Annotated in this window: 110 protein-coding genes, 1 tRNA gene, 1 riboswitch and 2 other annotated features (1 of these 114 running past the window's edge); of the genes, 76 read left to right on the top strand and 35 right to left on the bottom strand. The window is 38.1% G+C overall.

What is annotated here, in order from left to right:
* Positions 1-10: 10 nt before the first annotated feature.
* Both J7W16_RS01935 and J7W16_RS01930 read right to left on the bottom strand, forming a co-directional pair.
* Entirely contained in the window at positions 11-283 is a 273-nt protein-coding gene (locus J7W16_RS01935) for an HU family DNA-binding protein (RefSeq protein ID WP_210595239.1), read from the bottom strand.
* Positions 284-379: 96 nt separating this feature from the next.
* Positions 380-1210, bottom strand: coding sequence for a YihY/virulence factor BrkB family protein (locus tag J7W16_RS01930; protein ID WP_210595238.1), 831 nt, complete (start codon positions 1208-1210; stop codon positions 380-382).
* 97 nt (positions 1211-1307) lie between these two features.
* Here J7W16_RS01930 and J7W16_RS01925 point away from each other — a divergent pair, with 97 nt between their 5' ends.
* Complete coding sequence (locus tag J7W16_RS01925; RefSeq protein ID WP_210595237.1) at positions 1308-1706, top strand: hypothetical protein; 399 nt, start codon at positions 1308-1310, stop codon at positions 1704-1706.
* A gap of 88 nt (positions 1707-1794) precedes the next feature.
* A complete protein-coding gene (locus J7W16_RS01920; protein WP_210595236.1) occupies positions 1795-2268 on the top strand; it encodes an S-ribosylhomocysteine lyase in 474 nt (157 codons plus the stop codon).
* 53 nt (positions 2269-2321) lie between these two features.
* On the opposite strand, the gene J7W16_RS01915 is transcribed toward J7W16_RS01920, so the two are convergent.
* Positions 2322-2876, bottom strand: coding sequence for a cysteine hydrolase family protein (locus J7W16_RS01915; protein WP_210595235.1), 555 nt, complete (start codon positions 2874-2876; stop codon positions 2322-2324).
* Positions 2877-3025: 149 nt separating this feature from the next.
* Between J7W16_RS01915 and J7W16_RS01910 the strand changes: the two genes are divergently transcribed.
* From J7W16_RS01910 to yugI, 4 genes are all read left to right on the top strand, one after another.
* Positions 3026-3520: an Lrp/AsnC family transcriptional regulator gene (locus tag J7W16_RS01910; protein WP_210595234.1), complete on the top strand. Its 495-nt coding sequence runs from the start codon at positions 3026-3028 to the stop codon at positions 3518-3520.
* A complete protein-coding gene (locus tag J7W16_RS01905) occupies positions 3517-4692 on the top strand; it encodes an aminotransferase (protein WP_210595233.1) in 1176 nt (391 codons plus the stop codon). The genes J7W16_RS01910 and J7W16_RS01905 overlap by 4 nt, the downstream gene beginning before the upstream one ends.
* A gap of 267 nt (positions 4693-4959) precedes the next feature.
* Entirely contained in the window at positions 4960-6099 is a 1140-nt protein-coding gene (locus J7W16_RS01900; RefSeq protein ID WP_210595232.1) for a DEAD/DEAH box helicase, read from the top strand.
* A 123-nt stretch (positions 6100-6222) separates the two neighbouring features.
* Complete coding sequence (gene yugI / locus J7W16_RS01895; RefSeq protein WP_210595231.1) at positions 6223-6657, top strand: S1 domain-containing post-transcriptional regulator GSP13; 435 nt, start codon at positions 6223-6225, stop codon at positions 6655-6657.
* An 87-nt stretch (positions 6658-6744) separates the two neighbouring features.
* On the opposite strand, the gene J7W16_RS01890 is transcribed toward yugI, so the two are convergent.
* Positions 6745-6972, bottom strand: coding sequence for a DUF378 domain-containing protein (locus J7W16_RS01890; protein ID WP_210595230.1), 228 nt, complete (start codon positions 6970-6972; stop codon positions 6745-6747).
* Positions 6973-7138: 166 nt separating this feature from the next.
* Between J7W16_RS01890 and J7W16_RS01885 the strand changes: the two genes are divergently transcribed.
* From J7W16_RS01885 to J7W16_RS01875, 3 genes are all read left to right on the top strand, one after another.
* Positions 7139-8302, top strand: coding sequence for an iron-containing alcohol dehydrogenase (locus tag J7W16_RS01885; RefSeq protein WP_210595229.1), 1164 nt, complete (start codon positions 7139-7141; stop codon positions 8300-8302).
* Between the two features lie 252 nt (positions 8303-8554).
* A complete protein-coding gene (locus J7W16_RS01880) occupies positions 8555-9904 on the top strand; it encodes a glucose-6-phosphate isomerase (RefSeq protein ID WP_210595228.1) in 1350 nt (449 codons plus the stop codon).
* Between the two features lie 113 nt (positions 9905-10017).
* Complete coding sequence (locus J7W16_RS01875) at positions 10018-10446, top strand: YugN-like family protein (RefSeq protein WP_210595903.1); 429 nt, start codon at positions 10018-10020, stop codon at positions 10444-10446.
* A gap of 73 nt (positions 10447-10519) precedes the next feature.
* On the opposite strand, the gene J7W16_RS01870 is transcribed toward J7W16_RS01875, so the two are convergent.
* Together J7W16_RS01870 and J7W16_RS01865 are read right to left on the bottom strand one after the other, a co-directional pair.
* Complete coding sequence (locus J7W16_RS01870; protein ID WP_210595227.1) at positions 10520-11176, bottom strand: potassium channel family protein; 657 nt, start codon at positions 11174-11176, stop codon at positions 10520-10522.
* A 75-nt stretch (positions 11177-11251) separates the two neighbouring features.
* Positions 11252-12265, bottom strand: coding sequence for an ion channel (locus tag J7W16_RS01865; protein ID WP_210595226.1), 1014 nt, complete (start codon positions 12263-12265; stop codon positions 11252-11254).
* Between the two features lie 105 nt (positions 12266-12370).
* On the opposite strand from J7W16_RS01865, the gene J7W16_RS01860 reads away from it, so the two are divergent.
* Both J7W16_RS01860 and J7W16_RS01855 read left to right on the top strand, forming a co-directional pair.
* Positions 12371-12526 (top strand): hypothetical protein, encoded by a 156-nt coding sequence (locus tag J7W16_RS01860; RefSeq protein WP_210595225.1) that lies wholly within the window; start codon positions 12371-12373, stop codon positions 12524-12526.
* 95 nt (positions 12527-12621) lie between these two features.
* Positions 12622-12697: transfer RNA gene (locus J7W16_RS01855), tRNA-Ala, on the top strand.
* 504 nt (positions 12698-13201) lie between these two features.
* Here the strand turns inward: J7W16_RS01855 and J7W16_RS01850 are convergent.
* The 3 genes from J7W16_RS01850 to J7W16_RS01840 all read right to left on the bottom strand — a co-directional run bounded on the left by J7W16_RS01850 (position 13202) and on the right by J7W16_RS01840 (position 17352).
* A complete protein-coding gene (locus J7W16_RS01850; protein ID WP_210595224.1) occupies positions 13202-13453 on the bottom strand; it encodes a hypothetical protein in 252 nt (83 codons plus the stop codon).
* A gap of 911 nt (positions 13454-14364) precedes the next feature.
* Complete coding sequence (locus tag J7W16_RS01845) at positions 14365-15900, bottom strand: gluconokinase (RefSeq protein ID WP_210595223.1); 1536 nt, start codon at positions 15898-15900, stop codon at positions 14365-14367.
* Between the two features lie 111 nt (positions 15901-16011).
* Complete coding sequence (locus tag J7W16_RS01840) at positions 16012-17352, bottom strand: TrkH family potassium uptake protein (RefSeq protein WP_210595222.1); 1341 nt, start codon at positions 17350-17352, stop codon at positions 16012-16014.
* A gap of 282 nt (positions 17353-17634) precedes the next feature.
* On the opposite strand from J7W16_RS01840, the gene J7W16_RS22245 reads away from it, so the two are divergent.
* A complete protein-coding gene (locus J7W16_RS22245; protein WP_346726895.1) occupies positions 17635-18900 on the top strand; it encodes an ATP-binding protein in 1266 nt (421 codons plus the stop codon).
* Positions 18901-19191: 291 nt separating this feature from the next.
* Here the strand turns inward: J7W16_RS22245 and crcB are convergent, their stop codons facing one another.
* Both crcB and J7W16_RS01825 read right to left on the bottom strand, forming a co-directional pair.
* Positions 19192-19572: a fluoride efflux transporter CrcB gene (gene crcB / locus J7W16_RS01830; RefSeq protein ID WP_210595220.1), complete on the bottom strand. Its 381-nt coding sequence runs from the start codon at positions 19570-19572 to the stop codon at positions 19192-19194.
* On the bottom strand, positions 19569-19979 hold the full coding sequence (locus J7W16_RS01825) for a fluoride efflux transporter FluC (protein ID WP_210595219.1): 411 nt from the start codon (positions 19977-19979) through the stop codon (positions 19569-19571). Before J7W16_RS01825 ends, crcB begins: the two co-directional genes overlap by 4 nt.
* A 535-nt stretch (positions 19980-20514) precedes the next feature.
* On the opposite strand from J7W16_RS01825, the gene J7W16_RS01820 reads away from it, so the two are divergent.
* The 4 genes from J7W16_RS01820 to J7W16_RS22595 all read left to right on the top strand — a co-directional run bounded on the left by J7W16_RS01820 (position 20515) and on the right by J7W16_RS22595 (position 26340).
* On the top strand, positions 20515-21738 hold the full coding sequence (locus tag J7W16_RS01820) for an ROK family transcriptional regulator (RefSeq protein ID WP_346726888.1): 1224 nt from the start codon (positions 20515-20517) through the stop codon (positions 21736-21738).
* 125 nt (positions 21739-21863) lie between these two features.
* On the top strand, positions 21864-22703 hold the full coding sequence (locus J7W16_RS01815) for a methyl-accepting chemotaxis protein (protein ID WP_210595218.1): 840 nt from the start codon (positions 21864-21866) through the stop codon (positions 22701-22703).
* A 37-nt stretch (positions 22704-22740) separates the two neighbouring features.
* Positions 22741-23976, top strand: coding sequence for an EAL and HDOD domain-containing protein (locus tag J7W16_RS01810; RefSeq protein ID WP_210595217.1), 1236 nt, complete (start codon positions 22741-22743; stop codon positions 23974-23976).
* Between the two features lie 261 nt (positions 23977-24237).
* A complete protein-coding gene (locus J7W16_RS22595; protein ID WP_210595216.1) occupies positions 24238-26340 on the top strand; it encodes a methyl-accepting chemotaxis protein in 2103 nt (700 codons plus the stop codon).
* A 179-nt stretch (positions 26341-26519) separates the two neighbouring features.
* Here J7W16_RS22595 and J7W16_RS01800 read toward each other — a convergent pair whose 3' ends face one another.
* Entirely contained in the window at positions 26520-27122 is a 603-nt protein-coding gene (locus tag J7W16_RS01800) for a restriction endonuclease (protein WP_210595215.1), read from the bottom strand.
* A gap of 84 nt (positions 27123-27206) precedes the next feature.
* Here J7W16_RS01800 and J7W16_RS01795 point away from each other — a divergent pair, with 84 nt between their 5' ends.
* Positions 27207-27812, top strand: coding sequence for a restriction endonuclease (locus J7W16_RS01795; protein ID WP_210595214.1), 606 nt, complete (start codon positions 27207-27209; stop codon positions 27810-27812).
* 246 nt (positions 27813-28058) lie between these two features.
* Here the strand turns inward: J7W16_RS01795 and J7W16_RS01790 are convergent, their stop codons facing one another.
* Positions 28059-29612 carry an ABC-F family ATP-binding cassette domain-containing protein gene (locus J7W16_RS01790; protein WP_210595213.1) on the bottom strand — a complete coding sequence of 518 codons (1554 nt, stop codon included), beginning with the start codon at positions 29610-29612 and terminating at the stop codon, positions 28059-28061.
* Between the two features lie 257 nt (positions 29613-29869).
* Between J7W16_RS01790 and J7W16_RS01785 the strand changes: the two genes are divergently transcribed.
* The 10 genes from J7W16_RS01785 to J7W16_RS01740 all read left to right on the top strand — a co-directional run bounded on the left by J7W16_RS01785 (position 29870) and on the right by J7W16_RS01740 (position 37132).
* Positions 29870-31042: a MalY/PatB family protein gene (locus J7W16_RS01785; RefSeq protein WP_210595212.1), complete on the top strand. Its 1173-nt coding sequence runs from the start codon at positions 29870-29872 to the stop codon at positions 31040-31042.
* Positions 31043-31062: 20 nt separating this feature from the next.
* The gene (gene sda, locus J7W16_RS01780; RefSeq protein ID WP_210595211.1) at positions 31063-31212 is read left to right on the top strand and encodes a sporulation histidine kinase inhibitor Sda; all 150 of its coding nucleotides are present in this window, start codon (positions 31063-31065) and stop codon (positions 31210-31212) included.
* Positions 31213-31327: 115 nt separating this feature from the next.
* Positions 31328-31474 carry a hypothetical protein gene (locus tag J7W16_RS01775; RefSeq protein WP_210595210.1) on the top strand — a complete coding sequence of 49 codons (147 nt, stop codon included), beginning with the start codon at positions 31328-31330 and terminating at the stop codon, positions 31472-31474.
* Positions 31475-31601: 127 nt separating this feature from the next.
* Positions 31602-32090 (top strand): YwpF-like family protein, encoded by a 489-nt coding sequence (locus tag J7W16_RS01770; RefSeq protein WP_210595209.1) that lies wholly within the window; start codon positions 31602-31604, stop codon positions 32088-32090.
* 72 nt (positions 32091-32162) lie between these two features.
* Positions 32163-33374: a bacillibactin exporter BcbE gene (locus J7W16_RS01765; RefSeq protein WP_210595208.1), complete on the top strand. Its 1212-nt coding sequence runs from the start codon at positions 32163-32165 to the stop codon at positions 33372-33374.
* 66 nt (positions 33375-33440) lie between these two features.
* Entirely contained in the window at positions 33441-33917 is a 477-nt protein-coding gene (gene ytkD / locus J7W16_RS01760; protein WP_210595207.1) for an RNA deprotection pyrophosphohydrolase, read from the top strand.
* 22 nt (positions 33918-33939) lie between these two features.
* Complete coding sequence (locus tag J7W16_RS01755; protein WP_210595206.1) at positions 33940-34704, top strand: alpha/beta hydrolase family protein; 765 nt, start codon at positions 33940-33942, stop codon at positions 34702-34704.
* A gap of 85 nt (positions 34705-34789) precedes the next feature.
* On the top strand, positions 34790-35119 hold the full coding sequence (locus J7W16_RS01750; RefSeq protein WP_210595205.1) for a hypothetical protein: 330 nt from the start codon (positions 34790-34792) through the stop codon (positions 35117-35119).
* A 237-nt stretch (positions 35120-35356) separates the two neighbouring features.
* Positions 35357-35469, top strand: a riboswitch (SAM riboswitch).
* A gap of 158 nt (positions 35470-35627) precedes the next feature.
* Positions 35628-36833, top strand: coding sequence for a methionine adenosyltransferase (gene metK / locus J7W16_RS01745; RefSeq protein ID WP_210595204.1), 1206 nt, complete (start codon positions 35628-35630; stop codon positions 36831-36833).
* A gap of 143 nt (positions 36834-36976) precedes the next feature.
* Positions 36977-37132 (top strand): DUF1540 domain-containing protein, encoded by a 156-nt coding sequence (locus J7W16_RS01740; protein WP_210595203.1) that lies wholly within the window; start codon positions 36977-36979, stop codon positions 37130-37132.
* A 111-nt stretch (positions 37133-37243) separates the two neighbouring features.
* Here the strand turns inward: J7W16_RS01740 and J7W16_RS01735 are convergent, their stop codons facing one another.
* The 3 genes from J7W16_RS01735 to J7W16_RS01725 all read right to left on the bottom strand — a co-directional run bounded on the left by J7W16_RS01735 (position 37244) and on the right by J7W16_RS01725 (position 39646).
* Positions 37244-38389, bottom strand: a complete 1146-nt coding sequence (locus tag J7W16_RS01735) for a glycosyltransferase family 4 protein (RefSeq protein WP_210595202.1) — start codon at positions 38387-38389, stop codon at positions 37244-37246.
* A gap of 15 nt (positions 38390-38404) precedes the next feature.
* Positions 38405-38938: a phosphatase PAP2 family protein gene (locus J7W16_RS01730; protein ID WP_246879794.1), complete on the bottom strand. Its 534-nt coding sequence runs from the start codon at positions 38936-38938 to the stop codon at positions 38405-38407.
* A gap of 195 nt (positions 38939-39133) precedes the next feature.
* Positions 39134-39646: a gamma carbonic anhydrase gene (locus tag J7W16_RS01725; protein ID WP_210595201.1), complete on the bottom strand. Its 513-nt coding sequence runs from the start codon at positions 39644-39646 to the stop codon at positions 39134-39136.
* A 107-nt stretch (positions 39647-39753) separates the two neighbouring features.
* On the opposite strand from J7W16_RS01725, the gene J7W16_RS01720 reads away from it, so the two are divergent.
* The gene (locus J7W16_RS01720; RefSeq protein WP_210595200.1) at positions 39754-40536 is read left to right on the top strand and encodes an alpha/beta hydrolase; all 783 of its coding nucleotides are present in this window, start codon (positions 39754-39756) and stop codon (positions 40534-40536) included.
* 55 nt (positions 40537-40591) lie between these two features.
* On the top strand, positions 40592-41644 hold the full coding sequence (locus J7W16_RS01715; protein WP_210595199.1) for a tetraprenyl-beta-curcumene synthase family protein: 1053 nt from the start codon (positions 40592-40594) through the stop codon (positions 41642-41644).
* Between the two features lie 341 nt (positions 41645-41985).
* On the opposite strand, the gene J7W16_RS01710 is transcribed toward J7W16_RS01715, so the two are convergent.
* The 3 genes from J7W16_RS01710 to mnmL all read right to left on the bottom strand — a co-directional run bounded on the left by J7W16_RS01710 (position 41986) and on the right by mnmL (position 44153).
* Positions 41986-42549: a beta-class carbonic anhydrase gene (locus J7W16_RS01710; protein WP_210595198.1), complete on the bottom strand. Its 564-nt coding sequence runs from the start codon at positions 42547-42549 to the stop codon at positions 41986-41988.
* A gap of 66 nt (positions 42550-42615) precedes the next feature.
* The gene (mnmM, locus tag J7W16_RS01705) at positions 42616-43185 is read right to left on the bottom strand and encodes a tRNA 5-(aminomethyl)-2-thiouridylate-methyltransferase MnmM (protein WP_210595197.1); all 570 of its coding nucleotides are present in this window, start codon (positions 43183-43185) and stop codon (positions 42616-42618) included.
* Positions 43182-44153 (bottom strand): tRNA modification radical SAM protein MnmL/YtqA, encoded by a 972-nt coding sequence (gene mnmL, locus J7W16_RS01700; protein WP_246879793.1) that lies wholly within the window; start codon positions 44151-44153, stop codon positions 43182-43184. Before mnmL ends, mnmM begins: the two co-directional genes overlap by 4 nt.
* A 157-nt stretch (positions 44154-44310) precedes the next feature.
* Here mnmL and J7W16_RS01695 point away from each other — a divergent pair, with 157 nt between their 5' ends.
* A complete protein-coding gene (locus tag J7W16_RS01695; protein ID WP_210595196.1) occupies positions 44311-45528 on the top strand; it encodes an MDR family MFS transporter in 1218 nt (405 codons plus the stop codon).
* A gap of 64 nt (positions 45529-45592) precedes the next feature.
* Positions 45593-45817 (top strand) — a binding site (T-box leader).
* 92 nt (positions 45818-45909) lie between these two features.
* Positions 45910-48333 (top strand): leucine--tRNA ligase, encoded by a 2424-nt coding sequence (gene leuS / locus J7W16_RS01690; RefSeq protein WP_210595195.1) that lies wholly within the window; start codon positions 45910-45912, stop codon positions 48331-48333.
* Positions 48334-48540: 207 nt separating this feature from the next.
* Here the strand turns inward: leuS and J7W16_RS01685 are convergent, their stop codons facing one another.
* Positions 48541-49809, bottom strand: coding sequence for a BaiN/RdsA family NAD(P)/FAD-dependent oxidoreductase (locus J7W16_RS01685; protein ID WP_210595194.1), 1269 nt, complete (start codon positions 49807-49809; stop codon positions 48541-48543).
* Between the two features lie 145 nt (positions 49810-49954).
* On the opposite strand from J7W16_RS01685, the gene J7W16_RS01680 reads away from it, so the two are divergent.
* The 5 genes from J7W16_RS01680 (at position 49955) to J7W16_RS01660 (ending at position 55623) form a co-directional block, all read left to right on the top strand.
* Entirely contained in the window at positions 49955-51592 is a 1638-nt protein-coding gene (locus J7W16_RS01680) for a putative polysaccharide biosynthesis protein (RefSeq protein ID WP_210595193.1), read from the top strand.
* Positions 51593-51745: 153 nt separating this feature from the next.
* Positions 51746-52900, top strand: a complete 1155-nt coding sequence (ftsW, locus tag J7W16_RS01675) for a putative lipid II flippase FtsW (protein ID WP_210595192.1) — start codon at positions 51746-51748, stop codon at positions 52898-52900.
* 43 nt (positions 52901-52943) lie between these two features.
* A complete protein-coding gene (locus tag J7W16_RS01670) occupies positions 52944-54125 on the top strand; it encodes an FtsW/RodA/SpoVE family cell cycle protein (RefSeq protein ID WP_210595191.1) in 1182 nt (393 codons plus the stop codon).
* Between the two features lie 105 nt (positions 54126-54230).
* Positions 54231-54923, top strand: a complete 693-nt coding sequence (locus J7W16_RS01665; RefSeq protein ID WP_210595190.1) for a hypothetical protein — start codon at positions 54231-54233, stop codon at positions 54921-54923.
* Entirely contained in the window at positions 54910-55623 is a 714-nt protein-coding gene (locus J7W16_RS01660) for a pseudouridine synthase (RefSeq protein ID WP_210595189.1), read from the top strand. The genes J7W16_RS01665 and J7W16_RS01660 overlap by 14 nt, the downstream gene beginning before the upstream one ends.
* 100 nt (positions 55624-55723) lie before the next feature.
* Here J7W16_RS01660 and J7W16_RS01655 read toward each other — a convergent pair whose 3' ends face one another.
* Positions 55724-55942 carry a DeoR family transcriptional regulator gene (locus J7W16_RS01655; protein WP_210595188.1) on the bottom strand — a complete coding sequence of 73 codons (219 nt, stop codon included), beginning with the start codon at positions 55940-55942 and terminating at the stop codon, positions 55724-55726.
* A 293-nt stretch (positions 55943-56235) separates the two neighbouring features.
* Here J7W16_RS01655 and pepV point away from each other — a divergent pair, with 293 nt between their 5' ends.
* Complete coding sequence (gene pepV / locus J7W16_RS01650) at positions 56236-57648, top strand: dipeptidase PepV (RefSeq protein ID WP_210595899.1); 1413 nt, start codon at positions 56236-56238, stop codon at positions 57646-57648.
* 71 nt (positions 57649-57719) lie between these two features.
* Here pepV and cysK read toward each other — a convergent pair whose 3' ends face one another.
* Positions 57720-58655, bottom strand: a complete 936-nt coding sequence (cysK, locus tag J7W16_RS01645) for a cysteine synthase A (protein WP_210595187.1) — start codon at positions 58653-58655, stop codon at positions 57720-57722.
* 109 nt (positions 58656-58764) lie between these two features.
* Between cysK and thpR the strand changes: the two genes are divergently transcribed.
* The 3 genes from thpR (at position 58765) to J7W16_RS01630 (ending at position 60614) form a co-directional block, all read left to right on the top strand.
* Positions 58765-59316, top strand: a complete 552-nt coding sequence (gene thpR / locus J7W16_RS01640; RefSeq protein WP_210595186.1) for an RNA 2',3'-cyclic phosphodiesterase — start codon at positions 58765-58767, stop codon at positions 59314-59316.
* A gap of 87 nt (positions 59317-59403) precedes the next feature.
* Entirely contained in the window at positions 59404-60306 is a 903-nt protein-coding gene (locus J7W16_RS01635) for an NERD domain-containing protein (protein ID WP_210595185.1), read from the top strand.
* A gap of 17 nt (positions 60307-60323) precedes the next feature.
* Positions 60324-60614: a type II toxin-antitoxin system HicB family antitoxin gene (locus J7W16_RS01630; RefSeq protein WP_210595184.1), complete on the top strand. Its 291-nt coding sequence runs from the start codon at positions 60324-60326 to the stop codon at positions 60612-60614.
* Between the two features lie 40 nt (positions 60615-60654).
* Here the strand turns inward: J7W16_RS01630 and purU are convergent, their stop codons facing one another.
* On the bottom strand, positions 60655-61524 hold the full coding sequence (purU, locus tag J7W16_RS01625) for a formyltetrahydrofolate deformylase (RefSeq protein WP_210595183.1): 870 nt from the start codon (positions 61522-61524) through the stop codon (positions 60655-60657).
* An 80-nt stretch (positions 61525-61604) separates the two neighbouring features.
* On the opposite strand from purU, the gene pulA reads away from it, so the two are divergent.
* Positions 61605-63716 carry a type I pullulanase gene (gene pulA, locus J7W16_RS01620; protein WP_210595182.1) on the top strand — a complete coding sequence of 704 codons (2112 nt, stop codon included), beginning with the start codon at positions 61605-61607 and terminating at the stop codon, positions 63714-63716.
* Between the two features lie 148 nt (positions 63717-63864).
* A complete protein-coding gene (locus J7W16_RS01615; protein ID WP_210595898.1) occupies positions 63865-64662 on the top strand; it encodes a phosphotransferase family protein in 798 nt (265 codons plus the stop codon).
* A gap of 138 nt (positions 64663-64800) precedes the next feature.
* On the opposite strand, the gene J7W16_RS01610 is transcribed toward J7W16_RS01615, so the two are convergent.
* Positions 64801-65052: a YtzH-like family protein gene (locus tag J7W16_RS01610; RefSeq protein ID WP_210595181.1), complete on the bottom strand. Its 252-nt coding sequence runs from the start codon at positions 65050-65052 to the stop codon at positions 64801-64803.
* Between the two features lie 112 nt (positions 65053-65164).
* Here J7W16_RS01610 and trmB point away from each other — a divergent pair, with 112 nt between their 5' ends.
* The gene (gene trmB / locus J7W16_RS01605) at positions 65165-65806 is read left to right on the top strand and encodes a tRNA (guanosine(46)-N7)-methyltransferase TrmB (protein ID WP_210595180.1); all 642 of its coding nucleotides are present in this window, start codon (positions 65165-65167) and stop codon (positions 65804-65806) included.
* Positions 65807-65854: 48 nt separating this feature from the next.
* Here the strand turns inward: trmB and J7W16_RS01600 are convergent, their stop codons facing one another.
* The gene (locus J7W16_RS01600) at positions 65855-66172 is read right to left on the bottom strand and encodes a PepSY domain-containing protein (RefSeq protein ID WP_246879791.1); all 318 of its coding nucleotides are present in this window, start codon (positions 66170-66172) and stop codon (positions 65855-65857) included.
* 136 nt (positions 66173-66308) lie between these two features.
* On the opposite strand from J7W16_RS01600, the gene J7W16_RS01595 reads away from it, so the two are divergent.
* From J7W16_RS01595 to J7W16_RS01545, 11 genes are all read left to right on the top strand, one after another.
* Positions 66309-67382, top strand: coding sequence for a M42 family metallopeptidase (locus tag J7W16_RS01595; protein ID WP_283246000.1), 1074 nt, complete (start codon positions 66309-66311; stop codon positions 67380-67382).
* 62 nt (positions 67383-67444) lie between these two features.
* On the top strand, positions 67445-67960 hold the full coding sequence (locus J7W16_RS01590; protein WP_210595179.1) for a DUF84 family protein: 516 nt from the start codon (positions 67445-67447) through the stop codon (positions 67958-67960).
* A gap of 100 nt (positions 67961-68060) precedes the next feature.
* Positions 68061-68576 carry a hypothetical protein gene (locus J7W16_RS01585; protein WP_210595178.1) on the top strand — a complete coding sequence of 172 codons (516 nt, stop codon included), beginning with the start codon at positions 68061-68063 and terminating at the stop codon, positions 68574-68576.
* Positions 68577-68604: 28 nt separating this feature from the next.
* Entirely contained in the window at positions 68605-69633 is a 1029-nt protein-coding gene (locus J7W16_RS01580) for a PTS sugar transporter subunit IIC (RefSeq protein ID WP_210595177.1), read from the top strand.
* A gap of 12 nt (positions 69634-69645) precedes the next feature.
* A complete protein-coding gene (locus J7W16_RS01575) occupies positions 69646-69972 on the top strand; it encodes a thioredoxin family protein (protein WP_210595176.1) in 327 nt (108 codons plus the stop codon).
* A gap of 81 nt (positions 69973-70053) precedes the next feature.
* Positions 70054-70848 (top strand): DUF1444 domain-containing protein, encoded by a 795-nt coding sequence (locus tag J7W16_RS01570; protein WP_210595175.1) that lies wholly within the window; start codon positions 70054-70056, stop codon positions 70846-70848.
* 46 nt (positions 70849-70894) lie between these two features.
* The gene (ytpR, locus tag J7W16_RS01565) at positions 70895-71503 is read left to right on the top strand and encodes a YtpR family tRNA-binding protein (protein WP_210595174.1); all 609 of its coding nucleotides are present in this window, start codon (positions 70895-70897) and stop codon (positions 71501-71503) included.
* Positions 71504-71697: 194 nt separating this feature from the next.
* Complete coding sequence (locus tag J7W16_RS01560) at positions 71698-74127, top strand: DNA translocase FtsK (protein ID WP_210595173.1); 2430 nt, start codon at positions 71698-71700, stop codon at positions 74125-74127.
* A 260-nt stretch (positions 74128-74387) separates the two neighbouring features.
* Complete coding sequence (locus J7W16_RS01555) at positions 74388-75485, top strand: nicotinate phosphoribosyltransferase (protein WP_210595172.1); 1098 nt, start codon at positions 74388-74390, stop codon at positions 75483-75485.
* A 164-nt stretch (positions 75486-75649) separates the two neighbouring features.
* On the top strand, positions 75650-76942 hold the full coding sequence (gene murC / locus J7W16_RS01550; RefSeq protein ID WP_210595171.1) for a UDP-N-acetylmuramate--L-alanine ligase: 1293 nt from the start codon (positions 75650-75652) through the stop codon (positions 76940-76942).
* 221 nt (positions 76943-77163) lie between these two features.
* On the top strand, positions 77164-78738 hold the full coding sequence (locus J7W16_RS01545; protein WP_246879790.1) for an acetate--CoA ligase: 1575 nt from the start codon (positions 77164-77166) through the stop codon (positions 78736-78738).
* Positions 78739-78987: 249 nt separating this feature from the next.
* On the opposite strand, the gene J7W16_RS01540 is transcribed toward J7W16_RS01545, so the two are convergent.
* Entirely contained in the window at positions 78988-80103 is a 1116-nt protein-coding gene (locus J7W16_RS01540) for an aminopeptidase (RefSeq protein ID WP_210595170.1), read from the bottom strand.
* A gap of 190 nt (positions 80104-80293) precedes the next feature.
* On the opposite strand from J7W16_RS01540, the gene J7W16_RS01535 reads away from it, so the two are divergent.
* The gene (locus tag J7W16_RS01535) at positions 80294-80737 is read left to right on the top strand and encodes a DUF948 domain-containing protein (protein ID WP_210595169.1); all 444 of its coding nucleotides are present in this window, start codon (positions 80294-80296) and stop codon (positions 80735-80737) included.
* Positions 80734-81156, top strand: coding sequence for a YtxH domain-containing protein (locus tag J7W16_RS01530; RefSeq protein WP_210595168.1), 423 nt, complete (start codon positions 80734-80736; stop codon positions 81154-81156). Before J7W16_RS01535 ends, J7W16_RS01530 begins: the two co-directional genes overlap by 4 nt.
* Before the next feature lie 58 nt (positions 81157-81214).
* Here the strand turns inward: J7W16_RS01530 and J7W16_RS01525 are convergent, their stop codons facing one another.
* Entirely contained in the window at positions 81215-83392 is a 2178-nt protein-coding gene (locus J7W16_RS01525) for a cell division protein FtsA (protein ID WP_210595167.1), read from the bottom strand.
* Positions 83393-83595: 203 nt separating this feature from the next.
* Between J7W16_RS01525 and J7W16_RS01520 the strand changes: the two genes are divergently transcribed.
* The 4 genes from J7W16_RS01520 to motS all read left to right on the top strand — a co-directional run bounded on the left by J7W16_RS01520 (position 83596) and on the right by motS (position 87476).
* Positions 83596-84672 carry a bifunctional 3-deoxy-7-phosphoheptulonate synthase/chorismate mutase gene (locus J7W16_RS01520; protein WP_210595166.1) on the top strand — a complete coding sequence of 359 codons (1077 nt, stop codon included), beginning with the start codon at positions 83596-83598 and terminating at the stop codon, positions 84670-84672.
* A gap of 202 nt (positions 84673-84874) precedes the next feature.
* On the top strand, positions 84875-85876 hold the full coding sequence (gene ccpA / locus J7W16_RS01515; RefSeq protein ID WP_210595165.1) for a catabolite control protein A: 1002 nt from the start codon (positions 84875-84877) through the stop codon (positions 85874-85876).
* 33 nt (positions 85877-85909) lie between these two features.
* A complete protein-coding gene (gene motP / locus J7W16_RS01510; protein WP_210595164.1) occupies positions 85910-86716 on the top strand; it encodes a flagellar motor protein MotP in 807 nt (268 codons plus the stop codon).
* The gene (motS, locus tag J7W16_RS01505) at positions 86706-87476 is read left to right on the top strand and encodes a flagellar motor protein MotS (protein ID WP_210595163.1); all 771 of its coding nucleotides are present in this window, start codon (positions 86706-86708) and stop codon (positions 87474-87476) included. The genes motP and motS overlap by 11 nt, the downstream gene beginning before the upstream one ends.
* Before the next feature lie 74 nt (positions 87477-87550).
* On the opposite strand, the gene J7W16_RS01500 is transcribed toward motS, so the two are convergent.
* From J7W16_RS01500 to J7W16_RS01490, 3 genes are read right to left on the bottom strand one after another with little or no spacing between them, the layout of a single operon-like run.
* Positions 87551-88711 (bottom strand): acetoin utilization protein AcuC, encoded by a 1161-nt coding sequence (locus J7W16_RS01500; RefSeq protein ID WP_210595162.1) that lies wholly within the window; start codon positions 88709-88711, stop codon positions 87551-87553.
* Entirely contained in the window at positions 88708-89349 is a 642-nt protein-coding gene (locus tag J7W16_RS01495; protein ID WP_210595161.1) for an acetoin utilization AcuB family protein, read from the bottom strand. The genes J7W16_RS01500 and J7W16_RS01495 overlap by 4 nt, the downstream gene beginning before the upstream one ends.
* A gap of 15 nt (positions 89350-89364) precedes the next feature.
* On the bottom strand, positions 89365-89997 hold the full coding sequence (locus tag J7W16_RS01490; protein ID WP_210595160.1) for a GNAT family N-acetyltransferase: 633 nt from the start codon (positions 89995-89997) through the stop codon (positions 89365-89367).
* Between the two features lie 198 nt (positions 89998-90195).
* On the opposite strand from J7W16_RS01490, the gene acsA reads away from it, so the two are divergent.
* Complete coding sequence (acsA, locus tag J7W16_RS01485; protein ID WP_419095805.1) at positions 90196-91914, top strand: acetate--CoA ligase; 1719 nt, start codon at positions 90196-90198, stop codon at positions 91912-91914.
* Positions 91915-92168: 254 nt separating this feature from the next.
* Here the strand turns inward: acsA and J7W16_RS01480 are convergent, their stop codons facing one another.
* Positions 92169-95018: a transglycosylase domain-containing protein gene (locus J7W16_RS01480; protein WP_210595158.1), complete on the bottom strand. Its 2850-nt coding sequence runs from the start codon at positions 95016-95018 to the stop codon at positions 92169-92171.
* Between the two features lie 138 nt (positions 95019-95156).
* Positions 95157-95369: a binding site (T-box leader), on the top strand.
* A gap of 43 nt (positions 95370-95412) precedes the next feature.
* On the opposite strand from J7W16_RS01480, the gene tyrS reads away from it, so the two are divergent.
* Entirely contained in the window at positions 95413-96654 is a 1242-nt protein-coding gene (gene tyrS, locus J7W16_RS01475) for a tyrosine--tRNA ligase (RefSeq protein ID WP_210595157.1), read from the top strand.
* 293 nt (positions 96655-96947) lie between these two features.
* Here the strand turns inward: tyrS and rpsD are convergent, their stop codons facing one another.
* Entirely contained in the window at positions 96948-97550 is a 603-nt protein-coding gene (gene rpsD, locus J7W16_RS01470; protein ID WP_210595156.1) for a 30S ribosomal protein S4, read from the bottom strand.
* Positions 97551-98011: 461 nt separating this feature from the next.
* Between rpsD and J7W16_RS21855 the strand changes: the two genes are divergently transcribed.
* Positions 98012-100258 (top strand): sensor domain-containing diguanylate cyclase, encoded by a 2247-nt coding sequence (locus J7W16_RS21855; protein ID WP_246879789.1) that lies wholly within the window; start codon positions 98012-98014, stop codon positions 100256-100258.
* A 24-nt stretch (positions 100259-100282) separates the two neighbouring features.
* Here J7W16_RS21855 and J7W16_RS01460 read toward each other — a convergent pair whose 3' ends face one another.
* The gene (locus J7W16_RS01460; protein WP_210595155.1) at positions 100283-100762 is read right to left on the bottom strand and encodes a GAF domain-containing protein; all 480 of its coding nucleotides are present in this window, start codon (positions 100760-100762) and stop codon (positions 100283-100285) included.
* A 158-nt stretch (positions 100763-100920) separates the two neighbouring features.
* On the opposite strand from J7W16_RS01460, the gene refZ reads away from it, so the two are divergent.
* A complete protein-coding gene (gene refZ, locus J7W16_RS01455; RefSeq protein ID WP_210595154.1) occupies positions 100921-101571 on the top strand; it encodes a forespore capture DNA-binding protein RefZ in 651 nt (216 codons plus the stop codon).
* Here refZ and hisJ read toward each other — a convergent pair.
* Entirely contained in the window at positions 101551-102387 is an 837-nt protein-coding gene (hisJ, locus tag J7W16_RS01450) for a histidinol-phosphatase HisJ (protein WP_210595153.1), read from the bottom strand. The genes refZ and hisJ overlap by 21 nt on opposite strands.
* 166 nt (positions 102388-102553) lie before the next feature.
* Here hisJ and ezrA point away from each other — a divergent pair, with 166 nt between their 5' ends.
* From ezrA to J7W16_RS01425, 5 genes are all read left to right on the top strand, one after another.
* Positions 102554-104239 (top strand): septation ring formation regulator EzrA, encoded by a 1686-nt coding sequence (gene ezrA / locus J7W16_RS01445; RefSeq protein ID WP_210595152.1) that lies wholly within the window; start codon positions 102554-102556, stop codon positions 104237-104239.
* A gap of 171 nt (positions 104240-104410) precedes the next feature.
* The gene (locus J7W16_RS01440) at positions 104411-105553 is read left to right on the top strand and encodes a cysteine desulfurase family protein (RefSeq protein WP_210595151.1); all 1143 of its coding nucleotides are present in this window, start codon (positions 104411-104413) and stop codon (positions 105551-105553) included.
* Positions 105550-106755: a tRNA uracil 4-sulfurtransferase ThiI gene (gene thiI / locus J7W16_RS01435; protein WP_210595150.1), complete on the top strand. Its 1206-nt coding sequence runs from the start codon at positions 105550-105552 to the stop codon at positions 106753-106755. Before J7W16_RS01440 ends, thiI begins: the two co-directional genes overlap by 4 nt.
* A 97-nt stretch (positions 106756-106852) precedes the next feature.
* Positions 106853-107065 (top strand): alpha/beta-type small acid-soluble spore protein, encoded by a 213-nt coding sequence (locus J7W16_RS01430; RefSeq protein WP_210595149.1) that lies wholly within the window; start codon positions 106853-106855, stop codon positions 107063-107065.
* Positions 107066-107183: 118 nt separating this feature from the next.
* On the top strand, positions 107184-108779 hold the full coding sequence (locus J7W16_RS01425; protein WP_210595148.1) for an amidohydrolase: 1596 nt from the start codon (positions 107184-107186) through the stop codon (positions 108777-108779).
* 579 nt (positions 108780-109358) lie between these two features.
* Here the strand turns inward: J7W16_RS01425 and J7W16_RS01420 are convergent.
* Positions 109359-110159 carry an NAD kinase gene (locus J7W16_RS01420; RefSeq protein ID WP_210595147.1) on the bottom strand — a complete coding sequence of 267 codons (801 nt, stop codon included), beginning with the start codon at positions 110157-110159 and terminating at the stop codon, positions 109359-109361.
* A gap of 94 nt (positions 110160-110253) precedes the next feature.
* Here J7W16_RS01420 and sppA point away from each other — a divergent pair, with 94 nt between their 5' ends.
* From sppA to J7W16_RS01385, 7 genes are all read left to right on the top strand, one after another.
* A complete protein-coding gene (gene sppA / locus J7W16_RS01415; protein ID WP_210595146.1) occupies positions 110254-111243 on the top strand; it encodes a signal peptide peptidase SppA in 990 nt (329 codons plus the stop codon).
* Positions 111244-111254: 11 nt separating this feature from the next.
* Entirely contained in the window at positions 111255-111791 is a 537-nt protein-coding gene (locus J7W16_RS01410; protein WP_210595145.1) for an RDD family protein, read from the top strand.
* A 136-nt stretch (positions 111792-111927) separates the two neighbouring features.
* Positions 111928-112587, top strand: a complete 660-nt coding sequence (locus J7W16_RS01405; RefSeq protein WP_210595144.1) for a DUF2953 domain-containing protein — start codon at positions 111928-111930, stop codon at positions 112585-112587.
* 19 nt (positions 112588-112606) lie between these two features.
* Positions 112607-113125, top strand: a complete 519-nt coding sequence (gene ytfJ / locus J7W16_RS01400) for a GerW family sporulation protein (RefSeq protein WP_210595143.1) — start codon at positions 112607-112609, stop codon at positions 113123-113125.
* Positions 113126-113250: 125 nt separating this feature from the next.
* A complete protein-coding gene (gene tpx / locus J7W16_RS01395) occupies positions 113251-113751 on the top strand; it encodes a thiol peroxidase (RefSeq protein WP_210595142.1) in 501 nt (166 codons plus the stop codon).
* Between the two features lie 73 nt (positions 113752-113824).
* The gene (locus J7W16_RS01390) at positions 113825-114817 is read left to right on the top strand and encodes a class I SAM-dependent methyltransferase (protein WP_210595141.1); all 993 of its coding nucleotides are present in this window, start codon (positions 113825-113827) and stop codon (positions 114815-114817) included.
* A 144-nt stretch (positions 114818-114961) separates the two neighbouring features.
* On the top strand, positions 114962-115343 hold the 5' portion of the coding sequence (locus tag J7W16_RS01385; protein ID WP_210595140.1) for an acetate kinase. 806 nt of this gene lie beyond the right edge of the window; 382 of the gene's 1188 nt are visible here — the first part of the coding sequence; its start codon is at positions 114962-114964; the stop codon falls past the right edge of the window.

Here is a 115343-nt window from a genome sequence, read left to right as displayed (position 1 = left end):
ATGTTACGGCTTACTTAACGGCTTCTTTTAATTGCTTACCTGCTTTGAAGGCTGGTGTTTTTGTTGCAGCGATATCAATCTCTTCACCAGTTTGTGGATTTCTTCCTTTTCTTGCTGCTCTTTCTCTTACCTCGAAGTTTCCAAAACCAATAAGTTGAATGGTTTCACCTTTTGCCAGTGTTTCTTCAATAATCTCAAAGACTGTATTAACTGCAAGCCCTGCATCTTTTTTTGAAAGTTCGGAACGCTCTGCAACTGCTTGTACTAATTCTGTTTTGTTCATTGTTCAATCATCTCCTCATATCGTTGGTAAAGCGTGTTTCTTGCTACCATCATCACCAATTTTCTATAATTTATACACGTTTTCGAAATCATTTTACTAACTTGTAGGTTTATTATTGTTTTTGCTTTTATGAAGATATAATGTTGCGTTTAATTCACCGCCAATAACTAAAATCAAACCAGTTAAGAAAAACCAGAGCATTAAAATGATAACCCCTCCGAGACTTCCGTAAGTTGCAGTGAAATTTCCAAAGTTACTTACATATGTGGAGAAGGCAAACGAGATAATTTGCCAGCCTATTGTAGCAACAACAGCCCCAACAATTACTTGAGATAACTTCAATTTAATATTAGGACCGATCCAGTAGAGTAACATTAGCACTAACGTCATTAAGCCAATTCCGATAATCCATCTAAGTATGTTTAGAATTACTGCGATGTCATGAGGGAGTAGTGAAAAGCGTTCAAGACCAGTAATAATTAAATTACCGAATACAGGTAATAGGAGTGTTGCGACAATGACAATAATCATGCCAATTGTTAGTAAAATTGAAAGTCCACGAAGTCTCAGGAAGCCTCTAGTCTCCTCAATATTATAAGAGCGATTAACAGCACGTATTAAGGCATTCATACCATTTGATGCCGACCATAATGTCGCCAAGATCCCGAAGGAAAGGAGTCCACCCTGAGGTTCGTTGATTACTTCTAGTATGGTAGTTGACAGTAGTTCTGCAAGGTTTTCTGGAACATAGTCGTTAATGAAGGAGTAGATCATGTCTACATCCAAATTAAAATATGGAATTAATGCTAGCATGAAAATTAAAAGTGGGAAAATTGATAACATAAAATAGTAAGCAAGTGTAGCAGCCCAATCAAGAATTGGATCTGTTTTTAATTGTTTAAAAAAAATACGTGTAAATGATTTCATTGTTTTCTCCTTTACTTGTTTTACTGTTGATCTTCTTTCCCTTCTTTTAGATCATTAAAACTTATGTATAATAGTATGTGGAAGGGGAGTAGAGAAAATGTATAAAGCAAAAGAGCCTATGTTTCTGTGGCTTTTGTTAATCTTACTAGCAATGGTCTATGGATCAATGCTAGATCATTCATATCAATGGTTTGCTTATGGTGTGGTATTCGTACTTCTTCTTGTAATTACAACCTCTTATAAGTTTATTCCTGAGCAGCAACAATTAACCTATCGAATTGTTATTTTAGGAAAAACAATTGTAAATCGTGTGCTAAGGGCTGAGGATATTAAGAAAATAACAGTCATTGCTATCGGTAGTCGAACAATTGTCTTGATCTATCCGAAATCTGGGATGAGAATTAAACTTCATCGCTTTGGACCTGATGGTTTAGAATCTGAGATAAGAGTGTTTGCTACTGCCCATCAGATCCCGGTCGAAGAACAAGGGAAATAATGTCCCAAACAATGGGTTTAGACAGATAGAATGAACTCTTGTATACTATTAGGAAGTACTAGAAAAGTAAGAATGGGGAGTGGTTTTTATGCCAACTGTGGAAAGCTTTGAATTAGACCATACGATTGTAAAGGCACCATTCGTTCGACCTTGTGGAACGATTCCTGTAGGTTCTGACGGTGAAGTTAATAAATTTGATATTCGTTTTTTTCAACCAAATAAGCAGGCGATGAAACCAGATGTTATTCATACAATGGAGCATCTACTTGCATTAAATATTCGTCATTTTGCTGAAGACTATGACCATTTCGATGTCATTGATTTGTCTCCAATGGGCTGTCAGACTGGTTTTTATTTGATCATGAGTGGGACACCAACAGTCGATGAGATTATTGATGTACTAGAAAAAACAATGAAGTACTCACTTGACATTACTGATGTACCTGCTGCTACAGAAAAGCAATGCGGCCAAGCGAAGCTTCATGACTTAGAAGGTGCAAAAAGGTTAATGAAGTACTGGCTTGAGCATGATAAAGAAACATTAAAGCAAATATTCGCTTAAAGTTAGAGGTCTTAATTGTTAGCATTCGCTAATGATTAAGACCTCTCTTACTTTCATTTGAATAGTTCAGTGGATGGGCGAATATCGGCTTTTAAGACTTTCTTCATTGTTTGTAGCGATTGATCGTTAATGTCAACTGTCTCCGAGGCAATACAATCTGATGGGATGATAAGCTTATATTCTCTCATATATGCATCATTTGCAGTGAACAAGACACACATGTTTCCAGTTACACCTGTTAGAATTAATGTATCAACCTTTAAATGAGTAAGTAATAAATCAAGTGGTGTCGCAAAAAATCCCGAGAATTGCGGTTTTAGAATAAAGTAATCCTCCTTATTAGGACACATCATTTTAGCAATGGGTTGACCAAGGACAGGTTGTTCAACACAGTGAGAAACAAGATGCCTGAAATCAGATTGCCATTTCCCGTAATTATCATTAACATAAATGATCGGAATATTTTTAGCTTTGAGCTTCTCCTTTAAGATGGAAATTTGTTTACCTGCTTCGAGTGCAAATGGGTAGAGCTCTTTACCAGTAGAAAATTCAAAATCGTTGATCATATCAATCACTAAGAGTGCATATCGTGAATCTGATAAAGGCATGATAGGTATCATTCCTTTCGGGTTGAAAAATAGTGTAGAAAAGTAGCCTTTTTTTACTAAGAAAATTCAATTAAATTTCGTCTGATATGTTATGATGAACAAAATAAACAGATACCATACGTGTTTTTAAAGCGGAAGGGGATAGAGAGATGAATGATAAGATGATTGAAATTCTGCAAGTGATTGAAAGCAATGGGCGAATTCCTCTACCGACCCTTGCGAAAATGGTTGATATGACCGAAGATGAGGTAACGTCCATACTAAAAAAATTAGAGAATGACAAGATTATTCTTAGTTATTCAGCAGTGATTGATTGGAGTAAGGTTGAAAAGCAAGAGGGAGTAACTGCAGTGATTGATGTAAAAGTAACTCCTCAGCGTGGAGTTGGTTTCGACCAAGTAGCTGAACGAATCTATAGATTTCCTGAAGTGAAAGCATTATATCTCATGTCTGGGGCTTATGATCTATCTGTTGTGATTGAAGGGAATACAATGTCTGAAATTTCACGCTTTGTTTCAGAAAAGCTTTCAACAATTGATACGGTTATCTCAACAACGACACATTTTCAGTTGAAAAAGTATAAGCATGACGGTGTTGTGTTTGATCAAGGAGAAGAAGACCGTCGCATTGTGGTGACACCATGATTTCACAAACTAAGCAAAATTCTAGATTATCCAAGCGTGTACAATCAATTAAACCATCAGGAATTCGTCGTTTTTTTGATTTGGCCTCAAAGATGGAAAATATCATCTCTCTTGGTGTTGGGGAGCCTGATTTTATTACACCATGGAATACCCGGGAGGCGAGCATTTCCTCGCTTGAAAGAGGGTTTACTGCTTATTCAGCGAATGCGGGGTTGCTTGAATTACGTCGAGAAATTTCGTTATATATGGATAAGCGTTTCGCTGTTCAATATGATCCTGAAACCGAAGTACTTGTCACAGTAGGTGCAAGTGAGGCAATTGATATTGGTATGAGGGCAATTCTTGATGAAGGCGATGAAGTCATTGTCGTTGAACCGAGCTTTGTTTCCTATGCACCTCTAGTTGAAATGGCAGGCGGAGTGCCTGTTTCGGTCGGAACATCGATTGAAAATGATTTCAAGGTGTCCGCATCGGCAATTGAAAAAGCAATTACAAATCGAACAAAAGCGATTATGCTCTGTTTTCCTAATAATCCTACAGGCTCAACGATGAATCATAAAGAGCTTCAAGATCTTGTCTCTGTGATTGAACGTCATGATCTTCTCGTTTTTTCTGATGAAATTTATGCGGAGTTAACATATGATGAAAAGCATGTTAGCTTTGCTTCGTTACCGAAAATGAGGGATAGAACGATATTAATTCAAGGATTCTCAAAAGCGTTTGCGATGACGGGATGGCGATTAGGATTCGTAATGGCACCACCAGATTTGTTAGCGGCAATGCTAAAGATTCATCAATATAGCCTAATGTGTGCACCGACCATGGCACAATATGGGGCTCTTGAAGCATTAAGAAGTGGCTTAGATGAAGTGGAACGTATGAAACAGTCCTATAAACAACGTCGAAACTATATCGTGAAGTCATTTGCAGAAATTGGCTTAACATGCCATACTCCAGGTGGGGCATTCTATGCGTTTCCATCAATTGAAAGAACGGGCTTATCATCTGAACAATTTGCAGAAAAGCTTCTGTTAGAAGAAAGAGTAGCTGTTGTTCCTGGTTCGGTTTTTGGTCAGGGTGGGGAAGGGCATATTCGTTGTTCCTATGCGACCTCAATGGATAACTTAGAACAATCAATTGAAAGGATTTCAAGATTATTGAAATCATTTTAATGGGGATAATAATAAGGGTGTCTCAAAACCAATACCTTTTGAGACACCCTTTGTAATGTTCAATCTAACTTAATACAAAAAAGAGTGTCCCAAACAGCGTTGGGACACTTAAATAATTTATCTCGTAGGGGGATACGATTGTAATACCCATTATGGACAAATGTTTTGAAACTATACATAAATTTTAGAAAAAAATTAAAATTTGTTTTCATTTGAAAAAAAAGATAAGATTTCAAGCATAGAAGATTTTGAAGGAAGAGGGATAGTATGAATGATTCTTTTACGTTCGACCAATTGCCAACTACACTAGCAACTGTATTAGCAGAACAGGGGCTTACCGAACCAACGGATATACAAAAGAAAATGATTCCAGAAGCATTAAATGGCCAGAGTATTATTGCACGATCACAAACAGGAACAGGGAAAACATTAGCCTTTTTATTGCCTGCTCTTGCAAAGGTTGATCCGGAGAAAAAAGGATTACAAGTCATGATTCTCGCACCAACACAGGAACTAGCAATGCAGGTTGTCGAGGTGGCAAAAGGGTTAACAAAAAATGCACCAATTGAAATTGGTTCTTTTATCGGTGGGGCTAATGTAAAGCGTCAAATTGAAAAATTGAAAAAACAGAAGCCGCAGCTTGCAATTGGAACACCTGGACGAATGTTAGAACTAATTGAATTAAAGAAGCTGAAACTTCATGAGGTGTCAGTAGTCGCTGTAGATGAGGCTGATCGAATGATGGCTGAACAATCTTCATGGGAAGCGACGATGCAAATTGCTAAAAGAGCTGGACGAGATACACAGTATTTATTTGTTTCAGCGACAATTCCTCCTAAGTTTGCTGATCAAGTTGCCGATGTTGCTCCTTTTGTCGTTGAAATGGCAGCAGAGGGTGGTGTCCTTCAAACGAAGAATGTTGATCATCTTTTTATCCGAGTCGAAACAAGAAATAAAATTGATACTGCTAGAAAGATCATTCATGCAGAGGAGATTAAACGTGGGATTGTTTTCGTTAATCAGTTGGACAAGTTGAACGAAACAGCAGAGAAGTTTTCTTATAGAGGGATTAAGTCGTTAGCTTTGTCGTCAGACCAATCAAAGCTTGAACGTGAAAAAGCATTACAACTATTTCGAAAGGGAGACATTCAAATTCTGATCGCAACCGATGTTGCAGCAAGAGGCTTGGATGTCGACGATGTTTCACATATTATTCAGTTGGATGCAGCAACAAGCCCAGATAGTTATGTTCATCGTGCTGGACGAACAGGGAGAATGGGGAAAAACGGAAGAGTCATTACATTAGTCGACCAAATTAACGAATATAAGCTTGTGAAATACAAAAGAGAGTTAAATATTTCGTTAGATGAGGTCGAATTGTCTCATGGGAAACTTGAAAAGAGATAAGTTTTTTTCTATTTCTAGCAATAGTTAATAAAAATAAGTTAAATGGGTAAGAAGCTTTTTTGCTTAAAGTGATATATTGTGTTAAAATTAAAAGGTTAAAAATTATCTAGGAGATGTATATGTATGTCAAATTATGAAGTAGGCACGATTGTAGAAGGAAAAGTTACAGGTATCAAGCCTTTTGGTGCGTTTGTAGCAATTGATGAAAAGAAACAAGGACTAGTCCATATCTCAGAAGTGGCACATGGCTTTGTTAAGGACATCAATGATGTACTTAAAGTCGGCGACGAAGTAAAGGTTAAAATCATGAATGTTGAGGAGGGTTCTGGTAAGATTTCACTTTCAATTCGTGCAACTCAGGAAGCACCTGAGCGTCCTGCACGTCCAGCTAGCAAACCACGTCCAGCTGGTGGTGGCGGCGGTAACTTCAATAACCGTAAGCCTGCACAACAAAAAGCTCCACAGCAAGGATTCAACACGTTAGAAGATAAGCTTAAAGAGTGGTTGAAGCAATCTAACGAAATTCAAGCTGATCTTAACAAGAGAGCGAAGAAGTAAGAATAAGAACAGGGGCGGAAGCGCCCCTGTTTTTTCTTTTCTTAAAAAAGGATCTGATTCGTTTCGAATCAGATCCTTTCCTTTTTATTAACGCTGTGGTTCAGGGGCTCTCTCAAGCTCCTCACTTGGTTTGAAAAGAATGGAGATACAGTATAGACCAGCTAAACCAACAAGGGCATAAATTACGCGTGAGAATGCTGCTGCTTGACCACCGAAGATAGCCGCAACTAGATCAAAACGGAAGAAACCAATTAGGCCCCAGTTGATCGCACCAATTATCGCAAGAACTAATGCTGTACGTTGAATACCGCTCACATCATTCACCTCCAACATTTGTAATGTACACAACAAAATGAAATGCCGTGTCTCACTGTATAGAATAAGGAGTTAACCGAAATTTATTCGTGATCACAAGTGTCAATCGTTTACAATTGATATGAATTTGGCGATAATGGTGATGAAAGAAAGGGAGGAATCGAAAATGAATCCATTTGTATTTCATAATCCAACAAAGTTGATTTTTGGTAAAGGCCAAAATGAGCAATTAGCAGATCAAGTGAAGCAGTATGCTAAGCACGTATTACTCGTGTATGGTGGAGGCAGTATTAAAAAGAATGGGCTATACGACTTTGTCCTAACCCAATTAAAAGAGGCTGGAGTTAAGATTACTGAACTTGCTGGCGTTGAGCCTAATCCGCGTCTTACTACAGTACATAAAGGAATCCAACTGTGCAAAGAGGAAGAAATCGATCTTGTATTAGCAGTTGGTGGTGGCAGTGTTATCGATGCGTCAAAAGCAATCGCAGTCGGAGCTAAGTTCGATGGTGATATTTGGGATATTATTAAAAAGAAGCAGCAACCAACTGGGGCTCTTCCACTTGGAACAGTTCTCACGCTTGCAGCAACTGGTTCTGAGATGAATGCTGGTTCTGTTATTACTAACTGGGAGACGAATGAGAAGTTAGGTTGGGGTAGTCCTTTCTCTTTTCCTACATTTTCCATTCTAGATCCGGCAAATACGGTAAGTGTTCCAAGAGATCAAACGGTATATGGGATTGTTGATATGATGAGTCATGTCATTGAAGCCTATTTCCACAAATCTGAAAACACAGAGCTTCAAGACCGAATGATGGAATCCATCCTTTTGACTGTAATGGAAGCAGGTCCAAAGCTTCTTGATGATCTTGAAAATGAAGACCTTCGTGAAACGATTCTATATTGTGGAACAATGGCATTAAATGGTGTGACACAAATGGGCTTGCATGGCGACTGGGCAACGCATAATATTGAGCATGCTGTTTCAGCAGTATATGATATTCCACATGCAGGAGGACTAGCAATTCTCTTTCCACATACATTACGCTATGCATTAGATGAGAAAATAAGCAGACACGTCAAATTAGCGACAAGAGTATTAGGTGTTGATCCAACTGGGAAATCGGATAAGGAAGTTGCACTTGAAGGAATTGAAAAGCTTTCAGCATTCTGGACATCTCTTGGAGCACCAAATCGCTTAGTCGACTATGATATTGATAACAGCCAAATTGATCGCATGGCAGAGCTTGCTTCAAATCGTGGACCATTTGGAAACTTTAAGAAACTCGACGAGGCAGATGTACGTGAAATTTTAAAGGCTGCACTTTAAAAACTTGAGGCTGTCTAAAAAATAAAAAATAGTAGTAGTAAATGGCACTGTTTGCTACGAGCCATGAGAGGAGAGAAGCGCTTCTCTCATGGCTTTTAATACATTTTTATAATCAACCATTGCTTAAAGTTCTGTCCGAAAATTTCGACAATAACTTTTAAAACAACCCCTTTTTTCGTTAATAGCTTGATTCTTCGGCTTTCATTCGATAAAGTGAAAAAGAGAGAATAAATTTTAGGAGGATTATAGAAAATGACTAAAGTACAATTTGATTATTCAAAAGCACTTACTTTCTTCAATCAACATGAAATTGATTATCTACAGGGTGCTGTAAAAGAAGCTCATGAAGCATTACATAATGGAACTGGGGCAGGAAGCGACTATCTAGGATGGATCGACCTACCGAAAAATTATGATAAAGAAGAATTTGCACGTATTCAAGCATCAGCTGAAAAGATCAAAAATGATACGGATGTATTACTAGTAATTGGTATCGGTGGTTCTTATTTAGGTGCACGTGCGGCTCTTGAAGCACTAAATGATTCCTTCTACAATATTCAATCAAAAGAAGCTCGTAAAACACCACAAATTTTCTTTGTTGGACAAAATATTAGCTCAACCTATGTAAAGGACTTACTTGCACTGATCGAAGGCAAGGATGTATCTGTTAATGTTATTTCAAAGTCTGGAACAACAACAGAACCTGCGATTGCATTCCGTATCTTCCGTGACTACCTTGAAAAGAAATATGGACAAGAAGAAGCACGCAAGCGTATTTATGCAACTACAGACCGTGAAAAGGGTGCTCTTAAGACGCTAGCAAATGAAGAAGGCTATGAGACGTTCGTTGTTCCTGATGATGTTGGTGGACGTTACTCTGTGTTAACTGCTGTTGGTCTATTACCAATTGCAGTAAGTGGATTAGACATTGAAGCAATGATGAAAGGTGCAGCAGATGCGAGTGAAGATTTCAACAATCCGAATCTTGCAGAAAATGAAGCGTACCAATATGCTGCTGTCCGTAATGCACTTTATAACAAAGGTAAAACAATTGAACTTATGGTCAATTATGAGCCATCATTGCATTTTGTTTCTGAATGGTGGAAGCAATTATACGGTGAAAGTGAAGGGAAAGATGGAAAAGGAATTTTCCCAGCATCTGTCGACTTCTCAACAGATCTTCATTCAATGGGACAATACGTTCAAGATGGACGTCGTGATCTATTTGAAACTGTCATTCAAGTGGACAAGGTCCGTGAAGAAGTGAAAATTGAGGAAGCTTCTAGTGACTTAGATGGATTAAACTATCTAGCTGGTGAAACAATGGACTTCGTTAACAAAAAGGCATTCCAAGGTACATTACTTGCACATACTGATGGCGGGGTTCCGAATTTAATTGTGACGGTTCCAGAATTGAATGAATACCACTTCGGCTATCTTGTCTATTTCTTCGAGAAGGCTTGCGGAATTAGTGGGTATTTACTTGGTGTTAATCCATTTGATCAACCGGGAGTAGAAGCATATAAGACAAATATGTTCGCATTGCTTGGTAAGCCTGGATTCGAAAAAGAGAAGGAAGAGCTTGAAGCTCGTTTAAAATAAACTGATGTAGATGCTTAAAAGTCATTAGGACTTTTAAGCATCTTTTTTTCATAGCGATCATTAATCCAGGGAACGATAAGAGCAAGATAACCTTGGAAGGGATTGGTGACTATATGATTGCTGTTCAATCAAAAATTGAGGGAAAACAATTTAATTTAAAGGTCTTAGAAGATAAATTGAAACCATTAGGCTATAGCATTGGTGGTGGATGGGAGTATGATCATGGTTGCTTTGATTACAAAATCGACCAGGGAGATCAGCAAGGCTACACTTTTTTACGTGTCCCATTTAGGGCAGTAGATGGAGAATTGGATCAACGTGGGGTATCTGTTGAAATTGGCCAGCCCTATTTACTAAATCATAAATATCAAGAAGGCTTAGATGATAATCCTGATGTTTTTAATGGACTAATAAGCATGAATATAAATAGTTCATTTAATCAATTTACAGAGCCAGTTGAGAAGGATGGCTCTATTGATTCAAAATATATACCGACAGCACAAAGCTTAATTCAAGAATTGGAAATGACTTTGTTATCATAAATGATTTCAAACAAAGGCCATTGGAAAAAGGTTAAAACCTTCCAACGGCCTTTAGCTTAAATTAAGAATTTTTTTATAGTCCGTCATCCTCAAAACGTTTTAAATCATTTTTATGACCAATCACAATAAGGATATCATTTTGTTCAATAACGTCATCCGGGTATGGAGAGATATTCATTTCCTCCCCACGTTTGATTGCTAAAATAGTACAGCCATATTTTGCACGAATATCTAATGCAATGATCGATTGGTTAGCAATTTTATTTGTTGCAATCAGTTCGACAATACTGTATTCACTAGACAGTTCAATATAATCAATAATTTTTTCAGAGGTTAAATGCTGAGCAATGCGGATCCCCATATCATATTCAGGATGAATAATCCGGTCAGCCCCAATTTTATCAAGCACTTTGTGATGGTACGTGTTCTGGGCTTTTACCCATACTTGAGGCACTTCTAGTTCTTTTAATAACAATGTGCACAGAATACTAGATTGAATGTTATCTCCAATCGCAACAACAACATGTTCGAAATTACGAAGTCCTAGATTCTTTAAGACTTTCTCATCTGTTGCATCAGCAATGACTGCATGTGTTGATGAACTAACAAATTCATTAACTTTATCCTCGTTTGTATCAATCGCTAATACTTCATGTCCCATTCGATATAGCTCTTTACAAACAGAACTGCCAAATCGACCTAAACCAATAACTGCAAATTGTTTTTTCATAAAAGACTCCTTCAGTTTTCAGAGAGTGCGGATTACTATGGCTAATTTACTCCTTTTGTTTACGTTAGTCAATGGTTAAGATATCACCTTTTTATACGTTTTTTCATCACAAATAATATATAATTTTGCATCAACAGGGATTCGGTCATTTAGTCGTCGGATAATCGAAAGATCTTCGTGATCGGCTATAAGATTAGCTCCTTGGGTCTTTAGTGCAGTGAAGGCATCATCGTAAATAACCCAATCCGGTCTCTTCGGGATTTCCCATATATCATCGCCACGATGGCGAGTCAGTAACTGCATAAACAATCTAGTTGACCCGTTATAGATCGCTGACTGTGCCATTAATTCAGAGAAAACTTCATTCGAAACGATAAATTCGTCGACATTTGCATGCTTGAAATTTGGAATATGCTTTTCTTTTAAGATTTCTGCAATCGTGTAGATGGGGTGATTATTCTCGCTTGCATAATTTTCAATTGCTGAAGCGATTAATAACGTCTTCCCATCGGCTTCGATCGCATCATTTATCGGCTCTGCTGCGAAAATGCAAACAGAGGTCGCCTGAAGAATATTCGCTTTTTTCAAGGTGTCAGGCGTTGTCGGATCACCCTGAATATAGTGCACACGAGCATGAATATAGGGAGAGGTTGATTGCTTGTCAATAATAACAATATCGCTATGCTCTTTAGCGATTAAGAGCTCCTGGGTCGTTTTCTTCGCTTTGGACGACCAACCAACAACAATAAAATGATCTTTTCCGTTGTAACTCAAACGACCTTCCTCCTTTAATTTATGATACGTACTAAAAGAGTCGACAATTTTCCCGATCAAAACCCCGACAATAGCAATACCGACTAAATATAAAATGATACCAAAAATTCTCCCTGCCACCGTCACAGGAGCATAATCACCGAAACCTACTGTTGTTACGGTTGTCATTACCCACCAAAAACCAATAAAAAGTGTTGGGAATGTTTCTGGTTCTATTAGATGAATAATGAGAGAACTTATTACGAAGATGAATATTGCAGCAAGGATTAATGTGTAATTTCGTATTCTTACAACTTTCTGGATGACCTCAAACATAGGAAAACCCCCAATCTCTTTCGCTACTCAGTATAGCCATTCTATTGCCTGATCAATCTTAATTCTGGTAAGATAGCATGAAGAAATAAGACTGGAGATAAAAGAATGTCAATTATTATTTTTGCTTTTTCTATTTTCTGTGGTTGGTTAATTTTTGACGTAGTGAAGCACCGAAAGCTAAATATTAAAATGATTCTAAGCTCTTTCGTTATTAGCGTCATTGCTGGTGTGGCTTGGTGGCTGCTTGACCTTATTTTATAATGACGGAAGGACTTGCAGCTTTCCAAAGGAAATCGTATAATAGAACTTGTCATCAGTTAAGATTGATTATGGTTTCAGGTGATTTATATTAAATCGGGGCCATAGCTCAGCTGGGAGAGCGTCGCGCTGGCAGTGCGAAGGTCAGGGGTTCGAGCCCCCTTGGCTCCACCAACCATAAGGGTTTTAACGTATTTTCTATTTTCTAGAAATACGTTTTTTTATTTGTGGAGTAAATTGAAATGGTTACATAAAAAGTGAATTGCACATTGTGATCACATATTTTGAATAGATCCTTTTTTACTACCTTGTTGTAAAACGATGATCCAAAGTTATTGGCTATTTCCTCTTGAAAATTAGGTATTATGTGTGCGTATGTCTCTATGAGGGTTCGTACGTCATGGCCAAGTCCTTCGGCAACGGTTTAGGATTAGCACTGTTCATATTCATAGCTTCTGTGTTTAACTAAGTACCTCTGCAGGTGGAGTGTTGGAACATGAAATTAATGGGTGAGGAACAAGGGGTAAAACCTTTTATTTTAGTAAAGTATTAGCTTCCAGTAGTTGCTGTCACAGAAATGATCCAAGCGACTACATAAGCGACTTTTCGTTCCGTTTCTTCACTTCTATAATGAAAATAGAGGTACTAGGATTTTCCTAATACCTCTATTATTTTGATTTAATTCTGATTTAATTTAAAGAACATTCTTGCTGCTATAATAAAACAAATAATACTTAAAGCATACAAAAGTAAAGATCCTAAATTCATCATACCTACAGCAGTTAACAAGGAAAATACTCCAAGGAATACAAGAGCAGGTACTAATCCTTTGTTATCTTTTTTTGACTGCTTACTTTTAATATACATAATTAGTATTAATACCGCTGATAGAGTCAATGTAGTAAGAGAAACATAGTTATACCACTCCATACTATCCCCTCGTATTTCTATTGTGAATTTATTAAATGATCTGCTGCACAAGCAGCAAGACAAACTGAGCTAAATCCTAAAGCGGCTCCAAGACACATTAAGCAACCTGTTTTGCATGCAGTAGCTACCATTAAACCCACAGTGACAGGAAACAGGAATTCCCATCCATTCTGAGAAGCTAGCCCACGATAAAAGTTATACACCTCCGTTATTTCGATTTTCCTGATATTCTTTTGCAATAATAAATGACTCATCAGTTAATTACTTTGAGGTGTCACGTGTGATAGATAGAATTACTAGTTCGAGTGTCATTCAATTAAGTGGAGTTAAATAGGTAAATAAAGCTTGTTAAATATAAGTATACTGTATCAAGAGTTTAGAGGGTAACAAAAGCATTGAGAAATTTAGTTATGAAAAGGGAGAATGTACAGTACTTCTAAAAAGGGGTCGGGACAAATATGAGGATGGGAAATAAGTAAAGTGTCTAGCTGAAACACCGAACAAAGCAATCACGTAGCGGATGAAATATACGTAGACTCCTGCGGGATGATAAAGAGGCCACTGAAAAAGTCCCTTTGGGCAGGTTCGAGGAAGCAGCAATGGCTCCACACGTTGCACGCCTTCTATGAGAAACCCACTCATAGCAGGCTTAAGACAATGCAACGGTTTCGCTCATTGCTTAAAAGGCCACTAAAGAAAGGTGAAGATCACACCTTTTTCAGTGGCCTCATGATAAAGCCAAGGATGAGACCCCACAGGCGTAGCGTGATGCGGCTCAGCGGCTTCCCGCGGAAAGCGTAGTATATTTCAGTAGCGGTTAACGTCCACCAACTACCATTGTTCGGATTTTCTATTAGTTAAATCACTTTTGTCCCAACCTCTTTAATTATATCCCGGCCTCTTTTTAATGCCTAGACATTTCTCTGAATAGAGGCAAGTGTACTAAAGTGTGGTTTGAGAGAAGAATAGAGTTCTCGGTACACTTTATACAGCTCGCTGTATGTGTTGTGGTTCACACTATTTGGTTTGTATGTTTGATTCATTGGAATTGAATCTTTGATAGCCGCTAGAGATGGTACCTCATTTAATGCATACAACCCGAACCAGGCTGCACCCCAGGCTGAACTTTGATGACTAACGGGTACTTGAATCTCTTGTCCGAATATATCTGATAAGATCTGTAGCCATAATGAAGAACGGGCAAATCCTCCACTTGCAAAAAGATTAACAGGTTTGCCGGCCAATCGTTCCAATGTTTCACCGATGCTGAAAAGACTATAAATGACTCCCTCTAAGCCAGCTCGAATCATGTGAGGCTTTTGATGAGTGAGGGTTAGTCCAATATAACTCCCACGTGCATCGGCATCCCAGTAAGGGGCTCTTTCTCCATTTAGAAACGGTAGAAACAGAAGACCCTCTGATCCAGGATTTACGTTTTGAGCAAGGGTTGTCAGGAGGTCATAAGCATTTCCTCCAGAATCGAATGCCTGTTGAATTTCTACTTCACCTAGGACATTTTTCAACCATTGAAAAACAATCCCACCGTTATTTGTTGGGCCTCCCATGATCCATAATTCTTTTGTCACTCCATAACAAAATACCTCTTGTAGAGAATCTGTTTGAGGCTTAGATGTCATTTGCCTAATCGCACCACTTGTGCCAATCGTAATGGCAACATCCCCAGGTTCAATTGCACCAATTCCCATATTTGCAAGAGGTCCGTCACTTGAACCAATTACGAATGGAAGATCATCTGGAAGTTGAAACTTTTCTGCTAAAGTAGATGTGAGTCCTTGGCAAATGGTTGTTGGTGGGACAGGTTCTGATAATTGCTCTTTTGTAATCCCGACTAGAGCAAGAGCTTCTTCCTCCCATTCAAATGTATGGATATTAAAAAAACCACTTGCTGAAGCAATCGCGTAGTCAACGATGTATTGATCAAACCATCTATAAATTAAAAATTCTTTAATAGAAATGAACTTTGCTGCTTTTAGATAGGGTTGATAATTTGTTTCTTTCATCCACATTAACTTACTTAATGGAGACATTGGATGAATAGGGGTACCAGTTTTTAAATAAATACGTTCACCAACTGTCTCCTTGATGTGATTGGCCTGTGTAGCACTTCTACCATCGGCCCAGGTGATAGATGGAGAGATGGGTTCATGTTGATTATTCATACAGATTAAAGAGTGCATGGCACTAGAAATACCTACACAAATAATCTCATTTTTGTTTATCCCGCTTTTTTCGATCGTACCTGAAATAGCGGCAATGGCAGCTTGTTCGATTTCGTACGGGTCTTGTTCAACCCATGAAGGGTTTGGGTGATAAACTGGGTATGCGTTTTCATTTTCAGCTACCACTAAACCATTTCTTTCAAACAACACAGCTTTCGCACTAGTTGTCCCAATATCTAAGCCAATTACATAATTTTTGGTAGTCATTATAATTATCCATCCTCTCGTCATTAAACACGTTTAAGAGAAATTATCATTCTAAAAAAAGACTGACTCAGAAGGTGTTGCACCTTTTGAGTCATTCACTGCATGAATTCACTACCCTGTAAACACTTCACCGTCAGGATAGCGAATGCTAGACTTTTGCGTTTTGGCTAATGAGAAGGCTAGTGTTAAAGGACCAATCCGACCAATGAACATTAACACGATGATGATTTCTTTTCCTAAAGATGTAAGGTCAGCAGTTAACCCCATAGACAATCCGACTGTACCAAATGCAGAAAAAACCTCGAAAATAATCATCAAAAATGGAGCGTTTTCTGTTATAGACAATGCAAAGATTGTTAGAAAGATAACCATTAAGCTCATAATTACAATCGCCAATGAACGAATGATAATTTGATTTTTGATCGTTCGGTTAAAAATCACTGTTTCGTTACGCCCTTTTAAAAATGTAATAACGGCCATAACAATGACAATAAAGGTTGTAAGCTTAATCCCACTCCCAGTTGATGCACTACCTGCACCAATAAACATCAATAGTAACATAAAAACAATCGAACCATCAGTCATGCTTCCGATATCTAATGAATTAAAGCCTGCTGTTCTAGTGGTAACTGCTTGGAAATAAGAAGCCCAAAGCTTGTCGTGGAAGTTCAGTGCTCCAAGTGTAGATGGATTAGAATATTCTAATGAGAAAATGACTAGCATTGCAACGGTATTAATGACGAAAGTTCCGATCAGCATCAATTTCGTATGCAATGATAATTGATGAAAATATTTTGTGCGCCATAAATCGGATAAGACAGTGAAGCCTATTCCTCCAAGTATAAATAGCAAAGAAATAACAATATTAACAACAGGGTCTCCAACATATCGCATTAAATTATCTGGCCATAATGAAAAGCCCGCGTTATTAAATGAAGAAACAGCATGGAAAATACTCGTATAAATCCCATATCCCCATCCATACTCTGGAACCCAACGTATTGCAAGCAATATAACCGCAATCGCTTCAATTGAAAAAGCAAAAATAAATAAAATTTTAACTAGTCGTATCACCCCACCAATTGAAGTTTGATTAAGTGCCTCCTGCATCAAAATCCGTTCTTTTAATCCAATTTTCTTTCCTAAAACTACAATAATTAAAACTGCAAACGTCATTAAGCCAAGTCCACCTATTTGAATTAAGATCAAAATGACAATTTGGCCAAAAATAGTGAAAATCGTGCCAGTGTCAACAACAGCCAGACCAGTTACGGTTGTTGCAGATGTAGCTGTAAACAGAGCGTCTACCCAGCTAATTGGCTCGGTTGTTGAAAAAGGTAACATGAGCAAAACAGTGCCTAAAAGGATAGCAGTTAAAAAACTTATAGCCAAAATTTGTGGTGGAGACATTTGGATTTGCTTATGCAAGAATCCCTTTTTAATACTTGACATGATTCCGCTCTTTTCTTATTAGTAGTTTCTTCATCTGAAGTTCCTCCGATTTTGGAGTTTCCTAGTTTAATTGATTTGAATAGAATTTACTCCTGTTTATTTCAATTGTCAATAAGTCAATTTATCTCCTTCATAAACACTTAAATAACATCAATATAGAAGGGTTATTGTGGTATGAATCTACTTAAAAAAATGAAGAAATGAGACTATAGTATTGTTATAATAGGATGGTGCTAAATTGCAGTAGATTATCTTACATTTGTCAGAAGGGAGTGATACGAAATAAATGGTTTAGAACCGCTATTATTAAATATTCTTTTTCTTATTGTTTTTTTACTATTTATTCCTATTTTATATGAACTACATGCTCACAAATTCTCAACGAAAACGAAAAAATTGATCTATCTCCTCTCATCGGTACTAGCAATTATTAGCTGTATCTCTTTTCCGATTACAATTATGAATGGATATCTATTTGATCTAAGATTAGTCGCCTTAACTATTGGTGGATTATATGGGGGAATACCGGTAGCTATCTTATTGACGTTGGTAACAGTTGCTTTTCGGTTTATGATTGGAGGTTCGGGTGCCTTTGCAACGGTGATTGTTGTTACCATTTTACTAATTATCCTCAGTGGATTTACTGCTTATTTCAGTGAGTCTTCACTTAAGCGGAAAGTTTTAATTGGAAGTTGTCTTTCGGTTCTGGCTTTGATCATTGCCTTAGTAAATTCAACAATTATCTTTGGAGCTTCTTTTTCCAATTTATTCATTTTAATACATATCGTATTAACCCTTAGCATTTCAAGTTTAATCATCTATCTTTATGAAGTTTTTCAAGATAATTTGGTTATTAGTAAGAGGATTATAAAAGCTGAGAAGATGGAAGTTGTTAGTCATTTAGCATCCTCTGTCTCCCACGAAGTCCGTAATCCATTAACGGTTGTAAGAGGATTTCTGCAATTAATGCAGCAGCAAGACATCCCTTTAGATCAAAGAGAGAAATTTCTAGCAATTTCAATAAGTGAAATCGACCGAGCTAATGACATTATTCGCAATTATTTAACATTCGCCAAGCCATCTCCTGAAAATAATGAAGAAATTAATGTAAAAGAAGAGGTTGAAGCAATAATAGAAATCATCACACCACTAGCAAATATGAACGGAGTCGAAATAGTTAAACAAATCGACCATTTCATGATCTATGGCGAGAAACAAATGTTTCAGCAATGCTTAATTAATATTACGAAAAATTGCATTGAAGCAATGCCAGAAAAGGGAAAGCTAGTTATAAAAACAAAATCAGAGGAAAATGGACTGGTATTGGTTATTTCTGATAATGGGAAAGGCATGACAGAGGAGCAGCTATCTAGATTGGGTGAGCCTTATTTTACAACGAAGGGTAGAGAAGGGACCGGTTTAGGAATGCTTACTGTCATTAAGATAATTGAGTTACTTAATGGGAAATTAAACGTCACGAGCAAGGTGAATGAGGGTACGAATTTTTATATTCATTTACCAATATCAGAATCTCCTAAAACATTATAGATTTGTTTAGCTTCAGTAGAAATCTATATTTGAAACGAAAGTGAAAACAAGCCTAGGGCAAAACGAAAGTGTCTAACTGAGATACCGAACAAAGCAATTACGTAGCGGATGAAATATACGTAGACTCCTGCGGGATGAAAAAGCCAAGGGTGAGACCCCACAGGCGTAGCCGAGGAGGCTCACCGGCTTCCCGCGGAAAGCGAAGTATATTTCAGGAGCGGCTTACGTTCGCCAACAAACATTGCAGGATTTTCTATTAGTAAATTCATTTTTGTCCTAGTCTCTTTCAATTTAGCTGGATAGAATCAGAAAACTACATAAAAAGCACGTGATTGAGCCGAATATGCTTAAACCTACATATAGATATAGCTTCTTCCATTGCTTTTGTTGATAAAGCATGGCTGCTTCTACACTAAAGGAAGAAAATGTTGTGAAAGCACCAAAAAAGCCAAGCCCGAAAACTAAAAAGAAAGGATCTGTATATGTACCTCGGGGGATTTCTCCATAAAATTGACCATAGAATACTCCTAATCCTAATGAACCTAAAAGATTTACAGACAACATTGCGATAGGGATGAATGATATTGGCGATTTTTTCACAAGAGCTAAGCCGATTAGGTAGCGAGCAATCGCACCGATGGCTCCACCCATAGCGAGTAAAAAATAGTTCATTCTGTCCCCTCCTTTTTAATCAACCTTCTTTTAGCAATTAATGTTCCGACACTAAAACCAACTATCGCTAAAAGAATCCCGCCAAACATTGATAGCGATAGATAGATTGCCGAATGAATAGGTGAAAAGGCATTGAATAAGAATGTCGTATCTGCAGCGAGGGTAGACATTGTTGTAAACCCACCACATAACCCAACACCAAGTCCAAGCTTCACCCATTCTTTTGGTATATAAAAAGCAAACAGTGCTGTTAAAAAGCCTAATACGAAACTACCTGTAATATTTTCAATAAGGGTACCTAAAGGGTATCCTGTTTCCAATGTAGCTACATTTAGGGAATAACGACCAATGGTCCCAATAGAAGCACCGATTCCAATAGATAAGATGTTTTTTGATAATCCCCTCATAGAAAATTCCACCTTTCACTTACATGCTAAATTGTATCATTACTAATTAGGCTCCTTACATGAAATTTCACTTGTTCACGATAAATTTTTAGAGATGATTTTGATACTAATGCTCGGTCTAACAAACAAATGCCGTCCATATAGTAGTAAAAAAGGAGGGTGTTCTATGGCAATTAAACGCTGTGCTGATTGTGGTAGTTTAGACGTTACGGCAACTAATGGAAAGGAATGTCCATATTGTGAGTGTTTGCGGTGTGCCTCCTGTGTAGAGACCCAAGCAACGCTTTACTCATGGAATGGCTGTGCGAAATGTTGTCTTGATTACAGAAAATTAGTGCATCAGTGACTATGAAAAAAATTATGATCATACAAAAAAACAAGCTTTCTTCTAATGCTTGTTTTTTTGTATGATCTTTTAGTTTGTAACGACCGCAGCGTTAAATGATTAAGGTTCGCTTTACTTCCGTAAGATCCTGTCATTATAATGAACTTGAGTATAGAAGGTATCGGAACTGTGAAGAAGGTGGCGATGTAGGTGAGTCATTCAAATGTGACAGGAAGTTTCCAATGGATGAAAACAATAAATAAATCAAATATTTTAAATATGATTCGAACGTATGGTCCGATTTCAAGATCAGAAATAGCGAAAAAGACTAAATTAACCCCTCCGACAATCACAAATATTGTAAGTGAACTAATCGAGTCTAACCTAGTTCGAGAAAGTGAAATTGGAATTTCAAAGGGTGGGAGAAAGCCAATATTATTAACAATTAATGCTGAACATTCATTTATCATTGGGATTGATGTTGGTGGCCATCATGTACGAGCAATTATGGCAGACTTGAATGCTGAAATCGTTGTGCAGCATCGAACATCCTTACCTGATAATTTAACAAATGATTATCTACTTCAAGCACTAATAGAGGTTGTTCAAACGATAATAAATAAGGCGAATGTATCTAAAGAAAAAATTATAGGAATTGGTGTTGGGATGCACGGTATTGTTAATTATCAAGAAGGTATTGCCGTGTTTGCTCCTAATTTTCATTTAAGTGACGTTCCGATTAAGTCATTTTTAGAAGATGTCTTTCAACTACCAACTTATGTTGAAAATGATGCTAGGGCTTTGGCCTTAGGGGAAACATGGTTTGGTCATGGTCAAGGGATAGAGAATGTCGTGTGTGTTAATGTAGGGATTGGGATCGGTGCAGGGATTGTCATTAATAATAGGCTTTTTCACGGTCAACATAATATTGCTGGTGAAATTGGCCATATGATAGTGGATATTAATGGAGTGGAATGCTCATGCGGTAGTTATGGATGCTTACAAACAATGGCTGGTGGACGGTCGCTACGTGATAGAGTCATCAAAGAAATTTCACTTGGTAGAAAGACGCTTATTGTAAATAAAGTGAAGAACGATCTAACTAAAATTACGGGTGCTCTGATTCATGAGTGTGCAATTGAAGGCGATGCCTTGTCAACCGAGGTCCTTAAAGAAGTAGGAAGTTTTCTAGGGATAGGGGTGACTAATCTAATCAATCTAATTAATCCAACGAAAGTGATTATTGGTGGAGGGGTTTCTAAGGCAGAGAACTATATTTTGGAACCATTAAGTGCTGTTGTAAAACAGCGTGCCCTTACACCCAAGGCTAGAGAAACAGAGATTGTCTTATCAAAGCTAGGGGATAATGGAACCGTTATTGGAGCAGTTACTCTTGTCCTACAGAATGTATTTAGTCCGAACTTGGAAAAATGATCCATTAGACTCATTTATTTTTTAAGGAAGAAGACTTTCTTTCCTACAAGATGATAAATATGTAGTATGATAGAACGAACAAAGCTTTATTAATAAAGCTTTATTTATAAAAGGTGGGTAAAAAGATGTCAGAGCGTAAAAAAACAGACCAAGAGATTTTAAATAGTCTTGTTGAAAGTGCACCTTTTTTTCAAGCTGCATCGAGAGACGCGATTGCTATTTCTATTTGCGATCATGATAAATGGTTATTGCAACTAAATCATCCAGAGCTTGAATTGCCTAACAAAGCCGGAGACCCAGTATCTAAAAAGGATGATGTGATCCAGGGTGCATTAAGAGGGAAGGGCGGTATGGGGAGACCACCTTATGAAGTATATGGTATTCACTTTTTTGGTAAGACAACACCAATCATGAATGAAGGTCGAGTTATTGGTGCAATGGGGATGGCTTATAATATTGAAGTCATACTGAAGATTGAGGAAAGTATAGAGAAGTTAAATGAGATTGCTGCTAAAATTAAGATAATGGTTGACGAAATTATTGCTCAAGCCAATAAACTTTCTGCTTCACAAACCAAGCTCTTTGAATTTTCAGAAGTTGCTAGAAGTAATTCAGATGAGATTGATGCGATTCTTGAAAGCATAAAAGGAATCTCTAGACAGTCCAATATCCTCGGACTAAATGCGAGTATTGAAGCCTCACGTGCAGGAGCTGCAGGAAAGGGTTTTACGGTTGTTGCAAATGAAATCCGCAATTTAGCTAAAGATACTTCGGACTCATCAGATAAGATAAATGAATCCATTATCAATATTAAAGATAATATTTCTGAAATAGTAAAAGGTATTTCACAAATGCAAGATTTAAGTAAACAGCAGTTAGATTTAATTGACTCCATTGAGAGTACACTAGAGGATCTATACGATATTATTCGATTAATTAATGATTGTATTAGAGTGTTAGGATAATTTTAAAATCATGATATCTAAATAAAGAGGGATGATCGTGCAGGTTTTTGTGGCCAGGCAGCCTATTTTAACTAGTAATGAAGAGGTATATGCGTATGAGCTTTTATACCGTAGTAGCGATCAAAATGTTTTCAATGAAATTGATGGTGATTCAGCAACGAAGAGTGTGTTAATAAATAGTTTTCTGACAATAGGGTACGAACAATTGTCAGAAGGGAAACCTTGCTTTATTAATTTTACTGAGAATCTACTTAAAGAAGGTTTAGTTACTTATTTCCCACCAGAAATGATTGTTGTCGAGATCCTTGAAAATATTGAGATTACTCAAGAAATTGTTGATATTTGCCGAGAATTAAAAGGGTTGGGCTATCAATTGGCTTTAGATGATTTCGTCTTCAATGAACAATCTCTTTTGCTTTTTGATTTGCTTGAAGTGATCGATATCATTAAAATTGATGTTCGTACAACTAGTCGCGAAAAACAACAATTTATTATTAGAAACCTAAAACCTTTTCATGTGATCTTTTTGGCAGAGAAGGTCGAGACAAGGGAAGAGTATGAGGCTTGTTTAGAAGATGGATACACGTATTTTCAAGGGTATTTTTTTAGTAAACCGGTAATCGTTGCCTCAGAGGATATACCAGTCTATAATAGCGTATTTGTTGAGAGCCTCTACGAATTGTCTAAACAAGAGCCTGATCTGCATGCATTGGCTACAATTATCGAACATGATGTTTCGCTTTCATATAAATTAATTAAATTGATTAATTCACCAGCATTCAAATTAACGACGACGATTAATTCAGTAAAACAAGCAATTGTTCTACTTGGCTTTGATGAAATAAGAAAGTGGATATATTTATTAGCGTTTACTGAAGCAAGTGCTTTAAATATGAACAAGCTTAATGAGACGACTAAGTTATGTTTAACAAGAGCAAAGGCATGTGAGTTAATTGCCTTTGAGAGTAATAAGAACCACGATGCGTCTTCGTATTTTTTGACAGGAATGTTCTCATTAATGGATACTTTGCTCAATCGGTCACTCCTGGTAATTATCAGTGATTTGCCTTTAGATCAGAAAATTAAAGAGGCTCTTTTAGGACTAGAAAACGAATATAAGGATGCATTAGATACAGTATTAGCAATTGAAAATGCTGATTGGGATCTTATTGAGAAATATTCAAGAAAGATAAATATTGATCAGAATAAGTTATTTTCGATTCATGCGGATTCAATATTGTGGTCACAAACATTTATTCGCTCGTTTTCGTAAACAATAGTTAGTTATATTTTCTATAAAAGTTCTACTGAGGTAATACCTTGGCAGAACTTTATTTATGTATAAAAGTCAAATATCTATAGTATAAAGTGAATTAAGATAAAGTCGGATATTGACGATTAATGAGCCTAAAGATATAGTATTAACTATCTACATAAATCCAGACTAATAGTTTCAATGACCTATTTTGAAAGCGGATACAAATGAGAGGTATTGATTGAGTCAGAAAAATGAATAGTTCAAGGGGCGATTATGATGGGGATGCGATCAAAAAAGGTGAAGAACGCCAATCAAAAGATGAAGCGAAATCCTTTTAGAATCAACAGCAAAACAGAAAATGAAAACAAAAAAGGTAGATTTGGTTTTTTATTAAAAGGCAAGGAGAATAAGGTAGAGGGTAACAAGGAAGGAAAGAAACGAATAACATTAAAGTCAAAGCTAATCATTTTTTTCATTTTATTTAGTCTTATACCAAGTGTTATTGTTGGTAATCTTGTCTATCTAATATCGAAAGAAACGATCTTTGACAAAACAACGGCGATGACAGAGGAAATTGCAGGACAAGTAACATATGGTGTTAATAAAGTTCTTCAAGAAGTTGAAAATGTGTCAATGTTGCCATTTTCTAATCAAGGTCTTATTGATATTTTGACGCGGGATTATAGTGAGGTCGAAGAATATGAATTGCTAATGGCACAAAAAGAAGCCGCAAAATATTTAAATGGCTTAACCCTTTCTTATTCCAATGTGACAAACTTCTTCTTCGTAAAAAATGATGGTACCATTTTTGGAAATAAGAACTCAGAGTTTAGTGTAGATGAGTTTATTGCTAATGATTTTACTACATTAAGTGAAGAAGCTAACACAGAAAAGGTTTTGTCTGGTTATCAAGATCATTTTGGCCATATGTATGTATTCAGAAAATTATCTAGTCAATCCGGAGAAAATGTTGGCTTTTTCTTCTTGAGTATGGAGGACACTGCTTTTAATGAAATATTTGACCAGTTCGATGAGGACTCAGGACAAAATATTTATATTACGAATACCAGTGGTCAAGTAATATCAAGTAATATACAAGAAGTAGTTGGGACAAGCTATTCAGCAATTAATACAGGAAATACGATTGAAACAATTACAGAGGGTGCAAGTGATTTGAATGTGAGTATAACAACTCCGGAATCATTTTTAATGAAGGAAATGGACAATCTTATCTATTTCGTTTACTTAGTAATAGCAATTTTCGTTATTCTATCTATTATCATAGGTTATTTCATTACAAAGAGTATTACGAAGCCTTTGAACATGATTGTTCAGCAAATGAAAGTGGCGGAGTCTGGCAACCTCAATGTTCATTCAGATTATCTATACCGAAATGAAATTGGTCAGTTGGGGCAAAGCTTTAATAAAATGGTAAATAACTTCAAAATAATTATCATGGAAAATAAAAAAGTATCTAAGTATGCAGTGGAAAACGCTCAAAACTTAAACAAAATCTCATCAGAATCTTCGCAAACCGCAGAACAAGTTGCGGTTGCTATTGAAGAGTTAGCAAAAGGTGCGGTTGAACAAGTGAATTTTTCAGATCATACGAATCAAGAAATGTCGCATCTGTCTATTGAGATAGATGAGGTTACGAAATATGTACAAAATGTTTCGGGTGCTACAGTAAAAACACAGGAGCTAAGTCGTCACTCGCTTGAATCAATGAACGAATTAACAGGTAAAAATCAAGAAGTAGGTGAAAACATCAAAAGTGTTGATCAGACAATTGTCAGGTTAAGCCAAGACGTTGCTGAAATTCGACATATCATCGAGTTGATTCGGAATATTAGTGATCAAACGAATCTATTGTCGCTAAATGCAAGTATTGAGGCGGCAAGAGCTGGAGGTTCATCAGGTCAAGGGTTTGCTGTTGTTGCGGCAGAAATACGCAAACTTGCTGAGAAATCAAAGCAATCAACGATTCAAATTGAAAAGGTGATTGCCAATATTTTAAATGTGACAGATGAGTCAGTTGAACTTGTTAACGAATCGATTGTTCTTTTTGATCAACAATCTAGTGCGATTAATACAACTAGGGAATCGTTCGTGAAAATTATTGACGACACAGATGGAATCATTACTAATATCCATGATATTGAAAGCTCGATTGGAAAGATAAATGCTACGAAGAATCGAGTTGAGGAAGCGATCGAAGAGATGGTGAAAGTGGCAGAGATTTCGTCTTCGACAACAGAGGAAGTCACGGCAACAACAGAGGAGCAAGCTGCAGCAGCCATTGAATTAGGTCAATTATCTAAGAATCTTGCTGAGACGATTCAGAGTCTCGAAAACCAAATAAATAAATTTAAACTATAGGATTTCTTATAAGGCTGGGTAAAATGGTGAAGCAACCATTTTGCTCAGCCTTTTGTATTTCTAATGGCTCGGTAATGGGAGGCGAGAGAAGTGTCTATGATATACTGAGGCTACTGAAAAAATGGTTATCATCTTTTTCTTAGTACCTTACCGCTAACCCCAATCGTTTAGTAAGTGCCCTAGACTTCTGGCTTGATAAACAATGAACGTACACGGAAAATAAAACGATGACTATGCTTTTGTCTTATATACGCTTCAAGTAGAGCATCTAGTGAGTCGCGATCGATGAGAATAATTTTATTGGCTCGTGCAAAGGATTTGGCATCTTTTGTAAAAAATCTATTTGTTACAACAATGAGTTTTGTTGCCTGAAATAGGGGCTTTGTTGCGAGAGCTTCTTTAAGATAAGACTCCTCAATCATCGTCATTGTTTTTTTAGCATAGACAATTGCTTTCGTTCCTTTTTTTCTAAGGATTAAATCTGCTAAACCTCTCTTTTGCTTTTTCATTTTGTTGACAGAGTATCCCTGTCTTTGAAAGATGGGCATCAGAAGCAGGTTAAATTCATATTGGGATAACGAATCAACGGCCATGAGTTCAGTAGATGGATATCGATCGTTACCACCTAACGGCATTATAAATATAACAACACTAAGTAATATCAGCATAACAGCCAAAGTTATTCCAAATAATGTTGCATTGTAATCGTATAGTTGGACTAGAGTATAGGTGACAATAAAAAGGAGAATGGGAGAGATCAGAGAAAATCTACTCTTTGACATAAATAACACTTCCTTTAAAAAGCGATCATTTTTTTTATAAATTGTCCAAAAGTAGAAAGATTATGTAAAAGGAGTTGTTATTTCTTGTTTGATTACATACCTGGTTGGCTATATCTATTGACAGCCATTATTATCATCCTGATTCTATTTACGTTTCGTAAAAAGAAACGATATGATATTAGAAAAATTACAATTAAAGATATTGATCAAATGACAGGTCATGAATTTGAATATTATCTATTTGTGCTTCTAACCGCCTTGGGATTTGAGGAGACTTATCTAACAAAGAAAAGCCGGGACTTTGGAGCAGATCTTATTTTCGTTGACAATGATCATCGGAAATTTGTTGTTCAAGCGAAACGATTAACAGAAAAAATGGGACTTGTTGCCGTTCAAGAGGTTTATGCGGCAAAGGCTTATTATGATGCAGATGAGGCGATTATTATCACATCAACAGAACAAGTCTCAGAACCGTGTCGCAAACTCGCCTGTGCAACAAATGTCAAAATAGTGAAACGTCAAGAGCTTATGCAGCTAATCAAGGCATTAAAACAAAATGATGGTGAGGAAGCACAATTCATAATAAGTAACTCAAACGAGGAGATTAGTTATACGTCTACAGATAGTATTGAAGACTTAGATCAACGCCGCGGAATGATCCAAGCGGGTGATTATTTTATAAAGTTATAAGTGTTTTGTGTCAATTAATCACAGTTCAACATAGTCATAGTTGTAGGAGGGATGGCTATGTTGAAAGCAATGGATTGGCAATTGGTTGCTTTTGTTGGTGGTTCACTACTTCAAGATTATGTCAGGTTTGTCCATCTACCGAGGATTTATTATTTCGAATATAAGAATTAACAGAACTTAAAAGGGGGTGCTCTAAAAGGTTAAAATTAGACCTTTTTAGGACACCCCCGTTTCAACTTTTATTATTTAGACTAGCTTTGTTGTCCATGATTCACAATTCCAGATATCTGTTGCGACATCTTGGTAAAATTCAGGTTCATGGCTAATTAATAGGACACTGCCCTTATAATCAATTAAGGCTCTTTTTAGTTCTTCTTTTGCATCGACATCTAGGTGATTCGTAGGCTCATCTAAGACGAGAATATTCGTTTCACGATTAATTAATTTGCAAAGTCGTACCTTGGCTTTCTCACCACCGCTTAGCACAATAATTTTACTCTCAATATGTTTGGTGGTTAGGCCGCATTTGGCCAATGCTGAGCGAACTTCAGCTTGACTCAAGGAAGGGAACTCGGCCCATACTTCTTCAATACAAGTATTATCAGGTGTTTTTGCTTCTTGTTCGAAATAACCAATTTCTTGATACTCACCTAGCTCGACCTCACCAGATACTGGTTTAATAAGTCCTAGAATGCTTTTAAGTAAGGTTGTCTTACCAATCCCATTAGCACCGACAAGTGCAACTTTTTGACCACGTTCCATCTTTAGGTTAAGTGGTTTTGATAGTGGTTCATCATAACCAATTATAAGGTCTTTCGTTTCGAAGATAAGCTTACTAGTTGTTCTTGCATTTTTAAAATTGAAGGTTGGCTTCGGCTTCTCATGGGCAAGCTCGATCATATCCATTTTGTCGAGCTTCTTTTGACGGGACATTGCCATATTTCTCGTGGAAACACGAGCTTTATTTCTTGCAACAAAATCTTTCAGCTGTGCGACTTCTTGCTGTTGCTTTTTATATGCTGATTCAAGCTGTTGCTTTTTCATTTCATGAACCTCGAGAAAATGATCGTAATCACCGACATAGCGGTTTAATTCCTGATTTTCCATATGATAGATTAGATTGATCACACTATTTAAGAAGGGAATATCATGCGAAATTAAAATAAATGCATTTTCATATTCTTGTAAATAACGTCTCAACCATTCAATATGTTGCTCATCTAAATAGTTTGTTGGCTCATCAAGTAAAAGGATATCTGGCTTCTCAAGTAATAACTTAGCGAGTAATACCTTAGTCCGTTGACCACCACTTAAGTCAGTCACATCTCGATCAAGACCAACGTCATCAAGACCGAGACCTCTTGCAGTTTCTTCGACCTTAGCGTCAATCGTATAGAAGTCATTGTTTGTTAGAATATCTTGGATGACACCAACCTCTTCAAGCATTTTTTCTAATTGCTCGGGAGTTGCATCACCCATTTTGTCATACATCGCAGTCATTTCTGCTTCAAGATCAAACATATATTTAAAAGCACTTTTTAATACATCACGCATTGTCATTCCGCGTTCTAAGACGGTATGTTGATCTAAATAGCCAATTCGAACCTTCTTGGACCACTCTACCTTACCCTCATCAGGCATTAACTTACCTGTTATGATATTCATGAAGGTGGACTTTCCTTCGCCATTAGCACCTATAAGTCCTATATGTTCGCCCTTCAAAAGACGAAAAGAAACATCATGAAAAATGGCTCGGTCACCGAAACCATGACTAAGATTTTTGACTGTAAGAACACTCATTTTTTTACACCTATCCTCTTTAAAAATTGACCTGATTGTTACCATCTTATCATAACTCTAGCAGTCTTTATAGTTGAGTTCATCTTTTGAAAATGGTTTTGTTCTAAGTTAGAATCATTTACTATTTGATCTTAAAACGATAAAATCAATATAAATAAAAGGATATTCAACTGAAGTGTTGAATAATTACTATTGGCTAAGAAGGTAGAGTAAATTAAATACTTTGCAGTCGCTTTGCATTGAGAGGAAGTGTGTATATGAGTAAGCAGTTTGATAAGGTTATCAACAGGTTAGGAACAGATTCAATGAAATGGGATATGGCTAAGCAACGTTTCGGTGGCGAAAATCTATTGCCGATGTGGGTTGCGGACATGGATTTTCGAGCACCGCAGGAAGTACTTGATGCCCTACATGAGAAGGTGGAGCATGGTATATTTGGGTATCCAGCACACTCAGAGAGTGTTGATGCTGCTGTTCAAAGTTGGCTAAAGCGAAGATATGATTGGACAATTAATAAGAATTCGATTATTTATACTGCAGGAATTGTTCCGACAATTAGTTTTATTATTCAAGCCTTTACAGCACCTGGTGATCAAGTCATTGTTCAAACCCCTGTATATTACCCTTTTTATGATGTAGTCAACAAGAATAATCGCGAGCTTCTAGCTAATCCTCTTGCTTTTGATGGTGACCATTATGAGATGGATCTAGCTCAACTAGAAGCGAGTATCACCGATAAGACGAAAATGATTGTACTATGTCATCCACATAACCCTGTAGGTAGGGTTTGGAAAAGAGAAGAATTAGAGGCATTAGCAGCAATATGTAAAAAATATGATCTGCTAGTCGTTTCAGATGAAATTCATGCTGATTTGTTGTTTAAAGGGCAGAAGCATATTCCTTTTGCTTCGTTAAATGAAGACGCAGCAGGTAGAACATTCTCTTGTCTAGCACCAAGTAAGACATTTAATTTAGCTGGAATAATGACCTCTTACGTTGTTGTAGAGAATAAAGAGCTTCGTTTGAAGTTATCGAATCACTTATCAAACTCATTTGCGAATATGACTAATTCATTTGCAGAGGTGGCAACAGAGGCGGCTTACAACCATGGAGAGCAGTGGCTTGAGGAATTAATGGAGTACGTTGAAGATAATTATAACTTTGTAGTTGACTATGTGAAAGAGCATCTTCCGACCTTACGTGTAATGAATTCCGAGGGGACGTACTTGTTATGGCTTGATTGCTCGAAATTAAGCTTATCTCCTACAGAGCGGAAGAAATGGCTTGTTGAAGAAGCAGGGGTCGCTTTAAATCCAGGCTCTATCTTCGGGGTTGAAGGAAAAGATTTCGAACGAATCAATTTGGCATGTCCAAGAGCAACCTTGAAAGAAGGTCTTGATCGAATTAAAGCGGCTTACGATAATTTATAATAGTGCGGTGAAAAGAAGAAATGAATGAATTAGAATATGAAGTGTTAATTGAAGCATATGAGCGTGCAGTGAACCTAGAGTTAGAAGAGGATTTCATAGGTCTTTTGAAGGAAGAAATTGAGCATAGGAACCAGAATCAATCGAAAGATAAATCATTAGTCTGTATATAGACTTGCAGGAAATTTTCGATTATTATTGAATTCTTTTATTATTACTCATAATGTAAAGAGTTAGAAAATATACTAAAAGAATGATACTAGATGAATGAAAAGGGGATTCTATTCAATGCTAATAGAAAATCTATATCTCGAGCTTGTCAGTGATTGCAAGAGTAAGCTTGGAAGAGAATTGACACGTGAAGAAACAGATCTTCTTAAATGGGTACAAGAGAAGGAATATGAAGCATGTTACCAAAGTCTTAAGAGTTCGTAAATGAAAAAAGTGCTAGTTAGGCTATTGAAAAGGATTGATTTAAAGGCGACTAAATGAGTACGCTTTTCCCTTTTCAGTGGCCTTTTTATTAAATCGATGAACACCGAAAAATAGATTGGAGGCTATGATGAAAACATTTAGATTGATCTCACTTTGCTTACTTGATGGGAAAAAGGGCCATGTTGAACAGAAGATTGTACCGATTGAAGATGGATTAATTATTAATATGGAGAATCCTCAGGTTTGGTTTATAGAGGCAGTCGTTTCAAAGGAATACTATCCTTATTTCAATAGCATTCTCGAGAAGAATGGCAATGTACTGATTGACGTAGTCATTACGAGTAAGGAGAATCACCCAGCTGCCATGATTACAAATGTGCTATCAATAACAGAGCTTTCAGAAAAAGTGAGTGTGTTATTAAAGGGAGATTTGGCCTTGAAAAAAGACGATCTTTTAGCCGATGTCCTCGAAGATATCGTTGGCGAAGGTGTTCAAGGAGAGAAATTACTAGCTGAATTTAGTCATAGAAGAGCAAATCTTAGTGAATTTTCTGAACGAACACTTGATGAGTTGTATCAATCATTAAAGGAAGATGGGAAATATTCATTAGAGTAGGTATGTATAGAATAAGGTGACTTCCCCATACTATCATTACATTAATTTGTCAGCAGGACGGGGGAGCCTTTAATGAAGGAAAAGAAAACTTGGGATATTATTTCGATCTCTTCTATTCCACTTGTAATGACTTTAGGAAACTCCATGCTAATTCCGGTATTACCACAGATTGAGAAGGAACTTGGGATTACCTCATTTCAAGTCAGTATGCTTATAACGGTATATTCAATTGTTGCGATTTTATGTATCCCTATTGCCGGGTATATTTCAGACCATATAGGGCGAAAGAAAGTAATTATTCCGAGTCTAGTTATTACAGGAATTGGTGGACTTATCTCTGCATTTGCTTCATGGCAAATGGATAGCCCGTATGCAGTCCTTGTTTTCGGGAGATTCCTACAAGGAATTGGAGCAGCAGGAGCGGCACCGATTGTCATGCCTTTGGTTGGAGATATGTTTACAGCTCAGAAAGATGTAAGTAAAGGTCTTGGAATGATTGAAACTGCTAACACGCTTGGGAAGGTGCTTAGTCCGATTTTAGGTGCAGCATTAGCATTAATCGTTTGGTACATGCCTTTTTTTGCTATACCTGTCTTTTGTTTAATCTCGATTGCAGCAATGAGTTTCTTAGTAAAGGAGCCACCAATTCAAAAAGAGCCTCTTCAATTTATGGAGTTTCTTAAAAGCATTAAAGTCATTTTTAGACGAGAGGGTAGATGGCTCTATGCTGTTTTTGTGGTCGGAGGCATTTGCATGTTTGTTTTGTTTGGGGTGCTTTTCTATTTATCAGATATGCTTGAGAAAACGTATCACATAGATGGAATCAAAAAGGGGATCATTCTTGCTATTCCTCTTGCAGCTCTTTGCTTTTCGTCCTTTGCAACAGGAAAAGCCATTGGGCAGGAAAAACAAAAGATGAAATGGATGACGGTAGTAGGAATTGGATTATTAACAGTTGCCATTTTTTCTGTGTCATTTTCTAAGGATATATATTTATTGTTAACCGCATTATTTGTTAGCGGTGTGGGAATTGGAATTGCCCTGCCAAGTTTAGATGCACTTGTTACAGAAGGGATTAAGATGGAACAAAGAGGATCGATCACATCGCTTTACAGTAGCATGCGCTTTTTAGGTGTAGCACTTGGCCCACCCGTATTCTCAATTTTAATGAAGACAAGCCATTCGTTTATGTTTCTTTTAAATGCAGGAATCTGTTTATTAACAATCGTTGTCATTTTATTTGCGATTAGACCTGAGGAAACAGTCAAGACAACATGGGGATAAATAGTTTCGCATTTGATCATTCCTCGCTATACTACAAGTACTAGTATTGGAAGGGGAGGAACACAAATGGTTAATTTTAAAGATCAGAATGGCTGTTTGGTTCAACTAGCATTTGAAAGAAAATCAAATGTAAAACCAGAGCATATTTGGGTTGTTTGCCGTTATCAGCAAGAATGGTTACTGACAAATCACAAGGTGAGGGGCTTAGAATTCCCTGGTGGAAAAATCGAGCAAGGGGAAACAGAGGTAGAAGCTGTTCATCGTGAGGTTTGGGAAGAAACCGGTGCCCTAATTGAAGAGCTTTTTGATATAGGACATTATCAAGTGCGCTGTACAGATGAAATAATAAGCAAGGCGATCTATTTTGCCACGATTAGTGCTATACAAAAGAAGGAAGATTATCTAGAAACAGAAGGACCTGTGCTTATTTCAACATTACCTAAGCGGATAGAAGCTGATCCCGCTTATAGTTTCATTATGAAAGATCAAGTACTGAAGCTTACGTTAGAGCAACTACAAACGAAACAACTACTTAAAGTGTGATGGAGAAAGGGGATGTACTTCAATGAACAAAACTAGAATTCCATCTCCCCATCCGAAAATACGTCTTTATGAAGTAACGTATATAAGTGATGAAATGCCCGTAAAAGGGTATTTGGCCATACCAGATGGCAACAAGACATGGCCAGGATTGCTATATTTACGTGGTGGCATTAAAAATGTCGGAATGGTTAGGATTCAACGGATGATCCAATGGGCATCAGAAGGAATGGTCGTCTTTGCTCCTTTTTATCGTGGAAATAAAGGAGGGCAAGGTCATGAGGATTTCTGTGGGCATGACCGAAATGATGCGATAGCGGCATTCGACGTCATGAAGTCTATGCCAGAAGTTGACTCAGGATCGATTCATATCGTTGGCTTTTCTCGAGGTGCAGTTATGGCATTATTTACAGCACTTGCAAGAGATGAAGTAAAAACGGTGACTTGTTGGAGTGGAGTTTCAGACATGGTGCTTACATATGAAGAGCGAATTGACCTACGTCGAATGATGAAGCGTGTTATAGGTGGGACGCCATCAAAGTATCCAGAACGTTTCTCTTGGAGAACACCATTAAGTAGAATCAATCAGTTAGTTCCCCGTCTACTAATTATACATGGCTTTGTAGATCAACATGTTTCAGTTGAACATGCCTATCGATTGAATAATGAATGTATTCGGCACCAAAAAGACGTGACATTTTGGTTATTTCCTATGTTTGAACATCAATTTCCGTTAAAAGCACAACAGAGAACGCTTACTAGGGCAGCTAATTGGATGAGAGAAAGCTAAGCTTTCCTTCTTGTCATCTAATTACTGTTCCTTTTTTTTATTCTTTGCATAGTATAAAGCAAAGTGGAAAAGGGAGGCGGTCTTTTTGACTGAGGTATCTATGTTCGATCTAGCTACTGTCTCTGCTGTTGTTGCCGCGTTAGTAACAGTTATTGGCAATGCATTTTCTATTGATAAACGCTACAGAGCACTTTTGGCGATCGGGATTGCAGGCATACTATGGTTTATTCCTCGTGAATGGGGAGAACAGGTTGTAATGGCATTAATAATCGGATTAACAGCTAGTGGGGTATATAGTCAAGTGAAACCAAGAGATAACCAAAATGAACTAATGAGATTACAGATGAGAGAAGAACTAAGGAATGAAAATGAAGCAGAACAGCGACGTAGGAATGGCGACGATACACCCTATTAATTCATACCGAGGCTGGGACAAAAGTGATGTAACTAATAGAAAATCGGAACAATGATGTTGGCGGACGTAAATCGCTAAGTGATTGATTTGTTCGGGAATTAGTTCGACACTTTAGTTATGTCCAAGTCTCTTTTTTTAACGTTTTTGTTATATGTATTGGAAAAAAGAGGAATGATAATAATGTTGACAAGGTTGACAGCTATCGACATGTGCGATATGATATGCGTCGAACGGATACTCTTATCCTGAGTAGGCGGAGGGACAGGCCCGAAGAAGCCCAGCAACCATCATTCTAATGCCATGAATGAAAAGGTGCTAACCTGCAAGGCATATGCCTTGAACGATAAGAGGCAAAAGGTAAACATTCAACCCTTTTCCTCTATTAGGAATAGGGTTTTTTCGTTTATAGCGTCTTTACAGGAATGTGTTCCCATTTTAAAGGGAATGAGTGCCGTCTCAAAAATAGCACATGCTATAAGAGAAGCTGTGTTCAAAGGAGGAAATTGAAATGACAGAACAAAGAGGTCGTCGTTTATTTACGTCAGAATCAGTTACAGAAGGGCATCCTGATAAGATTTGTGACCAAATTTCAGATGCCATTTTAGATGAAATCTTAAAAAAGGATCCAAATGCTCGTGTTGCTTGTGAGACATCCGTAACAACTGGTTTAGTTTTAGTTGCTGGTGAAATAACAACTAGTACGTATGTGGATATTCCTAAGACAGTAAGAGATACGATTAAAGGAATTGGATATACTCGTGCGAAATACGGATTTGATGCTGAAACATGTGCTGTTTTAACTTCAATTGATGAACAGTCTGCCGATATTGCTCAAGGGGTAGACCAAGCCTTAGAAGCACGTGAAGGTCAAATGTCAGATGAAGAAATAGAAGCTATTGGTGCTGGAGACCAAGGTCTAATGTTTGGTTATGCCAATAATGAAACAAAAGAACTTATGCCACTACCTATATCGCTAAGCCATAAGCTTGCTCGTCGACTAACGGAGGTACGTAAAGAAGAAATTCTGCCGTATCTACGTCCAGATGGAAAGACACAAGTAACTGTAGAATATGATGAGGATGGGAAGCCAGCTAGAATCGACACGATTGTTATCTCAACTCAACATCATCCAGAGGTAAGTCTTGAGCAAATTCAACGCAATTTAAAAGAATACGTAATCAATCATGTTGTTCCACCGAACTTGATTGATGAAAATACAAAGTATTTTATAAATCCAACAGGTCGTTTCGTTATTGGGGGACCACAGGGAGATGCTGGTCTAACAGGACGTAAGATTATTGTTGATACATATGGCGGCTACGCACGTCATGGTGGTGGAGCATTCTCCGGTAAAGACGCAACAAAGGTTGATCGCTCCGGTGCATATGCGGCTCGTTATGTCGCTAAAAATATCGTTGCTGCTGGTCTTGCAGATAAATGTGAAGTTCAATTAGCTTATGCAATTGGTGTGGCTCAGCCAGTATCGATCGCGATTGATACGTTTGGAACCGGACAAGTGTCTGAAGAAACTTTAGTAACGCTTGTTCGAGATCATTTTGATCTTCGTCCAGCTGGTATCATCAAAATGTTAGACCTACGCCGACCTATTTACAAGCAAACTGCTGCGTATGGTCATTTCGGGCGTACTGATATTGAGTTACCTTGGGAGCAAACAGATAAGGCACAAGTTCTGAAGGAACAAGCTGGATTATAATTGACCGATTTTACATGAGTAAGAATCTAATTAAAAATTAAAACGGCATGATGATAGCAAAAGACCACTGGAAATTATCAGTGGTCTTTTAAGTATGATCTAGTACTGATTTGGTAAACATAAATAATGAGGAGGTGATTTCAATGGCACAAGATGTATTATGTGAAGTAAATAACTGTGTTCACTGGGCACACGGCAATCAGTGTGAGGCTGATCGCATCTATGTTGTTAGTCATAAGGGTGAACAAGCAGAGTCTCAAGAGGAAACGGACTGTAAGACATTTGAACCTCAACACTAGAACGTTTGGAAAGAGGAGATGACATAAAGGTCGTAACCCTTTATGAAGGTCTCTTCTTTTCTTATATAGTATTGATAATAATAATCAATCTTATTCAGCTTAAATGAATTTTTAGGCAAGTCGTTGTTTATTTTTATCGAAAATCGCTCGTTCATATTGTTGCAGGAGCCCGTCGAAGATTACGTCCCATGACTGAGTTTTTGCATATGCCCTTGCATCATATCCCATTTGGTTTTTTATAGTACGCTGAGAAAGTACTTGGGAGATTGCATTTACAAATGACTCAGCCTGACCTGCTTCGCAAACCATCCCCGTTTTTCCATGTTGCACAATTTCTTTTACCCCTCCTTTATTAGCAACAATCGCAGGAGTACCAGAGGCTAATGCTTCTAGAACAACATTACCAAATGTTTCAGTTACAGAAGGGAAGACGAATAAATCAGCCTTAGCATAGACGGAGGCTAAGGCCTCACCTTGTAAATAGCCAGTGAAGGTTACGTTTGCTGTCTGAAACGCTGCCTTTAGTTCAGGCAGCATAGGGCCATCACCTACAAAAATCCAATGAATTTGTTCACTAAGAGCTTGGGGAAGCTGTTTCATTACTTGACAAAGAGTATTTAGATCTTTTTCTGGAGCCATCCTCCCGACATAAAGCAGTGTGTACTTAGAAGAAGTTGCCGACAAAGAATCATTTTCTTTTCGCTTGGCGGGGTCGTATAAAGAACAATCGACCCCTCGACTCCAAATATCAATCGACGAAAAGCCTCTTAATTGAAGATGGTTCTTCGTTTCAACTGAAGGGACAAATGTTTTTTCGAATCCAGAATAAAACCATCTTAGATATTTCCATAGCATTTCTGACATGAATGTTAACTTGTAATAACGAAGATAGTGATCAAAATGTGTATGATATGATCCAACCATTGGAATATTATGTTTCTTTCCATAGTGTAGTCCAGACAATCCGATGTTAAAAGGTGTGGTTATATGAATCAGGTCGGGTTCAAATAATTCTAGATTCCGACGGATTTTAAAAACATTTGGTAGAGCCATTCGACATTCAGGATAAAGAAAGAAAGGTAAGCTAGTAAATGTTTGAATATTACTTGCGAATAAATCAGTCTTTTCTATTGAGTCTGGGACAAACAGCTGATATTCAATCTGACGTTTATCAAGGTGGTTCACAAGTCTCTTTAAAGTTCGAGCTACTCCATTCACTTGAGGGACAAAGGTGTCGGTGAACAATGCTAATTTCATTAAAATACCTCCCGTTTAATAACCGAGTATGCTTGTAATGAGTAGTAAGCTTAGCCAACCAAATAACATTCCAATTGTTGCCCCGGCAAGAACATCTGAAGGGTAGTGTAGACCGAGTACAATACGTGATAGACCAACAAGACATGCTAGAAGAAGTAATGGAATAATGAGTGAAGGATAGATAATCATGAAAGGAAATGAAACTGAAAAAATAGCGGTTGTATGTCCTGATGGAAAGGAGTGGTCTTTAAATGGATTTTCGACAACAAAAGCATTTGGTAAGACAAGATAAGGACGATTGCGAGGAAGGAAACGTTTAATAAGAACAACGATAAGATGACTAAAAACGAGAGATAGAAAAGCAGAAAAGGCAGTCTGTTGAATGAGTCCATTTGAAAATAAGCAAACGAAAAGGGTTGTGATCGTTGTAAAACGTGCACCCCCAGCATGAGTGATCATTCTCATCCCTTTAAGCAACTGATTCTTTTGATTAAATAAATGAAAAATATGGCAATCTGCCTCATAAAGCCTTTCCATGTGTCTGAACATGTAGTGCCCCCCATTTCCTCTAATATCGTATAGTTTTATTGTAGTGTCCACATATTGAGCAAGAATCAAAGTTTTGTAAAAGATTATCAATTTAATTGTTAATGTTGCTTAATCTAATTTGACATATTCCGTAAAAGTCCAACAAAAAAAGGCGGTCTCAAAGGAATATCACGACCTTATGAGACCACCTTTATGCTATTTTTGGAGGGACTTATAATGTTGCCCCTTCTCTACATATTCATCCCTTATTCTAGTCATGTCTTTAATATCTTCCTCAGTCAAAGCTCTAATCACTTTTGCGGGTCTACCAAAGGCTAGCATATGTGGAGGTATGACTTTTCCTTGGGGGACAAGGCTACCTGCACCTATAAAGGCTCCTTCTCCTATTTCAGCACCATCGAGGATAATGGAACCCATTCCAACCAGTGCCTTTTTACGAATAGTACAACTATGTAGCATTGATTGATGTCCAATTGTCACATCGTCTTCAATAATAAGTGGGTAGGAGGGACTCTGGTGAAGCATAGATTGGTCTTGTATATTGACTCGATTTCCAATTCTTGTTGGAGAGACATCTCCTCTAATAACGGATTGAAACCAAATACTAGATTCATCACCAATTGTTACGTCACCAGTAATTGTTACTCCATCTGCAATGAAAGCACTTGGAGAAATTGTTGGAAAAACGCCTTTATACGAATAAATCATTTGTTCATCTCCTTTGCGTTTATGTGAAAAATCGATATACTAATTGTAACGTAAATAATGTCTTCATGTTTCTATTTTCTAAAATGACGCCAAAGGGGGAATGCATCGTGTGGAAATGGGAAGTTGAGGATCCAAGAGGAGTGATCGTAATTGTTCATGGAGCTGGTGAACATCATGCCAGATATGAATGGTTAGCGAAGCAATGGAACGATCATGGTTTCGATATTGTTATGGGTGATTTACCAGGTCAGGGTCGGACAAGAGGAAAACGAGGTCATGTGCAATCATTTAATGCCTATTTAGATACAATAGAGGAATGGATAGATGAAGCAAGAACTTCCGAACTACCTGTATTTTTACTCGGACATAGTATGGGTGGATTAATCGTTATCAGGACATTAATGGAGCGTGGCTCAAAGCAAATTAAAGGAGTTATATTATCGTCTCCATGTCTAGGTCTTCAGCAACAACCTTCGAAAACTCAGGAAATTGGGATTAAAGTAATCCATAGGGTTATGCCGACAATAAGTGCAAATGCAGGAATCAAAACAGAGCACCTAACAAGAAATGATGAAGTGAAAGAAGAATACCTCAAAGATGAATTGAGAGTAACGAAGGTTTCAGTTAGATGGTATCAGGAATTGTCTAAGGCAATGCGAACGGCACAGAGATACCCTGAGAAATTTCCTGATCTTCCTTTAATTGTTCTACAAGGTGGGGAAGACTATGTTGTGGATAAATTTGAAGTGCGTGCCTGGTTTGACCATTTAACTTTAACAGATAAATATTACAAGGAATGGGATGGACTTTACCATGAGGTATTTAATGAACCTGAACGGAAAGATGTATTTCGTCATGCTTTAGGTTTTCTAAACTTGCTCCTTCCGTAATGTATTTAATATCTATCCTGTTTGTTAGACTAGAAAGAAATTAGGAGGAGAACGTTTGACTGTTCCAACAAAACCAATCCCATTATTAATTGATATCTACCGACAAGTGCTACCAACGGTTCATACTCATTTTGACAAGTGGAAAGTAAGAGCAACACAAATTCCGAATAGCGAGCTTCGTTCTCAAGCTATGGATGCCCTGGAGAAGAAAGAATTTCACTGTGAAGGTGGAGGGGTGTTTGGCTTAGCAGCAGAACGCTTTGATGAGCTAATCCAATTTATTATTGCCTATCAAATTATTTGCGACTATTTAGATAATTTATGTGATCAAAGTCCTGCTCTTGATCCAAATGATTTTAGACAATTACACCAAGCGTTATTGGATGCACTAACCCCAGGCGCAGAACCGAAAAACTATTATTTGTATCATGAGGAACAGGAGGATGGGGGCTATTTACATGAGCTTATTCAGACCTGTCAAAAGGTGCTTGTGACATTTCCCTCCTTTTCAGTTGTACAATCAGCAATGCTTGAGTTAAGCGGGTTTTATGGTGACCTCCAAGTACATAAGCATGTAAAAAAAGAAGAACGGATACCAAGATTGGAAGAATGGTTTAATCTTCATAAGGACTTGGTTCCTGATATGACATGGTTTGAATTTTCGGCTTGTACTGGTTCAACACTTGGAATTTATACTCTCGCAACATATGCAACAAGAAAAGGGCTAACTAAAGAAACGGCAATTAAATTAAAAAACGGCTATTTCCCCTGGGTCCAAGGGGTCCATCTTCTCCTTGATTATTTTATTGACCAAGAAGAAGATATTGCTGATGATGAGTTGAATTTCCTTTTTTATTATGAGAATGAAGAACAAATGATTGAGCGTTTTCGCTTTTTCGTCATGAAGGCAGAAGAATGCTTATCTTCATTACCAGATCCCGAGTTTCATCGTATGATATTAAAAGGAATCTTAGCTATGTATATTTCCGATGAAAAGGTTCAAAAGGATAAGGAAATGAAGAAGAAATCCAAAAAAATGATTAAGCTAGGAGGATTACCTACGATGATCTTCTACCTTAATAGCTGGATGATGCGAAGGAAACGTTGATAAAACAGAGGAGTTGCCATAATAGGAGCTTCGACTCCGCTACCGGGATGGGGGGCACGCTTTCCGCAGGCGGGCGTGGAACTAACCGGCTTTGCCGGTGGATTTCCACCTGCCCTCTCATCCTGCAGGAGTCGGCCCTCCCATCCCGTCCGCTTTATATGAGTAGAAACGAGAACTAACTTCCTTTTGAAAGTCCTTTGTATTTACTAATTGGTGACGTTTTGTCTTCTTGCTAATGTTGCAAAGACGAATATACATAAAAATGCCTCTGAGATTCAGTTCTCAAGGGCATTTTTTGTATGATATAAAAGGTGTAATTTTCTCCTTTTTGGTGAAGTTAATCATTTCTTATAGCCGTCGATAATAAGGTCTAGCTTGCCTGTTTCTGGATGAATAACGAGACCGTGAACTGGGACGTCATTTGGTAGTAAGGGATGCTTGTTAACCATTTCCACACTATGTCGAACACTATCTTCTACTTTATCGAATCCTTTTAGAAAGCTTGTTACATCAATACCTAGAAACTCTAGGTCTCGAATCTGTTGCATATCTACTCCTCTTGTCGCAGCTTTTTCAAGGACACTTTTAGATTCTAGCCCTGCCATCCCACAGCCGTGGTGACCAACAATCATTACCTCATCTGCTTGAAGCTCGTAAAGGGCGACTAAAATACTTCTCATCACACTTCCGAAAGGATGTGAGATGATGGCACCTGCATTTTTTATGATTTTCGCATCGCCATTTTTGATGTTCATAGCAGAAGGTAATAATTCAATTAACCTAGTGTCCATACAGCTAAGAATGACAACCTTTTTATTAGGAAACTTTGTTGTCTGAAACTTAACATATTGCTCTGTAGATACAAACTCATCATTATGATTCAATATTTTATCTAATAGTGTCAAAAATGATTCCCCCCTCATTTTCTACTTTCTTCCTATTTTTTAGCGTTTAGAAGTAGAAGTCAAGTGTTATCTCTTTTCGATCGCGACAATATAGGGAGGGTTATTAGCTTGATTAATAAATTGGTAACTTAGAATATGGGCTTCTTGCTGGCTGAAGTTTTCCACAAATAAATCAATACTTTCTTTTTCTTTTTTTCCTTCTTCATGCCCATGATAGATCACAAGTACGATGATGCCACCACTTGCCATCATCTTGAACAGGCCTTTAATGGCAGTAATGGTTGATTCAGGTTTGGTGACAACGGATTTATCTCCACCAGGTAAATAACCAAGATTAAAAATAGCAGCTCTTACCCTGTGGTGTTCTTGTACTGGAACGATCGCTCCGACATTTTCATGACCTAGCTGGTAGAGCGATACATCATTGATTTGATGTTTCAATAAGCGCTCTGTTGTAAAGGAAATTGCTTCTTTTTGGATATCAAATCCATACACATGTCCTGTTTCACCAACTAGGTTTGCAAGAAAAACGGTATCGTTCCCTTTTCCAATCGTACAGTCAATCGCAATATCCCCCGGCTTTAGTGCTTGTTCTAATAAAAAACGAGCAAATGGTAAAATACCTAGTAGCTTCATTCGATCACTCTTTCATTACTGAAATATTTCCCTTGCCAGCTTCCTCGTAGTCTTAGTTCATTTTCAATTTCATTTAACACCTTCCACTTATTGAGACTCCACATCGGGCCAATCATCAGATCGGCAGGACCATCACCAGTTAAACGATGGATGATCATATCTGGTGGAAGAATTTCAAGTTGATCAACGACTGTTTTTATATAACTTTCGAAGCTCATTAGTTCAAGTAGTCCCTTTTCATATTGCTTCACCATAGGGGTTCTCTTCAATAAGTGAAGCAGATGAATTTTAATTCCTTGGACATCAAGCTTACTTACCTCACGAGCTGTTTCCATCATCATTTCTTCATTTTCCATAGGAAGTCCATTGATGATGTGGGCACAAATATTTATATTGTGTTTTCGGAGCTTATTGACGCCTTCAACATAACATTGAAAATCGTGTGCACGATTAATAAGTGTTGCTGTTTTTTCGTGAACGGTTTGTAAGCCTAACTCGATCCAAAGAAATGTTCGCTCATTTAATTCAGCCAAATACTCGACTACATCATCTGGAAGACAATCAGGTCTTGTTGCAATCGCAAGTCCGACAACACCTTCCTGCTGAAGAATGGCTTCAAAATAGGCCCTTAATGTTTCTACAGGAGCAAAGGTATTTGTGTAGGCTTGAAAGTAACCGATGTATTTACCGCTCTTCCACTTTTGATGCATCCGATTCTTAATTTGATTGAATTGAGTAACAAGATCATCTTGACGGTCTCCCGCAAAATCACCAGAACCTCTTTCACTACAAAATGTGCAGCCCCCATATGCAACAGACCCATTTCGATTAGGACAGTCAAACCCTGCATCCAATGGAACTTTGAATACTTTTTCACCGAATTGATTACGTAAATAGTGATTCCAGGAATAATATCGTTTTTCTCCGAATATTTCCGGTATCATTTGACTTTGGTCCGACTCTAACATAGCGTTCTCCTTTACTTTCAATGATCCTATTATTTTAGCATGAGCTCATTCTAACAACAAAGCTTCGTTTGTCGAAATTATTAGTTGAAAAAGTATTGCGATTTCTGGTGGAATAACCTAAGATGGCGAAGGGATATTTTTAGAGGGGGAAACATGTATGCCGAAGTCACTTTGGTTACTTATTATAGCGATGATTATCAACGTTACCGGTGCCTCATTTCTATGGCCATTAAATGCCATTATCATTCATCAGGAACTTGGAAAATCACTTACTATGGCTGGCTTTGTTCTTATGTTAAATGCAGGTGCAGGTGTGATTGGTAACTTAATTGGTGGTAGAATGTTTGACAAAATTGGTGCGTTTAAAACAATGGTCCTAGGCGTTACGGTCACATCAGTTAGTGCTCTAGTCCTTGTGTTTTTTAATACATTCTATTTCTACATGTTCTTGTTAATTGGAATTGGCTTTGGAACTGGCTTAATCTTTCCAGCCATGTATGCACTAGCGGGGAGCTTATGGCCTGAAGGGGGAAGACGAGCTTTCAATGCCATTTATGTTGCTCAGAATGTTGGAGTTGCCCTTGGAACAGCCCTCGTAGGTGTTGTAGCCTCTATTCAGTTAACTGCTGTTTTTTCAGCTAATGCTATCATGTATATCGGGTTGCTTTTATTCATTCTTATTTGTTTTCGTACGATTGGAGAGGGATCGAAGGAATCGCATGCGGCCATTTCGTTTAAGCCGAAGCTATCTCTTCGAAGTAATTATCGACTCCAAGCGTTGACTTTATTGTCAATTGCCTTTTTTATTTGTTGGATTGCTTACACGCAATGGCAGGCAAATGTTTCTGTTCATATGCAGACATTGGACATTTCACTACAACATTATAGTTTCTTGTGGACAATTAATGGCTTGATGATCGTTTGTGTTCAGCCATTGTTATCTTGGGTCATTCGAAAGTGGGTTCATACCCTTAAGCAGCAAATGATTATTGGTGTGATTATCTTTATGCTGTCGTACGTGGTGTTATTGCAGGCGAGTGTGTTCTCAATGTTTCTAGTGGCAATGATTATCCTAACAATCGGTGAAATGTTTGTATGGCCGGCTGTTCCAACGATTGCCAATAAGCTTGCACCTAAAGGTAAGGAAGGATTTTATCAAGGAATTGTCAATAGTGTTGCAACAGGTGGTCGGATGGTAGGGCCATTACTTGGTGGTATGATTGTCGATCTGTTTTCGATTTCAATGCTTATTTATGCTTTACTGATGTTGTTTCTACTGGCCATTGCTGTTCTAACTATTTATGATTATCCTCTAAAAAGACCGCAAACAAATGTGATCTTAGATGAGAATCAAACTGTCACTTCGGAAATATGAGTGAATTTCTTATGGACCTGCTTGACAGCGAGGTTCTGAATTCATACAATACTAATAAGTTCATACGTTAATGTTGACAAGGAATAGTAGCTATAGTTGGGAATGCAGAGAACTGACGGAAGGTGCGAGTCAGTCGAACTTCTATTGTGAACTCGCCTTTGAGTTTTGAAAGCGAATCGTTATGTAGTTTTCAACGGATCACGCCCGTTATGCGTTTTAAGTGAATAAATGTCTATATGTACATTTATTAATGTGGGTGGTACCGCGGGATTAAACTCTCGTCCCTAACAGGTTTGTTAGGGATGGGGGTTTTTTGTTTTGACTTAACTATACGTTTAATGACGTATGAGAAGATACACATTATTAGGAGGCGCAGAAGAAATGTCTTTTTCACACGAGCATGTTGAGCCGAAATGGCAACAGTACTGGGAACAAAACAAAACATTTAAAACAAAGGAAGAAGAGAATAAGCCAAAGTTTTATGCTTTGGATATGTTTCCATATCCATCAGGAGCTGGACTTCATGTAGGTCACCCAGAGGGCTACACGGCAACTGATATTCTATCGCGAATGAAACGAATGCAAGGATATAATGTGCTTCATCCAATGGGGTGGGATGCGTTTGGCTTACCAGCAGAGCAATATGCTCTTGATACTGGGAATGATCCAGCTATTTTCACAAAGCAAAATATTGATAATTTCCGTCGTCAAATTAAAGCTCTTGGTTTTTCTTATGACTGGGATCGTGAAGTGAATACGACAGATCCAGGTTACTATAAATGGACGCAGTGGATATTCACGAAGTTGTACGAAAAAGGCTTGGCGTATATTGATGAAGTTGCTGTCAATTGGTGTCCAGCCCTTGGAACGGTGTTAGCAAATGAAGAAGTCATTGATGGGAAAAGTGAGCGTGGCGGTCATCCAGTTGAACGTCGACCGATGAAGCAATGGATGTTGAAAATTACAGCATATGCAGATCGTCTTCTTGAAGATTTAGAAGAGCTTGACTGGCCTGAAAGTATAAAAGATATGCAACGTAACTGGATTGGTCGTTCTGAAGGGGCTGAAGTTACCTTTAAGGTAGACGGCTATCAGAATGAGGAAGTTAAGGTGTTTACAACACGACCTGATACATTGTTCGGTGCAACTTACATGGTGTTGGCACCTGAACATAAATTAGTGAACATTATAACATCAGAAGATCAAAAACAGGATGTTGAAACGTATAAGGTCAAAGTTGCGGCTAAGAGTGATCTTGAACGAACTGAATTATCGAAAGAGAAGACAGGGGTCTTTACTGGTGCTTATGCGATTAACCCTGTTAATGGTGAAAAGATTCCAGTTTGGATTGCTGATTATGTATTAGTTAGCTATGGAACTGGTGCGATTATGGCTGTTCCAGCACATGATGAGAGAGACTTTGAATTTGCGAAAGCTTTCAATCTAGACATTCGTGAAGTCGTTTCTGGTGGAGATATTGAACAGGAAGCATATACAGGTGAAGGCGAACATGTGAATTCAGACTTCTTAAATGGACTTGGAAAAGAAGCCGCAATTACTAATATGATTACATGGCTTGAAGCAAATCATGTTGGGAAAAAACAAGTAACCTATCGTTTACGTGATTGGCTCTTCAGTCGTCAACGTTATTGGGGTGAACCGATTCCGATTATTCACTGGGAAGACGGGACAATGACTGCATTGCCTGAAGAGGAGCTTCCGCTTGTTTTACCAAAAATGAAAGAAATAAGACCTTCAGGGACAGGCGAGTCACCACTAGCTAATGAAAAAGAATGGCTTGAGGTTACTGATCCAAAGACGGGTCTAAAAGGACGTCGAGAAACAAATACAATGCCACAGTGGGCTGGTAGCTGCTGGTACTATTTACGCTATATTGATCCAACAAATACAGAAGCATTAGCCGATCAAGATAAATTAGAAAAATGGCTTCCAGTTGACATTTATATCGGTGGAGCTGAACATGCTGTCTTGCATTTACTATATGCGAGATTCTGGCATAAATTCTTATATGACATCGGCGTTGTTTCAACGAAAGAACCATTCCAGAAATTATATAATCAAGGAATGATCCTTGGTGAAAATAATGAAAAGATGAGTAAATCAAAAGGAAATGTCGTAAATCCTGATGATGTTGTTGAAAGCCATGGTGCTGACACACTACGTCTGTACGAGATGTTTATGGGACCGTTAGATGGTTCGATTGCTTGGTCAACAAATGGTCTTGATGGTGCTCGTCGTTTTCTAGATCGAGTATGGAGATTGTTTATTGATGAGCGTACTGGTGAGTTAAATCAAGCGATTCAAGCAACAAACGGTGAGGAGAGTTTAACAAGGGCCTATCACCAATCAGTTAAGAAAATAACTGAAGACATGACAGAGCTTCGCTTTAATGTTGCGATCTCACAAATGATGGTATTCATAAATGAAGCATATAAACAAACCGTGTTACCGCGAGAGTATATGGAAGGCTTTGTGAAAATGCTGGCACCGATTGCCCCTCATGTAGCTGAGGAGCTTTGGGAAAAGCTAGGACATTCAGAGACAATATCATATGCAGCTTGGCCAACATATGATGAGTCGCAGCTTGTCGAAAACGAAGTGGAAGTAGTTGTTCAATTAAACGGTAAAGTACGTACGAAACTAATCATTCCAGCAGATGCAACACGTGAACAAATGGAAGAGATTGCTCGTGCAGATGAAAAAGTAATTGAAGCAATTGCAGATAAAACGATTCGTAAGGTTATTGCTGTACCTGGTAAGCTTGTAAACATTGTTGTAGGATAGATCAAAAAATGAAGGGTGTCTCTCGTTCAACTGAACGAAAGACACCCTTTTTTCATCTATTTATCCACCTACTTGTGGACAGGTGTGTGGATAAGCACCGATTATCCACACCGCTCATTTTTGATCGAGGCGTGAAACTACGCGTTTTTTGTAGAAAATTGAACGATCGTGGGTAAATAATTATTAAATCTGTGTGTAATGTGGATATTATCTGTGCAAAACATGTTCCGCTGCTGACTTACCGGCAGTATAGCCTGTGGAAAAAGCGACTGTAATGTTATACCCACCTGTATACCCATGAATATCGAGAACTTCTCCACAAAAGTATAGGCCTTCTGCTTTTTTTGAATGCATGGTTTTAGGTTCTATTTCTTTGATTGAGACGCCTCCGCCAGTGACAAACGCCTTTTCGATCGATAGAGTTCCATTAACCTCGATTTCAAACTGTTTACACATCTTAACAATGGCTCTTAACTGGTCGTGCGGAATTGACTGACTATCTAGCTGGGAGTCGATTGAAAGTGATTCGTAAACAAAAAGTAAGAAGCGTTCAACAGCAAGTCCTTTTAACGTATTTTTTAAAGACTTCTTTGGATTATCTTTGACCTCTGATAAGATTTCCTGAAAGAGGCTTTCACTAGACTGTTTTGGAAATAAATCAATCTCCATTTTGATTGTTGGTGTACTAAATTTCTTAAGAGCTTTAACGACATACTGACTACAACGAAGGGTAGCGGGCCCTGAAATACCAAAGTGAGTAAAAATCATATCACCATCGTGAGTTTTAATCTTTTTTCCTTTTGGATTGTACACGGTTAGTTCAATATCTCTTAGGGATACACCTTGAAGTTTCTTCTCTTTGATGAATCGCTCATTTGACGTGATAGGCACTTCAGTAGGGTATAAGTCGGTAATTGTATGGCCTGCTTTTTCAGCCCATGGATAACCATCTCCTGTAGAACCTGTATGGGGTACAGATTTCCCACCAGTAGCGACTATGACAGCAGACGTTTGTATAAGTTCACCATTGTCTAATTTAACGGCTTTAACGGCTTCGTTCTCATACTCAATTGTTCTAACGGTTGTGTTCGTTCTAATTTGAACACCAAGAGACCTTACTTGATTGAGGAGCGTTTCAACTACAGTGGTCGCCTTATTATTAACAGGGAACATTCTGCCGCGGTCCTCTTCTTTTAATGCAATTCCAAGCCCTTCAAAATAGTCAATAATGTCTTCATTATTAAAAACAGAGAAAGGACTATGCATGAAGCGTCCATTTCCAGGTATGTGGGCAATAAGGTCTTGAATTTCCATTCGATTTGTCACATTACATCGTCCACCACCAGAGATTGCTAGCTTTCTCCCTAGTTTGTTTCCTTTATCAATTAAAAGGACCTGAGCACCGTGTTTAGCGGCGGCAATCGACGCCATCAGTCCAGATGGACCGCCTCCAATAACAATTACATCTTGTTTCATTATTTCACCTCATTAAGATCTGTAGCCGAACTATTTAATCAAAAGTAGCATGTTTATTCACAAAATGGAATGTTTTACTGAGCAACTCGTCTGTGGATATGGTAAAATGCATTAGAGTTTATCGACTAGAAAGAAGGAATCGTGGATGTCAGATTCAAAATTAATGCGAGGGACGGCTATCTTAACAGCTGCCACAATCGCTTCGAAAATTCTTGGCCTCATTTACATTTTCCCTTTTACAGCCATTGTTGGCCAAACCGGGATTGCATTATACCAGTATGGATATTTACCCTATACTGTTTTATTAAGCTTGGCAACACTTGGGGTACCATTAGCTATTTCAAAGTTTGTCTCTAAATATCATGCATTAGGTGATTACAATACAGGACACCGTTTATTCAAATCAGGACTTTTTATTTTATCAATAAGTGGATTCATTGCTTTTCTCTTACTCTTCTTATCTGCACCTAAGCTTGCTCCAATGGTTGTCGATACATCAGACTTGCAAGGTAACTCCTATGAAGATATTGTTTTTACAATACGAATGGTCAGTGTTGCACTAATAGTTGTTCCAATTATGTCTGTGATTCGTGGTTATTTCCAAGGTTTTCAATCAATGGGACCGACGGCTGTTTCTCAAGTGGTAGAGCAGCTTGTACGTATTATTTTTATTTTGTCAATTACCTTTGTCATTGTTGAAGTCATGAATGGAAATACAGGAAAAGCAGTTGGTTTTGCAACGTTTGGTGCATTTGTCGGTGCACTTGGCGGGCTGGCGGTTTTGCTAACTTATTGGTTCAAAAGAAAGCAATCAATCCAAGAACAAATTGAACTAAGTAAGGTTGATCACAAGCTTTCATTTAAAAGCATGTACAAGGAGTTGGTTGCCTACGCATTACCCCTTTCATTTGTGGGTCTAGCACTGCCCTTGTATCAATTAATTGATATGTTTACCTTTAATAAAACACTCACAAGTAATGGTTGGGATAAGCTTGTAGCTGAAACGTATTTTGCTGTTTTTTCAGGAACAGCTCATAAGGTTATCTTAATTCCAATGGCTTTAGCGACGGCATTGTCAATTACGTTGATTCCAACGATTACAAAATCATTCACGAACCAAGATAAAGGAATATTACAAAAACAGATTACCCAAACATTTCAAATCATTTTATTCTTAACGATTCCGGCTGCTGTAGGTCTATCTGTTCTTTCATATCCTGTATTCGGTTCTTTATATGGCTTGGCAGATATAGAAATAGGCGGTTTTATTTTACGTTATTATGCCCCAATCGCATTATTCTTTTCTTTATTTGCGGTAACGGCAGCAATATTGCAGGGAATCAATAAACAGAAATACGCAGTGATCGCTCTAGCAGTTGGTTTAACGATGAAATTAATGACAACAAAATGGCTGCTCGTTCTAATGGGTCCGCTTGGTGGAGTTTTTTCTACATATCTTGGCTATTTTGCCTCACTCGGCATTACAGTTTGGGCGATAGGTAAATATGCAGAATTTAATTATCGCTTTATCTTAAAACGAACGATCCTTATTTCACTATTCTCATTTGTTATGGCAATTGGTGTTATTACGATTAATGTGGGTATGAAGGAATTTATGACGGAGCCATCTCGTTTCGGGCAATTTGCTACTCTAATATTGGGGGCAGGAGCTGGATTAATTATTTATATGTTTTTGTCTTACCGTACTAATCTAGCTGGACAAGTTCTTGGTAATCGATTCCGAATTTTAAATAAGAATAAGAAAATGAATGGGTCAACTTAATGCGTTATGCTCGTTTCGACATAGATTGGCAACGAAAGCCTCTTTTTCTCATATAAGTCGTTTGATATAATTAAGGAATACTAACGTATAGCTAAATAATTAGTACTAAATAATAGAGAAGCTAGAAGCTTTTATGTGAGGTTGGAGGGTGCAATGAACTATTCGTTTCGAAAAGATAATGATTGGATACTTATTATAACAACCTTCCTACTAGCCGCTTTTGGTTTGGTGATGGTTTTCAGTGCTAGTTACGTTAAAGGGCTCTCCTTAGCAGACGTTAATGATCCTTACTTTTTTGTCAAAAGACAATTTATGTGGTTTTGTATTGCTTCATTCTTTTTTCTGCTAATTATGCATATTCCTTATCGCTTTTATCAAAAGCTTTCACCATATATTATTGTAATGGCAATTATCTCTTTAATAATGGTTCTCATACCAGGACTCGGGGCAACGGTTAATGGTGCCCAGCGCTGGATTGATTTTGGTCCATTAAGAGTCCAGCCTTCAGAGTTTGTGAAGATTGGGATGATTATCTATTTAGCACAAGTATATTCGCAGAAACAAGCATATATCGATCAATTTATAAAAGGGGTTTTGCCTCCATTAGTCGTTGTCGCTATTGTGTTTGGTCTGATCATGCGTCAACCTGATTTAGGTACAGCGACTTCCATTTTACTAGTCACGTTACTAATTGTTTTTTTCTCTGGGGCTAAGCTAAGACATTTAGTTGGACTTGGACTCGTTGGATCAACTCTATTTATGCTACTAGCAGTAACGGAGCCTTACCGCTTAAGAAGACTTGTTTCTTTTTTGGATCCTTTTGCTGATGCAAATGGCTCTGGTTTGCAGTTGGTCCAAGCGTATATCGCGATGGCGAATGGTGGATTAAGTGGAACTGGACTTGGACAAAGTATTCAAAAGTTATTTTACTTACCGGAACCACACACAGACTTTATCCTTGCTATTGTCTCGGAGGAACTTGGTATATTTGGTGTTCTATTCGTTATCGTTGCTTATATGGTTATTATATTTCGCGGTGTGATGATTGGTACCAAGTGTAAAAGTCCTTTTGGGAGCTTATTGGCTTTTGGAATTGTGTTTCAAATTGCTATTCAAGTGTTATTTAATGTTGGAGCAGTAACTGGAATGCTGCCAATTACCGGTATACCCCTACCGCTTGTAAGTAACGGCGGATCGTCTCTTTTTATTACATTCGTTTCTTTAGCGATTCTAGCGAATATTTCAAGAAATACGATTCGCCAAAAACGACTGAAAGAAAATATGGACGAAATGCAGCTTTCGGCTTAGTTTATCTAATCCTGAAATAGCTGTTGAATAGGTGGAGGATCAAATGGAGGAAAGAAAAACAGGCTTTCAACAGCTAGACTATACATTGCTCTTTTTAATGTTTGTCCTTATGTGCTGGAGTTTGCTAGCAATATACAGTGGGTCAGGTCAATATAGTGATGATCCGACTTTTTATGTGAAAAGACAGCTTATTTTTTATGGTCTTGGCGTTGTTATTATGGTTGGAGTTATGATCTTGGATTACGACTTTTTCAAGTATCTGTCCATTCCCTTATACGGGTTAGGTTTAGTGGCACTCTTGTTAGTCGCATACTCACCACTCGGTGTGTATAAAAACGGGTCAACACGGTGGCTTGATATTGGGATCGCTGAACCTCAGCCTTCCGAATTTATGAAAATCATCTTAATTTTTGCCTTAGCCCATTTATTGTTTCGAATCACTGCCGATCGAGGGAAAAAGGATATTAAATCGGATTTAATTATTGTTGCAAAAGTATTTGCAGTTGGTTTACCACCCTTTTTCCTTATATTAACTCAACCTGATTTAGGAACAGCCTTAGTTGTTGCGAGTGTTATTGCAACAATGCTATTGCTTTCCGGCGTTGCTTGGAGAATCCTTCTTTTTCTTGGTCTTAGTGCGTTTACTGGAATTCTCACTTTGATTTGGCTTCATAATAATCATTTCGAACTGTTCTCTACATTCATTGAACCCCACCAATTAGAGCGAATCTATGGTTGGTTAAGTCCATATGAGCACCAGGGTTCATATGGTTATCAACTAGTCATGGCAATTAGAGGAATTGGAGCTGGTCAGCTTCATGGAAGTGGCTTTATGCAAGGTGTTCAAACTCAAAGTGATACCATACCAGAAATCCATACTGATTTTATTTTTACAGTGATTGGTGAGGAATTTGGTTTTCTTGGTGCAATGGTTCTAATTGTAACTTATTTCCTATTGTTTTACAGAATGATTATTATTGCTTTAACATGCAATAATCTATATGGGACGTATTTGGTTGCAGGTGTTATTGGTCTTCTTGTCTTTCAAGTGTTCCAAAACATCGCTATGACGATTGGGTTAATGCCAATAACGGGGTTAGCGCTACCTTTCATTAGTTACGGGGGAAGTGCACTTATTACCAATATGCTAGCAATGGGTATTGTCTTAAATGTTAATATGAGGACACGACATTATATGTTTGAAACTGAAGAACAGAGTATGTAAGAGGGCACCTTCTCACAATGAATGCATATTATAAAAAATCCAGCTATGGCTTTCATGGCTGGATTTTTATAAATATATTTTTCTGAAACGAAGGGAGAGGCATATATGAAAGTGATCGTTGGTTCTGGTAGACTTGCTTCATTGCTAGTGACAATGGTAAATTCAAAGGAATCGTTCTTTATATATGGAAGAAATCGTAAAACTGTGGATGCTCTTATTGAGTTTCGTCCATCATTAAAAGTATCGACAAAAGAGAATCTAGCAAATGCTGACCAACTTTTTCTTTGTTTGCCTGCAGAAGGTTACTCTTCTTTTTTTGAAGAAGTTGGTCCCTTGCTAAAAAAAGGTGTAACTATTTATCATATGGCTACAGCATTAAGCAAGGAAGACGTGATCACATATAGTCACGGAAAAAAGGTCGTTCCATTGAAGTTAGCAGGCCATGCTCTTCAAGCAAAGCGCGACCAAGATGCATTGTTTGTAGTAGAACAAGGCTTTAAAGATGAGATTGACCAGATTCGGACATGGTTTCCAGCTGTTAAAATAACGGTAGGTTCTGAAGCTGATGTTCTTCGTGCGAACTCAATGGCCACAAAGGCTGCTGTTCGGATGATTATCGAACTAAAAAAGGAACTGGAAATGAACAACCTCTCAGCTTCTTTAGTAGATCAAATGATAAAACAAACCGTGTCTGGTGTGATACGTGGGTATGTAGAGAACGATCTTGGACATTTCGCAAAAAAAATTGCTGAAGATCTTGAAGGAAAGGGTGGAACACCTCAGAATGAGAATGGATAAATTGCTGTCGAATATGGGTTATGGTACTCGAAAAGAAGTAAAAAAAGTGATGAAATCAGGAGGGGTCCATGTAAATGGTCAACCAGTAAAAGAAGGGAAGCACCATGTTGACCCAGAGCAAGATATTGTCACTGTTTTCGGGGAAGTGGTAAAGTATAAACGTTATATTTATTTGCTAATGAATAAACCAAAAGGGGTAATCTCAGCAACAGAAGATGCTGAGCATGAAACGGTTATTGATTTGCTACTTCATGAGGATGCCTTATTTGAACCATTTCCTGTCGGACGGCTGGATAAGGATACAGAGGGTCTATTATTATTAACGAACGATGGTCAGTTCTCTCATTCGCTTATGTCTCCTAAAAAGCATGTTACTAAGACATACCGTGCTTCAATACGAGGGGAAGTAACCGAAACAGATATACAGTTGTTCCGAGAAGGAGTCACGTTAGATGATGGGTACGTCACAAAACCGGCTGATTTGGTGATCCTTGAAAAAGGAGTTCAATCGGAAATAGAACTAACCATTACAGAAGGAAAATTTCATCAGGTCAAAAGAATGTTTGAAGCAGTTGGAAAGAAGGTTACATACTTAAAGCGAATAAAAATTGCTGATTTGGCTCTCGATCCTAATTTAGAATCAGGTACATATCGTGAATTGAAAAAGGAAGAATGGGATCTGCTTTTTTTAGAAAGATAGCCGATCAATTTTATCAATAATAAGATACAAGCAGAGGGAGACTCCTCTGCCAATACCAATAAGCAACCCAGAGGAAAGGGACCTCTGGGTTGCTTATTGGTTATGATACTCGGATTTTCTTTTGTGTTGTTGTCCATTTTCCGCGGCTTGGACTTTCAACGAGTTTATTGTACTCAAGCACATTCAAATCTCGTTGGATGGTCCGTTGAGTAATTCCGAATTCTTCAACTAGTTCATTCGTTGTGACGGACCCCCTTTGTTTAATATAAAGGTAGATTGACTTAATACGTGTCAGCATACGATCAGTTGAAGTTTTCAAAAAACCACTCCTTCTTCATAATCATGACTTTGTACTTAAGTAGAGTCTATGTAATGAATAGCTTATTCATGCATGTCATTACGGGTGCGGTATTTTAGTTGAAGACCTAAAGAACAAAAGAACAAAAGGATACGATTGTTTGCATTATTCTACTAAGAAAGGTATCTTTAAAAGGAACTTTTTGTATTCTTCATGATGGTAAATACCTCTTATTTATGTATTCTACAATAATCTGATTAATTAAGCAAAGTCAGTGAATGGGTTGTGCGTGAAAAAATGAAGGGTGTGAATAAATTATAATGATTAATTGGCAATCAGAAGTGGAAAAAAGAAAAGAGAAAATTATTAGTGAAACACAGGAATTCCTAAGGATAAACAGTGTTTTAGATGAAACAACTATAAGTGAGAAAGCTCCTTTTGGTAAAGGCATAGATCACGCTTTGACTCATTTGTTAAATAAAGGTAAAGATTATCAATTACATATAAAGAATGTTGACGGATACGCTGGAAGAATTGAATACGGTACTGGGGAAGAAAGTTTAGGAGTTCTCTGTCATATCGATGTCGTTCCAACAGGGGATGGCTGGACGACTCCTCCTTTCTCTGCTGATCTAAGGGAGGGGAAAATTTTTGCACGCGGTGCTATTGATAATAAAGGTCCGACAATGGCTGCGCTTTTTGCAATTGTCTTGTTAAAAGAGCTTGGTTTACCAACAACAAGAAGAGTCCAAATGATTATAGGAACCGATGAGGAAAGTCATTGGAGATGTGTTGAACATTATTTTAAGCATGAAGAAATGCCGACATTTGGCTTTGCGCCTGATGCTGACTTTCCTATAATTCATGCTGAAAAGGGGATTATGGATGTTACTCTTTCATGGAATGGTCATCCTCAAAAGGAAAGCCTCATTGAAATAGTAAATTTTCATTCAGGCGAACGATTTAATATGGTACCTGATGATGCGAAGGTAACATTAAAGGGAGAACGACCACATTTAGATCAAATCGAAGAAGAATTTCGTAGGCATCTGATGCAGGAAAATCACAATGGTGAAGCACGTTTTGAAGATGACATTTTAATACTCAGATATATTGGAGAAGCCGCACATGGATCAACACCTGAGAATGGTTTAAATGCAGGAGTTGAATTAGCATCATTTCTCGTCACTAATGTGGAGCTAGCGGAAAACATTCAGTCTTATTTGGAGTTCGTTAAGTCATTAAAACAAGACTATCATGGTAAAACAATTCAGTTAGACTTGAATGACGAGGTTTCAGGTCCCCTGACGCTAAATCCTGGTCTTCTTACTTGTCAGTCAAATGGTCAAGCTCAAATTGGGATTAATATTCGCTATCCTGTCACTGCAAAAGGAGAGACCTGTTTAACGAAGCTAAATGAATTAGCAGAAACGTTAGGTGCAACGCTTGAGGTAGTTGATCATATGGGTCCAAATTATGTAGAACAGGATCATCCACTAATTCAAACACTTCAGGCAGTCTATGAACGTCAAACAGGGAATGCTGCAGACCTGCTGGCAATTGGAGGCGGCACCTATGCACGTTCATTAAAGACAGGGGTAGCCTTTGGTCCAATGTTCCCTGGTCGTAAAGATGTTGCACATCAAAAGGATGAATATATCGAGGTTGATGATCTGTTAAAAATGACAGCGATTTATGCAGAGGCAATTTATGAACTAGTAAAATAACAGATATTCGATTAGGGTGTCTCAAAGAGGATAAGTGACCCTCGAGAGGCATCCTAATCGTTCGTTTTGGCTTATTTTTCTGAATCAAATAGGTCTGTTGATAAATACCTTTCACCAGTATCACAAGCAATGGCAATGACAACTTCATCTGGGTTCAGATTCTTAGCGACTTCTAAGGCAGTGAAACAAGCTGCTCCGGAAGAAGGACCAACTAGTATTCCTTCCTCACGTGCCAACCGAAGCGTAGTCTTATAGGCGTCATCATCTTCTACCTTATGAATCATATTATAAACATTTGTATTTAAAATAGGTGGAATGAAACCAGGACTTGTTCCAACTAATTTATGTGGTCCGGGCTTTCCGCCAGACAGAACGGGAGAGCCTGCTGGTTCGACGACATGGATTGATGCTTCTGGATATCTCTTTATCAATTCTTCACCTGTACCGGTGATGGTTCCCCCTGTTCCTGAGGCTGCTACAAAAGCTGAAAGAGATTTACTAATAGAGTTAAGGGCTTGTTCAATTTCATAGGCTGTTGTGTATCGATGTGCATTTGGATTTGCAGGGTTTTCAAATTGCATTGGTATATAGCTATTAGGGATCGTCCGAGCTAGCTCATGTGCTTTTTCAATTGCTCCAGGCATTTTTAGATCTCCTTTTGTCAACACAACCTTAGCTCCGTATGCCTTGAGGAGATTGATTCTCTCTTTTGACATCGTATCAGGCATGACTAAGATTGATTTGTATCCCCGAGCAGCAGCGTTCATGGCAATTCCGATTCCTGTATTGCCGCTGGTTGGTTCAATGATTGTCGCCCCAGGTGATAGCAGACCATCATTTTCAGCTTGGACAATCATTTGAAATGCAGCCCGATCCTTTACACTTCCACTTGGATTCATCATTTCCATTTTTAGATAGACTGCTGCTCCGGTTGGGTCACTGATCCGATTTAATTTTAAAAGGGGAGTTTGACCAATGAGGTCTGAGATATTATTTACAACTTTCATTATGACACTTCCTTTTTATTTGGAACTTTTTATTTAGTTTATCATAGCTGTTCTAACTTTCTGGAAAGTGGGCAAGCATAGAATAATAGCGCAAGGAGGCAGACCAAGAATGCAATCACATTATTTTATCGCCGTACCATTACCAGAGATCTTGAAGCAAGAAATCAAAGAGCATCTGATGAAGGACCAGCAACGGGAAACTTTATCCTTTAAACGCTGGGTGCATCAAGAGGACTATCACATCACGCTTGCTTTTTTAGGTGCCTGTTCAAAGGAACAGCTAGAAACGATTATAAAACAAGGAAAAGAATTAATACGAAGCTGGATCCCTTTCTCTCTAGCACTTTCTGAGTTTGGTTTATTCGGTCAAGAAAATAAGCCGAGAATTTTCTGGTTAGGGGTGCAGGAACAACCGATTTTATATCGGTATAGGGAACAATTATACCAATTATGTCAATCCGTTGGGTTTCAACTAGATCGGAAAGCTTTCTCACCACATATTACATTAGCTAGACAATGGACCGGAGCTGATCGCTTCCAGTTGGAGGAGCTATGCTCTGATATCAGCTCAAAGTGGGTCGTTAATGAAATTGTGCTGTACAAGAGTGTTTTAACAAATGAGCCAAAATACCACCGGGTTGAAACGTTTGAGCTCAAATAAAATCTGCATTATTGTTTCAAGCATTGCCCCAGTTCTTATTCATCTATTATACTAATGACAACACACATAAAGGCTGGAGGTACGAGCGTGGCTCACTTAATCAAACTTGAAGATTATAATTCTCGTTACCAGTTAGATCTTCATCGATATCCTAGTCAGTACACAAGGATGAAAAAAGAAAGATGGTTCTATTTGAAATCGGAGTGGGAGCAATCTGAATATGCTCGTTTGGACGAAGACGAGATAAATGAAGTTGCTCCAAAGAAAGATCTAATCAAACTAGCATTAAAGCGATTTAAGAGCTGGTCGCACCATCAAAAGATTGATGATTCGAAGGTGCTCAACATCACTCTTGATCAGCTTAAAGATAAATATATGGATGATTTATTTAAAATGCAAATCAAATGGGCTAGCTCTTCCTCATTTGAAAATGCGAGTGATGATGCTACTTATGTTGATGATAAGTGGCTCCGTTTTTTTGCACAAACCATACCTGATAATTATTTTTTGATGTACAAGCCTGTGTTTTATTTGAAAAAGGCTCCGATCGATCTTGAAATTCTTTTAGTAGGTCCAACCGAAATTATCTGTATATCAATATTAGAAGGACAGGAGCACAGTGTATTTGAAGCTGGGTCAGGTAAATTTTGGACAGAATATATAAATGAATCAAGAAAAAGAAGAATAAGTCCACTCCTATCATTAACACGGATGACTGGTGTGATTAAGACATTACTTGATACAGCCGAATTATCCTTTCCTGTAAGACAGGTTGTCTTAAACCGTGAAAGTATAATTGACAATAAAATGCAAGGGGTTAAGGCTGAATTTATTGATCGTAGAAAATTTGCAGAGTGGCTTGAGGCATTAAAGAAAAATCCTTCACCAATTAAAAGTCAGCAAATGCGAATAAGTGCATTACTCTTACTAAATAGTACTAAACCTGAAGTGCCAGAAGAAAAAGAAGAAGAAGAAAGAGATAATCAATAGATTGAAAGGGGAAAGATGTGTTTTATACAGCTAGTGATTTTCATTGGATTGTACGTAAAGTTTACAAATGGAATGGTCAAATGGAATTAATGATTGAACTTATTGATCTTGACGGTTGTGTTTCATATGGAGATACATTCAAAGAGGCTCGGGAAAGCCTACCATTGGCCTTACACTATTGGCTAAGGAAATACGGGGAACAACAGCTTCCGGAGCCTAGAGAGGGAGCACAGCTTATTTTTCTTGAGCAAGAGATGACATTAAATGAGTTCCATTATATAAATCAAGAATTGGAGAAGTTAAATTGAAGCGAGGGCACTGAATTTGTTCAGTACCCTCGAACTTTTTTTAGAAGACAACTGTTTTGTTGCCATGGACAATAATTTGATCATTATTATGCCAAGATACCGCACGAGACAGTGCAATTCTTTCTACCTGTCTTCCAGCGACTCTTAATTGTTCAGTCGTGTATCTATGATTCACACGTAGAACATCTTGTTCGATGATTGGTCCTTCGTCAAGGTCATCTGTTACATAATGGGCTGTTGCTCCAATTAATTTGACACCTCGTTCAAAAGCCTTAGCATATGGATTGGCTCCAATAAATGCTGGTAAAAATGAGTGGTGGATATTAATAATCTGCTTCGGAAATGCTTGTACGAAAGTAGGAGAGAGAATTTGCATGTAACGTGCAAGGACGATGAAGTCAATTTGATGTTTCTTAATGAGATCAATTGCTTGCTGTTCAGCTGCTGCCTTTGTCGCCTTGGTAACAGGAATATGATAAAAGGGAATACCGTAACCCTCGACTTCACTACGTAAATCTTCGTGATTACTAATGACTAATGGGATATCAACCTGTAATTCAGCTGCTCGCCATTTCCATAATAACTCAAGTAAACAGTGATCCTCTTTCGAAACAAAGATTGCCATTTTTTTTTGCCTAGAGGCGAGCTCCATTCTCCAATCCATTTCAAAGGTTTGAGCAATTTCCTCAAATGCCCCGCGAACCTGTTCAAATGTCTGGTCCTGGCCATATAGATCAAATTCAATTCTCATAAAAAACATCCCACCTGAAGGGTCGGTTGTGTATTGGTCTGATTGAATAATATTGGCTTGATGTTCTAACAGAAAGGTTGAAACCGAGGAGACAATCCCTGGCTTATCAAGACAAGAGATAAGTAGTCGTACTTCGTTCGTTTGTTTGTAATCTGACATTTAATTCCTCCGAGTTATCATGCATGATATCGACGTATCATACGTTTTAGTAGTAGAGATTAAAAAGGGGGTTTTGTTCATTGAAGCAAAAACAAGAGGCATTTGTCAATTGGATAATGACAAAGGCTGAACTAGTGAAGATAAATCAGATCCATTTGTTCTTTCAAGGGACGGTTGGGAAGGAACAAGGATGGACCTTATTTGTTGGTTCAATGACATACCCATTGAACATCGAGAAGAGAGATTCTAATATGCTCGAATTATCTTTTCCATTCCTCTTTCCATTTGGTGAACAATGCTACGTTGGATGTGGGCAACAAAAGATCCCCTTGATGATTACAGATGTTGTTCGAACAATCGAGTTTGACAATCAGTTTTTTTATAATGGTACAGATCTTGGATTAAGTAGATTCGAAGACAAGCTGATGTTACAAGTGTGGGCACCCACAGCAACAAATGTAGAGATTTTATTATATGATAATTGGCATACTGATCGATTTGAGAGATTTTCATGTAGCCGTACAGAGAATGGAATTTGGAAAGCATCCTTGGATCAAAACAGACTTGGGGGCTTTTATTTATACAATGTAGAAGTCAATCACTCATGGAATCTAGCTGTTGACCCATATGCCAAGATGCTTTCAATCAATGGCGAACGGGCTTATCTAGACATAATAGAGGAACAAGATGTTGATGGTGTTTCCATTTTCGATAAGAAACCGCCAATCATCTATGAATTACATATTAGAGATTTTACAATTGGCCCCAATAGTGGAACGAAAGAAAAGGGGAAATATATTGGATTAGCCGAAGAAAAGACTAGAACGATTCAACATTTTGAAACAGGATTAGATTATATTAAACATTTAGGGGTTACACATGTTGAACTGTTACCAGTCCAGGATTATGGAAGTGTTGATGAGAGCGATTGGCGTGCAACTTATAATTGGGGATATGATACAACTCATTTTTTTGCAGTCGAAGGTAGCTATTCAACAGATCCTTATGAACCATTTACTCGTGTAAATGAATTAAAAAAATTGATCCAGACTTTTCATTCAAATCAGCTAAAAGTGATAGTTGATGTTGTATTCAATCATTTATACATTCGCGAGGAATCGGCACTCGAGAAGCTTGTTCCTGGTTATTATTTTCGTTATGAAAGTAATGGCGATGTAAGTGACGGCACTGGGGTAGGAAATGATTATGCTTCAGAACGTAAAATGGCTAGAAAATTAATTGTTGATGCCGTTGAACATTGGCTAAAAGTCTTTAGCGTGGATGGTTTCCGTTTTGATCTAATGGGCATTTTGGATGTTGATACAATGCATGAAATAAAACAACTAGCAACTTCCATTCAGCCGGATGTCCTTATTCTCGGAGAAGGTTGGGTACTCCCGACAGCACATGAGCCTACTGGTTTGGCGTCTATTGAGCAAGCTCATTTGCTCCCGGACATTTCTTTTTTTCAAGATCAGTTTCGTGATTCAATAAAAGGAGATACCTTTGAAGAATCAAATGCTGGTTTCATTAGCGGAAGTATAGTAGCTAGTGAAGCTTTCATCAATGGCTTGAAAGGAAGTCCTTCTTTAGTTAAATATCCGAGCCAAGCAATTAATTATGTTGAATCCCATGATAATCATACTCTTTGGGATAAGTTAAAACTTCTACATCCGAATGAGTCTAGGCTAATATTAGAAAAACGGCATCGTTTAGCAACAACGATTGTACTGCTGTCACAAGGAACTCCTTTTTTACAAGCGGGACAAGAATGGTTTAGAACGAAATATGGAGTTGAAAATAGCTATAATTCTCCAGACTGGATTAATGCTTTAAATTGGGATGAACGAGTGAAAAATGATAAGTATGTCACATATATAAGGGACTTGATCTTATTTAGGGATGATTATCCCGTTTTTCATTTAGAGACATTTAAAGAGGTAGAAGAAGCATTTTCAATCCATGAAAGTATACAGGGTTGTTTCTCTTTTACTTTAAAGGACAAAGATCAAATTTTATTGGTTATTTTTAATGCAACGAATAAAGAGCAGAAAATTGCTCTTCCATTCAAAGGTAATTGGCAAGTTGTCGTTGACGGTACACATGCTTCTCTGATACCATTATATAGATTGGGCATAGACTATGTTTTAGTAGATCCTATCTCAACATTCGTATGTGTAAATGAACAGTGAGCAGTGCATAATGAATGCAATTCTGCTTAGCTTTTTACAAAAATAAATCGTATGCTATCCAAGAGAGTAGAACTATTTGACTCTAGGAAAGGCGGCAAAGCCGCTTTTTTCTTATAAATTGGGAAAGTTAAGATGACAGTTGATGAAATTGAGGGTGAATCGGGTGGAACAACTATTAGGTGATGGCTGGAGGGTATTACCAGCTGGAGGGGCAACTGGAGAAGCATATATCGCTCATCAAGGTGATCAGACGGTTTTCTTGAAGCGGAACTCTTCTCCGTTTTTAGCTGTTCTTTCGGCCGAAGGAATTGTACCTAAGTTACTTTGGACTAGAAGGCTAGAAAATGGGGATGTTGTTACAGCACAGCGTTGGTTAAAAGGACGTGAGTTGAAGGCGAACGAAATGAAAGGAAATCGAGTTGCTGCATTACTAGCAAAAATCCATAATTCTAGTGAGCTTTTAGATATGTTTAAACGAATTGGAAATGAGCCTTTAACTCCTTATATTATTGTTGAGAACCTTCGACTTCAACTTCAGACGTATCATCTTTTAGATGAAACAATTGAACAGGGTATGACCTACTTACATGAACGATTAGAAAATGTCCGATATCAGCAATTTGTTGTCTGTCATTGTGATATAAATCATAATAATTGGATGTTAGATGATGAAGATGAGCATTTGTACTTAATTGATTGGGACGGGGCCAATGTGGCTGATCCAGCACTTGATCTTGGGTTACTCCTTTACTCTTATATTCCAGAGGCTGAATGGGGAAAGTGGCTACAGCAATACGGAATTGAATTGGATGATTCATTGCGGCAAAGGATGCATTGGTATGTAGTATCTCAATCTATTTCTGTTCTTCTATGGCATTACGAAAGACGGCAAGTAGAGCAAGTTGAACAATTAACAGATGATTTACACAAGCTGTTAACTAAATAACTAAAAAGGATGTTCTTCAAAGGTAACCCTTATGAAAAACATCCTTTTTTTATTGACTTGTATGTTATAATCAAAATTTGTAAAGTAATATCAACTCGTTACAGGATTTCCTGGGAAATTTGCTCAAATACCGTCGAATTATTCGACATTAAGGACATTAATCCATTGAACGACATCATTTTCAGCAAATGGCTGATGATTTAATTGGTGTTTTTCTTCAATTGCAGATAGCGTTTCCTTTAATATAGGCTGCAAATTTGGTTCTGTTGAAAGAGTTGATATGAGCCGCTGTATCTGCTCAGCTTCATCTGTTGTCATATACTGCTCTGAAGCTTGATTTCGAAGTAGGTCTGCAAGCAAATGTAGTTTATCCTCAGTAGTAATCGGCATATTTGTGTTCTCCTTTGCTAGGGTTTAAACCTTAGTTGTAGAATACCCATGCTTGTAACACACTATTCTTACGTTGGAAATATTGATATGCATGATAAAAGGAGTGAGTCAGTTGCGTTTACGCAATAAACCGTGGGCAAAAGAAGAGCTGGACAAAAATCCTATGTTTGTTATTTCAGATCCGGCATCTCAAAAAGGGAAATGGGCTGAGTTATTTAATAATAATCATCCTATCCATGTTGAGGTTGGAACAGGAAAAGGACAATTTTTAACAGGGATGTCTGAATTACATCCGAATATTAATTTTATTGGAATTGAAAAATATGATTCAGTGATTTTAACGGCTCTTGAACGATTAAAAGAAAGTGATCGATCGAACGTTCGACTTCTAAATCAAGATGTTATCGAATTAACTGATTTTTTTGCAGAGGGAGAAATTGATCGTGTGTACATTAACTTCACTGATCCTTGGCCGAAGAGTAGACATGAAAAGCGAAGATTAACGTATAAGAATTTCCTGAGTCTATATCAACAAGTTCTAAAACCAGATGGAGATATTCATTTGAAGACAGACAATCAAGGATTGTTTGAATATTCATTGGAGAGCTTTTCACAAAATGGCTTGTCTTTGCACGAAGTTAGTCTTGATTTACACAAGAGCGAAATTGAAGGAAACATCATGACTGAATATGAAGAGAGGTTTTCTAATAAAGGCATGAGGATCTATAGATGTGAGGCAAGGTTTACCTTGTGATAACAAAGGAGTTAACGCTGGTGCTTTTTTTGCGTTAACTCTTTTTTGTTATGAGGCAATTAGGTCTAACAAAGTCCCTGTAGTGCGGTCTACGAGAAATTCATATTGCTTCGTGTCATTGGCTTCCTTTGTCGAGATACCACCACGGTACACTTCATATGTAGTGTTTTGTCGAGTTACCTGTTCAGGAATCATATGGATCCATGAACCGGTAATTGTATGGGTTTGAGATACAGTTTTTTTAACCAGCTTAAGCGCCTTTTCAGGTGTAAGCTTCTTTTGCTCAATTGAAGGTCTAAGAAGAAGTCCAATTGAAACACCAATTCCAATTCCAATTAATAAACGTTTCGCATTCACCTTCATCATCCTTTCATATCCTCTAAAAAATAGTATACCCAACTCTAATGTTTTTTCCAAACATTCACTGTCTTTGTGGCAATATAAGAAGAGTTCAGCTAAAATGAAGAAGTACATACTATTACGGTTGCCGAAAGGAGTTTATATGAATTCCAGTACATTAGCATTATTTGAAACATTAACGGAGTTACAAGGTGCGCCTGGTTTTGAACATGATGTAAGGAAATTTGTGCGTTCAGAATTGGAAAAATACACGGACGAGATTGTTCAAGATCGTTTAGGTAGTATTTTCGGTGTGAAGCGTGGTGATGAAACAGGACCTACCGTTATGGTTGCAGGGCATATGGATGAGGTTGGCTTTATGGTCACATCTGTTGATGACAAAGGGCTTATCCGTTTTCAAACATTAGGTGGATGGTGGAGTCAAGTTCTACTTGCACAAAGAGTGCAGGTTATGACGAACAAAGGTCCAGTTATTGGGGTGATTGGTTCGATCCCACCTCATCTATTAGAAGAATCACAGCGAGCTAAGCCAATGGAGATTAAAAACATGTATATTGATATCGGTGCAGATGATAAGCAGGATGCACTTGAAATTGGTATTAAGCCGGGGCAACAAATTGTTCCGATATGTCCATTTACTCCTATGGCTAATTCAAAAAAAATTCTTGCTAAGGCATGGGATAATCGCTACGGAGTGGGATTGTCAATTGAATTATTAAAGGAACTGCAGGGCGAGAAGTTGCCAAACGTCCTTTTTTCAGGTGCTACTGTTCAAGAAGAAGTAGGCTTAAGAGGAGCGGCAACTGCCGCAAATATGATCAAGCCAGATATTTTCTATGCATTAGATGCAAGCCCGGCAAATGACGCGACCGGTGGAAAGGATGCGTTTGGACAACTAGGCAAGGGAGCATTACTTCGCATCTTAGACCGATCAATGGTAACTCATCGAGGCATGAGGGAATTTATTTTAGATACCGCAGAGACGAACAATATCCCGTATCAATATTTTATTTCTCAAGGTGGAACAGATGCTGGTCGAGTCCATACATCTGGTAACGGTGTTCCTTCTGCAGTAGTCGGTATTTGCTCAAGGTATATCCATACAGCTGCTTCGATTATTCACATTGATGATTATGCGGCCGCTAAGGAATTATTAGTAAAATTAGTGAAGACAACTGATGCAAGTACGGTTAAGAGTATAACAGAACAAGTATAAGCAAAATGGGTGTCTCGGCATAAATCTACTTGAGACACCCATTTTTGGGTTAGGAGGGTAAAATGAAAATTGCTATTGGTTCAAAAAATCCGGCGAAGATTCATGCTGTTCAAGATACTCTTATTAGAGAGGGATTTCATTTTGTCAGTATTGATGTCGATTCCAAAGTGTCTGACCAACCATTTACGGATGAAGAGACGATTCTAGGAGCAACAAATAGAGCACTTGCAGCACTTCAAGAAACAGGTTCATTGCTTGCGTTCGGTCTTGAGGGAGGGGTTGTCGAAACATCTGGTGGCATGATTCTTTGCAGTTGGGGCGTCTTAGTTCATAGTGATGGTAGAAAATGGATTGCAGGCGGTGCGAGAATTCCTTTACCTGAGGAAATAAGAGTGCGTTTGCTAAAAGGAGAAGAACTGGGTCCATTGATGGCTGAGTACACTGGTAAGAAAGATATCCGCAAGAATCAAGGAGCTATTGGTGTTTTTACCGGGGGAATGGTTAGTCGAAAGGAAATGTTCTCACATATTGTCAAACTTTTGTACGGACAATACAAAGGAGAATCGTTAACGAATTAGGTAGAGTTTTGTCCATATTAATGTTTTCTTGTCAGTTTTCTAGCTTAGGGTTATGATTAAGGAGAGATGTCCAAGATAAGCTTAAAGGAGTGTCCTTATTTTGATCTTAAACCATTGGCCAATACGAATTAGTATAGTATGTTGTATGGTAATGTTAGTCGGATGTACAATAACAGAAGAGGAAACGATTGATAAAGGGCTAGAAACATATGAATCAGAGCTATCACAACAAGAAAACGAAACGAATACAGAGGAAGGTCAAGCAACATTTTATCTCCCTCCTCAGTTTGAAGTAAGTGAAACAATTGATGAGTATAATATCGTTCTCGAACATGAAGAGCAGCTCTATGTCTTCTTTCATGAACCGAATGAGCCACAAACAAGTACTGTCCTCTTAGAGAGAGATAAGCTAGAAGAACAAGAATTTCTTTTGTTCGAAGAAGTTACGACCGATGAGTATGTTTCTTTTCTGATGATACAAGAAGAGGAAGAAGATCGACTACTTGTTGCTGTAGCTCTTGGTGGAGCAAAGGTATCTACACTTTCTACATATGAAACGCTTATTGATGATATTGAAGCAATGACCGAAATTGTGCAATCATATGAAACAAAATAGTTGATCTTTCTTTTGGGGAGGAAAATGTGTGAAAGAATTCATCCAGAAAAAAGGTATTGATCTTTCTTGGAGAACCTATATTATTACAGGGCTAAGTCATATGGCCCTAGGCCTTTTTGCATCTTTAATCATTGGTTTAATTATTAGAACTCTTGGAGAACATGCCTTTAGAGATCGTCTCCCATTTTTAAGTGAGATTTTTATTGAGATGGGGACGTTAGCTATTGGTTTAATGGGTCCGGCTATCGGTGTCGCTGTTGCTTATGGATTAAAAGCACCAAGATTAGTCTTGTTTGCAGCTGTTATATCGGGTGCAGCGGGTGCACAGCTTGGTGGTCCAGCTGGGAGCTTTGTAGCTGCCGTCATCTCAGTTGAGGTGGGGAAGCTTATCTCACAGGAGACAAAGATTGATATTATTGTGACCCCATTTGTTACAATTGTCTCAGGTTTTTTCACTGCTTACTTCATCGGTCCTTGGATACAATCAGGAATGGTCTTTTTCGGTGAATGGATAAAATGGGGAACAGAACAACAGCCGATTTTACTTGGTATTATTGTTGCAACATTAATGGGTCTTGCGTTAACGGCACCAATCTCTAGTGCAGCGATTGCGATCATGCTTGAGCTAGACGGAGTAGCAGCGGGTGCTGCAACAGTAGGTTGTGCTGCTCAAATGATTGGCTTTGCGGTTAGCAGCTATCGTGAAAATGGCTGGTCTGGTCTGATCTCCCAAGGACTTGGTACGTCGATGCTACAAGTGCCTAATATTATAAAAAACCCGCTGATATTAATTCCGCCAGTAGTGGCAGGCATCATTCTCGCTCCTATCGCAACAGTTGGATTTCAAATGACAAATCTGCCTGCTGGAGCAGGTATGGGAACAAGTGGTTTAGTCGGTCCAATTATTACGATTACAGATATGGGCTTTTCATGGAATTTAATTCTAGTTATCGCTTTTTTACATTTTATCGGCCCTGCCTTAATTAGTTTGGCTGTATCGGAATTGATGAGAAAGCTTGGGTATATTCGGTTAGGCGATATGAAAATTGATCAATAAGGAGTATGAATAATGGAGCATATAAAGAACATTGAAGAGTTTAGAACGGTTGCATCAAAGGAAGCGGCAATTTTTATGTTTTCAGCCGATTGGTGTCCGGATTGTAAAGTAATTGAACCTGTTTTACCAAGAATTGAAGCTGATTTTCCAAGTTTCTCTTTTTATTACGTCGATCGTGATCAATTTATTGATTTATGTTCAGAGTTGGATATTTTCGGCATTCCTAGTTTTCTGGCTTATGTAGATGGAAAAGAAGTTGAGCGTTTTGTAAGTAAAGATCGTAAATCTCAAGATGAAATTGAAGATTTCTTGACAAAAGCCGAAGCACATATTAGTTGAGTTATGGGGGTCACTCGTGAAATTATAAGAGTGACCTTCATTTTTATCTAATAATGAAGTATGTAAAGGAGAGAAAATAGTATGGATATGAGAAGTTTTCGCAAAGAAATAGAGGAGCGTATTGAACGGGATGGTTGGTCTATTTACTATGATCATAATGAATCAACATTACGAATTGAAGATAAAGAAATAAAAAAAGGGGTGACTGTTGCCCTAAAACCATTACTTGCAAAGTGGGAAAGAAATGAATTCACTTCGATTGATGAGGTGATTCGCTATGTTGAGGTTGGTCTAGTGGCAATGCGAACAAAGCCAGTGCTTAGTGGAAATGAAAAAAATATTTTCCCTGTCATTCGTTCGACATCGTTTCCTGAAGAAACAAAGGAAGGACAGGCTTTATTATTTGATGAGCATACTGCAGAAACAAGAGTATATTATGTGATTGATTTAGGGGAATCATATACTCTTATTTACAATGACCTACTAGAGGGAACTTCGTTAACAAAAGAAAAAATCCGCGAAATGGCTATGTTTAACGTTAGGTCACTCCCACAGCCATTAAAAGAAGACATTGTGGCAGGGAATAAGTTTTACTTTTTACGTGCAAAAGATGGTTATGATGCGAGTCGTATTCTAGATCAATCACTGCTTGAGAAGATGAGTGATCAAGCGGCAGGTCAATTAGCTGTTGCGGTTCCACATCAGGATGTTTTGATTTTTGCAGATCTTGTTAATGAAAGGGGTTATGACGTTCTCGCACAAATTGCTCTACAGTTTTTTGGAGAAGGACGTGTACCTGTTACTGCACTCCCATTTTTATACGAGGATGGAGAGCTTGAACCGACATTTATCTTAGCACAGCGTAGACCGAAATAAGTGTTATGTTAAAATAAAGAGATTACGATAAAAGGAGCAATAAAAAATGAACGTATTTTATAATCAAAAAGGTATTGGTGACGTGTTAATATTGAAAATTAAGGATGTTGAACTAAAGCAACGTCAATTTAGTACATTTGGAGATGTTGTGAAAATCTACAACTCAGATACGAATGAAGTGATCGGCTATAATATATTTAAAGCATCGAGTTATGGTGAAATAAAGGACCATGGAGCAGTTGAGCTATCAGATGAAATGAAGGAGCTAATCAAAACAGCTTTTGCAAAAAATGGAGTCAATGATGATGTTGACCTACAAAAGCAGAATCATTTTGTTGTTGGTTATGTAGAGACAATGGAAAAGCATCCGAATGCAGATAAATTAAATATTTGCAAAGTAAATGTTGGACAAGAAGAACTGCAAATTGTCTGTGGTGCCCCTAATGTAGAAGCAAATCAAAAGGTAGTTGTCGCTTTAGTTGGTGCGGTGATGCCAAGTGGTTTAATTATTAAAGATGCAAATCTCCGTGGTGTTCCTTCTTCTGGCATGATTTGCTCCGCAAAAGAGTTAGCTTTACCTGATGCACCACAAGAAAAAGGAATTCTAGTTCTTGATAACTCTTATGAAATTGGGGCACCATTTGAGCTTAAATAGTCGAATTATTGTAAAGAGGCTGGGACATAACTAAAGTTTATAACTGAGATGCCGAACCAATCAATAAGGTAATGGATTATATTTCAGAGCTGTGTGTTTCTACACCTTTGATTAATCGTTTACTCATTTAGGTAAAACCTATTTTTGTCCCAGTTTCTTTTTCATGAGAGTCCATTAGAAAGTGAGTGAACCATATGGGGATGTTGCACAATTGGTTTAAACAACTGCAACAATATTTTTCTGAAAACGACATCGAGAATGAACAACCGGAGCAGGAGTTGAGAAAATCCTATCGCATCCACCAGTCAGATCATAGCGAAGAAAATTCGAAAATGATATACCATTATCCTAAGGAAGGTAAGTTTCGCTTTCCTGTCGATGTGGATCGTCCTAGTGATAAGAGGAATGTTCATTTAGATAAACCTACAACAAAGCCAGAATCTCAGCCTAAAAAAACAATTGAGAAAAAGGTGAAACAAGAGCCATTCAGTAATCAACATTATAAATGGTCTACAACCCCTTCACCTATCTATGGGTTTGGTCAACAAAAAAAACCAAGTGTTTCACCGCCTTTGAAGCATTCTAAAGATGAAGAGAAGCACAATACGCATATGACTATATATGAGGAAAACATGCCGAATCAACCAGAACAAGAGTCAGAATCTATTTATATTAAAGAAGAGTTTCCAATGGAGGTTTCTTCTAAAGCAAAGGATATGAACGAGGAATCGGTTGATACTAATATTAGGAATATTCCAGATCATCGGTATGAGCAAGAACTAAAGCAAGAACAAGAACTAGATCAAGAACAAGAACTAGATCAAGAACAAGAACTAGATCAAGAAATAAAACCAGACCAAGTAGCAGAGGCAGAGATTTCAGTAGGGGAAAGAGATTTATCACAACCACTTGAGAAGCCAAATGAACAAGACCAAGAAATTTTAGCTAAGGTCGAAATAGAGCCAGTTTTTGAAGTGCCTGAAACAGAGTCGAAACAGAGTCTAGCGACTGAAAAGAACGCAGAGGCTGCCAAAGAAGTGGTCGTAGAATCAAGTGATGAGAAGCCTGCTAGTGAACAAGAGAATAAGCAAGAATTTGCTAGAACAGAACACAAAAAATCGCCGATTCCTTTTAATGTGATGATGCTGCCTCAAGATCGTGGCAAGAAGAACCCTAGTCCTGCTACCCCGCAGTCAGATTATAGTTATCCTACAATTAATCTGCTACATTATCCGAATGTTAAGCAGGATGATGAAACGGAATGGCTTGAAAGCCAGTCGGCGATGCTAGAGGAAACACTGCAAAACTTTCATGTTGAAGCAAAAGTCGTTAATGTTACAAAAGGCCCATCTGTAACAAGACTAGAAATACAACCAGGTCGAGGCGTAAAAGTAACGAAAATTACAGGATTAATCGACGATATTAAACTCGCCCTATCTGCGAAGGACATTCGAATTGAGGCTCCTATCCCAGGGAAAAATACAATTGGGATTGAGGTGCCTAACCGTCATTCTGCACCTGTTTTCTTACGTGAAATACTCCGAAGAGATGTATTTGTTAGATCAAGCTCACCTCTAACTGTGGCCTTAGGTCTAGATATCTCAGGTCAGCCAATTGTAACAGATCTACAAAAGATGCCACATGGACTTGTTGCTGGTGCAACAGGTTCTGGAAAAAGTGTTTGTATAAATTCCATCCTAATTAGCTTATTGTTTAAAGCCAATCCAGATGAGGTCAAGATTATGCTTATTGATCCAAAGATGGTTGAACTCGCTCCTTATAATGGATTGCCTCACTTAATTACACCTGTGATTACAGATTCGAAGCAGGCAACGGCTGCTTTGAAGTGGGTTGTACAAGAGATGGAACGAAGATATGAATTGTTTAGCCAATACGGTGTTAGAGATGTAAAACGGTACAATGATCTGTATTCTGAGTCTATTGAAAAGCCAGCCTTACCATATATGTTAGTTGTAATTGATGAATTAGCCGATCTTATGATGGTTTCACCTCAAGAAGTTGAGGATTCGATTTGTAGAATCGCACAGAAAGCGAGAGCGTGTGGAATTCACTTACTACTTGCAACGCAGCGACCGTCTGTTGATGTTATTACTGGTTTAATTAAGGCGAATATCCCAACGCGTATTGCATTCTCTGTTTCATCCCAAACGGATTCTAGAACGATCTTGGATGTTGGTGGTGCCGAGCGTCTACTCGGGCGTGGCGATATGCTTTTCCAAGAAAATGGTACACCCAAAGCAGTCAGAGTCCAAGGAACCTTTGTATCAGACGAAGAAATTGATGCAGTTGTTGCTTATGTCAAGAAACAAAGAGAGCCACAATATTTACTTGAAAGTGAACAGCTTGTAAAGGTAGCATCACAAGAAACGGTTGAAGAAGATGACTTGTTTGAAGAAGCATGTCATTTTGTAATTGATCAAGGCGGTGCTTCAGCTTCTCTACTACAAAGGAAATTCAGAGTTGGCTACAATCGTGCTGCAAGGTTAATCGATATGATGGAGGATTACGGAATTGTCTCTGAAGCGATGGGAAGCAAACCACGTCACATTCTAGTTGATTCCATTAAATTGGAAGAGATTCTTTATCATGAGAGCGAAGTTTAAGTGGACGATTCAAAGTTTATTTTAGCGGATTCGTGAAAATAGCAACGGATTTTCACAATCATGAGAACCTTACTCATGGCAAGGTGAAATATATCGGAAGATCTCTACTCATTGTTTAAAGGCACCAAAAAAAGACGTGATCCAACCTCATTTAGTGTCTTGTAGATAACTTTCTTCTTGTTTTCGAGGAGAAGGTTCTATATGATAATAAGATATTGGCATTTGATTTAACAGAAGGAAACACAAGGAGCTCAGATGCGATGAAAGAAATCACACTGAAACTAAACGGTGAAATAAAGAGATTAACAAATGAAACATTTAAGTTTGATGAACGTATTAAAGAGGGCTGGTTTTCTGCAGTCTACTTTTTGAAAACAAAAGAAATTATTAAGAAATATCGTCCAGATAAAAAAGTAACAATGCAGTTCTTTCAAAAGGAACACGCAGTATTATGCGGAACAGATGAAGTTATTGCACTCATTCGTACGTTTGCAAATAATCCGGAAGAGCTTGAGCTTCGTTCGTTAGAAGACGGCGATAAAATAAAACCATTTGAAACAGTATTTACAATTACTGGACGCTATGAAGATTTTGGCTTTTTAGAAGGAATTATTGATGGGATTTTCGCTAGAAGAACGTCTGTAGCCACAAATGTCTACAATGTTGTCAAAGCAGCCCGTAAGTCTGGTGTGCAAAAGCCAGTTATCTTCATGGGAGATCGTGATGACCACTTCACTCAACAGTCGGGAGATGGCTATGCTGCCTTTATTGGTGGTTCTAAGGCTCAAGCGACTCATGCAATGAATGAGTGGTGGGGCAAGCAAGGGATGGGGACAATGCCACATGCGTTGATTCAATTGTTCCAAGGTGACGTAGTGGAAGCGACTCGTGCCTATAAAGAAACGTTTCCAGAAGATGATTTAATGGCATTGGTAGACTACAACAACGATGTCATTACAGATTCTCTAAAAGTTGCTAGAGAATTTGGTGCGGACTTAAAAGGAGTACGGGTTGATACGTCAGGAACAATGGTTGATCAATTTTTCTGTCGTAAGCCAGAAGTAATGGGAGCATTTGATCCACGTGGTGCAAATCCAACTTTACTTTTTGCTTTAAGAGAGGCATTGGATAACGAAGGATTTAATCATGTGAAAATAATAGCGACTGGTGGATTTACGGATCAACGAATTCGTGAATATGAAGAAGCTGGTGTGCCTGTAGATATTTACGGAGTAGGCGGGAGTCTCTTAAAGATTAATATTGCCTTTACAGGCGATAATGTTCTTTTAAATGGAGAACACGAAGCAAAGTCTGGGAGACGCTTCCGTGACAATCCACGTTTGGTCATTGTAGAGTAGATGGGAAGACCTGCAGGCTTCAGTGGGTCTTTTCTTCATGTTATTACATATACTATTGGGTGAACAGAGGAGAACGGTGGGCAAGTGTTTCGTTTTTTCTCTATGTGGGGTAATGAACGACGGTGTGGACATAATTAAACGCTGTGGAATTTGGAGGTCCAACTATGACATATCATTTTATTGGAATAAAAGGTTCAGGGATGAGTGCTTTGGCACAGATCCTTCATGACATGAAGTTTCCTGTGCAGGGCTCAGATGTCGAGAAGACATTTTTTACACAGAAACCATTAGAACAAAAAGGAATTGATTTACTTCCATTTCAGCGAGAAAACATTAAAGACGATCAAAAAATCGTTGTTTCGGCTGCATACGGGGAAGATCATGAAGAAATGGTTCGTGCTAGAGAGCTTGGGCTAGAAGTCAAGAAATATCCGACGTTTCTAGGAGAGTTCATTCAAAATTTTACAAGTGTCGCCATAACTGGTTCGCACGGTAAAACATCAACAACTGGATTGCTATCTCACGTGTTAGGATCTGCCTACCCAACATCTTATTTAATTGGAGATGGAACTGGCAAAGGTGAGGAAAATTCATCCTACTTCGTCTTTGAAGCATGTGAATACCGACGTCATTTTTTAAATTATAATCCTGACTATTGTATTATGACAAATATTGACTTTGATCATCCGGACTATTTTAAGGACGTCAATGATGTCTTCTCTGCTTTTCAGGAGATGGCGATGCAGGTGAAGAAGGCAATTATTGCTTGTGGAGATGATGGACATTTACAAGGAATTCGAGCGAATGTTCCTGTTGTTTATTACGGTTTTGATGAGGACAATGATTTTCAAGCTCGGAATGTAGAAGTCACTCCTGAGGGAACGCACTTTGATGTGTTTGTCCGTAATAATTTATATGGAGCCTTTACAATTCGAGGGTTTGGGAACCATCATATTCTAAACACTTTAGCTGTTATAGCACTATGCCACTATGAAAATGTGCCGGCACAGGTAGCTGCTGAACATATTAAAACATTCCAAGGGGTAAAGAGACGCTTTAGCGAGAAGGTCGTTAATAATCAAATTCTTATTGATGACTATGCACATCACCCGACTGAAATTGCAGCAACAATCGAATCTGCTAAGCAAAAATATCCACAAAAGGATGTTGTCGCTATTTTTCAACCACATACTTTTACTCGAACGAAGATGTTCTTGAAGGAATTTGCGGCTTCACTAAGTGAGGCAAACTATGTCTATTTATGCGATATTTTTGGATCAGCACGCGAGAACTCGGGTGTATTGACGATTCAAGATCTCCAAGAGCTGATTGATGGTGCTTACTTAATTTCTGAAGAATCTGTAGACCTACTGAAAAAGCACGAAAATAGTGTTCTCTTATTCATGGGAGCAGGGGATGTTCAAAAGTTTCAAGCTGCCTATGAAAAGCTTGTATAAATTATTCTGTGGCAATTGATTAGTTTATGTCCACAAAACAATAAAAAGCAGTTCAATTTGCGAAAAATTGAACTGCTTTTGTTTTTGTTTAAAAATAATTTAATAGAAGCTCTATTAGTTTTAAATGCTTAATTGATTATAGTATACTATGGAACTAGTAATATCATAAACCACTACATAATAAGATTTTGATACTTTAATGAATTGAGGTTGAATTTCCAATGGTTAATACGATGCATCATCTAATTGCACTAGAAAATTATAATATCACTCAAGAGATTGAGAAGCATGCTTCAGATAAGTTAGCATTGGTCTATCTGAATGATTTAGGAGAGAAAAGGACCATTTCATATAATGATCTTATTAAAGAATCAAATAAACTTGCGAATGGTTTGTATGATTTAGGCTTACAAAAGGGAGATCGTGTACTTGTTGTGACTACACGTTTAATAGAGTCTTATACAATCTATATGGCCTGTTTAAAAGCAGGGTTTGTTATTATTCCTGCCTCTGAATTACTACGAGCTAAGGACCTAGCTTATCGATTAAATCATTCCGAAGCTAAAGCTGTGATCTCCTATACGGATTTCACAGAAGAGATTGATGCAATTGATGTTGATCTCCCGTACCTTAATCATAAAATTGTCTTCGGAGGATTGGAACCGGGATGGCTAGAGATTGGCCAGATACTTAATGATGCCTCGGAGGATTTCAATAATGAGACAACCAAACGTGATGATCTAGCCTTTTTAGCCTATACATCAGGAACAACAGGCAATCCCAAAGGTGTGGCCCATACGCATAGCTGGGGTTATGCCCATATTCGTATTGCGGCAAAAGAATGGCTTAATATCAATGGAGAAGACATGGTATGGGCAACAGCTGCTCCGGGTTGGCAAAAGTGGGTATGGTCACCTTTTCTTTCTATACTAGGATCTGGAGCAACAGGGTTTGTTTATCAAGGGAAGTTCTCTGCGGCGACATACTTACAGTTGCTCCAGGATCAACAGATTAGTGTTTTATGTTGTACACCAACTGAGTATCGAATGATGGTCAAGGCAGAGGATTTGGCTCAATATAATCTTTCGAATTTACGAAGTGCGGTTTCTGCAGGTGAAGCTCTTAACAGAGAAGTGATCGACGTCTTTAAGGATACATTTAATATCCAAATCAGAGATGGCTATGGTCAAACAGAAAGTACGCTTTTGATTGGAACTGTTCAAGGTGCAGAGCATCGAGTCGGTTCAATGGGAAAGCCAATCATTGATGGAACAATAGAAATTATTAATGAAGAGGGTCTTCCAGTGAAAACAGGAGAGGTTGGCGACATTGCAATAAAAAAAGAATTGCCTGCCCTCTTTAAAATGTATTACAAGGATCCTGAAAAAACGACTCTATCCTATAACGGTGAGTATTTTTTAACTGGTGATCGCGCTAGCAAAGATGCTGAAGGCTTTTATTGGTTCCAAGGTAGAAGTGACGATGTGATCATAAGTTCAGGTTATACGATAGGACCATTTGAAATCGAGGATGCACTTATGAATCATCCAGCTATCGTTGAATGTGCTGCTGTTGCAAGTCCTGATGAAATAAGAGGAAATGTTGTTAAAGCATTTGTTGTTTTGCAAAATGGAGTAAAGGGTTCACCTGAGCTTATTAAGGAGATGCAGAATTTTGTAAAGGAAATAACTGCACCTTACAAGTACCCTAGACAGATAGAGTTTGTTCCTCAGTTGCCAAAAACCGATTCAGGGAAAATAAAGAGAGTTGACTTGAGAAATTGGGAAAATAGATAATCCTTCAGAAACGGCCGTAGATTATAATCACATGACGACCTGGGCCATTTTTTTGTGAACAAAGAGCAATAGTTCACATATTTTTGGGGATGTAATTGTAGTAAATGGAAATTATGCTACTAAAAGCGACTAGAGAAATGTAAGTCATTTGAAATTAAGTACGATAATAGATTTTCGCTATAAAAGAGTAAATCAAAAATCGCCCAGAGCTTAAAACTCTGAGCGATTTTCTGTACAAAGGTGTTAGTCTTAAATTAAATTCTCAGGGTTTAATGCCTCAAGTTCTGGGATAACGAAACGTCCATCTTTTCTGATTAGAACATCATCAAAGTAAATTTCGCCACCGCCATAATCTTCACGTTGGATCATGACAATGTCCCAATGAATGGAAGAGTTATTTCCATTTGGTGCAACATCGTAGCATTGGCCAGGTGTAAAGTGGAAACTTCCATCAATTTTCTCATCAAACAAAATATCTTTCATAGGATGTTTGATAAACGGATTAACGCCAATAGCAAATTCTCCAATATAACGAGATCCATCATCGGTATCAAGAATATTGTTAATTCGTTCTGAATCATTAGCAGTCGCCTTAACTATTTTTCCATTTTCAAATGTGAAAGAAATATTTTCAAACGTAAACCCTTGATATGGAGAAGCTGTATTGTATGTAATCGTTCCATTAACGGAATCGCGCACAGGTGCAGTGTACACCTCACCGTCAGGTATGTTCAATTTGCCAGCACATTTAATCGCTGGAATGTCTTTAATAGAGAAAGATAGATCCGTACCTGGTCCCTTAATTTGAACCTTGTTTGTTCTGTTTAATAAAGAAACGAGCCCATCCATTGCCAGATCCATCTTAGAATAATCTAGATTACATACATTAAAATAAAAGTCTTCGAAGCCTTCTGTACTCATATTTGCTAATTGAGCCATCGCTGGGCTTGGATATCTTAGTACAACCCATTTTGTTTTTGGTACACGAATCTCACTGTGCACCTTCGTTCCAACCGTTTTGCCGTAGAGAGCTAATTTGTCATTTGGGACGTCTGAGAATTCGGAGATATTATCCCCAGCTCTAAGCCCAATATATGCATCCATTTCACTCATGACTTGTGCTTCAAATGCAGCGGTCATCGCTAGCTGTTCTTCCTGTGCCCCGAGTAACAAAGAACGATCAACCTGATGATCCTTTAAAAGGACAAATGGTAAACCGCCGACTCGGTAAGCCTCTTCAACTAATGCGGTTACAAGTTCTCTTTGTAAACCAAAATTTTCAATTAGGACCTTTTCTCCCTTTTTTAAATCGACAGAATAGGTAATTAGTTTCCTTGCAAGCGTATGAATTCTTTGATCTCTCATCTATTATCCTCCTTCACCTTCTCGATTATTGTATACGAAATCTCGACAACTTAACAGTAATTGTGAAAAAGATGCAGGATAACCTTATTTGAAAATAGAATGTTTAAAAGGTGTAGGTTTAAAATAATGTAAAAATGGGTATTAAGTTCATTAGACCATCTATATGTATAGTAGGAGGTGAAGAAAAGAAATGAACTTATTGTACATAAGTGCCTTTATCGTCGCTATTGCTTTTGCTTTTTTAGTTATTTACCTTATTCGTACGTTGAAATCAGCTAACCGTACTCTTGATCACCTTGCAAATACAGTGGCAGGACTTGAGGTTCAAATGAAGGGTATTACAAGAGAATCTGAGGAACTTCTTCATCGAACGAATCGTTTAGCTGATGATCTCCAGGAAAAATCGCAATCATTAAATACTGTGTTTTCCTCTGTAAAGGAACTAGGTGACTCTGTTGGTCAGATCACAAGATCGATCCGACATATGTCCACAACGGTTTCAACTCAGGCAGTGAAACAATCTGATCAGATTGCACAAGCTGTTCAATGGGGAAATGTTGCGATTGATCTATATGCAAAGTTTAAGGATAAAAAAAACCAAAAAGTTTCTAAATCAGAGGAGGAATTAATATGAGTGATATGAATACTAAAGATTTCTTTATTGGTACGTTAATTGGTGGTATTGTTGGAGCTTCAGCTGCATTATTTCTAGCACCTAAATCGGGTAAAGAATTACGTAGTGACCTGAACGAACAAGCACAATTAGCGAGAGAGAAAACAAGTCAATTCACGACGACAGCGTATGACAAAGGCAGTGAATGGGCTTCATATGCGAAAGATAAATCGAGCACGATTGCTAAAGTAGTCTCGGATCAATCGAATCAAGTCGTTGATAAGGTGAAGGAAGTCGCAGCAAGTGCGAAGTCAACTGGAGATGAATTAGCTGAGGATTTAACTTCCACTGTAAATGCTGCAGAACAAGAAGTTGCGGAAACAGTGAAGCAGGAAGTTGACGATATCCAAGCTAAAGTTGAGGAAGATGATAAATTATAAAATATTGAAGGGGTGTCTTTTAAGGTCAAAGCTGACCTTAAGAGACACCCCTCTTTATTTAGCTCTTTGCTGCAAAACTGTCTTTTACATAAATATTAATGCGATCTCCATTTACTAAAGGACAACTAAAGCTAATTTCTTCATTATTTTTCTCGATTGATAATTTCTTCCCTGAAAATGAGGCAATATCAATGTCAATGACAGTGAAAATATCCTGCAAAATAAAGGGTTCTATTTCTTTGGTTCTAAGAATCAGACGGTCGTTAGCAAAGATCGAATCATTTAAATTAAGTTGCTTGTCATCGCGATAGACCTCAACAATTGATTTAGATAGCGAGAGAGGTTCATCATTATAAAAAACATCAAGTTCCTTTAGAAAGGGAATATCCTTTAATTTAAGAAGTTGGTCTAATCGATAACTGTGATTTGGATCAGTTCTAGTTTCGTCAATGGTAACAATGTCATGTTGTTCAAGTTTCGCATCAATTGTCGTTGTTTTGCCGTTTACTGTAATCGTTGGAATATGCTCTGTAAATTCCCAGGTTTCATTGTTTGCATGGATACGAAAAGGTTCAAAAGCTTTGAGCGGAATATGCCTTAATCGTGCTAATTCCTTTATTGTTGATAATTGCTCAACGGTAATGTGGTCTCTGTCATTAACATGAGTCTCAGGTTCAACAATCTTGCTATTTAACATAATCGAAGCGGGAATGTTCATTTTCATATTATTTAGCGTAATTGAAAGTAATGGAACGTCCCCGAGCAAATCTTCGATAGTAATGGATGCCTGCTGTCCACTTTTACCCCTTTCGACAATTAACTTATCATTTGGAGCGAGTGGAGCATCCAACATCGTTTTTTCGCCATTTTTAATTAAAATTGGTGGTTCCCCATGTTCTCCTGGAACAGAAATCAATTGATTTTGAACAGTGACCATTAGAGCAAGTCCTGGTTTTCCGTAAAGCTTGGCAATATCAATTCCAGCAGCTAGGAGACCATCACCAACAGTTAAAGTCTTCACATCGAACAGACGTAGAGTTCGGTTGTTTACAGTGACACTTATATATTCAATCGGGTTTTCTTTCGCGGCAATAGCTATTCCAATAGGAGTTACAAGCTCGGGACCATAGCTTATACCGTCTTGTACCACCAATTTCTTAATGGCATCCGCTCCTCGTATTGCCACTCGGTTTACTGGCAGATCAAGAAACTCAGCAATGTAGATTGGTAATTTAGGAGTTAAGCTTCCTCCTCCAACAAGCATGACAGCCTTTGGAGAGTGCCCATTTAGCTTTAGAATTTCGTCTGTTATCGTTCGGGCAAGTTGTTTGATTGAATTTTCAATTGGTTCAATGACATCTTTTCGGTCTAATGTTGTTTCCATTCCTAAAATATCAGTAATCTCGACTGTATCGTTATAAGTCAACTCACGCTTGAGAATTTCAGCCTCAGGGAAGTCTAGTAGGAAATGATCACTAATTGCTTCAGTGATTTCATCCCCTGCAACTGGAACCATTCCATAAGCGATAACTGTATTTTCGTCAGTTAGTGCAATATCTGACGTACCTGCACCAATATCAACTAAGGCGACATTCAATCGTCGCATGGACGGAGGTATTAATACATTAATCGCTGCGATTGGTTCTAGTGTTAGTGCCTCAAGTTCAAGGTTAGCCCTTGCTAGTGCGGCTAATAAAGATTCAACAACAACCTTTGGTAGAAAGGTTGCAATAACTTCTACTGAAGCATCTTTTCCAGTTTGGTCAAGCAAACTTCCGATTGGCTCATTATCTAATAGATAAACCAAAACTGAATATCCAACACAATAATAGTCGGTATTGGAGTCCTCTTGTTCATTTGCGAGCTGAAATTGAGCATGTTGAACGGCACTTAACTCTAAGTGAAGCAAATCATCCTTTGTCAGCATTGGTTTTGTTTGAATATCAATATCGACACGAGATCGAATCGTCTTTAGAGATCGACCTGCTGCAGCGACACAGACTTTCTTTAATGGACCGTGTCTTTGCTCAAGTTCATGCTTAATCTCCTCAATTACTTTGGCTACAGAGGGAACATCGTGAATTTGACCATCAAGCATGGCACGTTCTGCATGCTCCTTAGTATAGGAATCAATTAATTCAAATGTATCGCCTTGTGGTTCTAAGAGAAGTCCTACAACAGAGCGAGTACCAATGTCTAGGGCAAATAGAGGAGATGTAGATGGTTTTGTTGTCATGAAGATCAACACCTTCATTCATAATGGTTTTTGTAGTATCTTGTTATTCTACTAGAGTTTTTATTAAAAGGTAAGAAAAACATCAAATCACTTTAGTGCTTAAAAGCGTTTAATTAATAAAGAGGAAAGTAGTGACATCTTATTTATTTTCCTTTATAATAACGTTAAAACAATAAAGAAGCCAAGAGGGAGAGTGGAGTATAGTGAGTAATGAGAAATTAGATTTGTTGAGATCAGACTTAGACGAGGTGAATCTGAAGCTTCTAGAATTGATTAACAAGCGTGCTGAACTCGTTCAAGAGATTGGTAAAGTGAAAAGTTCACAAGGCGTTAATCGATTTGATCCAGTAAGAGAACGGAGTATGCTAGATCATATTGCAGCAAATAACAAAGGACCATTTGAAACAGCAACATTACAGCATCTATTCAAACAAATCTTCAAAGCTAGTTTGGAATTACAAGAAGAAGATAATAGTAAGGCATTACTTGTTTCTCGTAAAAAGCACCCAGATAATACAATTATCGATTTAAAGGGAGAAACAATTGGTGATGGTGAGCAACGTTTGATCATGGGACCATGTGCCGTTGAAAGCTATGAGCAAGTCTATGCAGTTGCAAAGGCTCTTAAGGAACGTGGGATCACATTACTACGTGGTGGGGCATTTAAACCTCGTACGTCCCCATATGACTTCCAAGGTTTGGGAGAAGAAGGCCTGCAAATTCTAAGACGTGTTGCGGATGAACTCGGTATGGTTGTAATTAGTGAGATTATTAATCCAGCGCATGTTGAGATGGCTTTAGATTATGTTGATGTCATCCAAGTCGGTGCGAGAAACGCCCAAAACTTTGAATTACTTAATGCGGTCGGATCCGTTAATAAGCCTGTCCTGTTGAAGCGTGGGCTGTCAGGTACCATTTCTGAATTTATCCATGCAGCTGAATATGTTGTTTCTAAAGGAAACAGCCAGGTTATGCTATGTGAGCGTGGTATACGAACATATGAAACAGCGACACGTAATACGTTAGACATTTCTGCTGTTCCTATTCTAAAGCAAGAAACTCATTTACCAGTTTTAGTTGATGTTACACATTCAACCGGAAGAAGAGATTTATTACTTCCTTGTGCGAAAGCTGCCTTTGCAATTGGTGCAGATGCAGTAATGGCTGAAGTTCATCCTGATCCTGCAGTCGCACTTTCTGACTCTGCTCAGCAAATGGACATACCTCAATTCAATGAATTTGTAAATCAGCTTCAAGCTTCTGGCTTATATAAAAGATAATTGATCAGACTTTATCAAGCACCTAAAGGTCATAAATCGACCTTTTAGGTGCTTTTCTCATTATTTTCCTATGAAAATTATGAAAAAATCATGAAAATAACCAGGAACGTTGTCGATATAAGTAGAGAAGACATTGCGAACCTCTACGTAGTATCGTATGATTACATTAAAATTAATGTTTGGACTATGAGGAGGATCACTAGTGAATACAACAATATATGATGTAGCAAGAGAAGCAGGTGTTTCAATGGCAACTGTTTCACGAGTTGTTAACGGAAACCCTAATGTAAAACCAACAACAAGAAAAAAGGTACTTGAAGCAATTGAAAGATTGGGCTACCGTCCAAATGCAGTGGCACGAGGATTAGCAAGCAAAAAGACAACAACTGTTGGGGTAATTATTCCGGATATCTCAAATATTTTCTTTGCTGAACTTGCAAGGGGAATTGAAGATATCGCGACGATGTACAAGTATAATATGATTCTTTGTAATTCCGACCAAAATAAAGAGAAGGAAATACATCTAATTAATACATTACTTGAAAAACAAGTTGACGGAATTGTCTTTATGGGTGGACAAATTACCGAGGATCATGTTACAGAGTTTAAGCGATCACCGGTTCCTGTTGTGTTAGCTGCTACATTTGACAAGGAAAATGAAATTCCTTCTGTCAATATCGACTATAAGCAGGCAGCTTATGATGCCATTTCCCATTTTATCGAAAAGGGGCATAAGCAAATTGGTATGGTGTCAGGGACTTTAGATGATCCAATTAACGGGTATCAGAAGTTCTCTGGATATCGTCAAGCAATTGAAGATGCAGGCTTAACATTCGATGAAAATCTTGTTGCGATCGGTGACTATACGTATGATTCTGGAATTGAAGCAATGAATACTCTATTAGAGGCTAAGATTAAGCCAACAGCTGTCTTTGCTGCTACAGATGAAATGGCCCTAGGTGTCATTCATGCAACACAGGACCAAGGCTTATCAGTTCCAGATGACATCGAGGTTTTAGGGTTTGATAATACTAGATTATCAACAATGGTACGTCCGACATTAACAACTGTAGTTCAGCCGATTTATGATATCGGTGCTGTTTCAATGCGATTATTAACCAAGTATATGAATAAAGAAGAGGTTAGTGATCACATTGTTGTCTTGCCACACCGTATTGAAATGAGGCAATCAACAAAATCATAGAGAAGTTTTGCTTTTGCAGGCAGGGAGAGAACGATGAAAAAATTTGATGTAATGACACCTATTGGAATGGCGGCAGGAACAATTTTAATTCTGATGGCCATCCTTTCCAGCGGAGGGGCTGCTGGTTTAATTTCATTTATTGATATTGCTTCGGTTCTAATTGTTGTCGGAGGAGTTGTGGCGGGAACCGTAATTGCATTCTCGTTTGCTGAATTAAAAGTAGTACCTAAGGTCATGAAGCAAGCATTTAACACTAGTAATCACAATCTTCAGGAGCTAATAGATACCTTTGTAGATTTGTCAGGGAAGGCAAGACGTGAAGGCTTATTGGCTTTAGAAGCGGGGCTAGAAGAAGTCGAAGATCCATTCATTAAAAAAGGAGTTCTCCTAGCAGTGGATGGGATTGAGCCTGATGTTATTAAAGATATTATGATGGCTGAAGTTGTCGCCATGGAGGAACGTCATCGAAAAGGACGAGCTATACTTGAAAAAGCAGGCGAGTATGCACCGACTTGGGGTATGATCGGTACATTGGTTGGTCTTATATTGATGCTTCAAAATCTGAGTGATCCCTCTTCACTTGGACCAAGTATGGCTGTAGCGCTTTTGACGACATTATATGGAACCATATTAGCAAATCTTGTTTTCCTTCCAATGGCTACTAAGCTGAGTAATAAGACGGAGGAAGAGGTCTTTGTTAAGCAAATCATTATTGAAGGTGTAATTGGGGTACAGTCTGGACAAAACCCTAAGATTCTTCAAGAAAAACTAGGTGCCTTTATCAGTAACAAAGACAAAAGAGATGATGAAGGTTTAGGGGAAATGGACAATGCATCGTAGAAGAAAGCAAGAAGATCCAGGTGCTCCGAAGTGGATGGTAACTTTTTCCGACCTTATGACATTAATTCTGGTTTTCTTTATTTTACTTTTTTCTATGTCTGTTGTGGATGCTCAAAAGTTTAAGGCGATTGCTGACTCTTTTCAACAACGAGAAATTCTTGATTTTATGCCATCGGCAATTGAATTTGAAAATCCAAATCAAGGTGAAGAAGGTCAAGATAAAGATCCCCTTGAAGAGACTGAAACTGAAGAGATTCCAGAGAGTGAACCGATTGACCAAGATGAAGACAATATGGATCAACTGTTAGCAGAAGTTAACGAGTATTTAGAAACAAATGAGTTACAAGAGAATATTTCTGCAACGAGAGATGATCGTGGTGTCGTTTTAGTCCTGCAAGAGAGAACGTTGTTTGAATCTGCAGAGGCAGATCTTCTTCCTGAGGCAGAACCTTTTTTAGCGAAGGTTGGCACTCTGCTTGGAGCGGTTCCTAATTTGGTGAAGGTAGAGGGACATACAGATAGTCGCCCTATCTCAACACCAAGATTCCCTTCAAATTGGGAGTTATCAGGAGCAAGAGCAAGTAGTGTGATTCGATTTTTAATTGAAAACAATCAGTTAGACCCTACTCGCTTTAGCTCAATCGGCTACGGTGAAACACGACCTACTGTACCAAATACCACTGTTGAAAATTTAGCAAAGAATCGACGCGTCGTCATCGTTATTTCTGATCCCTCCCATGATGGGGCAGATACGTTCTAATTTAAAGGCCTGCTATGATACTCTCATAGCAGGCCTTTAAGAATTTTGTTAGTCTTTCAGAACGTACCTTTTGGTCATCTTTTCATTTCATTTCTAATTTGAAAGAGAGCCTTCTCCAATGTGTTTTGGTTCTTCTCTGTTATTTCTTGTTTACGAGGAATGACAGGGATTGTTTGATAAGGATCATCCCAAGTATTGATTAGTGGGTGTGGAGCTTTGCCTTGCCACGTATCCAACCACTTAAGTGGAATCTGGCCGGTTGCTTTTTCTGTTTGATTAGTCATAGCTAACCAAACATTAGCCCAGGCACGTGGTACGACATTCCAGATGTCATAGCCTCCTCCACCAACAGCAATCCATCGCCCGTTACAGTACTGATGTGCCAACTCGTGTGCAAGCTCGGGGATTCTCGAGTAAGTACGTATGGATGAACAAAGATGTGTCAACGGATCTAGAAAATGTGCATCTGCCCCGTTCTGAGTAAGGATAACATCAGGCTTGAAAAACTCAGTAACTTCGCGAAAGACGGTTTCGTAAATTGAAAGAAATGAATCGTCATCTGTAAAGGCATCTAAAGGAACATTGATTGAATAGCCATATCCCTTCCCGGCACCTTTTTCATGAACTTGACCAGTTCCAGGGAATAGATAGCGACCTGTTTCATGAATGCTTAATGTGCATACATTAGGGTCGTCATAGAAGGCCATTTGGACACCATCACCATGATGTGCATCTGTATCGACATACAAGACCTTTGCATCATATTTTTTTTTGATATATTCAATTGCAATGGAGCTATCGTTATATATACAAAAACCTGACGCACGACCTTTAAAACCATGATGTAGTCCACCACCAAGGTGAAGTGCATGGTTTGCTCGTCCCTCCATTACTTCATCAACTGCTTGCAATGTTCCGCCTACAAGTAATGCAGATGCTTCATGCATATTCGCAAATATCGGAGTGTCTTCTGTTCCTAGACCAAAATTAAGTGAGTTATCTAATGTGCCTATACTTGCTTGTTTGACCGCTTCTATATAAATCGGATCATGAATGAGAGAAATTTCCTCATCAGTTGCTATACGCGGGGCAACAATATCATTTTTAGAAATGGCACTAATATTTTGTAATAGATCTAATGTGAGTGTTAATCGTAAGTGATTAAAGGGGTGGTTTTCACTAAATCGATAAGCTAATTGATCACTCGAATAAATATAAACACTATCTCTCATCATAGCTGTTCAGGTCCTTTTGGCCATATTACGTCATAGCCTTTTTCTTCAATGATTCGTACAATTCGCCGAGGGTCCATTGTTTGAATACGGAAGACAAGAATTTTATAAGCGGGATCAGTGTAAGGGTAGACAAGCACACTTGTAATCGTAATATTCATTGTTTTAAAAATTTCTGCGATATCAGCAAGCTTACCCGTGATATTTTCGACCTTTACCTCAATATGAGAACTTGGCTGATGTGCCCCCATCAATTCAACCAATGTGTGAAGAATATCTGTTTCGGTAATAATACCGATTAGTTGGTTGTTTTGTACGATCGGTAAGCACCCAATATGATGTTCATAGAATAATACAGATGCTTCTTCAACAAAATCAAGTGGGTGTGCAGTGATTACGTTTTTGACCATGATTGAGGAAAGAGGCTTTAAAAAATCTTCAAGATGATCTGTTGAATGAAAAATAGATGGACTTGCATCGCGGACATCACTATCTGATACAATTCCAACTAATTGTTGGTTGTCATCAACAATAGGGATATGACGGATTTGATGAAGTTCTAAAAGCTGCATCGCATCTTTTATTGTTGATCTTTCATTAAGTGTAAATATCTTTCGTTTCATTATTTGACTAATCAGCATCTATATCACAGCCTCCTAAAACATAAATCGATTATGGAATCGTATTTGATCAAAGCGCTGTAACGAATCTTGGTCTATTCTTTTACCGACACGAACCATTAAACAATTTGCAGGATGAGAACAAATTTCAGGATCATCAGTAGCATACCACTCAAGCCCACCGGCATTCATCATCTTCTCCATCATATCGCGATACTTCCAGACATCTAACCCACTACCTTTCAAGTCCCAATGCCAGTAGTATTCCGTAGTAAATATAATATAGTCCTCCATCGCATCATCCATCATTGAAAGGCGTAAAAGGTTCTTTCCTAACTGTGCACCTCGATATTCCGGAGCAACTTCTATCGCTCCAAGCTCAATTAGGTTATCCATTTTTCCTTCAGACCAACGCTCAAGGGGGTCTGGATAAACAAAAGTAACATAACCCACAATAAGATCGTCATCGCGAACAATATTAATTCTTCCTTCATCAAGGCCCGCAATTTCAATTAATGCTTCTTTCTGTTCGTCGGCGATTCTAAAAGAAGTTAATTTAGAATGGAACTTTAATGAGGAAAGGAAGTCTGGAGGAATAGGACCTTCGATGAATAGATCACGTCCTTTATATTGAATTTTCTTAGAATAATAGGTTTTGTGGTGTATCATATTTGTAATAAGGCCACCTTCAGAGTTTAGTTAAACTCAAATTGGAAACGCTTTCCTAAACAGTATTATTAAATAACAATAGGTTAGGAATCATTACTATTTTCTCATATAATCCCTTTTTTTACAATTTGAAATTGAATAAATTTTCTGTTTGTATTATACTAATACTGAAAATACATATAGAGGGGAAGATGTATGATGAATATGCAAGCGCTTCCAACCGAAAAAGGAAATCATAACCTAGTAAACTATGATGAAGCTGTTCAAACATTTGATTGGAATAGTGTCGAGAAGCAGTTTAGTTGGAGTCAAACAGGAAAGGTCAATCTCGCTTATGAAGCAATTGATCGCCATGCTGAATCAGAAAAATCTGAAAAGGTGGCCCTCTATTATAGTGATGCAAATAGAGAAGAAGCTTATACGTTTCAACAATTAAAAGAGTATTCAAATAAAGCAGCTAATGTTTTGAAGGATGCTGGAGTAAATAAGGGGGATCGTGTCTTCATTTTTATGCCACGCTCACCAGAACTTTACTTTGCATTTTTAGGAACAATCAAAGTAGGGGCTATTGTTGGTCCACTATTCGAAGCATTCATGGAAGGGGCTGTCCGTGATCGTCTTGAAGATTCAGGTGCAAAAGTGTTAATCACAACCCCTGCACTATTAGAGAGAGTTCCGGTCGCCGACCTTCCGAACCTTGAAACAATATTTATTGTTGCAGACACATACGAAGAAAAGGAAGAAGCTTATCTAAACTTTAATGATCGTTTGACAGAAGCAAGTGAGAATTTTGATATTGAATGGGTTGATCGAGAAGACGGATTGATCTTACATTATACGTCTGGTTCCACAGGGAAACCAAAAGGCGTGCTCCATGTTCACAATGCAATGGTTCAGCACTATCAGTCATCACAATGGGTACTCGATCTAAAAGAGGAGGATGTATACTGGTGTACTGCTGACCCAGGCTGGGTGACTGGAACTTCCTATGGGATCTTTGCACCTTGGTTAGCTGGTGTCACAAATGTCGTGCGTGGTGGACGGTTTAGTCCTCAAGACTGGTATGAAACACTTGAGCGGTATCAGGTGTCTGTTTGGTATAGTGCGCCAACTGCCTTTAGAATGCTAATGAGTGCCGGTGATGAGGTTGTGAAAAAGTATGATTTATCACAGCTTCGCCATGTGCTTAGTGTGGGAGAACCTTTAAACCCAGAAGTAGTTAAATGGGGAAAAAAGGTATTTGATTTACGAATCCATGATACATGGTGGATGACGGAGACAGGTGCCCAAATGATCTGTAATTATCCATCAATGGATATACGTCCAGGCTCGATGGGGAAACCATTACCAGGTATTCATGCAGCAATTATTGATGACCGTGGAAACGAGCTACCCCCTAATCGAATGGGGAATCTGGCTATCAAAAAGGGCTGGCCTTCAATGATGAGAGCCATTTGGAATAACGAACTAAAGTTTAAAAGTTATTTTGAAATTGAAGGCTGGTATGTTTCGGGAGATTCAGCTTATATGGATGAGGACGGTTATTTCTGGTTCCAAGGAAGAATCGATGATGTCATTATGACATCTGGTGAACGTGTAGGACCATTTGAAGTTGAAAGTAAGTTAGTTGAGCATCCAGCTGTTGCTGAGGCTGGGGTCATAGGCAAACCGGATCCGGTAAGAGGAGAAATTATTAAAGCGTTTATCGCATTAAGAGATGGATACGAAATGTCCAATGAGCTTGAAGAAGAAATTCGTTCATTTGTGAAAAGTGGTCTTGCAGCCCATGCAGCACCTAGAGAAATCGAATTTCGAAAGAAGTTACCTAAGACGCGTAGTGGAAAAATTATGAGACGAGTGTTAAAGGCATGGGAATTAGATCTACCAACAGGTGATTTGTCTACGATGGAAGATTAAAGAATACTTGAATATTTTAAACCCCTCTCAAAATTATTAGAGAGGGGTTTAGTTTCAATACAACTCTTAAAAGAAAAAACAGTTTAGCGAGGCTGGAATAAAAGTTCAGTATTTCGGTTAGACACTTTAGTTATGTCCTGACCTCTGTTTATTATTGTTTGATAAGAAGTCAAAGAATTTACATTGGCACATTGATTAGAGAAGACCATAAGAAACGCTCAGCGGGTTTTTCCGACTGAGCGTTTCCCTTACTATCAATTGTCTACAGGGTTGTCATCATTATCATTATCGTTACCACTACTGTTTCCATTTCCTTCATCGTTTTCATTTTCTTCCCCACTATTATCACCATCATTTTCAGGTGTTTCATCATCAGTAGGTTCAGGTTCAGGCTTTGGCTTAGGTTCAGGCTCTGGCACTATTATTTGAGGTACGTAATCTGTGCCCTCGGCTAGTGCGGACCGACTAGATTCTCTACCAGCAGAATCGACAGCAGTAACATAATAGGAATACGCACTTCCACGAATAGTAAAGCTAGTCGTTTCATTTCCTACTACATTTGAAATTAGTTGGTAATTAGTTGATCCATTTTCTGCCCTATATACTTTATAGCCGACTATATCGTTATCTGGATGAGTAGACCAGGTTAAGGTTTGACCACTAATTGATACATTGTTAACACTACCTGGAGCTCTACCATTATTAGGAGTTGCTTTCGTTCCAGTCACTAAGCTTTTCATTGAGTCTGGTAAATAATCTCCTATGTCATCAATATCCCAGAAATCTTCAGAAATCATTACACCTTCTTCGGTAAATTCAACTGGGGTCGAATCTAATGCTAAATAATTTACCCCGTTTATTGTGACATATCTAGTATTTTCTAAGCTATCATCTGTTTTTTGTGGTACAAATTTCGCATTAAATAGATCTGTTGTAACTAATCCAGCTTCTTGACAAATTCTTGATGGTAGAAGTCCAGTTAAACTACAAATTGACCTGCTTACAATACCGCTTGGGACTTCGAATCTGTTAGTCGGTGCCATTAATTCTGGATAGATTGAATAGGCTGAATTAGCTAAATTTGCCCAAATTTGTTGTGTGCGTGATCCTGAATTACCTTCGATTTCTTGTTGATCATCATACCCAATCCAGACACCAAGTGTCACATTAGGATTAGTTCCAACAAACCATGAATCTTTTGAATCCTGAGATGTTCCTGTTTTTCCAGCCCAATCAGCAGAGAAAGAGAGTCTTCCTGGTACGGAAGAGGCTGTTCCTACTCCGCGTAAAACATCTCTCATCATATCTATCATCAGATACGATGTTTGTGGCGAAAAGACTTCTCGTGTAATCGGCTCATTTTCATAGACAATTTCACCATCGGTTGTTTCGATCCGTTCAATCATATACGATTGAACAAAGGTACCATTATTTGCAAACGTAGCATAGGCATTTGTATTCTGTTCAACTGTTACATCTAATGCACCTAGAGCAGAGGACTCATAGGGAGCATCTGAAGGAATTGAAAAGCCTAACTGCAATAATGTATTTCTAGCTTGTTCATAAGGAACCTTTTTGTAGGATCTAATAGCTGGAACGTTACGTGATCTAGCTAATGATTCTCTAACTGATAAAAGTCCTAAATGACGGAAATCAAAGTTATTTATTTCTTTGCCACTAGCATAAAATTCTTCTGTATCTGGAACTACAATGCCTGGTTGGACAGCTCCAATTTCCATTGCTGGTGCGTAAGCAAGGAGTGGTTTCATTGTGGAGGCATTAGGTCTTCTAGCTTGTGTAGCATGGTTATAGTGGTCATCGCCACCTTCTTCTCGACCTCCAACAAAGCCTTTAATTGCTCCAGTACTATTTTCAATTAAAACAGCTCCAACTTGCTCCTGTTCTCCATTTTTTGTTCTTCCAAACAAATTAGTGTCTTGAATCGATTCCTGCATAGATAAATAGATATCTTTGTCTATTGTTGTATGAATCCGGTAACCATTACCCCTGAGCTTCTTCTCTGCTTGTTCCCTATAACTCTGCAGAACTTCAACTTGCTCTTCATTTGATAATTCTTCTAGATTAATATTGTTTTTCTTTATTTCTTGTTCAATTAGTATATCTGCGGCTCTATCCAATACTTCATATGTCAAGTAAGGGAATTGTTCAATTGGTGCAGCAGATGCCGTTGTGAAGTTTGCTCGAACGTCATACGAACGTGCTTCTTCTAGCTGCTCTTCTGTGATAAAACCGGCTTCATGCATTCGAGAAAGTACGATATTCATACGATTAATACTAGGTTCAAGATTTTCTTTAACAGTCCCATCACCTAGAAAAGGAGTGTAGCCAAAGGGACTTTGTGGTAAACCAGCAATATAAGCTGCTTGAGGTATCGATAGCTCACTAGCATCTACTCCGAATATTCCTTGGGCAGCAGCTTGAATACCAGCAATTTGACGACCAGAAGCATTTCTACCGAATGGAACGATGTTTAAATAAGCTTCAAGTATTTCATCCTTCTCGAGAAAATTCTCTATCCGCATTGCGAGGAGAATTTCTTTTGCTTTTCGGTCAAATGAAACTTCGCTAGTTAAAATTTGGTTTTTAATTAATTGTTGAGTTAATGTACTCCCACCTGTTTGTAAAGAGGAGTTTGCAATCTCTTGAAAAGTTGCTCGCATAATTGCTTTTGGGACGACTCCATCATGCTCATAAAAGTATTCATCTTCCGTTGCAATAAGGGCATCTTTAACATGGTCTGAGATTTGATCTAATGAAATCTGATGGCGTTCAATGTCTGAAGGAAGTTCACCAAGAAAAACGTTGTTAGCAAAAAAGACTTGACTCGTTTCCTCGTAGTCATAGATAGCTAATTTCATTTCTTCGGCAGAACGAAGAGGTTCATCTTTTACTAGAGATGCAAAATAGCCGGCAGCAGTACCACCAAGAAAGAATACAAACATACAACCAAGTACAAGACCAATTAAAAATAGATTCCAGAATACTTGATATGTAATTCCTATTGATAGAAATATGTTTCTAATGTATAGCTTTTTCGATACCATTCTAACTTTTTCTATGACAATCGAGCTATATTTCTTCATATATTATATACCTCCTAATTTCCTCATATATTATATCACACGCTGTCGAAGGCGGGAATGGAATTTTTTGTATTTGAAAATTGTAATATTGACAACATCTAAATGAATATGATAAAAAGAAAGCATTGGAACTGAATATAATAAGCGTTGAATGGTCGAAGTAATCCTGTCTTCCCTGCTTTAGAGAGCTGATGGTGGTGTGAATCAGTGCATAGGATATGGATGAATTACAGCCTGGAGCTTTTCTTTTATTTGAGAAGAACGGTCAATACCGTTATCGTAATTAAGTGGTTGAAAAGATTATTCTCTTTTCTTCAACAAGGGTGGTAACGCGAGGTCCTCGTCCCTTTTATAGGGAGGGGTCTTTTTTTATTTTATAGGAGGATTGATGATAATGGAACAGGAAAAGGTATTAACTACTGAACAACAAGCGGAAGTAGAAAGACAACTTGCTCACTTGAAAAGAGGAGTAGTTGAAATTATTCCAGAAGACGATTTCCGCAAGAAGATTACTAAGTCTGTTTTGACAGGGAAACCACTTAAAATCAAGTTGGGAATGGATCCTTCTGCTCCAGACGTTCATATCGGTCATACGGTGCCCCTACATAAGTTACGGCAGTTTCAAGAATTAGGTCATGAGATTCAAATGCTTATTGGCGATTTCACAGGTAGAATTGGCGACCCAACAGGCAAATCTGAAACACGTAAGCAATTAACGGATGAAGAAGTAAAGAAAAATGCTGAGACCTATGTTGAGCAATATGGAAAAGTACTTGATATGGATAAAGTTAAAATTTACTACAACTCTGAATGGCTTAAACCATTGAATTTTGAAGATGTTGTGAAGCTCTCAGCGAATATGACTGTTGCTCGTATGCTTGAAAGAGATGATTTCGAAAAGCGTTATAAATCGGGACAGCCTATTTCGGTTCATGAGTTCTTCTATCCGCTTATGCAAGGATATGATTCGGTTGCATTAGAATGTGATGTTGAAGTAGGTGGTACAGATCAGAAATTTAATCTATTAATGGGTAGACATCTTCAAGATGCATATGGAAAAGAAAAGCAGGTGGCATTAACGCTTCCTTTAATTGAAGGTCTTGATGGTGAAAGAAAGATGTCTAAGTCATTAGGAAATTATATTGGAATTGATGAAGCGCCGAACGAAATCTTTGGTAAGTCAATGTCGATTCCGGATGAACTTATGGTTAAATACTATAAATTAGCGACAGATACTCCAATGGAAGAGATTGAGAAGCTTGAACAAGGACTGGAGGATGGTAGCATTCATCCGAGAGATGCCAAAATGAATCTTGGTGCTAAGCTAGTTGAAATGTATCATGGTGAACAAGCTGCTAAGGAAGCAAAAGAATATTTCCAGACGGTATTCCAAAAACGCTCACTTCCTACAGATATTCCAGAGGTAACTTGGAATGGTGAATCACCGATTTGGATTGTCGATCTTCTAGTTGAACTAAATATGCTAAGTTCTAAAGGAGAAGCGAGACGAATGGTGCAAAATGGTGGAGTGAAACTGAATGAAGAGAAGGTAGAGGATGTTCAGTTGCAAGTTGAGATAGAAGATGGAATGATTATTCAAGTAGGGAAAAGAAAATTCATTAAATTAAAAAAATAAAAGAGATACTGGGACAAAAGTGATTTAACTAATAGAAAATCCGAACAAAGATAGTTGGCGGACGTAAACAGCTCCTGAAATATACTTCGCTTTCCGCGGGAAGCCGGTGAGCCGCATCACGCTAGGCCTGTGGGGTCTCACCTTTGGCTTTTTCATCCCGCAGGAGTCTACGTATATTTCATCCGCTACGTAATTGCTTTGTTCGATATTTCAGTTAGACACTTTAGTTATGTCTCAGTCTCTTTTATTTTGGAACAAAGAAAAACCAGTCCATTGGACTGGTTTTCTTCTTATTAACGAGAGTAGAACTCGACGATAAGAGCTTCTGTAATTTCAGCAGGTAGCTCAGCACGTTCTGGTAAACGAGTATAAGTTCCTTGAAGTGCTTCTGCATCGAATGTTACATAAGCAGGAACGAAGTCATTTCCTTCAAGAGATTCTTTAATGATATCTAGGTTACGTGACTTTTCACGAACTGCAATAACTTGTCCTGGCTTCACGCGATATGATGGAATATCAACACGTCCACCATCTACTGTGATATGACCATGGTTTACAAGTTGGCGAGCTGCACGACGAGTACGAGCAAGACCCATGCGGTAAACTAAGTTATCTAAACGAGACTCAAGTAAAAGCATGAAGTTTTCACCGTGAATTCCGTTCATTTTACCAGCAGCATCAAAGATGTTGCGGAACTGACGCTCATTCACACCGTACATGTGACGAAGCTTTTGCTTTTCTTGAAGTTGTAAACCATATTCTGAAAGTTTTTTACGTTGGTTTGGACCGTGTTGCCCTGGAGCATACGGACGCTTTGCTAATTCTTTACCAGTACCGCTTAGAGAGATTCCTAAACGACGAGATAATTTCCAAGATGGACCTGTATAACGAGCCATAATTTGACTCCTCCTTGTTATTTTGTTGTTGCAAAATAACAACCTGTAATCTCAAACTAAGATCATTTCGCCTTCATGCATCTTCGCTTCGACAGCTGAAGTTACGTGATGCACCTCGATTGATTCAGCCGCAGTCGAGGAACAAAATGAAACCAAAGAATGTTTACGTTGGCTGTCTTATTTCACACAAATTCCATTATACGAATGAATAAGGATAAAGTCAACACAAGATGTATACATATAGTGTAAGGTGACTTAGAAGATTGAAATAGCGAGGATCATTCATAGTAAAATGGAAAAAGTTGTTTTATAATTGATGTACAAAGACCTATATTGATTTTATTATAGAAAAGAGCTTCAAGACTGGATTTTCTTTCAGTAACAGAGATAAAACAAGAAGAGTGAGAGAATGCTAAGGGACCTTTAGACTATTCATAAAGAAGTGTGTGGTGGTGGAATTAATGGATAAACTTACATTTTTCGAGAGTCGTTTGCAAAAGTATAGTTCTTACTTAAAAGAACTAGTTTCGGATATAGATGTTCACACGCCTTCTTTTAAACAGACTGTTATTTTTATTGCCTCTACTAATCGTATTTTTACTATGCATAGGTTAGGCGATATCCCTGATAGGATGATTGAGCCTATCCAATTTTTTGAGAGAGTTTTTCAAAACAATCCTTTAGTCAATAAATTCAATGATTACACGCAAATTGCGGTACCTTTTAGTGGGTATGATGGCGAAAACCAATTATATTTAGGAATGATTTTTGACTCGACATCCCAATCAGAAATAGAGTTACGTGCATTTCTAAAAGGTTTAGTTGTTGGCTTCGTAGCTTTTATTGAAGAAGGCGAAGGGATTCATTTTAAAGATCTGCTAATTAAAGCTAATTTTGAAATTGAATTTTCTGTGTTAACAAAGGCGTTTGCTTCCTGCTATCAAAAGCATTGTCAAAGGAAAAACAAACTATTAATTTTCGAAAAACATGATGATTGCTTCATTAGCTTAAAGGGTGACTTGCAGCGAAGAATAAATCATACTGATCTCCTGCTTTTATTTGACGATAATATGAAGGAACAATTACGAGTCGTTCATGGCGAATCATTATTTGGTGAGATTGCGACTCATTGTTTAGGCTGTCCAATTTTTGTTGAGGATGAATTAGTTGCCGCCTGTTTCTTCTTGTTCGAAGACAAAGGTGAAATTTTAGCAGCGAGGAACAGTTATAGTCATTGGTTCAATGAACTGCTTCCTCTTTTCAAAAAGGGTTATATTCTAGAGCAAGAAAACAAGAAAACCAAACGTAGAAATATTCTAATGCAAGTTACGAAGAAGTTTCATTCGACGATGAATATTGAAGAGATACTTGGTGAGATTATCGATGCTCTTCATACAGCATATCCTAGTTTTCTCGTCCACCTCCTGCTTTCACAGGAGTGGAAGGTAAAAGCTGATATCCCGACGAAGCCGCTTACTTACGGTGAAGAAACTGGGAATAAGATTGTAGAACATGCATATTTAACAGGGGATATTCAAATTGATCAAACGGGTGAACGAATGACGCTATATGTTCCTTTAAGAGGAAAGCAGGGCGTCTATGGGGTCATGGAAATTAAGTCTTCTCAGACAGTGATATTACCAAGGTCAGAAATTGATTTTATTCAGATGTTGGCAGACACTGGTGGGAATGCACTGGAGAATGCGGAACTATATCAACAATCGCGTAACTTAATTCATGATTTGCAACTAATTAATGAGACGTCTCATCAGTTAAATTTAAACTTGAGATTAGCTGATACGATTAACTTCATGGTTCAACAAATTATTGAGTCATTTGGTGCGGAGCATGTAGGATTTATTATGTTTCATCCAAAGGGAGAATCGACTGTATTAGAAGGTAGTACAGAGCTATTCTTGAAAGAGGACACACAAGTGAAACTTGATTCGTTAATCACCAAAATGAAGCGTGAAAAAGATCCGATCTATTTTGGTGATTTAGAAAGTCAAGAAAAGCAATATTTGACTGAGTATAAGTCGATGCTGGTCGTACCAATGATACAAAGTAATGAATTAAAAGGAATGGTGTTGGCTGTTCATCGACTTCCTTATTATTTTACTTTTGAAAATTTTAAACTTTTGCAATCGTTGGTCCACCATTCGACATTAGCTTTTACAAATTCAATGCTTCATGAGGAGCTCGAGAGATTAGTCATCACGGATCATCTAACGAAATTATATTCCCGTAGTCACCTTGACGAGCGAATTCAAGATTCTATGTACAAGGATGGACAAGGTGCTTTTTTACTTTTAGATATCGATAATTTCAAGCTAATTAATGATACATTTGGTCATCAAGTCGGTGATGATATTATTATTCAAGTTGCAAATGTAATGAAAAAAAATATTCGTACCGATGATATTGCTGCCAGATGGGGTGGAGAAGAATTAGCCATTTATCTTCCGAGGGTTGAACTAAGCATCGCGATCACCATAGCTGAACGAATTGTTCAAACGGTAGCAATTGAAACAAGTCCAAGGGTTACAGTCTCTATAGGGGTTTCACATTGGAGTGCATATAAAAACCCACCGTCGTTAGATCATTTATTCAAAGAGGCGGATCAAGCATTATACAGAGCAAAAGAAACAGGGAAAAACCAAGTGGTTGTTAGTGATTGGAACAAAGAAAAAGGTATGGAAGGTGTATAAAAGCACCTTTCATACCTTTTAATATTAAATATGCTTTTCTAACTCTTTTACAAAGATCTCTAGATGAGATTGATCTTCTGCTGTAAAGCGGGAGGTTATTGGACTATCAATGTCGAGTAAGCCAATGATTTTATCACCCGAACGAAGTGGGATGACGATCTCAGATCGCGAAGCTGCATCGCAAGCAATATGTCCGGGGAACTCATGGACGTCATCTACTCGGATCGTCGTTTCTTTTGCTATTGCAGTTCCACATACTCCTTTTCCAATAGGAATACGTACACATGCAGGTAACCCTTGAAAGGGACCTAATACTAGTTCTCCCTCTTCTAATAAATAAAAGCCAACCCAATTTATATTAGGGAGAAATTGTGATAGGAGTGCACTTGCATTTGCTAAGTTAGCAATGACATTTGTTTCTCCAGTCAGCAATGCAGATAGTTGCTTTGTTACTAACTGATATTGTTCACTGATTGTTCCGTTATACTTCTTTGTCTCAAACACCTAACCACTCCTCTTAGTCATCTTGTTGTCATTTTACATACTATTTATTAGAAGACAAAATAAGAAATTTGTCAAAAAGTTTCTTAGTATTGTCGAGGGAAGTTTAAAGGACTATGTACGAAAAAGTCGAACGCTTTATACTAAAGGGGTGAAATTAGATGAAGAAGGAAACGACTAAGGAAAAAATGTTAGATGCTGCTATTCGCTTGTTTCACACTCAAGGCTATGCTGGAACCTCTGTAAGGGATATCGCTCAGAAAGCAAACGTTAATGTGGCACTTATCTCCTATCATTTTGGAGGGAAAAAAGGGTTATATGAACAATTAATTATACAGTTTTTTGAAGATTATCTACACATACTAGAAAGTGAGCTACAAAAGGAAAGCGAATCATTGAAGGATTTACTGTTACAGGTCATAAGGGCCTTGCTTGAGTACCAGTCTAAACAATATTTGGTTGCAAGAATGGTCCACCGGGAAATGACCCTTGATTCTGTGTTAGTTAGAGAGTTAATGTCGACTTACCTTAGAAAGGAAAAGCATGAGTTTGAGCAATTAATTAAGAGGGGAATGACAGGGGGGGAGTTTCAAAGGCAGCCCGTTGATTATGTAATTATTCATTTAAGAACAATGATTACAATGCCTTATCTATCCCCGCATTACTTAAGGGAATTATACCAGCTTTCTTCGAATGAACCTTATTTCATTGATAGATACATGGAACATCTGACAAGGTGGGTTCACACTTGGTTATGTGGCGAAGTAAAAAGTCAACCTTACCAATCATCCTTATCTGCCCAACTCATCTAACCTACTCGGCTGCTGTAATCGTGCCTCTTTATTAAGTTGTTCAAAGCCATTCAACAGCTCTTTCACTTGATGTGCATCAGATCCATAGACCAGTGGTATGTTCAATTCAATTGCTCTGTTTAGTACCTGTTTATTTGGATAGGGTTCCCGGCATAATGGTTTGATCGAGCCAGCTCCATTATAGTCGAGCTCATATCCTTTTTTTATAATATCTAACAAAATGCCGTTGGTTATTTCTGAAAAAGACTCAGTTACTGGGAATTTCTTATGGAACTTTCTAGCCAATGTCATATGTCCAATTCTTGTTGGTTTATGGGCTCCTAAATCAGCCTTAATCGATGAATGGACTGTCTGGTAGTAGAGGTGATGAACGTTTTCTACTGATTTTAGTTCAATAGCAGCTTGAGCAAACACTTCGGGACTATAGTCAATACAAACGTAGTCATCATTGATTTTCAGAAAATGCACCGATAGAATACTATCATCAAGTAACGGTCCATATTCATTAAGGAACTTCTTCGTTTCAAGTTCAAATCCCTCAATATAATCCACTTCCAAACCTGTAGAAATGATCAAATGGCCTTTAAACTCTTTTTTCATTTCTTTAATCTGATTGAAATAGGCAGGGAGCTGTGAAAGAAACATCGCACTGTCTTGATTAGGTGTAGGATCGACAAAAGAAGGTGGAAGTGGAGCGTGCTCCGCAAAAGTGATCCCTTTCAGATTATGCTTTACAGCCATTTCACAATAAGCATACATGCTGTCCGATGTGCCATGAGGGCAGAACGGGGTGTGTACATGTCCATCATAAATCATAACAATCCCTCCAAATGCGTGTAATCCTTAAAAAAAACATACAAAATAGGTATTTTCATGGTATCATAATTAAGAATAAAAAGCGTAAAAAAGCGATATCTTGTCGATTTTTGATAAATGAGTACTATAGCATCTATTTTATTACAGTCACAGAAGGGAGTCTCGTATGAATTATTTTTTTCTGGCTTTTGCCATTATTCTTATTCTAATTAGTGCGAGTATGATATTAAGAAAGCGGACATATAAAGAAGTGGATCGACTTGAAGAATGGAAAAATGATATTTTACATAGGCCGATACCAGATGAAATTGGGAAGGTCAAGAAATTACAAATGTCAGGACAGACAGAAGAAAAATTCGAAACATGGAGAACAGAATGGGATGATATCGTTGGGGTTATCTTACCAGATATTGAAGAAAAGTTGTTCGATATTGAGGATTTTGCTTCAAAGCATCGTTTTTCTAAAGCGAAACAACTATTGTCGGTAACGGAAAACCGACTTAATGGGATTGAAGATCAACTTACGAAAATGCTAGCTGATATTCAAATCTTAATTGAAAGTGAAGAATACAATCGATCAGAAATTGATATTGTTCGACATAGATTTATGGAACTAACTGAAACGCTATCAAAGAAAAGGGCCTCTATCGGAGAAGGGTTCCCATCATTTAAGAACAAAGTAGAAGATATTGAGCAGATGCTTCAATCATATGATGCTTCAACGAACGATGGGAGTTATATTGAAGCTAGAGAATTTCTAGTTCAGTCCAATTCTCAAATGGGCGAAGTAGAAAACCTTCTTGAAACCTATCCTAAACTACTTGTTCAGATTGATATGGTCATACCGGCTGATCTTAAAGAAATTAGACGTGGCATCGCTGAAATGGAAGAGGACGGCTATCAGCTTGAGGCCTTCTCAATTCCTACTCAGCTGGAATCGATTGAGGGCAATCTAGCTAGTTTGAGGGAAAAGGTCACTAACCTCCAATGTGAAGGTGTAGAAGAGAGAGTTTCTGAACAGGTTGACCAGTTAGAAAAACTATACGAAGTTCTTGAATTTGAAGTCGAATCGAAGCAATATGTAAAAGTAAAGCATGACCAATTAGAGAAGCTAATCCAACAAGGACGAGATGAAGTGGATGCTCTTTTAGCCGAAACATTAACTATTCAAGAGAGTTATCTTATCCCTCAAAAGCAACTTTCTGCACAAAAGAGAATGAGAAATGGAGTTGAAGAGTTATCGGGACAGCTTTTTGTACTCACTGATCTAATTGAGCAGGACAAACAGACGTTTACGTCGATTAGGGAACTTGTTGATGAATGGCAAGAGCAAATGAAAAATCTTCTCGACGAAATTGATGAAGAGAAGGCGACTTTATTTGCAATGAGGGAAGAAGAGTGGAAAGCACAAGAAACCCTAGAATATCTTCGCGATAAGATGCTCGATACGAAAAGAATTCTGAAGAAAAGCAATATTCCAGGGCTACCAGTGGCTTTTATCGAAAAATTAAATGAATCAGAACAGAAGTTAATAGAAGCGTTTCAACAATTAGATCAGATTCCACTTGAACTAGGACAAGTTAATGCTCTCGTGAAAGAAGCGGTGTCTATGGTTGAAGAGAATAATGTTCAGATTACAGAACTGATCCATCGAGTCGAACTGACAGAAAAGGTGATTCAGTATGGAAACCGGTACCGAAGTAAAAGTCAAAAGGTGAATGAACAGCTAAACGAGGCAGAGCAGTTATTTAGACAGTACGAATACGAGGAATCCCTTCAATGTGCTGTCGATGCAATTAAGCCATTTGAACCAGATGTCATCAGTATTGTTGAGGAATATATGCCGGCATAATAGAGTGTCCTAAAGGTCCAATGACTTTTGGGACATTTTTATATTCGTTTTGAAAAAGACTGCTCCTTTATTGAGAAAGGAAAGTTCTGTAACCTTAGTTATATTCACTTGTTATTTTGCAATATTGTGCTAACATAAATGAATGCTTAAAACAAGTAAGGGGGGGATATATTGATTTATTTAGACAATAGTGCAACAACCAAACCTTACAATGAAGTTATAAATACATTTACAGAAGTGGCTACGACTTATTTTGGAAATCCGTCTTCACTTCATTCTTTAGGAGTAAAGGCTGAAAGGCTTTTGACAGAAGCTCGAAAAAGAATGGCTACTACACTGAGTGTAGACAGTGATGAAATTATTTTCACTTCTGGAGGTACAGAAGGGAATAATATAGCACTAAAAGGAACAGCATATGCCAGGAAAAATCGAGGAAGGCATCTAATTACAACAAGGGTTGAACACGCGTCTGTATTAAAGGTTTTTGAAGAACTTGAAATGGATGGATTTGAGGTCTCGTATCTAGATGTTGATTCATTAGGTAAGATTAAGCTTGAGGATCTATACTCGGAAATCAGAAATGACACGATACTTGTCTCAATTCACCATGTAAATAATGAAACAGGTGCTATTCAACCAATTGAGGAAATTGGCAAAGTGTTAAATGAATACCGGACGATTTATTTCCATGTTGACCATGTCCAGGGCCTTTCGAAGGTTCCATTGGATCTGACTGAGGCAAAGGTAGATCTATGTACAGGGTCGGCACATAAAATACATGGATTAAAAGGTAGTGGTTTTCTTTACATTCGTAAAGGGTTAAATATTAAGGCTTTAACTCATGGGGGTTCACAAGAATTTGGATTGCGAACAGGAACTGAAAATGTTGCAGGAATTGTTGCAATGGCTAAAGCATTAAGGCTTGTTGAAGAAAAAAGGGTTGAGTTGAATCAATCTCTATATAAATTAAGAGAAGAATTTATTAACAGACTTAAAACAATCGAGGAAGTTGTTATAAATAGTCCAACTGATGGTGCACCACATATTGTTAATTTCTCTGTCCTATCCCTAAAGCCAGAAGTGATCGTTCAGGCACTCGCAGAAAAAGAAATCTATGTTTCAACAAAATCGGCTTGTTCTTCAAAGGCAAGTGAACCTAGTCATGTTTTAAAAGGCATGGGCTTTTCAGATGAACGAGCAAATTCAGCAATTAGGGTCAGTTTCTCATACGAGACAACGAATCTAGAGGTTGAACATTTAGTACATCAGTTACGTATTATTATACCGGAATTATTGGAGGTTATTCGCCCATGACATATGATCATATCCTAGTTCGCTTTGGTGAACTGGCACTTAGAGGAAAGAACCGATCATCATTTGAAAAGCAACTGCTGCAAAATATAAGAATAAGTTTGAAACCAATTGCAAATCTTTCCGTTAAGAGAACTTACGGTCGAATTATTATTGAACTGAATGGAGAGGACCATAATCGTGTTGTAGAAAAGCTACAAACGATCTTTGGTATTCATTCATTCAGTTTAGCTCTAAAGGTCGAAAATGATTTAGAAAAGATGCAGGAAGGTGCACTTAAGGTATTGAAGGAGCATCATGAAACCGTCCAAACCTTTAAGGTCACGACAAGACGAGCATACAAACCATTTCCGATTGACTCTCAAACACTAAATCACCAAATTGGCGGATATGTTCTAGCGAATACAGATGGGATTGAAGTAGATGTTCACAATCCTGATTTAAATATTCGTGTTGAAGTTAGAGAAGCAGCAACCTATCTAACAGCTGGAGTTTACCCAGGTGCAGGAGGACTTCCTGTTGGTACAAGTGGAAAAGTACTTCTTCTTTTATCTGGAGGAATTGACAGTCCTGTTGCCGGATATTTAACAATGAAGCGTGGTGCGAAAATTGAGGCAATTCATTTCCATAGTCCACCTTATACAAATGAACGTGCAAAACAAAAAGTAATGGATTTGGCCCAATCTCTAACTAAATTCGGCAGTGACATCACTTTGCATCTAGTTCCGTTTACAGACGTTCAAAAACATATTCGCGAAGAAATGCCTAGTAATTTTCAAATGACAATTATGAGAAGAATGATGCTTAGAATTAGTGAAAAAATAGCAAATAATGAAGGGATTCTCGCATTAGCGACAGGCGAAAGCCTTGGACAAGTTGCTAGTCAAACCGTTCATAGTATGAATGCTATTAATGAAGTAACAACATTACCTATTATCCGTCCTCTCGTTACGATGGACAAATTAGAAGTGATTTCAATTGCGGAAAAAATAGGAACGTACGAGACCTCTATTTTACCTTTCGAAGATTGCTGTACCATTTTCTTACCGCCTGATTCGAAGACAAAACCGAAGCGTGAACATGCAAATAAATTTGAACAGTACCTAGATATTGAAACGTATGTGAATGATGCAGTTAATCGAACCGAGAAGGTTGTTATATCGGGTACAAAAGCGGCAAAAGAAGAAATAGAAAGCCTATTTTAATCAATGAATTTTAGCACTCACAACAATTACCAGTAAAGAAATTTGCATGTTTTGGCCACTTCCGACTCATTCTATGAGTACAAAGGAGGTGAGAGACATGGCAAGTAACAACAGCGGAAACTCAAACCAACTTCTTGTACCTGGTGTACAACAAGCTTTAGATCAAATGAAGTATGAAATCGCTTCTGAATTTGGTGTTCAACTTGGTGCTGATGCAACTTCACGTGCTAACGGTTCAGTTGGTGGTGAAATTACTAAGCGTCTTGTTCAAATGGCTGAACAGCAAATGGGTGGTTATCAACAACAATAATTATAAAATGATGGATTTAAAGGAGGGTGCTGACGCACTCTCCTTTTTGTGCTGTTTATAATTTGCAAGTCGATTAAAGTTCTGGCAGGATAAAAGAACAAGATGAGGAGGAATGATGATGGGAACTTTATGGTATAATGGGACATTTTTAACAATGAGAGCTGAAAATGAATCGGTTGAGGCACTATTTGTAAAGAATGGCATTATCATTGATGTTGGCTCAAAGGAAGAATTAACTAATAAGTACAAGGAAGAAATACAACAGTGGCAAGATGTGATGGGTGGCTATGTCTATCCGGGATTTGTCGATAGTCACTTACATTTAATAGGACACGGAGAGAAAATCATCAGATTAGATTTATCTAATATGCTATCGGCTGATGAAATAGATTATAACCTTAGGCAAAAGTCTAGTGAACTGCCAAGTGGCGAATGGGTATTAGGGGAGGGATGGAATGAAAATAATTTCCCTGATCAGAAAATTTTCCATCGACATGAACTCGATGATATTGCACCAAATAATCCGTTGTACATAACAAGAGTTTGCAGACATGCAGCGCTAGTGAATTCAGAAGCGTTAAAGCTAGCTGGAATAACGAAGGAAACGGAGGATCCAGAGGGTGGTGTCATCGTTAGAGATGAATACGGAGAACCGACAGGCTACTTGTTAGATGCTGCGACAGAACTAGTGAAACAAGTGATACCTAATGTAACGGAAGCTTATCTAAGACAAGCATTAACATTGGCTATCGATGATCTTCTAGAAAAAGGACTTGTGGGCGGTCATACAGAGGATTTAGCATATTATAATGGGTTTAAACAAACGTTTGATCAATTTTTAAAAACGATAAATGGTAAGGATAAGAAGTTTAGAGCACATCTTCTAGTCCATCATGAGGCAGTAAATGAAATGGAGGAGAATGGCTACGATTTTGGTGAGGTCACACCTTTTATTGAGTTAGGTGCTGTTAAGCTATTTGCTGACGGGGCATTAGGCGGTCGTACGGCATTGTTACAAGCTCCATACACAGATGATCCTTCGACATCTGGTGTTGCGATGCATTCCGAAGCAACACTACATGCTATTGTTAAAAGAGCGCGAGAAAAGAATCGCCCTGTTGCCATTCATACAATTGGAGATGGGGCACTAGATTTCGCTTTAACAGCGATTGAAAAATACCCCCTTACTCGTGGAAGAGATCGACTCATCCATGTACAAGTCGCAAATGAGGAATTAATTGAGAGAATGCAAAAGCTCCCTGTCATTTTAGATCTACAACCACGTTTTGTTGTCTCAGATTTCCCGTGGGTCATTGACAGATTAGGAAGTGAGCGATTGTCTTATTCATTTGCTTGGAAAACGCTACTTAATGCTGGTCTTGCCTGTGCGGGTGGTTCAGATGCTCCTATTGAACCTGTTGACCCGTTACTAGGGATCCATGCAGCAGTGACGAGAAAGCAACAGACTGACAAACATGAAGGTTATTTACCTGATCAAAAGCTAACCCCATTTGAAGCAATCCAACTTTTTACTAGCGGAAGTGCGTATGCAATTGAAAAAGAGGATACACGCGGAGTAATTGATAGGGGATTTGTCGCTGATTTTACAATCCTTGATCAGAATCTCTGTCAGATTGACGCTGATGAAATTCCTAATTCAAAGGTATTAATGACCGTCGTCGACGGGTCGATCATGTATCAAAATAATTTATAGAAAAAAAGAAGGTGACTTAGGAGTTACCTTCTTCAGCTCAAAGTCTCTCTGGAACAAATCCGACAAGTTTTTGATATTAGTGTGAGGTGCCATGATAAGAGCTTCGAATCCGCTACCGAGATGGGGGGCACGCACCCGCCAGAGGGCATGGAACTAACCGGCTTCGCCGGTGGATTTCCATTTTGCCCTTATTTCCTGCAGGAGTCGGCCCACCCATCCCGTCCGCTTAATTAGAGGATAAATCGAAATTCCTTCAACTTCTCTGCCATGAGATTGAAATAGTTTGCTAATACTTTTATCCTGACCTTTTTATATAAAGTCTGAAGAAGAGGCTGGGACATAAACTAAAGGGTCTAAATGAAAAACCGAAAAATGCAATCATGTAGCGGATGAAATATACGTAGACTCCTGCGGGATGAAGAGCCAAAGGTGAGACCCCACAGGCGTAGCCGAGGAGGCTCACCGGCTTCCCGCGGAAAGCGAAGTATATTTCAGGAGCGGTTAACGTCCGCCAACCATGATTGTTCGAATTTTCTATAGTTAAATCACTTTTGTCCCAGCCTCTTCATATTCGAACATTTAGACAAACGTTTTTTGAACGGTTTTCCAAAAAGAGTGTTCTTGCTTTTGTACTACTTTTATTTCCCTATTCGCCAATGAGAGATGAATTTGTTTGGCGTGACGGATACTTAAAGCTTCATTATCAACACCAATAATTGGATGGTCGTTGCCATCTTGGACGACTTCTAGTGTTAATTTGCGATTAGGTCCCAAAATAAAGGATGTACCAAGTGTCCGGTAACTATTGTTATTAAGTGAGGCGATTTCACTAACTTGTAAGGAAGGTAGGTCTGGATCAATGACAGCACCACGAACGGATTTGCTGTATCCCGTACTACCTGAAGGTGTTGAGACAATCATGCCATCACCGCGGAAGGTTTCAAAATGCATATCATCAATGAATACTTCAATAACAAATGATTTGATGACATTTGAACGAATGGTACATTCATTTAAACAATAGAAAGGTGTTTCTTCGTTAATAATGACCTCTAATACAGGGGCTTGTCTTATAGAGATTTGCTCTTCTTGTAATGAGTTAAACAATTCCCTAGATTCATTAATTGTAAAATCTGTATAAAAACCAAGAGAATCTGTGCTAATGCCAACATAATTACAATTTTCACGGAAATTTGTCTTCTGCACAGCCTGTAAGAAAGCACTATCCCCACCTATACTTATGATGATTTGAGCATCTTTTGCATTTGAGACAATATGGTATCCGTATGACTTTGCTTCTTCAGTAATCGTCTTACTTATTTCTTCCATCTCAGGCGTTTTCTTATAAAATAAAAAAACATTCTTAGCTCCGTTATTCATAATTGACCTCCTACAATATTATTTCTTAAATGGTTTATGTTATTATATCCTCAGTATACATAATGAATGAATGTACGGAAAGGAGTACGACTACTTGAGTAGAAAACGATGGTTAGCATTGATTGCCGTTGCTATGCTATTGACGGTATTTGTTGTGGCAAACACAGTTCAGACGATGGGGAATGATTCCAATGTACTATCTGAAATCGCTCAAGACTGGATTCAGCAACCAATTGAAGAGGGGGCAGACGTAACAGGCAAAATTGCAGTATTGGAATTAAATGGAACAATTCAAGATACCGGAGACACAGGCTTGTTTGCTGCTGCTGGTTATAATCATCAAACCTTCTTATCGCAAATTGAACATGCTGCTGAGGATCCTGTCGTTGAAGGAATTATTATTCGAGTTGATACACCAGGAGGCGGAGTTGTCGAAAGTGCTGAGATTTATGACAGAATTGTTGAGGCACAGCAGGAATATGACAAACCCGTATTTATTTCTATGGGGAGTATGGCTGCTTCTGGAGGATATTATATCGCAGCACCGGCAGATCGGATCATTGCCAACCCTCAAACGATCACTGGTTCAATTGGAGTCATTATGGAGTCAATCAATGTCAGTGAATTAGCAGAAAAGTATGGAGTGAAAGTTAACACGATAAAAAGCGGTGAATTTAAGGATATTATGTCACCAACGAAAGAGATGACTGACGAGGAACGTGAAATTCTTCAATCTATTATTGATGAATCGTATGATGAATTCGTTCGAATCATTGTGGAGGGTAGAGGATTATCTGAAGAATTTGTCAGACAAGTAGCAGATGGTCGAATCTATAGTGGGAAGCAGGCATTAGAACTTGATCTTGTCGATGATATCGGGAGTTTTGACGATACGATTGCAATGATGAAGGAATATCTAGATGCCGATTACCCGGTCGTAAAATATGAAGCACAAGGCGGCATACCTAGTCTGTTTTCAATGACCCTACAAGAGTTAGTTAAATCTGATCATGAATTATCTATATTAGAAACATTTTTATCCAGTGATCGTTCTCCAACACTTAAATATTTATATACGGAATAGGAGGTAGTGAGATGGTAGCATTCACTGAACGACAATCACCGCGCTATGTGAATGGACGTCTACGTGCGAGGGTGAATCGGCCGATCATAAAACCTCCAAGTACAAAGGTGAATTCCTTACATTTTGCAGGATTTTGGATGCGGTTATGGGCCTATTTGCTCGATGCACTTGTTGTCCTATCAATAAATGGACTGGTTAGTTTTCCTTTAAGGCTTATCGGTGTTAATGACTTGATCTTTTCACCGTATATGCTCCTATCAGCGTCTGTGTTCTTTCTCTATTTTGCACTAATGACGAAATATTACGGGCAAACATTAGGGAAAATGGTATTAGGCTTGAAAGTGATCTCAACAAATGGAAGTGACTTAACTTGGACTCAAGTTATTTTCAGAGAAGGGGTCGGGCGTCTTATTCATCAATTATTTTTCATGTTGCGAGTCATCTATTTATTTATTGCCTTTACGACTAAAAAACAGGGCCTTCATGATTTAATTGCTGATACGTATGTCGTGTTTGAAAAAAGTGACCTCCTAGATACAAACAAATAAGCTTTAGACAAGACCACTGAAAAGAGACATTCTTCCTTTTCGGTGGTTTTTCTTATCTCGTGGCGATAAATAACAGGTTTATTTTTCTGAGAAGCGGGAGAGACTATTTACAATAGAACCGTCTAGGGGAGATATTATGACTTGGATGATAATCATTGCTATACTGCTTATTCTTTTTTGTATAATAATTGTCACAAAAGTGAAAGTGCAAACGATGTATCGTCATCGTAAGGACGATGATTTACTTGAAGTCAAGGTTTATGTTTGGTGGATAAGGGTGTATACCTTTTCAGCTCCAGTTATTAAACTCGATGATGATTCCTTTTCACTTGAAGTAGAAGAAGAACAACAGATTGGACCAACCGAATCAAAGAAAAAAGGGCGAATTACACCACAAATTGTAGTTGAGAAATTAAGATTGTTGCGGGATTTTTTGGATCATGTAGTTGGGTTACATAAAATTATCAAACGTTTTCTAAAAAAAGTTAAGGTCCATAATTTCGAATGGCATTCAGGAATTGGTGTCGCTGATGCCGCTTATACGGCCCAGCTGACAGGGGTTGTATGGTCATTGAAAGGGGCAATTGTCGGTGTGTTGTCAAAGTATATGCGATTTCAGCAAATGCCAAAACTATCTGTAGACCCACATTTTCAAATGATGATTACACATACGAATCTTTCTTGCATGATTTCGTTTCGAATCGGACAAGCTATGATTGCAGGTCTAATGTTGCTTAAACATTGGAGAAGAAGACCGAAGTTTAAGCAGTCACATTCGGTTGAAGAAAATATGTAATCAGGAGGAATGAATAGTCATGACAGATCATCCAATCCAAGGTTTAATGAAAACAGCAATGGAAAATTTAAAAGAAATGGTAGATGTAAATACCATCGTAGGGGATCCGGTAGAAACTCCTGATGGTAGTGTAATCATGCCAATTTCAAAAGTAGGATTTGGGTTTGCTGCTGGTGGTAGTGAATTTGTAATTGAGCATCACAATGATGAAGAGCACAAGCATCCATTTGGTGGAGGTAGTGGTGGTGGTGTATCTATTACACCAATCGCATTCTTAGTTGTAAGTAGCCAAGGTGTAAAAATGGTACATCTTGATAGCAATACACATCTTTATGAGAAGCTTCTTGACTTTGCTCCGCAAGTAGTTGATAAGATTCAACAAATGCTTGGTGGTCAAAATGGTCAAGGTGGTCAGAACCAAAATGCCACTAACCAGTCAACAACTGCACAACAACAGCCTACAAACCAAACAACAACGACAAATACGTCTTTTGATCCAAATAACACCAACTTCAATAACCCAAATTCAACAATGTAACAAAATGGAATGGGCAATGCCCATTCTTTTTTTGTTAATTTTAGGTTCCAAATGTTGTTATTTTTATTCTCTTTCATGTAAAATGAATCTGTACATAGAACACAAACGGTAGAGGAGGAAGTTTAATGGCACAAGTAACATTTAAGAATAATCCAGTTACTTTATTAGGTAGTGAAGTGAAAGTTGGGGATCAAGCACCTGATTTTACTGTTCTAGCAAATGATCTATCTGAGGTAACTTTAGCCGATTCAAAAGGAAAAAAACGCTTAATTAGTGTTGTTCCATCTATTGATACGGGAGTGTGTGACCAACAAACTCGACGTTTTAATGAAGAAGCTGCAGGACTTGAAAATGTAGAGGTGCTTACATTAAGTGTTGACCTACCATTTGCTCAAAAACGTTGGTGTGCTGCTGCAGGACTTGAAGCGGTAAGTACATTATCAGATCATCGTGACTTATCTTTCGGACAAGCATATGGAGTGGTAATTAAGGAGCTTCGTTTATTGACTCGGGCTGTTTTTGTTATTGACTCTAATGATAAAATATCATACGTTGAATATGTAGCAGAAGCAACAAATCATCCAAATTATGAAATGGCTATTGAGGCTGTCAAAACAGCAAAATAAATTCTTACGAAAAGGAGCCTACTGTTTTTGGCAGCAGGCTTCTTTTTGTTGAAGTAAAAGGAATGGATAATACATGCAAAAAACAGAAATTGAAAGATTATTTTCTTACTTAGATGAAACAGCGACATATTTAGAAAAGAACTGGACTTCCACTTATCTAGAGGGCCTGGCAGAGGCTGGGGAGAATCTTTTTCAAAAAGATGTCTGCCAACCACTTACGGATGAAAAGGTAAAGGCTTTGGCAGATTTCTTAGAGGATGTTAGCAGCGATAGCGAATACGAGCCAGAAGACATTCGCAAAGCTTACCAGCTTGCTGTTCTAAAAGGAATGAAGGGAGCCGTTCAGTCCCACCACTCAATGACTCCAGATGCCGTGTGTCTATTTTTGAGTTATCTTGTTAATAAAGTGATACATAAAAAGGAAGTTGTTACATTACTTGATTTGGCTGTAGGTTCAGGTAATTTAGTTAGTGCCTTGTTAAATCATTCAACAACCAAGATGGTTGCAAAGGGATTTGAAGTGGATGAAACGTTGGTGAAGTTAGCATTTGTAAATGCGAACTTACAAAAACATGAACTCGATTTATTTCATCAAGATAGTATTGAGCCACTTGCCATTCCAGAGGTTGACCTGGTTGTTACAGATCTTCCGGTTGGGTTTTATCCGAAAGATGACGTGGCAAGTTCGTATAATCTAAATGCAGCTGAAGGGCATTCTTTTATTCACCACCTTATGATTGAACAAGCGCTGAAGAAAACAAAGGATGGCGGATTTTTATTCTTTGTTGTTCCTAATTTTTTATTTGAAAGTGAGCAGGCTCAAAGCCTCCACCAATTTATCAAAAAAGAAGCAACCATTTTAGGTTTACTAAAGCTACCTGATAGTATGTTTCAGGCAGAACAACACGGTAAGAGTATTTTTATGCTACAGAAAAAAGGTTCGGATATTATTCAACCACAACAGGCATTACTTGCAGAACTACCTTCCTTTTCAAAGAAAGAAGCACTAGCTGATATGATTCAACAAATTAATAAGTGGTTTTCATCTGAACTGGGTATAATGTAAGTGTCTGAATAATGTAAGGCTTTACCTTTCTGAATAGAATGAATATAAGCGAAAAACAGTGAAATAAGGAGAATATCCTTGAAAAGAATTTGTCGTGGTGCTTAAATGATATATGATCTATTTTAAAAGGAGCGGGTTTAAAGAATGTCAAAAATTATTGCAATAAATGCAGGTAGCTCATCTTTAAAGTTCCAATTACTTACTATGCCAGAAGAAACAGTTCTGACTGTAGGCTTGGTTGAACGTATTGGTTTAGAGGATGGTGTGTTTTCGATTGAAGTAGAAGGAAAGAAGCAATCAGAGACACGAGCGATTCCAAATCATGCTGAAGCAGTGAAGATTTTACTTGAGAAATTAACAGGTCTAGGTATAATTGCATCCCTGGATGAAATCGATGGTATTGGACATCGTGTTGTACATGGCGGTGAAAAATTTAATGATTCTGTGTTAATAACTGACGAGGTTCTGGCAGGAATTGAAGAAGTTTCTGAATTAGCTCCTTTGCATAACCCGGCAAATATTGTAG

It is taken from the genome of Halalkalibacter suaedae, from assembly GCF_017939705.1.
Classification (GTDB): domain Bacteria; phylum Bacillota; class Bacilli; order Bacillales; family Bacillaceae_D; genus Halalkalibacter; species Halalkalibacter suaedae.
Note: the sequence above shows the minus strand (reverse complement) of the source record. Positions and strands in the feature narration are given on the sequence as shown.

What these genes read in the sequence shown, in the direction of transcription:
- J7W16_RS01935 (WP_210595239.1), bottom strand. Translation starts at nt 283, where the DNA reads ATGAACAAAACAGAATTAGTACAAGCAGTTGCAGAGCGTTCCGAACTT.
- J7W16_RS01930 (WP_210595238.1), bottom strand. Translation starts at nt 1,210, where the DNA reads ATGAAATCATTTACACGTATTTTTTTTAAACAATTAAAAACAGATCCA.
- J7W16_RS01925 (WP_210595237.1), top strand. Translation starts at nt 1,308, where the DNA reads ATGTATAAAGCAAAAGAGCCTATGTTTCTGTGGCTTTTGTTAATCTTA.
- J7W16_RS01920 (WP_210595236.1), top strand. Translation starts at nt 1,795, where the DNA reads ATGCCAACTGTGGAAAGCTTTGAATTAGACCATACGATTGTAAAGGCA.
- J7W16_RS01915 (WP_210595235.1), bottom strand. Translation starts at nt 2,876, where the DNA reads ATGCCTTTATCAGATTCACGATATGCACTCTTAGTGATTGATATGATC.
- J7W16_RS01910 (WP_210595234.1), top strand. Translation starts at nt 3,026, where the DNA reads ATGAATGATAAGATGATTGAAATTCTGCAAGTGATTGAAAGCAATGGG.
- J7W16_RS01905 (WP_210595233.1), top strand. Translation starts at nt 3,517, where the DNA reads ATGATTTCACAAACTAAGCAAAATTCTAGATTATCCAAGCGTGTACAA.
- J7W16_RS01900 (WP_210595232.1), top strand. Translation starts at nt 4,960, where the DNA reads ATGAATGATTCTTTTACGTTCGACCAATTGCCAACTACACTAGCAACT.
- yugI (WP_210595231.1), top strand. Translation starts at nt 6,223, where the DNA reads ATGTCAAATTATGAAGTAGGCACGATTGTAGAAGGAAAAGTTACAGGT.
- J7W16_RS01885 (WP_210595229.1), top strand. Translation starts at nt 7,139, where the DNA reads ATGAATCCATTTGTATTTCATAATCCAACAAAGTTGATTTTTGGTAAA.
- J7W16_RS01880 (WP_210595228.1), top strand. Translation starts at nt 8,555, where the DNA reads ATGACTAAAGTACAATTTGATTATTCAAAAGCACTTACTTTCTTCAAT.
- J7W16_RS01875 (WP_210595903.1), top strand. Translation starts at nt 10,018, where the DNA reads ATGATTGCTGTTCAATCAAAAATTGAGGGAAAACAATTTAATTTAAAG.
- J7W16_RS01870 (WP_210595227.1), bottom strand. Translation starts at nt 11,176, where the DNA reads ATGAAAAAACAATTTGCAGTTATTGGTTTAGGTCGATTTGGCAGTTCT.
- J7W16_RS01865 (WP_210595226.1), bottom strand. Translation starts at nt 12,265, where the DNA reads ATGTTTGAGGTCATCCAGAAAGTTGTAAGAATACGAAATTACACATTA.
- J7W16_RS01860 (WP_210595225.1), top strand. Translation starts at nt 12,371, where the DNA reads ATGTCAATTATTATTTTTGCTTTTTCTATTTTCTGTGGTTGGTTAATT.
- J7W16_RS01850 (WP_210595224.1), bottom strand. Translation starts at nt 13,453, where the DNA reads ATGGAGTGGTATAACTATGTTTCTCTTACTACATTGACTCTATCAGCG.
- J7W16_RS01845 (WP_210595223.1), bottom strand. Translation starts at nt 15,900, where the DNA reads ATGACTACCAAAAATTATGTAATTGGCTTAGATATTGGGACAACTAGT.
- J7W16_RS01840 (WP_210595222.1), bottom strand. Translation starts at nt 17,352, where the DNA reads ATGTCAAGTATTAAAAAGGGATTCTTGCATAAGCAAATCCAAATGTCT.
- crcB (WP_210595220.1), bottom strand. Translation starts at nt 19,572, where the DNA reads ATGAACTATTTTTTACTCGCTATGGGTGGAGCCATCGGTGCGATTGCT.
- J7W16_RS01825 (WP_210595219.1), bottom strand. Translation starts at nt 19,979, where the DNA reads ATGAGGGGATTATCAAAAAACATCTTATCTATTGGAATCGGTGCTTCT.
- J7W16_RS01815 (WP_210595218.1), top strand. Translation starts at nt 21,864, where the DNA reads ATGTCAGAGCGTAAAAAAACAGACCAAGAGATTTTAAATAGTCTTGTT.
- J7W16_RS22595 (WP_210595216.1), top strand. Translation starts at nt 24,238, where the DNA reads ATGGGGATGCGATCAAAAAAGGTGAAGAACGCCAATCAAAAGATGAAG.
- J7W16_RS01800 (WP_210595215.1), bottom strand. Translation starts at nt 27,122, where the DNA reads ATGTCAAAGAGTAGATTTTCTCTGATCTCTCCCATTCTCCTTTTTATT.
- J7W16_RS01790 (WP_210595213.1), bottom strand. Translation starts at nt 29,612, where the DNA reads ATGAGTGTTCTTACAGTCAAAAATCTTAGTCATGGTTTCGGTGACCGA.
- J7W16_RS01785 (WP_210595212.1), top strand. Translation starts at nt 29,870, where the DNA reads ATGAGTAAGCAGTTTGATAAGGTTATCAACAGGTTAGGAACAGATTCA.
- sda (WP_210595211.1), top strand. Translation starts at nt 31,063, where the DNA reads ATGAATGAATTAGAATATGAAGTGTTAATTGAAGCATATGAGCGTGCA.
- J7W16_RS01775 (WP_210595210.1), top strand. Translation starts at nt 31,328, where the DNA reads ATGCTAATAGAAAATCTATATCTCGAGCTTGTCAGTGATTGCAAGAGT.
- J7W16_RS01770 (WP_210595209.1), top strand. Translation starts at nt 31,602, where the DNA reads ATGAAAACATTTAGATTGATCTCACTTTGCTTACTTGATGGGAAAAAG.
- J7W16_RS01765 (WP_210595208.1), top strand. Translation starts at nt 32,163, where the DNA reads ATGAAGGAAAAGAAAACTTGGGATATTATTTCGATCTCTTCTATTCCA.
- ytkD (WP_210595207.1), top strand. Translation starts at nt 33,441, where the DNA reads ATGGTTAATTTTAAAGATCAGAATGGCTGTTTGGTTCAACTAGCATTT.
- J7W16_RS01755 (WP_210595206.1), top strand. Translation starts at nt 33,940, where the DNA reads ATGAACAAAACTAGAATTCCATCTCCCCATCCGAAAATACGTCTTTAT.
- metK (WP_210595204.1), top strand. Translation starts at nt 35,628, where the DNA reads ATGACAGAACAAAGAGGTCGTCGTTTATTTACGTCAGAATCAGTTACA.
- J7W16_RS01740 (WP_210595203.1), top strand. Translation starts at nt 36,977, where the DNA reads ATGGCACAAGATGTATTATGTGAAGTAAATAACTGTGTTCACTGGGCA.
- J7W16_RS01735 (WP_210595202.1), bottom strand. Translation starts at nt 38,389, where the DNA reads ATGAAATTAGCATTGTTCACCGACACCTTTGTCCCTCAAGTGAATGGA.
- J7W16_RS01730 (WP_246879794.1), bottom strand. Translation starts at nt 38,938, where the DNA reads ATGTTCAGACACATGGAAAGGCTTTATGAGGCAGATTGCCATATTTTT.
- J7W16_RS01725 (WP_210595201.1), bottom strand. Translation starts at nt 39,646, where the DNA reads ATGATTTATTCGTATAAAGGCGTTTTTCCAACAATTTCTCCAAGTGCT.
- mnmM (WP_210595197.1), bottom strand. Translation starts at nt 43,185, where the DNA reads ATGAAGCTACTAGGTATTTTACCATTTGCTCGTTTTTTATTAGAACAA.
- mnmL (WP_246879793.1), bottom strand. Translation starts at nt 44,153, where the DNA reads ATGTTAGAGTCGGACCAAAGTCAAATGATACCGGAAATATTCGGAGAA.
- J7W16_RS01695 (WP_210595196.1), top strand. Translation starts at nt 44,311, where the DNA reads ATGCCGAAGTCACTTTGGTTACTTATTATAGCGATGATTATCAACGTT.
- leuS (WP_210595195.1), top strand. Translation starts at nt 45,910, where the DNA reads ATGTCTTTTTCACACGAGCATGTTGAGCCGAAATGGCAACAGTACTGG.
- J7W16_RS01685 (WP_210595194.1), bottom strand. Translation starts at nt 49,809, where the DNA reads ATGAAACAAGATGTAATTGTTATTGGAGGCGGTCCATCTGGACTGATG.
- J7W16_RS01680 (WP_210595193.1), top strand. Translation starts at nt 49,955, where the DNA reads ATGTCAGATTCAAAATTAATGCGAGGGACGGCTATCTTAACAGCTGCC.
- ftsW (WP_210595192.1), top strand. Translation starts at nt 51,746, where the DNA reads ATGAACTATTCGTTTCGAAAAGATAATGATTGGATACTTATTATAACA.
- J7W16_RS01670 (WP_210595191.1), top strand. Translation starts at nt 52,944, where the DNA reads ATGGAGGAAAGAAAAACAGGCTTTCAACAGCTAGACTATACATTGCTC.
- J7W16_RS01665 (WP_210595190.1), top strand. Translation starts at nt 54,231, where the DNA reads ATGAAAGTGATCGTTGGTTCTGGTAGACTTGCTTCATTGCTAGTGACA.
- J7W16_RS01660 (WP_210595189.1), top strand. Translation starts at nt 54,910, where the DNA reads ATGAGAATGGATAAATTGCTGTCGAATATGGGTTATGGTACTCGAAAA.
- cysK (WP_210595187.1), bottom strand. Translation starts at nt 58,655, where the DNA reads ATGAAAGTTGTAAATAATATCTCAGACCTCATTGGTCAAACTCCCCTT.
- thpR (WP_210595186.1), top strand. Translation starts at nt 58,765, where the DNA reads ATGCAATCACATTATTTTATCGCCGTACCATTACCAGAGATCTTGAAG.
- purU (WP_210595183.1), bottom strand. Translation starts at nt 61,524, where the DNA reads ATGTCAGATTACAAACAAACGAACGAAGTACGACTACTTATCTCTTGT.
- J7W16_RS01610 (WP_210595181.1), bottom strand. Translation starts at nt 65,052, where the DNA reads ATGCCGATTACTACTGAGGATAAACTACATTTGCTTGCAGACCTACTT.
- J7W16_RS01600 (WP_246879791.1), bottom strand. Translation starts at nt 66,172, where the DNA reads ATGATGAAGGTGAATGCGAAACGTTTATTAATTGGAATTGGAATTGGT.
- J7W16_RS01595 (WP_283246000.1), top strand. Translation starts at nt 66,309, where the DNA reads ATGAATTCCAGTACATTAGCATTATTTGAAACATTAACGGAGTTACAA.
- J7W16_RS01590 (WP_210595179.1), top strand. Translation starts at nt 67,445, where the DNA reads ATGAAAATTGCTATTGGTTCAAAAAATCCGGCGAAGATTCATGCTGTT.
- J7W16_RS01575 (WP_210595176.1), top strand. Translation starts at nt 69,646, where the DNA reads ATGGAGCATATAAAGAACATTGAAGAGTTTAGAACGGTTGCATCAAAG.
- J7W16_RS01570 (WP_210595175.1), top strand. Translation starts at nt 70,054, where the DNA reads ATGGATATGAGAAGTTTTCGCAAAGAAATAGAGGAGCGTATTGAACGG.
- ytpR (WP_210595174.1), top strand. Translation starts at nt 70,895, where the DNA reads ATGAACGTATTTTATAATCAAAAAGGTATTGGTGACGTGTTAATATTG.
- J7W16_RS01560 (WP_210595173.1), top strand. Translation starts at nt 71,698, where the DNA reads ATGGGGATGTTGCACAATTGGTTTAAACAACTGCAACAATATTTTTCT.
- J7W16_RS01555 (WP_210595172.1), top strand. Translation starts at nt 74,388, where the DNA reads ATGAAAGAAATCACACTGAAACTAAACGGTGAAATAAAGAGATTAACA.
- murC (WP_210595171.1), top strand. Translation starts at nt 75,650, where the DNA reads ATGACATATCATTTTATTGGAATAAAAGGTTCAGGGATGAGTGCTTTG.
- J7W16_RS01545 (WP_246879790.1), top strand. Translation starts at nt 77,164, where the DNA reads ATGGTTAATACGATGCATCATCTAATTGCACTAGAAAATTATAATATC.
- J7W16_RS01540 (WP_210595170.1), bottom strand. Translation starts at nt 80,103, where the DNA reads ATGAGAGATCAAAGAATTCATACGCTTGCAAGGAAACTAATTACCTAT.
- J7W16_RS01535 (WP_210595169.1), top strand. Translation starts at nt 80,294, where the DNA reads ATGAACTTATTGTACATAAGTGCCTTTATCGTCGCTATTGCTTTTGCT.
- J7W16_RS01530 (WP_210595168.1), top strand. Translation starts at nt 80,734, where the DNA reads ATGAGTGATATGAATACTAAAGATTTCTTTATTGGTACGTTAATTGGT.
- J7W16_RS01525 (WP_210595167.1), bottom strand. Translation starts at nt 83,392, where the DNA reads ATGACAACAAAACCATCTACATCTCCTCTATTTGCCCTAGACATTGGT.
- motP (WP_210595164.1), top strand. Translation starts at nt 85,910, where the DNA reads ATGAAAAAATTTGATGTAATGACACCTATTGGAATGGCGGCAGGAACA.
- motS (WP_210595163.1), top strand. Translation starts at nt 86,706, where the DNA reads ATGCATCGTAGAAGAAAGCAAGAAGATCCAGGTGCTCCGAAGTGGATG.
- J7W16_RS01500 (WP_210595162.1), bottom strand. Translation starts at nt 88,711, where the DNA reads ATGATGAGAGATAGTGTTTATATTTATTCGAGTGATCAATTAGCTTAT.
- J7W16_RS01495 (WP_210595161.1), bottom strand. Translation starts at nt 89,349, where the DNA reads ATGCTGATTAGTCAAATAATGAAACGAAAGATATTTACACTTAATGAA.
- J7W16_RS01490 (WP_210595160.1), bottom strand. Translation starts at nt 89,997, where the DNA reads ATGATACACCACAAAACCTATTATTCTAAGAAAATTCAATATAAAGGA.
- acsA (WP_419095805.1), top strand. Translation starts at nt 90,196, where the DNA reads ATGAATATGCAAGCGCTTCCAACCGAAAAAGGAAATCATAACCTAGTA.
- J7W16_RS01480 (WP_210595158.1), bottom strand. Translation starts at nt 95,018, where the DNA reads ATGAAGAAATATAGCTCGATTGTCATAGAAAAAGTTAGAATGGTATCG.
- tyrS (WP_210595157.1), top strand. Translation starts at nt 95,413, where the DNA reads ATGGAACAGGAAAAGGTATTAACTACTGAACAACAAGCGGAAGTAGAA.
- rpsD (WP_210595156.1), bottom strand. Translation starts at nt 97,550, where the DNA reads ATGGCTCGTTATACAGGTCCATCTTGGAAATTATCTCGTCGTTTAGGA.
- J7W16_RS21855 (WP_246879789.1), top strand. Translation starts at nt 98,012, where the DNA reads ATGGATAAACTTACATTTTTCGAGAGTCGTTTGCAAAAGTATAGTTCT.
- refZ (WP_210595154.1), top strand. Translation starts at nt 100,921, where the DNA reads ATGAAGAAGGAAACGACTAAGGAAAAAATGTTAGATGCTGCTATTCGC.
- hisJ (WP_210595153.1), bottom strand. Translation starts at nt 102,387, where the DNA reads ATGATTTATGATGGACATGTACACACCCCGTTCTGCCCTCATGGCACA.
- ezrA (WP_210595152.1), top strand. Translation starts at nt 102,554, where the DNA reads ATGAATTATTTTTTTCTGGCTTTTGCCATTATTCTTATTCTAATTAGT.
- thiI (WP_210595150.1), top strand. Translation starts at nt 105,550, where the DNA reads ATGACATATGATCATATCCTAGTTCGCTTTGGTGAACTGGCACTTAGA.
- J7W16_RS01430 (WP_210595149.1), top strand. Translation starts at nt 106,853, where the DNA reads ATGGCAAGTAACAACAGCGGAAACTCAAACCAACTTCTTGTACCTGGT.
- J7W16_RS01425 (WP_210595148.1), top strand. Translation starts at nt 107,184, where the DNA reads ATGGGAACTTTATGGTATAATGGGACATTTTTAACAATGAGAGCTGAA.
- J7W16_RS01420 (WP_210595147.1), bottom strand. Translation starts at nt 110,159, where the DNA reads ATGAATAACGGAGCTAAGAATGTTTTTTTATTTTATAAGAAAACGCCT.
- J7W16_RS01410 (WP_210595145.1), top strand. Translation starts at nt 111,255, where the DNA reads ATGGTAGCATTCACTGAACGACAATCACCGCGCTATGTGAATGGACGT.
- J7W16_RS01405 (WP_210595144.1), top strand. Translation starts at nt 111,928, where the DNA reads ATGACTTGGATGATAATCATTGCTATACTGCTTATTCTTTTTTGTATA.
- ytfJ (WP_210595143.1), top strand. Translation starts at nt 112,607, where the DNA reads ATGACAGATCATCCAATCCAAGGTTTAATGAAAACAGCAATGGAAAAT.
- tpx (WP_210595142.1), top strand. Translation starts at nt 113,251, where the DNA reads ATGGCACAAGTAACATTTAAGAATAATCCAGTTACTTTATTAGGTAGT.
- J7W16_RS01390 (WP_210595141.1), top strand. Translation starts at nt 113,825, where the DNA reads ATGCAAAAAACAGAAATTGAAAGATTATTTTCTTACTTAGATGAAACA.